At 43.6% G+C, this 115343-nt stretch carries 109 protein-coding genes, 1 tRNA gene, 1 rRNA gene and 1 riboswitch (1 of these 112 running past the window's edge); of the genes, 68 read left to right on the forward strand and 43 right to left on the reverse strand.

Annotated features, from left to right (window positions below; all coding sequences use genetic code 11):
* The first annotated feature begins 179 nt into the window (after positions 1-179).
* Together rrf and ZX61_RS07775 are read left to right on the forward strand one after the other, a co-directional pair.
* Positions 180-295: ribosomal RNA gene (gene rrf, locus ZX61_RS07770) — 5S ribosomal RNA — on the forward strand.
* 101 nt (positions 296-396) lie between these two features.
* Positions 397-487, forward strand: a tRNA-Ser gene (locus tag ZX61_RS07775).
* 60 nt (positions 488-547) lie between these two features.
* Here the strand turns inward: ZX61_RS07775 and ZX61_RS07780 are convergent.
* The 6 genes from ZX61_RS07780 to glnA all read right to left on the reverse strand — a co-directional run bounded on the left by ZX61_RS07780 (position 548) and on the right by glnA (position 8811).
* Entirely contained in the window at positions 548-1249 is a 702-nt protein-coding gene (locus tag ZX61_RS07780; RefSeq protein WP_049844117.1) for a substrate-binding periplasmic protein, read from the reverse strand.
* A 164-nt stretch (positions 1250-1413) separates the two neighbouring features.
* A complete protein-coding gene (locus tag ZX61_RS07785) occupies positions 1414-3954 on the reverse strand; it encodes a bifunctional diguanylate cyclase/phosphodiesterase (protein ID WP_049844118.1) in 2541 nt (846 codons plus the stop codon).
* Between the two features lie 167 nt (positions 3955-4121).
* Positions 4122-5525, reverse strand: coding sequence for a nitrogen regulation protein NR(I) (glnG, locus tag ZX61_RS07790; protein ID WP_049844119.1), 1404 nt, complete (start codon positions 5523-5525; stop codon positions 4122-4124).
* Positions 5526-5559: 34 nt separating this feature from the next.
* On the reverse strand, positions 5560-6606 hold the full coding sequence (glnL, locus tag ZX61_RS07795) for a nitrogen regulation protein NR(II) (protein WP_049844120.1): 1047 nt from the start codon (positions 6604-6606) through the stop codon (positions 5560-5562).
* Positions 6607-6717: 111 nt separating this feature from the next.
* Complete coding sequence (locus ZX61_RS07800; RefSeq protein ID WP_049844121.1) at positions 6718-7272, reverse strand: DUF4124 domain-containing protein; 555 nt, start codon at positions 7270-7272, stop codon at positions 6718-6720.
* 129 nt (positions 7273-7401) lie between these two features.
* A complete protein-coding gene (glnA, locus tag ZX61_RS07805) occupies positions 7402-8811 on the reverse strand; it encodes a glutamate--ammonia ligase (RefSeq protein ID WP_049844122.1) in 1410 nt (469 codons plus the stop codon).
* A 491-nt stretch (positions 8812-9302) separates the two neighbouring features.
* Here glnA and typA point away from each other — a divergent pair, with 491 nt between their 5' ends.
* Both typA and ZX61_RS07815 read left to right on the forward strand, forming a co-directional pair.
* Positions 9303-11132, forward strand: coding sequence for a translational GTPase TypA (gene typA / locus ZX61_RS07810; protein WP_049844123.1), 1830 nt, complete (start codon positions 9303-9305; stop codon positions 11130-11132).
* Positions 11133-11207: 75 nt separating this feature from the next.
* Positions 11208-11750, forward strand: a complete 543-nt coding sequence (locus ZX61_RS07815) for an AAA family ATPase (RefSeq protein WP_049844124.1) — start codon at positions 11208-11210, stop codon at positions 11748-11750.
* 31 nt (positions 11751-11781) lie between these two features.
* Here the strand turns inward: ZX61_RS07815 and ZX61_RS07820 are convergent, their stop codons facing one another.
* Positions 11782-12423 (reverse strand): DUF2959 domain-containing protein, encoded by a 642-nt coding sequence (locus ZX61_RS07820; RefSeq protein WP_049844125.1) that lies wholly within the window; start codon positions 12421-12423, stop codon positions 11782-11784.
* Between the two features lie 35 nt (positions 12424-12458).
* Here ZX61_RS07820 and ZX61_RS07825 point away from each other — a divergent pair, with 35 nt between their 5' ends.
* The 3 genes from ZX61_RS07825 to ZX61_RS07835 are packed head-to-tail and all read left to right on the forward strand — an operon-like array spanning position 12459 to position 14790.
* Entirely contained in the window at positions 12459-13400 is a 942-nt protein-coding gene (locus tag ZX61_RS07825) for a virulence factor BrkB family protein (RefSeq protein WP_371719070.1), read from the forward strand.
* Positions 13372-13806, forward strand: a complete 435-nt coding sequence (gene dtd / locus ZX61_RS07830) for a D-aminoacyl-tRNA deacylase (RefSeq protein ID WP_049844127.1) — start codon at positions 13372-13374, stop codon at positions 13804-13806. Before ZX61_RS07825 ends, dtd begins: the two co-directional genes overlap by 29 nt.
* Before the next feature lie 48 nt (positions 13807-13854).
* On the forward strand, positions 13855-14790 hold the full coding sequence (locus ZX61_RS07835) for a bifunctional GNAT family N-acetyltransferase/hotdog fold thioesterase (RefSeq protein ID WP_049844128.1): 936 nt from the start codon (positions 13855-13857) through the stop codon (positions 14788-14790).
* Here ZX61_RS07835 and ZX61_RS07840 read toward each other — a convergent pair.
* The 4 genes from ZX61_RS07840 to hslR form a co-directional block, all read right to left on the reverse strand.
* On the reverse strand, positions 14748-16706 hold the full coding sequence (locus tag ZX61_RS07840) for an AsmA family protein (RefSeq protein ID WP_049844129.1): 1959 nt from the start codon (positions 16704-16706) through the stop codon (positions 14748-14750). The genes ZX61_RS07835 and ZX61_RS07840 overlap by 43 nt on opposite strands.
* Before the next feature lie 240 nt (positions 16707-16946).
* Complete coding sequence (gene pckA, locus ZX61_RS07845; protein ID WP_049844130.1) at positions 16947-18578, reverse strand: phosphoenolpyruvate carboxykinase (ATP); 1632 nt, start codon at positions 18576-18578, stop codon at positions 16947-16949.
* Between the two features lie 339 nt (positions 18579-18917).
* Positions 18918-19793: an Hsp33 family molecular chaperone HslO gene (gene hslO / locus ZX61_RS07850; protein WP_049844131.1), complete on the reverse strand. Its 876-nt coding sequence runs from the start codon at positions 19791-19793 to the stop codon at positions 18918-18920.
* A 29-nt stretch (positions 19794-19822) separates the two neighbouring features.
* Positions 19823-20209: a ribosome-associated heat shock protein Hsp15 gene (gene hslR, locus ZX61_RS07855; protein ID WP_049844132.1), complete on the reverse strand. Its 387-nt coding sequence runs from the start codon at positions 20207-20209 to the stop codon at positions 19823-19825.
* A 288-nt stretch (positions 20210-20497) separates the two neighbouring features.
* Here hslR and gspC point away from each other — a divergent pair, with 288 nt between their 5' ends.
* From gspC to ZX61_RS07915, 12 genes are read left to right on the forward strand one after another with little or no spacing between them, the layout of a single operon-like run.
* Positions 20498-21373 (forward strand): type II secretion system protein GspC, encoded by an 876-nt coding sequence (gene gspC / locus ZX61_RS07860; protein ID WP_049844299.1) that lies wholly within the window; start codon positions 20498-20500, stop codon positions 21371-21373.
* A 39-nt stretch (positions 21374-21412) separates the two neighbouring features.
* Complete coding sequence (gene gspD, locus ZX61_RS07865; protein ID WP_049844133.1) at positions 21413-23443, forward strand: type II secretion system secretin GspD; 2031 nt, start codon at positions 21413-21415, stop codon at positions 23441-23443.
* A complete protein-coding gene (gspE, locus tag ZX61_RS07870) occupies positions 23443-24933 on the forward strand; it encodes a type II secretion system ATPase GspE (RefSeq protein WP_049844134.1) in 1491 nt (496 codons plus the stop codon). The genes gspD and gspE overlap by 1 nt, the downstream gene beginning before the upstream one ends.
* Entirely contained in the window at positions 24933-26156 is a 1224-nt protein-coding gene (gene gspF, locus ZX61_RS07875) for a type II secretion system inner membrane protein GspF (protein WP_049844135.1), read from the forward strand. The genes gspE and gspF overlap by 1 nt, the downstream gene beginning before the upstream one ends.
* Positions 26157-26197: 41 nt before the next feature.
* Positions 26198-26641 carry a type II secretion system major pseudopilin GspG gene (gene gspG / locus ZX61_RS07880; protein WP_049844136.1) on the forward strand — a complete coding sequence of 148 codons (444 nt, stop codon included), beginning with the start codon at positions 26198-26200 and terminating at the stop codon, positions 26639-26641.
* A 23-nt stretch (positions 26642-26664) separates the two neighbouring features.
* Positions 26665-27252: a type II secretion system minor pseudopilin GspH gene (gene gspH / locus ZX61_RS07885; RefSeq protein WP_049844137.1), complete on the forward strand. Its 588-nt coding sequence runs from the start codon at positions 26665-26667 to the stop codon at positions 27250-27252.
* Complete coding sequence (gene gspI, locus ZX61_RS07890; RefSeq protein ID WP_049844138.1) at positions 27239-27595, forward strand: type II secretion system minor pseudopilin GspI; 357 nt, start codon at positions 27239-27241, stop codon at positions 27593-27595. The genes gspH and gspI overlap by 14 nt, the downstream gene beginning before the upstream one ends.
* On the forward strand, positions 27582-28232 hold the full coding sequence (gene gspJ / locus ZX61_RS07895; RefSeq protein WP_049844139.1) for a type II secretion system minor pseudopilin GspJ: 651 nt from the start codon (positions 27582-27584) through the stop codon (positions 28230-28232). The genes gspI and gspJ overlap by 14 nt, the downstream gene beginning before the upstream one ends.
* Entirely contained in the window at positions 28225-29238 is a 1014-nt protein-coding gene (gspK, locus tag ZX61_RS07900) for a type II secretion system minor pseudopilin GspK (protein ID WP_049844140.1), read from the forward strand. Before gspJ ends, gspK begins: the two co-directional genes overlap by 8 nt.
* Positions 29204-30418, forward strand: coding sequence for a type II secretion system protein GspL (gene gspL, locus ZX61_RS07905; protein ID WP_049844141.1), 1215 nt, complete (start codon positions 29204-29206; stop codon positions 30416-30418). Before gspK ends, gspL begins: the two co-directional genes overlap by 35 nt.
* Before the next feature lie 10 nt (positions 30419-30428).
* Positions 30429-30920, forward strand: a complete 492-nt coding sequence (locus tag ZX61_RS07910) for a type II secretion system protein M (RefSeq protein WP_049844142.1) — start codon at positions 30429-30431, stop codon at positions 30918-30920.
* Positions 30921-30924: 4 nt separating this feature from the next.
* Positions 30925-31689 carry a type II secretion system protein N gene (locus tag ZX61_RS07915; protein WP_049844143.1) on the forward strand — a complete coding sequence of 255 codons (765 nt, stop codon included), beginning with the start codon at positions 30925-30927 and terminating at the stop codon, positions 31687-31689.
* A gap of 63 nt (positions 31690-31752) precedes the next feature.
* Here the strand turns inward: ZX61_RS07915 and envZ are convergent, their stop codons facing one another.
* Complete coding sequence (gene envZ, locus ZX61_RS07920) at positions 31753-33060, reverse strand: two-component system sensor histidine kinase EnvZ (RefSeq protein ID WP_049844144.1); 1308 nt, start codon at positions 33058-33060, stop codon at positions 31753-31755.
* Between the two features lie 79 nt (positions 33061-33139).
* A complete protein-coding gene (gene ompR / locus ZX61_RS07925; RefSeq protein ID WP_004746095.1) occupies positions 33140-33859 on the reverse strand; it encodes an osmolarity response regulator transcription factor OmpR in 720 nt (239 codons plus the stop codon).
* Between the two features lie 175 nt (positions 33860-34034).
* On the opposite strand from ompR, the gene greB reads away from it, so the two are divergent.
* Positions 34035-34514 carry a transcription elongation factor GreB gene (gene greB / locus ZX61_RS07930; RefSeq protein ID WP_049844145.1) on the forward strand — a complete coding sequence of 160 codons (480 nt, stop codon included), beginning with the start codon at positions 34035-34037 and terminating at the stop codon, positions 34512-34514.
* Positions 34515-34549: 35 nt separating this feature from the next.
* Here the strand turns inward: greB and ZX61_RS07935 are convergent, their stop codons facing one another.
* Positions 34550-36433, reverse strand: a complete 1884-nt coding sequence (locus ZX61_RS07935; RefSeq protein ID WP_049844146.1) for a putative ATP-dependent zinc protease — start codon at positions 36431-36433, stop codon at positions 34550-34552.
* Positions 36434-36655: 222 nt separating this feature from the next.
* On the opposite strand from ZX61_RS07935, the gene ZX61_RS07940 reads away from it, so the two are divergent.
* On the forward strand, positions 36656-38980 hold the full coding sequence (locus ZX61_RS07940) for a Tex family protein (RefSeq protein ID WP_049844147.1): 2325 nt from the start codon (positions 36656-36658) through the stop codon (positions 38978-38980).
* Between the two features lie 145 nt (positions 38981-39125).
* Here ZX61_RS07940 and ZX61_RS07945 read toward each other — a convergent pair whose 3' ends face one another.
* A complete protein-coding gene (locus ZX61_RS07945; RefSeq protein ID WP_049844148.1) occupies positions 39126-39596 on the reverse strand; it encodes a hypothetical protein in 471 nt (156 codons plus the stop codon).
* A gap of 134 nt (positions 39597-39730) precedes the next feature.
* Positions 39731-40525, reverse strand: coding sequence for a pimeloyl-ACP methyl ester esterase BioH (bioH, locus tag ZX61_RS07950; protein WP_049844149.1), 795 nt, complete (start codon positions 40523-40525; stop codon positions 39731-39733).
* 59 nt (positions 40526-40584) lie between these two features.
* On the opposite strand from bioH, the gene ZX61_RS07955 reads away from it, so the two are divergent.
* The 4 genes from ZX61_RS07955 (at position 40585) to cysQ (ending at position 43567) form a co-directional block, all read left to right on the forward strand.
* Positions 40585-41286 carry an amidophosphoribosyltransferase gene (locus ZX61_RS07955; protein ID WP_049844150.1) on the forward strand — a complete coding sequence of 234 codons (702 nt, stop codon included), beginning with the start codon at positions 40585-40587 and terminating at the stop codon, positions 41284-41286.
* An 86-nt stretch (positions 41287-41372) separates the two neighbouring features.
* On the forward strand, positions 41373-41960 hold the full coding sequence (nfuA, locus tag ZX61_RS07960) for a Fe-S biogenesis protein NfuA (RefSeq protein WP_049844151.1): 588 nt from the start codon (positions 41373-41375) through the stop codon (positions 41958-41960).
* 169 nt (positions 41961-42129) lie between these two features.
* Positions 42130-42678 (forward strand): ADP compounds hydrolase NudE, encoded by a 549-nt coding sequence (nudE, locus tag ZX61_RS07965; RefSeq protein WP_049844152.1) that lies wholly within the window; start codon positions 42130-42132, stop codon positions 42676-42678.
* A 61-nt stretch (positions 42679-42739) separates the two neighbouring features.
* A complete protein-coding gene (gene cysQ / locus ZX61_RS07970; protein WP_049844153.1) occupies positions 42740-43567 on the forward strand; it encodes a 3'(2'),5'-bisphosphate nucleotidase CysQ in 828 nt (275 codons plus the stop codon).
* Positions 43568-43759: 192 nt separating this feature from the next.
* Here cysQ and recG read toward each other — a convergent pair whose 3' ends face one another.
* The 5 genes from recG to gmk all read right to left on the reverse strand — a co-directional run bounded on the left by recG (position 43760) and on the right by gmk (position 50076).
* On the reverse strand, positions 43760-45838 hold the full coding sequence (gene recG, locus ZX61_RS07975; RefSeq protein WP_049844154.1) for an ATP-dependent DNA helicase RecG: 2079 nt from the start codon (positions 45836-45838) through the stop codon (positions 43760-43762).
* Positions 45839-46172: 334 nt separating this feature from the next.
* Positions 46173-46856 (reverse strand): tRNA (guanosine(18)-2'-O)-methyltransferase TrmH, encoded by a 684-nt coding sequence (gene trmH / locus ZX61_RS07980; protein WP_049844155.1) that lies wholly within the window; start codon positions 46854-46856, stop codon positions 46173-46175.
* A 68-nt stretch (positions 46857-46924) separates the two neighbouring features.
* Entirely contained in the window at positions 46925-49042 is a 2118-nt protein-coding gene (spoT, locus tag ZX61_RS07985; protein ID WP_049844156.1) for a bifunctional GTP diphosphokinase/guanosine-3',5'-bis pyrophosphate 3'-pyrophosphohydrolase, read from the reverse strand.
* A gap of 41 nt (positions 49043-49083) precedes the next feature.
* The gene (rpoZ, locus tag ZX61_RS07990; protein ID WP_004410883.1) at positions 49084-49356 is read right to left on the reverse strand and encodes a DNA-directed RNA polymerase subunit omega; all 273 of its coding nucleotides are present in this window, start codon (positions 49354-49356) and stop codon (positions 49084-49086) included.
* A 96-nt stretch (positions 49357-49452) separates the two neighbouring features.
* Entirely contained in the window at positions 49453-50076 is a 624-nt protein-coding gene (gene gmk / locus ZX61_RS07995; protein WP_049844157.1) for a guanylate kinase, read from the reverse strand.
* A gap of 296 nt (positions 50077-50372) precedes the next feature.
* Positions 50373-50472: riboswitch (purine riboswitch) on the forward strand.
* A 55-nt stretch (positions 50473-50527) separates the two neighbouring features.
* Here gmk and ZX61_RS08000 point away from each other — a divergent pair.
* The 4 genes from ZX61_RS08000 to ZX61_RS08010 all read left to right on the forward strand — a co-directional run bounded on the left by ZX61_RS08000 (position 50528) and on the right by ZX61_RS08010 (position 54099).
* Positions 50528-51898: an NCS2 family permease gene (locus ZX61_RS08000; protein ID WP_049844300.1), complete on the forward strand. Its 1371-nt coding sequence runs from the start codon at positions 50528-50530 to the stop codon at positions 51896-51898.
* A gap of 113 nt (positions 51899-52011) precedes the next feature.
* Entirely contained in the window at positions 52012-52437 is a 426-nt protein-coding gene (locus ZX61_RS08005) for a phosphate-starvation-inducible protein PsiE (RefSeq protein ID WP_004416804.1), read from the forward strand.
* A gap of 114 nt (positions 52438-52551) precedes the next feature.
* The gene (locus tag ZX61_RS23650; protein WP_082173433.1) at positions 52552-52935 is read left to right on the forward strand and encodes a hypothetical protein; all 384 of its coding nucleotides are present in this window, start codon (positions 52552-52554) and stop codon (positions 52933-52935) included.
* Positions 52936-53145: 210 nt separating this feature from the next.
* Positions 53146-54099 (forward strand): DMT family transporter, encoded by a 954-nt coding sequence (locus tag ZX61_RS08010; protein WP_049844158.1) that lies wholly within the window; start codon positions 53146-53148, stop codon positions 54097-54099.
* 63 nt (positions 54100-54162) lie between these two features.
* On the opposite strand, the gene ZX61_RS08015 is transcribed toward ZX61_RS08010, so the two are convergent.
* On the reverse strand, positions 54163-55029 hold the full coding sequence (locus ZX61_RS08015; RefSeq protein ID WP_049844159.1) for a YicC/YloC family endoribonuclease: 867 nt from the start codon (positions 55027-55029) through the stop codon (positions 54163-54165).
* A gap of 142 nt (positions 55030-55171) precedes the next feature.
* On the opposite strand from ZX61_RS08015, the gene rph reads away from it, so the two are divergent.
* Both rph and pyrE read left to right on the forward strand, forming a co-directional pair.
* Positions 55172-55888 (forward strand): ribonuclease PH, encoded by a 717-nt coding sequence (rph, locus tag ZX61_RS08020; protein WP_004410877.1) that lies wholly within the window; start codon positions 55172-55174, stop codon positions 55886-55888.
* Positions 55889-56010: 122 nt separating this feature from the next.
* Positions 56011-56652, forward strand: coding sequence for an orotate phosphoribosyltransferase (gene pyrE, locus ZX61_RS08025; RefSeq protein WP_049844160.1), 642 nt, complete (start codon positions 56011-56013; stop codon positions 56650-56652).
* A 240-nt stretch (positions 56653-56892) separates the two neighbouring features.
* Here pyrE and lpxM read toward each other — a convergent pair whose 3' ends face one another.
* The 4 genes from lpxM to coaBC all read right to left on the reverse strand — a co-directional run bounded on the left by lpxM (position 56893) and on the right by coaBC (position 60792).
* Positions 56893-57885 (reverse strand): lauroyl-Kdo(2)-lipid IV(A) myristoyltransferase, encoded by a 993-nt coding sequence (lpxM, locus tag ZX61_RS08030; RefSeq protein ID WP_049844161.1) that lies wholly within the window; start codon positions 57883-57885, stop codon positions 56893-56895.
* 15 nt (positions 57886-57900) lie between these two features.
* Positions 57901-58851, reverse strand: coding sequence for an LpxL/LpxP family Kdo(2)-lipid IV(A) lauroyl/palmitoleoyl acyltransferase (lpxL, locus tag ZX61_RS08035; protein ID WP_049844162.1), 951 nt, complete (start codon positions 58849-58851; stop codon positions 57901-57903).
* A gap of 5 nt (positions 58852-58856) precedes the next feature.
* The gene (gene slmA / locus ZX61_RS08040) at positions 58857-59447 is read right to left on the reverse strand and encodes a nucleoid occlusion factor SlmA (protein ID WP_004743839.1); all 591 of its coding nucleotides are present in this window, start codon (positions 59445-59447) and stop codon (positions 58857-58859) included.
* A gap of 139 nt (positions 59448-59586) precedes the next feature.
* A complete protein-coding gene (coaBC, locus tag ZX61_RS08045; RefSeq protein WP_049844163.1) occupies positions 59587-60792 on the reverse strand; it encodes a bifunctional phosphopantothenoylcysteine decarboxylase/phosphopantothenate--cysteine ligase CoaBC in 1206 nt (401 codons plus the stop codon).
* Positions 60793-61030: 238 nt separating this feature from the next.
* Here coaBC and radC point away from each other — a divergent pair, with 238 nt between their 5' ends.
* The 5 genes from radC (at position 61031) to mutM (ending at position 64038) form a co-directional block, all read left to right on the forward strand.
* A complete protein-coding gene (gene radC, locus ZX61_RS08050) occupies positions 61031-61699 on the forward strand; it encodes a RadC family protein (RefSeq protein ID WP_049844164.1) in 669 nt (222 codons plus the stop codon).
* A 276-nt stretch (positions 61700-61975) separates the two neighbouring features.
* Entirely contained in the window at positions 61976-62212 is a 237-nt protein-coding gene (gene rpmB, locus ZX61_RS08055; RefSeq protein ID WP_004743834.1) for a 50S ribosomal protein L28, read from the forward strand.
* A 13-nt stretch (positions 62213-62225) separates the two neighbouring features.
* A complete protein-coding gene (gene rpmG / locus ZX61_RS08060) occupies positions 62226-62396 on the forward strand; it encodes a 50S ribosomal protein L33 (protein WP_004410866.1) in 171 nt (56 codons plus the stop codon).
* 315 nt (positions 62397-62711) lie between these two features.
* Complete coding sequence (locus tag ZX61_RS08065) at positions 62712-63194, forward strand: hypothetical protein (protein ID WP_049844165.1); 483 nt, start codon at positions 62712-62714, stop codon at positions 63192-63194.
* A 37-nt stretch (positions 63195-63231) separates the two neighbouring features.
* Complete coding sequence (gene mutM / locus ZX61_RS08070; protein ID WP_049844166.1) at positions 63232-64038, forward strand: bifunctional DNA-formamidopyrimidine glycosylase/DNA-(apurinic or apyrimidinic site) lyase; 807 nt, start codon at positions 63232-63234, stop codon at positions 64036-64038.
* Between the two features lie 180 nt (positions 64039-64218).
* On the opposite strand, the gene coaD is transcribed toward mutM, so the two are convergent.
* Entirely contained in the window at positions 64219-64713 is a 495-nt protein-coding gene (gene coaD, locus ZX61_RS08075; protein WP_049844167.1) for a pantetheine-phosphate adenylyltransferase, read from the reverse strand.
* 106 nt (positions 64714-64819) lie between these two features.
* Here coaD and ZX61_RS08080 point away from each other — a divergent pair, with 106 nt between their 5' ends.
* Positions 64820-65854, forward strand: coding sequence for a glycosyltransferase family 9 protein (locus ZX61_RS08080; RefSeq protein ID WP_049844168.1), 1035 nt, complete (start codon positions 64820-64822; stop codon positions 65852-65854).
* A 40-nt stretch (positions 65855-65894) separates the two neighbouring features.
* On the opposite strand, the gene ZX61_RS08085 is transcribed toward ZX61_RS08080, so the two are convergent.
* Positions 65895-66680: a glycosyltransferase family 2 protein gene (locus ZX61_RS08085; RefSeq protein WP_049844169.1), complete on the reverse strand. Its 786-nt coding sequence runs from the start codon at positions 66678-66680 to the stop codon at positions 65895-65897.
* The gene (locus ZX61_RS08090) at positions 66677-67756 is read right to left on the reverse strand and encodes a glycosyltransferase family 9 protein (RefSeq protein ID WP_049844170.1); all 1080 of its coding nucleotides are present in this window, start codon (positions 67754-67756) and stop codon (positions 66677-66679) included. The genes ZX61_RS08085 and ZX61_RS08090 overlap by 4 nt, the downstream gene beginning before the upstream one ends.
* Before the next feature lie 93 nt (positions 67757-67849).
* Between ZX61_RS08090 and ZX61_RS08095 the strand changes: the two genes are divergently transcribed.
* Genes ZX61_RS08095 through ZX61_RS08105 form a run of 3 tightly spaced genes read left to right on the forward strand, consistent with a single transcriptional unit; the run spans position 67850 to position 70595 of the window.
* On the forward strand, positions 67850-68557 hold the full coding sequence (locus ZX61_RS08095) for a 3-deoxy-D-manno-octulosonic acid kinase (protein ID WP_049844171.1): 708 nt from the start codon (positions 67850-67852) through the stop codon (positions 68555-68557).
* Positions 68554-69621 (forward strand): glycosyltransferase family 9 protein, encoded by a 1068-nt coding sequence (locus ZX61_RS08100; RefSeq protein ID WP_049844172.1) that lies wholly within the window; start codon positions 68554-68556, stop codon positions 69619-69621. Before ZX61_RS08095 ends, ZX61_RS08100 begins: the two co-directional genes overlap by 4 nt.
* Entirely contained in the window at positions 69621-70595 is a 975-nt protein-coding gene (locus ZX61_RS08105; protein WP_049844173.1) for a hypothetical protein, read from the forward strand. The genes ZX61_RS08100 and ZX61_RS08105 overlap by 1 nt, the downstream gene beginning before the upstream one ends.
* A 25-nt stretch (positions 70596-70620) precedes the next feature.
* Here ZX61_RS08105 and rfbC read toward each other — a convergent pair whose 3' ends face one another.
* The 11 genes from rfbC to rfaD form a co-directional block, all read right to left on the reverse strand.
* A complete protein-coding gene (gene rfbC, locus ZX61_RS08110) occupies positions 70621-71169 on the reverse strand; it encodes a dTDP-4-dehydrorhamnose 3,5-epimerase (RefSeq protein WP_049844174.1) in 549 nt (182 codons plus the stop codon).
* A gap of 9 nt (positions 71170-71178) precedes the next feature.
* Positions 71179-72060, reverse strand: coding sequence for a dTDP-4-dehydrorhamnose reductase (gene rfbD, locus ZX61_RS08115; RefSeq protein WP_200904227.1), 882 nt, complete (start codon positions 72058-72060; stop codon positions 71179-71181).
* Between the two features lie 7 nt (positions 72061-72067).
* Entirely contained in the window at positions 72068-72934 is an 867-nt protein-coding gene (gene rfbA, locus ZX61_RS08120) for a glucose-1-phosphate thymidylyltransferase RfbA (RefSeq protein ID WP_049844176.1), read from the reverse strand.
* A gap of 8 nt (positions 72935-72942) precedes the next feature.
* Positions 72943-74001, reverse strand: a complete 1059-nt coding sequence (rfbB, locus tag ZX61_RS08125) for a dTDP-glucose 4,6-dehydratase (protein WP_049844177.1) — start codon at positions 73999-74001, stop codon at positions 72943-72945.
* A 52-nt stretch (positions 74002-74053) separates the two neighbouring features.
* On the reverse strand, positions 74054-75325 hold the full coding sequence (gene waaA / locus ZX61_RS08130; protein ID WP_049844178.1) for a lipid IV(A) 3-deoxy-D-manno-octulosonic acid transferase: 1272 nt from the start codon (positions 75323-75325) through the stop codon (positions 74054-74056).
* A 21-nt stretch (positions 75326-75346) separates the two neighbouring features.
* Positions 75347-76129: a glycosyltransferase family 32 protein gene (locus ZX61_RS08135; protein ID WP_049844179.1), complete on the reverse strand. Its 783-nt coding sequence runs from the start codon at positions 76127-76129 to the stop codon at positions 75347-75349.
* A gap of 9 nt (positions 76130-76138) precedes the next feature.
* Positions 76139-77176: a glycosyltransferase family 9 protein gene (locus ZX61_RS08140; RefSeq protein ID WP_049844180.1), complete on the reverse strand. Its 1038-nt coding sequence runs from the start codon at positions 77174-77176 to the stop codon at positions 76139-76141.
* Positions 77177-77180: 4 nt separating this feature from the next.
* Positions 77181-78209, reverse strand: a complete 1029-nt coding sequence (waaF, locus tag ZX61_RS08145) for a lipopolysaccharide heptosyltransferase II (protein ID WP_049844181.1) — start codon at positions 78207-78209, stop codon at positions 77181-77183.
* Positions 78210-78212: 3 nt separating this feature from the next.
* Entirely contained in the window at positions 78213-79442 is a 1230-nt protein-coding gene (locus tag ZX61_RS08150; protein WP_049844182.1) for an O-antigen ligase family protein, read from the reverse strand.
* Between the two features lie 2 nt (positions 79443-79444).
* Entirely contained in the window at positions 79445-81226 is a 1782-nt protein-coding gene (locus tag ZX61_RS08155; protein WP_049844183.1) for a polysaccharide deacetylase family protein, read from the reverse strand.
* A 95-nt stretch (positions 81227-81321) separates the two neighbouring features.
* Entirely contained in the window at positions 81322-82263 is a 942-nt protein-coding gene (rfaD, locus tag ZX61_RS08160; RefSeq protein WP_049844184.1) for an ADP-glyceromanno-heptose 6-epimerase, read from the reverse strand.
* Between the two features lie 407 nt (positions 82264-82670).
* Between rfaD and ZX61_RS08165 the strand changes: the two genes are divergently transcribed.
* The 28 genes from ZX61_RS08165 to ZX61_RS08300 all read left to right on the forward strand — a co-directional run bounded on the left by ZX61_RS08165 (position 82671) and on the right by ZX61_RS08300 (position 112377).
* The gene (locus ZX61_RS08165; RefSeq protein ID WP_049844185.1) at positions 82671-83711 is read left to right on the forward strand and encodes a Gfo/Idh/MocA family protein; all 1041 of its coding nucleotides are present in this window, start codon (positions 82671-82673) and stop codon (positions 83709-83711) included.
* Positions 83712-83730: 19 nt separating this feature from the next.
* Positions 83731-85005 carry a Vi polysaccharide biosynthesis UDP-N-acetylglucosamine C-6 dehydrogenase TviB gene (tviB, locus tag ZX61_RS08170; protein ID WP_049844186.1) on the forward strand — a complete coding sequence of 425 codons (1275 nt, stop codon included), beginning with the start codon at positions 83731-83733 and terminating at the stop codon, positions 85003-85005.
* A gap of 52 nt (positions 85006-85057) precedes the next feature.
* Positions 85058-85639 (forward strand): acyltransferase, encoded by a 582-nt coding sequence (locus ZX61_RS08175; protein ID WP_049844187.1) that lies wholly within the window; start codon positions 85058-85060, stop codon positions 85637-85639.
* A gap of 8 nt (positions 85640-85647) precedes the next feature.
* Positions 85648-86724, forward strand: a complete 1077-nt coding sequence (locus ZX61_RS08180) for a DegT/DnrJ/EryC1/StrS family aminotransferase (protein ID WP_049844188.1) — start codon at positions 85648-85650, stop codon at positions 86722-86724.
* On the forward strand, positions 86721-88031 hold the full coding sequence (locus ZX61_RS08185; protein ID WP_049844189.1) for an oligosaccharide flippase family protein: 1311 nt from the start codon (positions 86721-86723) through the stop codon (positions 88029-88031). The genes ZX61_RS08180 and ZX61_RS08185 overlap by 4 nt, the downstream gene beginning before the upstream one ends.
* A gap of 283 nt (positions 88032-88314) precedes the next feature.
* Positions 88315-88500 carry an acyltransferase gene (locus tag ZX61_RS24535; protein WP_235431318.1) on the forward strand — a complete coding sequence of 62 codons (186 nt, stop codon included), beginning with the start codon at positions 88315-88317 and terminating at the stop codon, positions 88498-88500.
* Positions 88501-88554: 54 nt separating this feature from the next.
* A complete protein-coding gene (gene pseB, locus ZX61_RS08195; protein WP_049844191.1) occupies positions 88555-89568 on the forward strand; it encodes a UDP-N-acetylglucosamine 4,6-dehydratase (inverting) in 1014 nt (337 codons plus the stop codon).
* 2 nt (positions 89569-89570) lie between these two features.
* The gene (gene pseC, locus ZX61_RS08200; RefSeq protein WP_200904228.1) at positions 89571-90746 is read left to right on the forward strand and encodes a UDP-4-amino-4,6-dideoxy-N-acetyl-beta-L-altrosamine transaminase; all 1176 of its coding nucleotides are present in this window, start codon (positions 89571-89573) and stop codon (positions 90744-90746) included.
* Positions 90743-91432 carry a pseudaminic acid cytidylyltransferase gene (gene pseF / locus ZX61_RS08205; protein WP_049844192.1) on the forward strand — a complete coding sequence of 230 codons (690 nt, stop codon included), beginning with the start codon at positions 90743-90745 and terminating at the stop codon, positions 91430-91432. Before pseC ends, pseF begins: the two co-directional genes overlap by 4 nt.
* Positions 91433-91437: 5 nt before the next feature.
* Positions 91438-92934 (forward strand): UDP-2,4-diacetamido-2,4,6-trideoxy-beta-L-altropyranose hydrolase, encoded by a 1497-nt coding sequence (gene pseG, locus ZX61_RS08210; protein WP_049844302.1) that lies wholly within the window; start codon positions 91438-91440, stop codon positions 92932-92934.
* A 10-nt stretch (positions 92935-92944) separates the two neighbouring features.
* Entirely contained in the window at positions 92945-93994 is a 1050-nt protein-coding gene (gene pseI, locus ZX61_RS08215; protein ID WP_049844193.1) for a pseudaminic acid synthase, read from the forward strand.
* Positions 93995-94001: 7 nt separating this feature from the next.
* Positions 94002-95141 carry an N-acetyl sugar amidotransferase gene (locus ZX61_RS08220; protein WP_049844303.1) on the forward strand — a complete coding sequence of 380 codons (1140 nt, stop codon included), beginning with the start codon at positions 94002-94004 and terminating at the stop codon, positions 95139-95141.
* Complete coding sequence (hisH, locus tag ZX61_RS08225) at positions 95131-95751, forward strand: imidazole glycerol phosphate synthase subunit HisH (protein WP_049844194.1); 621 nt, start codon at positions 95131-95133, stop codon at positions 95749-95751. Before ZX61_RS08220 ends, hisH (ZX61_RS08225) begins: the two co-directional genes overlap by 11 nt.
* A 107-nt stretch (positions 95752-95858) precedes the next feature.
* Positions 95859-96476, forward strand: coding sequence for a HisA/HisF-related TIM barrel protein (locus tag ZX61_RS08230; protein WP_235431312.1), 618 nt, complete (start codon positions 95859-95861; stop codon positions 96474-96476).
* On the forward strand, positions 96457-97632 hold the full coding sequence (locus ZX61_RS08235; RefSeq protein ID WP_049844196.1) for an N-acetyl sugar amidotransferase: 1176 nt from the start codon (positions 96457-96459) through the stop codon (positions 97630-97632). The genes ZX61_RS08230 and ZX61_RS08235 overlap by 20 nt, the downstream gene beginning before the upstream one ends.
* Positions 97633-97723: 91 nt before the next feature.
* Positions 97724-98725 (forward strand): zinc-dependent alcohol dehydrogenase, encoded by a 1002-nt coding sequence (locus ZX61_RS08240; RefSeq protein ID WP_049844197.1) that lies wholly within the window; start codon positions 97724-97726, stop codon positions 98723-98725.
* On the forward strand, positions 98716-99780 hold the full coding sequence (locus ZX61_RS08245) for a Gfo/Idh/MocA family protein (RefSeq protein WP_082173435.1): 1065 nt from the start codon (positions 98716-98718) through the stop codon (positions 99778-99780). The genes ZX61_RS08240 and ZX61_RS08245 overlap by 10 nt, the downstream gene beginning before the upstream one ends.
* Entirely contained in the window at positions 99764-101041 is a 1278-nt protein-coding gene (locus tag ZX61_RS08250) for a hypothetical protein (RefSeq protein WP_049844199.1), read from the forward strand. The genes ZX61_RS08245 and ZX61_RS08250 overlap by 17 nt, the downstream gene beginning before the upstream one ends.
* Positions 101038-102093, forward strand: a complete 1056-nt coding sequence (locus ZX61_RS08255; protein WP_049844200.1) for a glycosyltransferase — start codon at positions 101038-101040, stop codon at positions 102091-102093. Before ZX61_RS08250 ends, ZX61_RS08255 begins: the two co-directional genes overlap by 4 nt.
* The gene (locus ZX61_RS08260) at positions 102090-103151 is read left to right on the forward strand and encodes a hypothetical protein (RefSeq protein WP_049844201.1); all 1062 of its coding nucleotides are present in this window, start codon (positions 102090-102092) and stop codon (positions 103149-103151) included. Before ZX61_RS08255 ends, ZX61_RS08260 begins: the two co-directional genes overlap by 4 nt.
* Before the next feature lie 94 nt (positions 103152-103245).
* Positions 103246-103851, forward strand: a complete 606-nt coding sequence (gene hisH / locus ZX61_RS08265; RefSeq protein WP_049844202.1) for an imidazole glycerol phosphate synthase subunit HisH — start codon at positions 103246-103248, stop codon at positions 103849-103851.
* Entirely contained in the window at positions 103852-104619 is a 768-nt protein-coding gene (locus ZX61_RS08270) for an AglZ/HisF2 family acetamidino modification protein (protein WP_049844203.1), read from the forward strand.
* On the forward strand, positions 104616-105737 hold the full coding sequence (locus ZX61_RS08275; protein WP_049844204.1) for an N-acetyl sugar amidotransferase: 1122 nt from the start codon (positions 104616-104618) through the stop codon (positions 105735-105737). The genes ZX61_RS08270 and ZX61_RS08275 overlap by 4 nt, the downstream gene beginning before the upstream one ends.
* Before the next feature lie 166 nt (positions 105738-105903).
* Complete coding sequence (locus ZX61_RS08280) at positions 105904-107793, forward strand: acyltransferase family protein (protein WP_049844205.1); 1890 nt, start codon at positions 105904-105906, stop codon at positions 107791-107793.
* Between the two features lie 15 nt (positions 107794-107808).
* Positions 107809-108927: a glycosyltransferase family 4 protein gene (locus ZX61_RS08285; RefSeq protein WP_049844206.1), complete on the forward strand. Its 1119-nt coding sequence runs from the start codon at positions 107809-107811 to the stop codon at positions 108925-108927.
* A complete protein-coding gene (locus ZX61_RS08290) occupies positions 108921-109832 on the forward strand; it encodes an NAD-dependent epimerase/dehydratase family protein (protein ID WP_049844207.1) in 912 nt (303 codons plus the stop codon). The genes ZX61_RS08285 and ZX61_RS08290 overlap by 7 nt, the downstream gene beginning before the upstream one ends.
* 1 nt (position 109833) lies before the next feature.
* Entirely contained in the window at positions 109834-110382 is a 549-nt protein-coding gene (locus tag ZX61_RS08295; RefSeq protein ID WP_049844208.1) for a sugar transferase, read from the forward strand.
* Between the two features lie 57 nt (positions 110383-110439).
* Positions 110440-112377 (forward strand): polysaccharide biosynthesis protein, encoded by a 1938-nt coding sequence (locus ZX61_RS08300; protein ID WP_049844209.1) that lies wholly within the window; start codon positions 110440-110442, stop codon positions 112375-112377.
* Positions 112378-112424: 47 nt separating this feature from the next.
* On the opposite strand, the gene pssA is transcribed toward ZX61_RS08300, so the two are convergent.
* The 3 genes from pssA to murB form a co-directional block, all read right to left on the reverse strand.
* Complete coding sequence (gene pssA / locus ZX61_RS08305; protein WP_049844210.1) at positions 112425-113765, reverse strand: CDP-diacylglycerol--serine O-phosphatidyltransferase; 1341 nt, start codon at positions 113763-113765, stop codon at positions 112425-112427.
* A 109-nt stretch (positions 113766-113874) separates the two neighbouring features.
* Entirely contained in the window at positions 113875-114837 is a 963-nt protein-coding gene (gene birA, locus ZX61_RS08310) for a bifunctional biotin--[acetyl-CoA-carboxylase] ligase/biotin operon repressor BirA (protein ID WP_049844211.1), read from the reverse strand.
* Positions 114834-115343, reverse strand: the 3' end of a protein-coding gene (murB, locus tag ZX61_RS08315) for a UDP-N-acetylmuramate dehydrogenase (protein ID WP_049844212.1). The gene runs 537 nt beyond the window's last position; the window shows 510 of its 1047 coding nt (coding positions 538-1047); its start codon lies beyond the right edge, outside the window — the gene reads right to left on this strand; the stop codon is at positions 114834-114836. The genes birA and murB overlap by 4 nt, the downstream gene beginning before the upstream one ends.

Below are 115343 nucleotides of genomic sequence, written 5' to 3' on the forward strand. Positions count from 1 at the left end.
CGTTGATAGGCAGGGTGTGTAAGCGTTGTGAGGCGTTGAGCTAACCTGTACTAATTGCCCGTGAGGCTTAACCATACAACACCCAAAGGGTTTTGATGGACTCAAAGCAAGAACAGATTGAATGTGTAGAGAACACGCTCTTAATATAAGAGAAAACAGCTTTCCGAATTAAGAATTTGCTTGGCGACCATAGCGATTTGGACCCACCTGATTCCATGCCGAACTCAGAAGTGAAACGAATTAGCGCCGATGGTAGTGTGGGGTTTCCCCATGTGAGAGTAGGACATCGCCAGGCTTACTTTATGTTTTCAGATTTATCTCTTATTCAGAGAAAGTCTGAAAGCAAAACTAAAACATAGCGTTATTAAGTAAGACTAAGTTTTAGGAACAATTTGTGGAGAGATGGCTGAGTGGTTGAAAGCACCGGTCTTGAAAACCGGCATACGTTAATAGCGTATCTAGGGTTCAAATCCCTATCTCTCCGCCACTATTTAAACCCCAGCAGAAATGCTGGGGTTTTTTCGTTCTTGCTCTCTTATATTTACGCTCACTTGTTTTCGCATACCGAGCTGTTTCTTAAGGCTGAATTAAAGTGTGAGATAATCGCTTCAGCCAAAGGGTGCTCTCTGCTTACTGCAATATGTAATGGGACCCTTTTTACCGTTAGATCCGAAACATAAAAGTCTTTCACGTCAACGCCCATCGATTGTAGGTTCCAAGAGAATACGATTTCATCCATTAAGATGGCATCGACTCTATGTTTAAGTAAATAAAGGATATTTTCTTGAACATCTTTAGCGGCAAGAATATTGAGCCCTACTTTGGATTTCAACGCTTTGCCATAAGCGTAACCAGAGACTAAACCTAACCTAATCTTACTGAGAGTATGTGTACCTTGGTACTTAATCGGGGCTGAACTCGGACTTATCAGTTTAATTTGGTTAATGTAGTAAGGATGACTAAACAATAAATCCTGTTCTCTTTCCGGAGTTTTCCAAACTCCTAGCAAGATATCTGTTTTTGCTTCTAATGTAGATTTATATGCTCTGTTCCACGGCATGAACTGAGTTTGTAAGTTGTAACCGGCAAGGCATAAAGTGTCTTTTACAATTTGATGAGCATAACCAATAGGTTGAGAGGGAGAATTAAAATAGGGCGGCCACTCATCTTGAGCACCATTTAGAGGCTTCAATGCGTAGGCGTGGCAAGATATGATGACAGAGAGCAAAGCCCAGAAATATTTTGCCACGATCAGTTTCCATCGTTATGTGAGTAATCTATTCATCTTAGGAGGAAGCTGAGGGATAAAGTGTGACTGGTTCAATAGATATTATTATCAAAATAGAGAAACTAGCGGAAAGTGAGTAGTCAGCTTAGTATATTTACCTATAAATCAATCATCATTGGTAGTGATTACTTGATGTTGAACAGATTTGTTGGCCACTCTTGGTATGGGACTGGTCTGCTGTATAGGAAGCCCTGACCTAATGGACAATTGAGTATCGACAGCATTTTAGCCTGTTCATCCGTTTCAATGCCCTCAGCGATAAGTGAGACTTTCATCCCTTTAGTCATATTAACGATAGCGGCAACGATCGAAGTATCTAGGTCTTTAGAGTCAAGGTTGTTAACGAAAGTGCGATCGATCTTAAGACAGTCAAACGGCAGCTTATGCAAATATGCAAGAGAGCTGTATCCAGTACCAAAATCGTCAATAGCGATGTGAACCCCAAGGTCACGGATAGCTTGCATATTTTGGATGATCACTGGATCATTATCCACAATGCGTGATTCAGTGATTTCTAGTGTTAGGTTATTGGCATTTAAGGTCGATTGAGTAAGCACTTTTTGTAAGGTAGAGATGAAGTCTGGTTGCGAAAGCTGATTAACGGATAGGTTTACATGCATATGGAATGAAGAATCCCATTTGCCTTCTTTCATCCCCTGAACTGCATCGTTGCACGCCTGCAAGAGAATTTGTTCTCCGATAGCGCCGATTTGACCACTTTCTTCGGCAATAGGAATGAAGTCCATCGGAGAAACCAATCCTGCTGAAGGGGATAGCCAACGGGCAAGTGCTTCTGCGCCGACGACTTCCCCAGTTTTTAGATCGACAAGTGGTTGATAAAAAGGGACAAACTCATTGTGTTCGAGTGCGTCTTTAATTTTGACTTGCATTAACGTTCGCTTACGAGAAATATCTGCCATCTCAGGTCGGTAGTGGCTGACTCCATGGATGTCTTGCTTGGCGTTGCTAAGTGCAATGCTACCATTCCGCAGCCACAGGGTCATATTCTGCTCTGGGCTCTGCTCAACAATACCGATAGAAACACTAACAACAACACTTTCCTTATCCATAACAAACGGAGAAGCAAAAGCTTTTAATACTCGGTTTGCGATTTGTGACGTGCTTTCCTCACCTTGTTGCTGGGGTAAATAAATGGCGAATTCATCTCCCCCTATTCGCGCTAAGTAATATTCACCAGTGAACACTGACTTGAGACGTTTTGAAATGGTAATCAGTAGTTGGTCACCTTGATAGTGTCCTAGGCTGTCGTTTATATCTCTAAATTTGTTGATACCAACCAGCATCAGCGAGCCTGTCAGTGAGGGTATCTTGTCACAGGTGTCAATCAACCCTTCACGGCTGTATAGCTTAGTGAGCGAGTCATAGAGCAGTTGAGAGTGTAGGGCTCGGAATGACGCTTTAAGGTTATTTGCCATTTCGTTGAAGGCATAGACCAGCATGGTTGTTTCATAGATGCTGCCTGGCTGTGGCATATGACTGTCCCAATCGCCTTTTGCTAACCTTTTAGCTGCGGCGGCTGTTGAGGTTATTGGGGCAACAATGCGGTTAAAAGCAACTAATCCCAGTCCGATGCCTATAAAGCTGGCGATAACACCAATAATCCAACTGTTGCGTTGGCTCTCGGGTAGCTTTCCGAGTAAGTGACTCTCTGAAACGGCAACACCAATATACCACTGTAATCCATACTCATCGGTGTATGGTGTGAAGTGGTTAAAGTAACGCTCTCCTTCAATATCGAGAGAGTATCTTTGTGTTTCGCTTTGTCGATGAAAATTGTGTGAAGTGAAATAGTCGGCGTTAGTTTTCACTATTGGATTTGCGTATTCCGTTGCTAATAGTCGTTCCCCCTTCTCGCTCTCAGGTGTCCCCCAAGAGACGATACGCCCACCTGTTGAAAGAGCGACTAAGCGTTTCTTTTCATCGACAATATAGATAATTGCATTGGTTTTCTGTTGTTGGTCTTTAAGAAAGGTATTAAAGGTATCTATTTTTACGTCAGTGACGACAACACCTTGAAATACTTGGTCATAGAAAACGGGTGTTAATGCTGAAAGGGTGATTTCTTGTCTCTCATCCGCATTGGCGTAGATGGATGACCACATAGGCGTTAAAGATTTCGCCACAGGCGCATACCATGGTCGCACTCTTGGGTCGTATCCTTCAAACACTGAGCGAATATCTTCACTGATTACTTGACCACGATAGATAACCAGCTTCCCTTGTGTACGATCATCTTGCACCATAAGGGTATAGCCCTTATTTGGTTCTTTACGAAAGCCAATGTACTCTGCGTTTTCACCACCAAAACCGATGACATCAAGTTGAGGGAAGTTGTTGTATAAGTTGCGAAACGCAGTTAGGAAATACTGCTCAATATCAGTGGTGTCACCGGGAGTATAAATCTGATTGAAGCCGATTGAGTGACTTAAGGATAAGCTTGCCTGAAAAGGTTCATCCAAAAAACTGTGTAATTCGAGGTTTACGTTATCGGTCAGAGCGGTAAGTTGCTTATCACTAATATCGACTACCATCTCTTCATAACTGTTTTTTTGAACTGTAACGATCACACCGATAGTGATGATAAAAATCATCACAAAAGGCAGTACTACGGCGGTTCTAAGAGTTATCTGAGTGGTCGCTGACATCCGATTTCTTCTGTTGATACAGTACTCTGAAATTTCTATTGTGTTCAATGCGAGCGAGTGTATTGAGTAAAAAGTAGGTGATTTATCCTTACTATTCAAGCTAATGAGTTAACCTGTGCTGGCTAAATCACCTCAATTCAAATCAAGTTGTGACGCTTGTTCCAGTGTTAATAGAGCTCCTTGAGCTTACGTGTCAGTGTATTTCGTCCCCAACCTAAAACTTTTGCTGCATCTTGTTTGTGCCCGTTGGTGTGTTCCAACGCTGCTTCCAAAAGTATACGTTCAAATTCAGGAAGTGCATAAGAGAGTAATTCGGTGTCGCCTTGTGACAACGAACTCTTTGCCCAAGTTGCAAGCTGTTGTTGCCAAGAGCCTGAAGTTGAAGCATTGCAGAGTACTTTCTCTTCAAGGAGTTCTGTTGGCAGATCGGCTGGTAAGACTTCTGTACCACTCGCCATTACGGTGAGCCAACGACAGATATTTTCAAGTTGGCGCACATTTCCCGGCCAATCTAAACGGTTAAGTGTGTCGACGGTGGCTGAATGAAGTGTTTTCACATCGACACCGAGTTCTTCTGCTGCGAGTGCCAAAAAGTGCAGCGTCAGTTTTTCAATATCTTGCTTACGCTCTCGAAGGGCCGGGATCTGGATACGAATGACATTAAGGCGGTGGAATAAATCCTCGCGGAAGTCACCTTTCTGTACTAGCTTTTCGAGATTCTGGTGCGTTGCTGCCACAATGCGAACATCAACTTTAATCGGAGAGTGGCCACCTACGCGATAAAACTGGCCATCAGCAAGGACGCGTAGTAAGCGAGTTTGAATATCGAGTGGCATATCACCGATCTCATCCAAAAACAGGGTGCCGCCATTGGCTTGTTCAAAGCGGCCTTGGCGAATGTTGTTTGCTCCGGTAAACGCCCCCTTTTCATGACCAAACAGTTCAGACTCGATCAAATCTTTAGGAATCGCTGCCATATTAAGGGCGATAAAAGGTTTGCTTGCTCGTGGGCTGTGGCGGTGAAGGGCATGGGCAACCAGCTCTTTACCTGTGCCTGATTCGCCATTGATAAGCACTGATATGGAAGAGCGAGATAAACGACCGATGGCGCGAAATACCTCTTGCATTGCAGGGGCTTCACCGATGATCTCAGGTGGTGTGTAGTCATCGTCGGTGAGTGCAGCCTGATCTTGCTTTTGTTCTTGGCTGTGAGTGATTGCTCGTTCAACTAGAGTTAAGGTTTCATCGACATCAAACGGTTTAGGCAAATACTCGAATGCGCCTTTTTGATACGCATTTACCGCGGCATCGAGATCTGAGTGAGCGGTCATGATGATCACTGGCAGATCAGGTGAACGTTCGTTGACTTGCTTAAGAAGCTCAATCCCATCAATGCCTGGCATCCGTATATCCGAGACGAGAACATCGGGTGTTTCACGTTCTAGTGCCATCAACACGCTCTCGGCATCGGCAAAGGTTTCACACTTGATATTGGCTGATGATAGGGTCTTCTCCATAACCCAGCGAATGGAGCTGTCGTCATCGACCACCCAAACATATCCTTTACTCATATTGTTTTCCTTACAGCAATGCCACTAATGTTGTTTAAATCGGTAAATAAATCGTAAATGTTGTTCTACTTGGCCAACTCTCGACATCAATCTTGCCTTGATGTTGGTCGATCAGATTTTGTGCGATTGACAGCCCTAGTCCAGTGCCGCCTTCACGACCGCTCACCATTGGATAAAACAGAGTATCTTGCAGGTCAGAAGGGATGCCGGGCCCGTTGTCGATAATTTCTATTCGTGCAGCTAACTTGCATCTCTGACCGTGAATATTGGCCTGATGCACTGTTCTGGTGCGAATGGTGATTTGGCCGTTAGATTGACTCTTTAGGATATGCCCAGCATTACTCACTATGTTGAGCAGTGCTTGTTCAATCTGATCGGCATCCATTAAGATTTCTGGCAGGCTCGGGTCATAGTCTCTTTCTATTGTTACACTCTGATTGACTTCAAGATCAACCAGTTGGCGAACCTTTTCTAAGATTAGGTGTAAATTCTCGGGTTGTTTTTTTCCGGGCTTTTGTGGCCCTAACAATCGGTCAACTAAAGCACGAAGTCGGTCTGCTTGCTCGATGATTATCTGGGTGTACTCTGCGAGATTAGGGTCAGGCAGGGTTCGTTCTAAGAGTTGCGCTGCTCCTCTTAGCCCACCCAGAGGATTTTTAATTTCATGGGCCAAGCCCCGCACCAAAAGTTTGGCTGCCTGCTGCTGCGCATGTTGATTGAGTTCTTGAGATAGGCGGCGTTGTTGTCCGATTTTTCTCATTTCAACTAGCAGCATTAATTCTCTTTTCCACGAGATAGGGCTGACGGTCACTTCGAGCATTAAAGGTTTACCATCAACGACAAATGTGACATCGCTATCAGTAATGCTTTGGCCGCTTTGTAGTGGTTGAGAGAGTAAAGCAAGGTCCATTGAGGCGTGCTGGATCAAGTGTGATAGAGGATGATCAACAATACGTTTGGAACTTTGAGAAAATAACTGCTCAGCTGCAGGGTTGGCGTACTTGACCTGCAGCGATTCGTTCATGATTAAAATCGCCGTCACTTGGTGGTTGAGAATAATGTCGTTGAGTTCGTTATCCACTGTTTTGCCCCATCCTTGAACTTGAATTGTGCAATGCACCAAAATGGTGCGATTGATGATTCAAGTATGGCGCATTGATTGGGAGAACTAAAGTGAAAACGAGAGATAGTCCTAGGAATTAGGTCTTTGTTTCACTGAATTGATACTCGCACGTAGCAAATGCACCGTAATAGACTTAGATGATGCAATAAGCTTGCCGTATCTAAATGCTTGAATAAGAAAGGAGTGAGCACCTCTATCAAGGTTTTTTAAATGCCATTCGGCTGTTGTGGTTGGTACTCCATATTTGCTGCCATTGACGATTAGCTGGAGTTGTTCACCAACGTTGAGTTCGCGGTTTAGCTTGGCATGGAGTTCAAGTGAACCATTGTTGCTGCGTTGTGTAGAGTCATGTTCTGGGTCGGTTATGTTGATTACAAGAGGTGTGGGTGTTGCAGTTTGATACTGTATATCTTGGTTATTGTCTTGAGCCAGCGGTTCACTGACTTGATGTGGAGAGGCAGATTGTTCTAACTTGGGTAGCTCAATCGATGTTGCGTGTTCTACGGCTCTAGAGTCACTGAAGTGGCGTGCACCACTGTCATCAACCCAAGTGTAAATCGTCTGTGTGTAGCAGGTTGAACTTATCAACAGCATAGTTGCAATGCTGATATAAAAGCGCTGCATAACCTCTCCTTTAGTATTGTCGAAGTCATATTAGCAGGCACAAATTTATCCACTGAAAAGAAAAAGGCCCACCTGCGAGGAGAGCCTTAGTTTTATGTAACTCGACGCGATAGCGCGTACTACAGTTGATTATACAGAGTAGTACAATTCGAACTCTAGTGGGTGAGTTGTCATGTTTACTTTCTCTACGTCTTGAGACTTAAGGTCGATGTAAGAATCGATAAAGTCGTCAGAGAATACACCGCCAGAAGTTAGGAACTCACGGTCAGCGTCTAGGCATTCTAGTGCTTCTTTTAGTGAGTAAGCCACTGTTGGGATCTCTGCTGCTTCTTCAGCTGGTAGATCGTAAAGGTCTTTATCCATTGCTTCGCCTGGGTGGATCTTGTTCTTGATACCGTCAAGACCAGCCATAAGCATTGCAGCAAAGCATAGGTAAGGGTTCGCAGATGGATCACCGAAACGTAGCTCGATACGACGTGCTTTCGGGCTTGGTACCACTGGGATACGGATAGAAGCGCTGCGGTTACGTGCAGAGTAAGCAAGCATAACTGGTGCTTCGAAGCCTGGTACAAGACGCTTGTACGAGTTAGTTGATGCGTTAGCAAATGCGTTGATTGCTTTAGCGTGCTTGATGATACCACCGATGTAGTAAAGCGCCATTTCAGATAGGCCGCCGTACTTGTCGCCAGCGAATAGGTTAACGCCATCTTTCGCTAGAGATTGGTGAACGTGCATACCTGAGCCGTTATCGCCAACTAGTGGTTTAGGCATGAATGTCGCTGTTTTACCAAATGCGTGTGCAACGTTGTGAACTACATATTTGTAAACCTGAATTTCGTCCGCTTTAGCAGTCAGGGTGTTAAAGCGAGTCGCAATTTCGTTCTGGCCTGCAGTTGCAACTTCGTGGTGATGTGCTTCTACAACTTGGCCCATCTCTTCTAGGATTAAACACATTGCAGAGCGGATATCTTGAGAAGAATCTACAGGAGCGACTGGGAAGTAACCACCTTTAACGCCTGGACGGTGGCCTTTATTACCGCCTTCGATGTCAGAACCAGTGTTCCAAGCTGCTTCGATATCGTCAATCTTGAAGAAAGAACCAGACATGTCAGTGGCGAATTTAACATCGTCAAATAGGAAGAATTCTGGTTCAGGACCAACAAGCACAGTATCGGCAATTCCAGTAGCGCGTAGGTAGTCTTCAGCACGTTTTGCGATTGAGCGAGGGTCACGGTCGTAGCCTTGCATCGTTGCAGGCTCTAGGATGTCACAACGAACGTTTAGCGTTGCATCTTCAGTGAACGGGTCTAGTACAGCAGATGATGCGTCAGGCATCATTACCATGTCTGATTCGTTGATGCCTTTCCAGCCAGCAACTGATGAACCGTCAAACATTTTACCTTCTTCGAAGAAGTCTGCGTCCACTTGGTGAGCAGGGATAGATACGTGCTGCTCTTTACCTTTAGTATCGGTAAAGCGTAGGTCAACAAACTTAACTTCGTTTTCTTGGATCAGAGATAGAACGTTTTCTACAGACATCTTGGATAACCTCCAGTGTTATTAAAGCGGTTTAGCTCGATTCGGTTGATGAAATCCAGCATTGATTAATTTCGTTTCAATCGTATTAATCGATGCTACTTCTCATAAAGCCAAAAGCGTGCCAAAAAAATTAGTCCATTAATTTCAATGAATTAGCGGGTTTGGTGTTAATTTGGTGCAGGTTCTCGCACCAAAATGATCCATTTGTGCACTATATTGGTGCGTTTATTTTGCATTGCACCAAGATAAGACAAAATCGACATTCATTCAGCCGAGTTTTCGACCTCATGTCAATGGGGATTTACCTTTACTCGGAGTGAGCTTGCGTTTCATCAATAAAATAATCGACGAAATGGAGCGAATCAGATCACATATTTCTGGGTTTTTCGCTAGAATCTGGTACATTACGGTCGTTTTTTTAATCAAATAGGCAGTGCTCATTAAATGTTCGATTTAAGAGGGTTGCTTCTTTTATAAGTGAATCAAGATCCATGGCTACTCCACAGATTGATAATTTAAGAAATATCGCGATCATCGCGCACGTTGACCACGGTAAAACAACACTGGTTGATAAACTACTACAGCAATCAGGTACTTTAGAGTCTCGCGGTGAAGCTGAAGAGCGAGTCATGGACTCGAACGACATCGAGAAAGAGCGTGGCATTACCATTCTGGCTAAAAACACAGCAATTAACTGGAATGATTACCGCATCAACATCGTAGACACTCCGGGACACGCTGACTTCGGTGGTGAAGTAGAGCGTATCATGTCTATGGTTGACTCTGTGCTACTTATCGTTGACGCAGTAGATGGCCCAATGCCACAAACGCGTTTTGTAACGCAGAAAGCCTTTGCTCACGGTCTTAAGCCAATCGTTGTAATCAACAAAATTGACCGCCCTGGCGCTCGTCCTGACTGGGTTATGGATCAAGTCTTCGATCTATTCGACAACCTAGGTGCTACTGACGAACAGCTAGACTTCAAAGTGGTTTACGCTTCAGCACTTAACGGTTGGGCAACGCTTGAAGAAGGTGAAGCTGGCGAGAACATGGAACCACTATTCCAGACTATCGTTGAAGAAGTTGAAGCACCTCAGGTTGACCTAGATGGTCCACTACAGATGCAAGTTTCTCAGCTAGACTACAGCTCTTACGTTGGTGTTATCGGTGTTGCACGTGTAACTCGTGGTAGCGTTAAACCAAACCAACAAGTAACGGTAATCGGTGCTGATGGTAAGACTCGTAATGGTAAAGTTGGCACAGTAATGGGCTACCTAGGCCTTGAGCGTCACGAAGTTGCTGAAGCGAACGCGGGTGACATCATCGCTATCACTGGTCTTGGCGAGCTGAAAATCTCTGACACTATCTGTGCGCAGAACCAAGTTGAAGCGCTACCAGCACTGTCTGTTGATGAACCAACAGTAACCATGACGTTCCAAGTAAACACTTCTCCGTTCGCGGGTAAAGAAGGTAAGTTCGTAACGTCACGTAACATCCTTGAGCGTTTAGAAAAAGAATTGGTTCACAACGTAGCACTACGTGTGGAGCAAACAGACGATCCAGACAAATTCCGCGTATCAGGCCGTGGTGAGCTTCACCTATCTATCCTGATCGAAAACATGCGTCGTGAAGGCTTCGAGCTTGCTGTATCTCGTCCAGAAGTAATCATCAAAGAAGAAGATGGTCAGCTAATGGAACCGTTTGAAACAGTAACGATTGACGTTCTTGAAGAGCACCAAGGCGGCATCATGGAAAACATCGGCCTACGTAAAGGTGAGCTGAAGGATATGGCACCAGATGGTAAAGGCCGTGTTCGCATGGATTTCGATATGCCTTCTCGTGGTCTTATCGGTTTCCAAACTGAGTTCATGACGCTAACGTCTGGTTCTGGTCTTCTGTACCATACGTTTGATCACTACGGCCCTCACAAAGGTGGTCAGATTGGTCAACGTATCAACGGTGTTCTAATTGCGAACGCTGCAGGTAAAGCTCTGACTAATGCACTGTTTAACCTTCAAGAACGTGGTCGTCTATTCATCGGTCACGGTGTAGAAGTTTACGAAGGTATGATCATCGGTATTCACAGCCGTGACAACGACCTGACAGTAAACGCACTGAAAGGTAAGCAGCTAACTAACGTTCGCGCATCAGGTACTGATGACGCTCAGGTTCTTACTCCGCCAATCAAGCACACTCTTGAGCAAGCTCTAGAGTTTATTGATGAAGATGAACTAGTAGAAGTAACGCCTGAAAGCATCCGTATTCGTAAGAAGTTCCTAACGGAAAGCGATCGTAAGCGTGAAGCGCGTAACGCTAAGTAATATCACTTAGTCGTTATTTAAGCTTTAAAGCCCTGAGTTGACGCCAACTCGGGGCTTTTCTTTTATGGGGGGAAAATGAAACCAATCGTAATTACTGGCGGTCCGGGTGCGGGTAAAACAACCTTAGTTGCCGCGTTAGCACAATATGGCTACGCGACTTTTGCTGAAGGGTCACGCACACTAATTGAGCAACAGAGTCTGCAACCTGATGGCATACTGCCATGGACAAACTTGCCAGAATTTGCCTATTTATGCTTAAGGTTTATGGGTGACCAAAAGCTTACCGCGCAGCAATCACAAGTCGCATTTATGGATCGAGCGATTCCCGATATTGTCGCCTACCTTAAAGTGGGCGGTTGTAAAGTGGATCAGGAATTCCTGACCCAAAGCGTTGGGTACCATAGTCAGGTATTTACTTGCCGACCTGAAGCCTCGATTTATGTTCAAGATGAGGTGCGTCCGCATAGTTTTGAAGAAGCGCTTCAAATCCATCAAACGCTTGTCGATACCTACACTGAGCTAGGTTATCAAGTGATCGAAATTCCGTGGGGGACGGCAATGGAAAGGGCCAGCTTTGTTCGCCAAGTAACAGACTTAGTTGCTGAGGTGGAAAGCTAAAACCTCCTCACTAGGAGGAGGTTTTAAAGCGTTACTTCTGGCTTAGCTTTTGTAGGAACTTATCTGACTCTGCAATCGCTGCATTCATATCTTGTATTGCGTATTGGATATCTTGTTCCAAGCTTGCAAACTCACCCTGTAGAGAGCCAATCGCGCTCGCATTGAGGTTGTGTTTTAAATAAAGAGTATTGTCGCGCAGTGTATTGAGTACTGGGGCCATCTTGTCTTCTGCGCGCTTCATCGCTGACAACATAGTACTGTATGAGCGCTGGGTCTCTTTAAGTTTTTGTTCACTAGAACGCTTAAGCTTGGTGCTAGTGTAAAGCTTTAATTCATCTTGCCACTCAGCAAATAGTGCATCTGAGACATCTTCAATAGCGGCAATGCGGTCACTGACATCTTGCGCGGCTTTTTCACTGTCTTGGTACTTGTCGTTGATCTGGTTGTAGACGGTTTCTAGTTCCCCACCGTCAAAGTTGGTCAATGCCGAAAGCGCTTCCAGTGCGCTAGTAAATTCTTGTTGCGCGTCTTGTTGTGACTGTTTGGCGTCTTCAACGCGATCCACCATGATGTCTCGTTTATGGTAGCCTACTTGTTCCATTGCAGAGTAATAGGCTGATTGACACCCGGTTAGGGTAAAAATCGACAATACAATAGCAAGTAAGTACGGCATGATGGTTTCCTTTCCTTTAGAATTAGACTGTTAGGATGACTGAGATAGTAGGGAGTTACAAGTTGAAAATCGAGCCAGTGATTAAGCAAGCCGTATTATTTGCACGCTATCTGCTGACCAGAATGGGTCACGATAGAGTCAACGTTAATGCTGGCTATCTGGCGTACATTACTTTGTTATCAATCGTGCCAATGCTAACCGTATTGCTTTCTGTGTTGTCTTCTTTTGCCATTTTTGAAAACGCAGGCACGGCACTGCAAGATTTTGTGATTACTCACTTTGTTCCCGCGGCAGGAGATGCGGTTAAGAATGCTCTGTTAGAGTTTGTTGCCAACACTGGAAAGATGAGCGCTGTCGGTGGCGCATTCTTATTTGTCGCAGCCTTAATGCTGATCTCTAATATCGATAAAAACCTAAACTATATTTGGCGCGTAACTGAAAAGCGTCGTGCGGTGTTTTCCTTCTCGATGTATTGGATGGTACTGACGCTTGGACCAATACTAGTTGGGGCAAGTATTGCCGCCACCTCTTACGTTACCTCACTAAAAATACTTGAGAGTGAGACGATTTCAGGTGTCTATAACCTGCTATTGCGCTGGCTTCCATTCTTACTGTCGTTCTTTGCTTTTGTCGGTTTGTATTTGTTAGTGCCAAATAAAAAGGTGCGATTTCGTCATGCCGTTATTGGAGCGATTGTGGCTGCGCTTTTATTTGAAGCGAGTAAAAAAGGCTTTGCCGCTTACATAACTGAGTTTCCGTCTTATCAGTTGATTTATGGTGCTTTGGCCGCGATACCGATCTTATTTGTTTGGGTCTATTTATGTTGGTTGATTGTTTTGGTTGGCGCTGAGGTGACGGCTGCACTTGGCGAAAGAGAGCAGTGGAGTGAGCAATCAGACATGGTAAACTCAGTGCAATTTGAAAATGAGCAAGACGAAGGAAAGCACAGTGATAGCACTGATCCAGAGAGTGAGTGAGGCAGCCGTACGCGTAGATGGTGAAGTGGTAGGAGAAATCGACAAAGGTCTACTTGTATTATTAGGCGTAGAAAAAGACGATGATGAAGCGAAAGCAAAACGTTTGATGGAGCGGGTAACCACTTACCGTGTTTTTGGTGACGCTGAGGATAAGATGAACCTCAACGTTAAGCAAGTTGATGGTAAAGTGCTGGTGGTATCCCAATTCACTTTACCTGCAGATACCAAGAAAGGAACGCGTGCAGGCTTTTCTCGCGGAGCACATCCGGCAGAAGCTGAACGTTTGTACGAATACTTTGCCGACCGCTGTGCTGAAGTCTTACCGACAGAGCGTGGACGTTTTGCCGCTGATATGAAAGTGTCGTTAGTCAATGACGGCCCTGTAACCTTCTGGTTGCAAGTATAATAATAAGGCTAGTAGAGAGGCGAGTTCGTCTCTATAAAAAGGATTTTTATGTTTAAGCTGATCACGCCCAAAAACGATAACCAACTGAATAAGTACTATCACTTCCGTTGGCAGATGTTACGAGAGCCGTGGCGAATGCCAATTGGTTCAGAACGTGATGAATACGATCCGATGAGCCATCATCGCATGATTGTTGATGGTCGTGGTAGACCGATGGCTATCGGCCGGTTGTACATCACGCCAGACAGTGAGGGCCAGATACGCTATATGGCAGTAAAAGGTTCTCGTCGTGGCAAAGGCATGGGGTCACTGGTATTGGTTGCCTTAGAATCATTAGCGCGCCAGGAAGGGGCGAAACGCTTAGTGTGTAATGCCCGTGAGGATGCGATCTCCTTCTATGAGAATAATGGCTTTGAGCGACGTGGTGAATTGACCGACGAGCGTGGTCCGGTAAGACACCAGCAAATGGTGAAGCATCTTGATCCTATGGCGAATGTACTGCGTAAACCTGAGTGGTGTACTGAGCTGCAAGAGCGATGGGAACATCAAATTCCGATTAGTGACAAGATGGGCATCAAGATAAACCAATACACAGGTTATCAGTTTGAATGTGGCGCGCAGCTCAACCCCAACTTAAACCCGCACAATACAATGTTTGCCGGTTCTGCTTTCACCTTAGCGACGCTTACTGGTTGGGGAATGACCTGGCTACTGATGAAAGAGCGTGGGTTAAGTGGTGATATTGTGCTGGCCGATAGCCAAATCCGCTATCGTCACCCAGTGACGCAAAACCCCGTAGCGTCCACGTCGCTTGATGGCATTAGTGGCGATTTAGATCGTTTGGCATCAGGACGCAAAGCTAGAATTGTCATTCATGTGACCATTCAGAGTGGCGAACAGGCTGCCGTCGACTTTATTGGTACATATATGTTGATCCCTAATTATAAATCGGTACTTGGCGAAGACTCTGTAGCTGAAGAGTGAATCTCTAGTTCTGGTGATGGCGTTATCGGTTGAGGCTTGTCAGGCTTGCAAGTCTGTTTTATCACATTGGTGGCGCTAAGAATATCTGACCAAAGCTCAGCACAATCATGTTGTGATTTAAACAGCAAGGTGGAAAATTGCGGCTTGGTTAGATCCATCTCTCCAGCAATTTGTGAAATGCTATTGGGGCTACTCACGGTTATTCGCCCACGATCAGCAGTCATCTCTACCGCTCCTAAGTCTAATTGATGTTGATATTCTTGTTCACCATCAAAGCTTTTGGCCTGTAAAGTCGCTTGGTGGAAATAGGTCGTTACTTTCCCTGATAGACTGTGTGACAGCATAGAGTAGTCTCCAGATAATCCCTTGAGTTCAACCTCTGTTTCGGCAAGCCCTGTGAGTGAGAAAGGCAGAGATTGCTCTACAAAGTAATGTTCAAGCGGTATACCGTCGGCGTGGAGTGTTAGCTGCCAAGGGGCACTTAGACTGCCCCTATCCCAGGTTCCATTTGCTTCGATATAACCTTGCTCTAGAGGAATAAAGGCTCGATCTAAGGTAAGTTTTCTGTTGCTTGCGTGAGCAGTGAGGTGTGCTTGGGAAGACACCAATTTGTCGATGCTAGCGGCATTAGCACTGATCTCCAGTTTACCTTCTAACAGTCCATGCTTGTCTTGATCGATAAGCAGCAGATTTGTGCCCTCGACATTCAGCCCAGAGATTTGCCAATACGGCTGTTTTTCGACTTGGATAAACTGTGCGTTCTCTATGTCCAACTGGTCAATCGTTAAATGGTTGAGCGAAGAGGTGGCGGCTTTTAGGCTAGGAGTTAACTGCTCGGTTTGTTCTAACCATCTAATACCATTTACTGTCAGTTGCGAGAGCTTGACTGCTAGCGGTGAAACAACCCCTTGTAGCCGTACCCGTCCTTGTTTGAAATCCGCATCAAATTCTTCAATTTGGATCTGATTGTGACTGAAGGCCAACTTGGCGCTTGGTGAGAAGAGCTGCAGTTCTCTATTGCTAATGCTTTCTGCATCAAAGGAGGCATAGCCAGCTTGTTGTTGCCATGACGAGCGTTCAAGTGCGAGATTTTCAAGTGAGGCATCAAGGTGCTCGAATCGCCAATGGCGGTAGTTGAATGAACTGTTAATAATATCGAGACTGTTAATATGATAAATCGGTAAGCTGAGGTTGCGGAGTGTGGTGACAAGGCGTTCAATTTGGGTCGACTGTGGTAGCGTGAGTTGATCTATGGTGACATTCACTAGCGACCAACCTTGCGGGTATTGTTCTGCTTGGCCTGAAATGTTGGCCCCACGCCAATTAAATGAACTACCAAACACCGTGCTGTCGGTCGCTTGGTAATGCATATCGACAAGCAGGTTATCCAACGCCTCCCCTTGTATGTAAAGCTGCTCAGCCGAGAGCTGAATATCACCGTAGGGCAAAGACTGTTGTGCACTTTGCCAGACTGGGTTTTCAATCTGCAGGTTGACGCCACGTGCTGACCATCTCCCCGCGTTTATATCGACATGCTTAAAGGCCAGCTGGTGGAGTGTAAGATGGTCGAAGAGGCTTGCATCAAGGCTATCTAATTCTAAACTCGCCCCTTCTACTAGAATCGAATCAAAAGCTAGCTTGCCGTTTTGCAAAGGAAACTGACTTAACCATAGGGTTAATTTAGGCAGTTGTAGGTTTCTATCTGCGTATTCGAGGTCGACAGCATTCAATGTTAGTTGAAATGGAGGAGTGTACTCAGCGTGAATAGCTTTAAGTTGATACGGCGTAAGGCTATCAACGAGAGCAGTGACTACTTTGGCAGAGTAACGGGTTTGCATCACCGTATATAAACTAAGTATCAATAGCGTGATGGTACTGACCACTAGGATAGTAAGCAGCAAGAGTGCTTTTTTCACGTTTAATCACTTTCCCTCGTCGATAGATGCTACTAGCTTGGAACACTTTTTCTTTTCAGGCAACAAAAAGCCCCTCAACTTAGGGGCTTAGCTACACAATTTCCAATCATACCCTTCATACTTGAATCTGCAGCTTTGTTCACTGCGCCAATTCACCCTAATCACATAGAATACCTATGCTCATAGGGCTGAATTGTCTTGTGGCCGCGCTGCAACTCCAATTATTTTGGGTATACGTCACTAATCTAGCTGAGGTCCGGCTGCAACCAGAGATTTACCTTCGTCATTGTCTGTGTACTTATCAAAGTTGTTGATAAAACGCTGAGCAAGGTCTTTCGCTTTGCTTTCCCATTGTAGTGGGTCAGTGTAAGTATCACGTGGATCTAGGATGGCTGGGTCAACGTCATGCAATGCAGTAGGTACTTCCAAATTAAAGATTGGAATATGTTTGGTCTCCGCATTCTCTATCGACCCATCAAGAATTGCATCAATGATGCCGCGAGTATCTTGAATTGAGATACGTTTGCCACTGCCGTTCCAACCGGTGTTAACCAGGTAAGCTTCAGCACCAGCCGCTTCCATACGCTTCACCAGTACTTCGGCGTATTTTGTTGGGTGTAGCGTTAGGAACGCTGCACCGAAACAAGCTGAGAAGGTTGGTGTTGGCTCAGTAATACCGCGTTCAGTACCCGCCAGCTTAGCTGTAAAGCCAGACAGGAAGTGATACTTAGTCTGCTCAGGCGTCAACTTAGCAACAGGAGGTAGAACACCAAATGCATCAGCAGATAGGAAAATGACTTTGTTGGCATGACCCGCTTTAGAAACAGGTTTAACAATGTTCTCTATGTGCTCGATAGGGTAAGACACACGGGTATTTTCTGTTTTTGAGCCATCATCGAAGTCAATCGAGCCATCGCTACGGACGGTTACGTTCTCGAGTAGTGCATCGCGACGAATCGCATTGTAGATGTCTGGCTCTGCTTCTTTTGATAGCTTGATGGTTTTCGCGTAACAACCCCCTTCGAAGTTGAAGATACCATCATCATCCCAGCCGTGTTCATCATCGCCGATTAATTCACGTTTAGGATCGGTAGATAGCGTGGTTTTACCTGTACCAGATAGACCAAAGAAGATCGCCACATCGCCGTTTTCTTTACACTTGTTGGCGCTACAGTGCATAGAAGCAATGTCTTTAAGAGGAAGGAAGTAGTTCATCATCGCGAACATGCCTTTCTTCATCTCACCGCCGTACCATGTACCACCGATAAGTTGCATGCGCTCAGTCAGGTTAAATACCGTGAAGTTTTCAGAGTTCAGACCGTGCTCTTCCCACTTTTGGTTAGTACATTTGGCACCGTTCATCACCACGAAATCAGGTTCAAACGTAGCTAGTTCTTTTTCACTTGGACGAATAAACATGTTTTTCACGAAGTGCGCTTGCCATGCAACTTCAGTGATAACACGAATGCTTAAGCGAGTGTCTGGGTTGGCACCACAGTAACCATCTATAACGAAAACACGCTTACCTGATAGCTGATTGGTGACGAGCTGTTTAAGGTCGTTCCATACCGCCTGGTCTATCGGTTTGTTATCGTTTTTCACTGTGTTTGATGTCCACCACATGTGCTCTTGTGTGGTGGTGTCTTTAACTATGTACTTATCTTTAGGTGAGCGTCCAGTAAAAATACCGGTATCAACAGCGACTGCGCCTAATTCGGTGACCACGCCTTTTTCATAGCCTTCCAGATCTGCGCGAGTTTCTTCTTCGAACAACATCTCGTAGCTTGGGTTGCGAATAACCTCTTTTACGTTTTGAAGTCCGTGTTTGGTAAGATCAATTGTTGCAGCCTTTGTATGTTCCATAACGGTCATAGGTGCTCCTTATTGGAATATTTTGTAGGGATTTTGTAATAATTTTTTGAACTTCTGTCTGCTCACCATGCTAGCAATCGGTCTCATATAAAACAGGGATATAGCTCAAAAAACATCCGTATTTTAATTGGGGTTTTAAGCGACGCATCACATATTGGTGGAGTTAGTTTATCGTGTGCGCAAAGCTTTGCGCTAGAGCAAAATGATTATTAATTGACAAAAATTAACAGGTTAGTTTATTACGGCTAAGACTAGGTTTTACGGGGGGGAGATCACAAAAAAGGCCAGCATGTGCTGGCCTTTTGAAGGGTAAATTACAGGCTTGCTATGCCGTATAAATTAATGCAGCTTTTTATTGTTCATACCTGATTGGTTGAACAGCTCAGATACCTGAGCTTCGTCGAACGAATAGTTTGTGCCGCAGTAATCACAATGTAAAGAAATTGAACCTACCTCGGCTAAAATGTCGTTCACTTCTGCTCGATCGATAGTCACGATAGCTGCGCCACTGCGCTCACGGGAGCAGCCACAGAAAAACTCAACAGCTTGTGGATCAAATAGACGAACTTTCTCTTGGTTGTAAAGGCGGTACAGAAGTTCATTCGCTTCGAGTCCAAATAGCTCTTCATTTTTAACTGTATCTGTCAGTTGCTCTAGGTGTTCGAAGTCTTCAGGTGTGCCAGTACCGTCTGGCATCACTTGAATCAGCATACCAGCAGCACGTTGCTGGCCTTGATGCTCGCCAGTTCTTAACCAAATGCGAGTTTTAAGCTGCTCTGAGTTAGCGAAGTAGCTTTCGAGGATCTCAGATAAGTTGTCACCGTCAAGACCAACAATACCTTGGTAACGTTCGCCTTTCTTAGGGTCAATAGTAATAACTAGGTGGCCTTTACCCATCATGTCATGGATGTTGGCATCGTCAGCGATATCGCCTTCCCAGCGTGCAACTCCGCGAATTTTTTGGTCGTGATCACCGTTAATCACTGCCAATGATACTGGGCCGTCACCTTGCAGTTGCAGGGTAATTGACCCTTCAAACTTCAATGTTGCGGTCAAAAGTGTTGTTGAAACCAATAGCTCTCCAAGCAGCTTTTGTAGTGGTGCTGGATATTCCTTGCTGGAAATAATACGTTGGTAAGCGTCATCCAATTGTACCAACTCACCACGTACTGAAAGATCTTCAAATAAGTAGCGGTTTAAAACATTGCTTGCCATGTGGCGATTCCTCGTAAATCTGCTTGAGCTTATTGGTGTTTAAATTTAATGATATCGCGGCGCTGCTTTTTGTCGGGGCGGCGCTCTGGACTAGGGTTATGGGCGTGAAGCTTACGGCGTGTCGCGTTCTCTTCACGTTTATTAAGGCTTTCTGCTGTTTCAGAGTAGAGCGTTTGTGCTTCTGGGGCTCCGCGGCGTTGGTCAGATATCTTGTCTATAACCACGGTTTTTTCTTCGTGCCCTTGCCTTAAAGTGATTACCGCACCGAGTTCGACAGCCTTACTTGGCTTACTACGTTGACCATTATAATGGACTTTGCCACCATCGACCATGTTGCGAGCGATGGAGCGAGTCTTATAAAATCGTGCTGCCCATAGCCATTTATCGAGTCTAACTGCTTCGGTTTGGGAACCCATTGTGTATCTTGCCCTCTAACTGCGGTGGATGTCAGTACACCCAGATGATGTAACAATGGTGACGAATGTGGCATTTTTCAAGCAAGATCATATAAATTATGCTCTTAAAAAGTGACGTTTCGTGGTTTTATGTTTAGCTTGTTTCATATTTTGATACAATGATCCGCTACATCTTTGATAACTAATTATTAACCTCCGTTATACGGGTTTGAATACCATAATTTAAGGCGGAATAATCAGGGCACCTAGCCAGACAGATAGGGACAGCGAGTGAAGCAATATAGTGCAATGACACTTTATAAATTTGGCGAGGCGTTAAAAGAAGTTGGCGTTCAACAGCGTGTCAGTTTTGCAGTGATGATGATTCTGCTGACACTCAGTGCGTGGATCGGTGGGCAAATGATTTGGCAACCGTGGAGCACGCCTTCTATATCGCAATGGCAACCAAGCAGTGTGGTAAAGGTGGGTTCAGATAGCTCATCGCGAATCGACATTTCCGAGCTGCAAAACAGCAACCTTTTTGGCAAATACCAAACTAACGCGCCCGTGGTTGAACAACCCAAAGTACAAGATGCGCCTAAGAGCCGATTGAATGTGGTGTTAGTCGGTGTCGTGACCAGTTCCAATCCTGATAAAAGCTTAGCGGTGATCGCCAACCGAGGTCAGCAAGCAACTTATGGTCTTAATGAGGTCATTGAAGGCACTCGCGCTAAGCTGATCCAAGTGCAATCCGATCGTGTCATTATCGACAACTCTGGTCGCAACGAAACTGTGATGCTGGAAGGGTTGAAGTACACCAAGCCTTCTGAAACTGCGGTGCAAGCACCTAAAAGTGTGACACGCAGTCAGGTTTCACCTGACTCATTAAATAAAATTCGCGAAGAAATCCGCCAAGATGCTAAACAGATCTTCCAATACGTGCGGATGTCTCAAGTAAAACAAGATGGAGAGGTGGTTGGCTACCGTCTCTCTCCAGGCAAAGACCGAGCGCTATTTGACGCTGTCGGTCTTAAACCTGGTGATATTGCAATTTCAATTAATGGACTGGATCTCAAAGATTCTGCGGCAATGGGTGAAGTATTTAGAAGCTTGTCCCAGTTGACCGAACTTAATCTAACCGTAGAGCGAAACGGTCAACCACATGAAATATACATTGAATTATAAGGTTGTCGCAGCAGCGTCAGTCGATCCGAGGAGTACAGAGTGAACCATTGGCTTAAAAAAAGCGCATGGCTTTTAGCAGGAAGCTTATTGACGTCACCTGCTATGGTGGCAGCAAACGATTTTAGTGCCAGCTTTAAAGGCACAGATATCCAAGAATTTATTAATATAGTTGGTCGTAATCTAGAAAAAACCATCATTGTAGATCCTTCCGTACGCGGCAAAGTCGATGTGCGCAGCTACGATATGTTGACTGAAGAGCAATACTACAGTTTTTTCCTTAATGTATTGGAAGTGTATGGTTTTGCTGTGGTTGAAATGGATAACGGCATCTTAAAAGTTATCAAAGATAAAGACGCCAAGACCTCGGCTGTTCCGGTTGTCGGTGATGGCAGCATCAATGGTGATGAGGTTGTAACCCGAGTTGTCGCGGTACGTAATGTCTCGGTACGCGAACTCTCGCCGCTATTGCGTCAGCTTAACGATAATGCCGGTGCGGGTAACGTGGTTCACTATGACCCTGCCAACATTATCCTAATTACTGGTCGTGCTGCAGTGGTTAATCGTCTGGCGGATATCATCAAGCGTGTTGACCAAGCGGGTGACAAAGAGATTGAAGTGGTAGAGCTAGACAATGCGTCTGCCGCAGAAATGGTGCGAATTGTTGAAGCCTTGAATAAAACCACTGATGCTAAAAACACCCCAGCTTTCCTTCAGCCTAAGCTGGTGGCGGACGATCGCACTAACTCAATTCTGATTTCTGGTGATCCGCAAGTACGTGATCGCCTGCGTCGATTGATTAAGCAGCTTGATATTGAGATGGCATCAAAGGGTAACAACCGTGTGGTTTACCTCAAGTATGCCAAAGCTGAAGACCTAGTCGATGTGCTTAAAGGAGTTTCGGACAACCTGCAAGCAGAGAAATCTTCTGGCTCGAAGCAAGCGAGTAGTGCAAAACGTGGTGAAGTGATGATTGCTGCTCACCCAGATACCAACGCGTTAGTAGTGACTGCTCCACCCGATATCATGAACGCACTGCAAGATGTGATCGCTCAGCTTGATATTCGCCGTGCCCAAGTATTAATTGAAGCACTCATTGTAGAAATGGCTGAGGGCGATGGCCTCAACTTTGGTGTTCAGTGGGGTTCCCTGGATACCGGTGCCGTGATTCAGCACTCTAATGCTGGCGCATCAATCGGTAACGTGATGATTGGCTTAGAAGAAGCCAAAGATACGGTAGAAAAGAAACCGATCCGAGACTCGAATACTGGTGAGATCAAATATTATGAGGAAACGACAACCAAAGGAGACTACTCTACACTGGCTTCTGCTCTAGGTGGTGTAAATGGTGCGGCTCTAAGTGTAGTGATGGGTGACTGGACTGCATTGATCAGTGCTGTGTCGACCGACTCTAACTCGAACATTCTATCTTCACCAAGTATTACGGTAATGGACAACGGTGAGGCCTCATTTATTGTCGGTGAAGAAGTGCCAGTTATCACCGGCTCACAAACCGGTTCAAACAATGACAACCCATTCCAGACCGTTGAGCGTAAAGAAGTCGGTATCAAGCTTAAAGTGGTGCCACAAATCAACGAAGGTAACTCGGTCCAGCTAAAAATTGAGCAAGAAGTCTCTAACGTACTTGGTGCTAATGGCGCGGTAGATGTCCGCTTTGCCAAGCGTCAACTTAATACCTCAGTGATGGTTGAAGATGGTCAGATGATTGTCCTTGGTGGCCTGATTGATGAGCGTGCGCTGGAAAGTGAATCTAAAGTACCGCTACTGGGTGATATTCCCTACCTAGGTCACCTATTTAAATCAACCAGCACCCAGGTGGAGAAGAAAAACCTCATGGTGTTTATCAAGCCAACTATCATCCGTGACGGTATGACCGCAGATGGTATTACGCAGCGTAAATACAACTTTATTCGCGCTGAACAGCTGTATAGAGCCGATCAAGGCTTGAAGCTAATGGATGATGGTCATATACCGGTACTGCCTGAGTATGGTGAGGATATTGCTCACCCAGTTGAGATTCAGGCATTTATCGATCAGATGAGCGCGCAATAATGGACCTAGAGTTAATCCCAAGCTTTAAACGCTTGCCGTTTAGCTTTGCCAATCGTTTTAAGTTAGTGCTAGAGCCTACTGAAGGTGGGCTAGTGTTGTACTATATTGCGCCGATTTCGGTTCAGGCTCTTATCGAAGTCAAGCGGGTCTGTGGGCTGCCTTTTGCCATGCAGGAGCTGAGCAAAGAAGCGTTTGATGGCAAGCTAACCGAAGCCTACCAACGCGACTCTTCAGAAGCTCGTCAGTTGATGGAAGACATTGGCGCAGACAATGACGACTTTTTCTCGTTAGCTGAAGACTTACCGCAAGATGAAGATTTGCTTGAGTCAGAAGACGATGCACCTATCATCAAGCTTATCAACGCGATGCTGGGCGAGGCGATCAAAGAAGGGGCGTCGGATATTCATATCGAGACCTTTGAGAAAAGTCTTTCAATTCGCTTCCGGATTGATGGCGTGCTGCGTGATGTGCTCTCACCGAGCCGTAAGCTGGCCCCTTTGCTTGTGTCGCGAGTTAAGGTCATGGCGAAGCTTGATATTGCTGAAAAGCGTGTACCACAAGATGGTCGTATCTCTTTGCGTATTGGTGGACGTGCCGTGGATGTGCGTGTATCAACCATGCCATCGTCACATGGTGAGCGAGTGGTAATGCGTCTGTTAGACAAAAACGCGACACGCTTAGATCTGCATAGTCTGGGTATGACAGAAACCAACCACAATGCATTTCGCCAAATGATTGCTCGCCCACATGGCATCATCTTGGTTACTGGCCCAACGGGCTCAGGTAAGTCGACCACGCTTTATGCGGGTCTGACGGAAATAAACAGTAATGAGCGCAACATTCTTACAGTTGAAGATCCAATCGAGTTTGATATCGATGGTATCGGTCAAACTCAGGTTAACCCTAAAGTGGATATGACATTTGCCCGTGGTTTGCGTGCAATTCTACGTCAAGATCCGGATGTGGTGATGGTTGGTGAGATCCGTGACCTAGAGACAGCGCAAATTGCGGTGCAGGCCTCTTTAACAGGTCACTTGGTTATGTCGACCCTCCACACCAATACCGCTGTTGGTGCCATTACGCGTCTCCGAGACATGGGGATTGAACCATTTCTGATTTCCTCCTCTCTACTTGGTGTTTTAGCACAGCGTTTAGTACGAACTTTGTGCCCCGAGTGTAAAGAGCCTTACGAGGCCGATAAAGAGACCAAGAAGTTGTTTGACTTGAAAAAGAAAGATGACTTAACTCTCTACCGCGCATGTGGGTGTGAAGAGTGTAACTTCAAAGGTTATCGCGGCCGTACAGGTATTCATGAACTATTGATTGTTGATGATGATGTACAAACATTGATACACAGTGAAGCGGGTGAGCAGGCGATCGAAAAGCATATTCGAGAGCAGACACCAAGTATCCGTGATGATGGTCTAACGAAAGTGCGTCTAGGTGTTACTTCGCTTGAAGAAGTGATGCGAGTCACCAAGGAAGGCTAATGGCGGCATTTGAATACAAAGCACTCGATGCAAAAGGCAAGTCTAAGAAAGGGGTTATCGAAGGCGATAACGCGCGTCAGGTTCGTGCTCGGCTCAAAGAGCAAGGCTTAATTCCGGTTGACGTTAGCGAAACCCGGCAGAAGGCGAAAAAGCAGACTAGCCAAGCAACATTTCAATTTAAACGTGGGCTAAGCACTCCAGATCTTGCCTTGATCACTCGCCAGTTGGCTACTTTAGTTCAGTCTGGTATGCCGCTCGAAGAGTGTTTGAAAGCGGTGTCTGAGCAATCAGAAAAGCCACGTATCCGAACTATGCTGCTTGCGGTTCGATCTAAGGTAACGGAAGGTTATACCTTGGCCGATAGCTTGGCAGATTTTCCGCACGTATTTGATGAGCTGTTTCGCTCTATGGTCTCGGCTGGTGAAAAGTCAGGACATTTAGATTCCGTGTTAGAACGTCTTGCTGATTATGCTGAAAACCGTCAGAAGTTACGTTCTAAATTGCAGCAAGCGATGATTTACCCCGTAGTGCTGGTGGTCTTCGCGGTTGGTATTGTGGCTTTCTTGCTTGCGGCCGTCGTGCCAAAAATTGTTGGTCAGTTTGTCCAAATGGGTCAAGAGCTACCGCAGTCAACTCAGTTTTTACTCGCCGCCAGTGACTTTATCCAGAACTGGGGTCTTTACCTTTTGATTGCCTTGTTTGTGCTGATCTATCTATTTAAGTTTGCCCTCAGTAAGCCTAAGTTACGTTTAAGTTGGGATCGCAAAATCATCTCTATGCCGTTAATTGGTAAGATTGCTCGTGGTCTTAACACCTCACGCTTTGCCCGCACTTTATCTATCTGTACTTCGAGCGCGATTCCAATTTTGGAAGGAATGCGTGTCGCAGTAGACGTTATGTCGAACCATTACGTTAAACAGCAGGTCTTAATCGCGACGGATAATGTTCGAGAAGGTGCTAGTTTGCGTCGTGCACTTGAGCAAACCAAATTGTTTCCACCAATGATGTTGCACATGATTGCTAGTGGTGAACAAAGTGGAGAGCTAGAAAGCATGCTAACGCGTGCTGCGGATAACCAAGACTCGAACTTTGAATCGACAATCAACATTGCATTAGGCATCTTCACTCCGGCTCTGATTGCCTTAATGGCGGGGTTGGTGTTGTTTATTGTGATGGCGACGCTAATGCCAATTTTAGAAATGAATAACTTAATGAGTTCATAACAGCTTTTAGCAAAATTAAGCTGCTTTTTGTGGAGAATAAAATGAACAAGAAAATGAAAAAACAGTCTGGCTTTACCTTGCTAGAAGTCATGGTGGTGGTAGTGATCTTGGGTATTTTGGCAAGCTTTGTCGTACCTAACTTACTTGGTAACAAAGAAAAGGCTGATCAGCAGAAAGCGATCACTGATATCGTGGCGTTAGAAAATGCCCTCGATATGTACAAGCTTGATAACAGTGTTTACCCGTCAACAGACCAAGGCCTAGAGGCATTGGTGACCAAGCCATCTAGCCCAGAACCACGTAACTACCGTGATGGTGGTTACATTAAACGTTTACCTTCTGACCCTTGGGGCAACGACTACCAATACCTGAGCCCAGGTGATCACGGAAACGTTGATATCTTTACTCTAGGTGCTGATGGTCAGGAAGGCGGTGAAGGTGCCAATACCGATATCGGCAACTGGAATATTCAAGATTTTCAGTAATTAAACGGTTAACGCTAGATACTATGCGTCGTCATTCTGGATTTACTCTGCTAGAGATACTACTGGTTCTGGTGCTGATTTCACTTGCATCGGTGGCGGTTATTTCTACTTTACCCGCTAGTGCAGAAGACGGCGCAAAAAAGCAGGCGCAGTCATTGTTTTATCGCGTTCAACTGCTGAATGAGGAAGCGATGCTCAGTGGCAATGATTTTGGACTGCGTGTCGATGAGAAAAAGTCCGCTTATCACTTCATGCGTTTAAAGTCTGAAGGTTGGCAAAAGTTAGAGCAACATCATATCCCGCCGGAAACGGAGCTGAATGGTAGTCTAGCCATTGTGTTAGAGCTTGGTGGCAACGTCTGGAATGACAAAGAGCGTTTGTTTAAGCCCGGCTCTCTATTCGATGAAGATATGTTTGCAGAGTTTGAGCAAGAGAAGAAAAAACTACAGCCTCCGCAAGTCTTTATTATGTCGAGTGGTGAAGTCACCCCATTTTCAATTGCTATTTATCCGCAAGATCGTAGCGTTGAAGACGATGCTTGGCGAATAGTGGCAAAAGAAAATGGACAGATCTTACTGCTAGCACCTGGAGAAAGTGATGAACAAAGCTAAACAAGGCTTTACGCTTCTAGAGGTGTTGGTCGCATTGGCGATTTTTGCCACGGCGGCTATTGCAACGATACGTTCGGTCAGCCAACACATTAACACGCTTAACTTCCTAGAAGAGAAGACCTTTGCGGCGATGGTTGCTGACAATCAAATGGCGAAAGTGATGTTATCTGGCACTAAGCCGAGTAAAAAAAAGGGCAAAGAGACCCTGGCTGAGCGAGAGTGGTTCTGGACAGTGGAACCCGTTTCCACCGCCGGGGATATGCTGCAAGCATTTGATGTCAAGGTTGCAACCAGCGAAAAAGGGGCACCCGTTGTCACGGTGAGAAGCTATGTACCGAAATAACCGCGCTCGGTCACAAGGCTTTACCTTAATTGAGGTACTGGTGGCGATTGCTATTTTTGCTAGCTTGAGTGTGGGCGCCTATCAGGTTCTTAATCAGGTGCAGCGTAGTAATGAGATCTCGATGGAGCGCAGTGAACGTTTGAAAGCACTGCAGCGAGCACTGGTGTTTATGGATAACGATTTTCGCCAAATGGCCTTGCGCCAGTCTCGTACTAACGGTGAAGAGCCTTCTGCTATGTTGCTGCAATGGAAAGATTATTTGCTCGATTCTGATGCGAAGGGTGTGATGTTTGTTCGCTCGGGTTGGCACAATCCACAGCAGCAGTTTCCGCGAGGTGAAGTAAGCAAAGTCGGCTATCGGATTAAAGATAAGCAACTGCAACGAGTGTGGTGGCGCTATATCGATACACCAGCAGGGCAAGAAGGGATTGTCATGCCCTTGCTTGATGGGGTGGACTCTTTTGAGATGCGCTTTTTTGATGGTAAGAAGTGGCAGAAAAACTGGGAGACCAAATTAGCCTTACCACAGGCTGTCGCACTGAACTTGGAGTTAGAGGATTATGGCAAAATTGAGCGAATCTATCTGACATCGGGTGGGGCTTTAGAGTTAGCTGAGGAGCAGAAACAAGATGGTTAGAAAACAGCGAGGTGTTGCGCTGATCATTGTCTTGTTGCTGTTGGCTGTGATGGTCAGTATTGCCGCCAGTATGGCGGATCGTTTGTTTAGCCAGTTTAAGCGCGCAACCAACCAAATCAATTACCAGCAAGCTTATTGGTATAGTGTGGGGGCTGAAGCGTTAGCCAAAACAGGGCTTGAACAGAGCTTTAAAGACTCAGACACGATCAATCTTTCTCAGCCTTGGGCGTTAGAAGAACAAACGTATCCACTCGACTACGGGACTTTAAAAGGTCGTTTGGTTGACCAGCAAGCCTGTTTCAACCTCAATGCCTTATCGAGTGTCACCTCGACCGCGGGTTCTGATAAATCCCCTTACTTGGTGGAAGTGCTGCAAAATTTGCTTGAAGAGCTAGAAATAGAAAACTATCAGGCTGAGACGATTGCTCAGTCAGTTTGGGAATACCTAGACAATAATGACTCAGTTAACTCGACGGTTGGCGTTGAAGATAGCTTTTATGAGTCTATGTCTCCAGCGTACATGGCAGCAAATAGTCTGATGGCCGATAGTTCAGAGCTGCGCGCTGTCAATCAGGTCTCGGGCGAGGTGATGGAAAAGATACAGCCTTTTGTGTGTGCGATTCCCAGTGCAGATTTTAGGTTAAATGTGAATACCATACAGCCTGAACAAGCCGCATTGTTAGCGGCGCTATTTCAACCTGCGCTCAGTGTAGATCAAGCTAAGCAAGTGCTTGAAAACCGGCCTTTTGATGGTTGGGAAAGCGTAGATGATTTTTTAAACGAAAAAGAGTTTGCCAACGTAACCGATGAGGTTCGTAAAGAGGGTAAAGGTTACTTGGCGGTGACCAGTGCCTATTTTGAACTGGATGTTGAATTATTGGTTGGGGAGTCTCGAGTGAGAGTTCGCAGCTTGCTATTTAGTAGTGATAAACAAACTGCGACGGTCATTAGCCGTCGCTTCGGAGGTATCGGTGAACGAGTTTCTGATCGTTCGACTGACAAATAATACCGCTCAGGCTATCCAGTGGTTAGTCTGGTCGGAGTCGCAAAAGGAAGTGATTGCGAGTGGCGAGTTAGACAGTCATCAAGCGTTACCAGAGATCGCGACGTACGCGGAAGGGCGCCGTACGATTGCCTTGTTGTCGGCACAAAGCCTAGTGTTAACCGATGTAGAAATTCCGGCAGGCGCAAGTCGTCAGCTTGAATCTATGCTGCCCTATGTGCTGGAAGATGACTTAGCGCAGGATGTCGATCAACTGCACTTTACCATCCTGAGTAAATCACAAGGTCGTGCACAGGTATGTGCGCTGGACTCTGAGTGGTTAGAAAAGGTCCTTATGGAACTTGGTGATATTGGCTGTCAAATACAAAAAGTAATGCCAGACGTATTAGCTTTGCCTGATAACGATGGTATGTCTGCCGTTGAGCTTGGTCAGCAATGGTTAGTGAAAAAGTCGTCTTATCAGGGGATGTCAGTCGAGAGTGACTGGTTGTCTTTAGTTGCTCAATCTGAATGGGCACAGGAAGGTGATGAATATCTACCGCTAACAGCATACTCGGCTTTACCAGCTTCACTTGAACTTGCTGAGCAGCAGTCGTGGATTAACGGCGAACCTAAGTTAGTCATGCAACTACTTGCTGAACAAGCCATTACTAGCAAGATCAACTTACTTACCGGGCAATTCAAGCCGAAATCTTCTTTCAGTCGTTACTGGAAAGTGTGGCAGAAGGTTGCGGTGGCGGCTGTTTTATTAGTGGCCGTGGTCGTGGTCGATAATGTGCTTAAAATTCAAAAGTATGAAGCCCAGGCGAGTGCCTATCGTGTAGAGAGTGAGCGGATTTTCCGTCAGTCATTACCGGGTAAAAATAAGATTCCAACCGTCAGTTATTTAAAGCGCGAAATGGAGCGTGAAGTGAATCGCTTGTCTGGAGGCTCTGAAGATAGTGCGTTACTTAATCTAATGGTTAAGTTGCCACCGCTGCTTAATAAAGTGCCTGGGTTGGATCTCACTAGCTTTAAGTATGACAGTGGGCGTAATGAAGTTCGCCTACAGGCGCAAAGTAAAGATTTTCAAACCTTTGAAAAGGCCGCTGAGTTGCTCGGCTCTAATTTTGCCGTTGAACAAGGTCAACTTAATCGTTCAGGGAGCTTGGTCAACGGCTCTTTCGTCCTAAAACCTTTGTGAGGTGCTAAGCATGAATAAATTGGTTAATACCTTACAAACATGGTGGCTGAGTATTTCTCAGCGTGAACAGCGCTTAGTGGTGGCTTGCTCATTGCTGGTGATTTTAGGTGGGTTGTACTGGGGTGTTGTGCAACCTGTGGCTGAGCGAGCCGACAATGCCCAAATGCGAATTCAAAGCGAAAAGCAATTGCTCTCTTGGGTAAAAAACAAGGCGGACAAGATCAGCCAGTCTCAAGGACAAGGTCGCGGATCGGTTTCTAGCCTGCCTATCAACCAAGCGGTCTCTGCGAGTGTCAGTCGGTTTAAAGTAGAGCTGATCCGAGTCCAGCCACGTGGTGAGCAGTTCCAAGTGTGGGTCGCACCTATGCCGTTCAATCAATTTATGGATTGGATAACTTTCTTGCAAGAAAAGCATGGCATTAAGGTTGTATTCCTGGATATTGATAAGGGCGATACAGACGGTATGATCGAAGTAAATCGACTTCAGCTTGGCAGAGGGTAATTGGGTGAAAAAGACAGTTTTATCGGGCTTATTCCTTAGTACCGTTTTTGTTACCAGTGCTATGGTGCACTTACCCGCTCAGTTCGTCGTGCAGTATGCTCCACTACCTAATCAGCTCAAGCTAATAGGCGTTGAAGGGACAGTATGGCAAGGCTCAGTGCACCAAGTTAAGTGGCAAAACCAAAGCTATGGAGCGCTTAATTGGCAGCTTAATATTGCCAAGCTGTTTACTGGAGGGATAGAGGCTCAGGTGCGTTTTGGCCGCGGTAGTGATTTGTCGCTCCAAGGTCGCGGGATTGTTGGTTACTCACCCAGTGGTTTATACGCCGAGAACTTAATCGCTTCGTTGCCAGTCGAACAAGTGCTGGAGTTTGCGCCGTCACTACCTGTTCCGTTAGAACTGAGTGGTCAAGTAGAGTTAAGCCTGCGCACTTATGCTTACGCCGCTCCGTACTGTGAAAGCGCGCAAGGCAGCGTAGTATGGAATACCGATATCGTTGGTACACCTATGTCTGATTTGCAAGTAGGCCCCGTAATTGCAAACTTTACCTGTCAGCAAAGTCGTTTTGATGTCGTTGGGCAGCAAAAGAGTGACCAAGTTGAAAGTGGCTTTGTTGCTAAGTTGAATTCTGATCAGAGCTACACTTCCAGTGCTTGGTTTAAGCCGCAAGCTGAGTTTCCGAGCGCATTTCAACAACAGCTAAAGTGGCTGCCAACTCAAGCTGACAGCGAAGGTAAGTTTCAGTTTAGTTATCAAGGTCGGCTTTAGCCGTTAAGTAGAAAGATCAAACAGGGCAGTCTATTGACTGCCCTTATTTGTTTGCGTTTGTTGCTATTTGGTGGCTGGGAAGCTGATTTGCACTTTTAACCCTCCGCCACTGCGATTGTTAACAATCACTGAGCCATTGTGTTGGCTGACGATTCGTTTAACGATAGCCAACCCTAACCCTGTTCCTTCGCTTCCACGTGCTGTATCGCCGCGCGTAAAGGGTTCAAATAGTTTGGCGATTTGGCTTTGCTCTATCCCTGGACCATTGTCTTCGACACACACCCAAACTAACTTGTTGTCAGCGGTAATGCCTGTGCTCACTTTAGTCCAGCCGTCGCCATAGCGAATCGCATTGACCACTAAATTGCTCACTGCACGTTTGATCGCAATTGGGCTACCTAGTGTTTCTTTCAGTGGTTGGTGTAGGTCGGTATCAATTTGCACCTCATAGCCACCTTCAGATGAAGCGACATCGTTGGCGATCTCATTGAGGTCAACTTCAATGAAAGATTGCTTGTTTACCGGTTTGAGGTAATCCATAAACTGGCTGATGATTTCGTTACACTCTTCGGTATCACTGATGATGCCTTCTGCCAGGTAGCTATCTTCAGGTGACATCATCTCAGTCGCCAAACGAATTCGGGTTAATGGCGTACGCAGGTCATGACTAATACCTGCCATCAACAAGGCCCGGTCTTCTTCGAGTGCTTGGATACCCTTTGACATTTGGTTGAATGCTTGTGTCACCGAGCGAATTTCTGATGCGCCTTTTTCTGGCAGTGGTGGTGGGATTTCACCACGACCGACTCCTTTGGCTGCTTTTTCTAGCGCGATCAAAGGACGATTTTGCAAGCGGATAAACAGCCAGCCACCAGCAACAATTAACAGTGCCATGATCAGGCTATTGCGAAACAGCGGGGTAAAATCCTCTTCTTGCAGCTCAGAGAGTGGAATGCGCAGCAGTGAGTCTGGCAGGGAGTCTATTTTCATCCACAATACATAACTCTCTTCTCCAAGCATCATACGAACATCGGTTGGTGAGCCTAGCTCGTTCGTCATCTCTTCACTCATCAAATCAATACGCACTGCATGGTGATATTCGTCAGCCATTGGGCTGTCTTTGGCATGAACGGTCACGCCAAGTTGCTCTAACACACGTCGACGCAGTGGCGCATCCATTGCCAGTCCATCTTCTATGGTTTGAGAGTCATCAAGCATAAGATTAATCTCGTGACCGAGGATCTTATTAAATTGCTGCAGACTCGGCATAAGAGCGTAGTTAAAGACTGCGTAATAAGAGTAAATCTGGCTTGCGATAAGCAGAGTAAGAAAGATAAAAATGGATTGAGTAAATGAGCTGCGGATGCGCATAACACCTACCTTGAGAGAAGGTTAGTATAAATCAAAGAGTGCGAGACTTAGTCTCGCACTCTATCAAACATATAGTTGGTTAAGCTTCTTTGCCGTCAGGGACGAACACATAACCTAAGCCCCATACCGTTTGAATGTAGCGAGGTTTACTTGGGTCGACTTCGAGCATACGGCGCAGGCGAGAGATCTGCACGTCAATTGAACGCTCCATCGCTGAGTATTCTCGACCGCGAGCCATATTCATTAGCTTATCACGCGACATTGGCTCACGAGCATTGGTCACGAGAGCTTTCAATACGGCAAACTCACCAGAAGTTAGCGGCATGGCTTCATCGCCACGGAACATTTCACGTGTACCTAGGTTTAGGCGGAAATCACCAAACTCAACCACCGATTCTTCACTACTTGGCGCACCTGGCAGCTCGGTAGTTTGACGGCGTAAGACCGCTTTAATACGAGCTAATAGTTCACGTGGGTTAAACGGTTTTGGTAAGTAGTCATCTGCCCCTACCTCTAGGCCGACGATACGATCAATCTCGTCCCCTTTTGCGGTCAGCATCAGAATTGGTAACGTGCTGTTGGCATTACGCAGGCGACGGCAGATCGATAGCCCGTCTTCGCCTGGTAACATCAGGTCTAGCACCATCAAATGGAAAGTTTCACGCGTTAGCAGGCGGTCCATCTGCTCACTGTTTGCAACACTACGAACTTGGAATCCTTGTTCAGACAAGTAACGCTCTAGTAGTGCACGAAGTCGTGCATCATCATCAACAACTAAGATCTTGTGATTTTCTTGCATGTAATGGGTCCACCTAGTTAATAAGCTTGCGCGACTTCTGGCTGTTGAAACAGTCACCTTTATGCGCAACTTAAAATGTAACACTGTTCTTAAGCTATTGGTGCAAAGAATTGTTAACGTTTATTTCCTTTTTAGCTAATGTATATCGGAACTTCAATTTAATAACGTCAGAAATATGAAAACGAACCTAATAACAAGAGAAGGCTTTGATCGACTTAAAAAAGAGCTCGATTTTTTGTGGAAAGAAGAGCGTCCGGAAGTGACCAAAAAAGTGACTTGGGCGGCGAGTCTCGGTGATCGGAGTGAAAACGCAGATTATCAATACAACAAAAAGCGCTTAAGAGAGATAGATCGCCGCGTACGCTATCTGCGTAAGCGCTTAGAGCAAGTCAAAGTGGTCGATTACTCTCCGCAACAAGAAGGCAAAGTGTTTTTTGGCGCTTGGGTGGAAATAGAAAATGAAGCCGGTGACGTCAAAGCATTCCGTATTGTTGGCCCTGACGAAATCTATGGTGATGCTAAGGGCTACATTTCGATTGATTCGCCGATGGCACGCGCACTGTTGAAAAAAGAAGTCGATGACGAGTTTAGCGTCAAAACCCCGGAAGGTTACAAAGAGTGGTTTGTTAACTGTATCCGCTATGGTGCTGAATAACAAAAAGTCCCGATTTGCGGGACTTTTTGCTTTAACTATTTTTCGCTAGCGGGCTTGTCAGTCAGAATGTAGTTGTGCTCACTGCCGACAACTGCACCATATTTAAGGAAGTTTTTACCTAAGATCATGCTGTAGTGGAAACGGCTACGGTCTTTGAGGTTAACGCGGATCTTTTTCTCTAGTTCACCGAGTTTGACCTGCATCTCGACCACTGGGCGAATGGTTGGTTGCTCACCTTTCTTCGCCCTAATCTTCATGCTATCGACTACCTCTAGGGTAAAGTCTTTCTCCATGCCAAGATCATTTTTGTAGGTAAAACTGACCATAGGCTTGCCGTCTTTTTCGAACTGTTTGATGTTCTGTGCATTGATCGAGCTGACATCGGCACCCGTGTCGAGCTTGACTGGGAAGCTAAGGCCTTCTACTTGTGCTACTTCAATATGGCCTGCTTTAAACAACGGGTAAGAATCGAGAAGATGATCGGTGCGGGTATTGATCAGCACCCCATTTTTCGACATTTTCTGACCGATGATGAAGTAGTCTTTGGTTTCGTCTTGGTCAAGAACATCAATCGCGTACGGCAGTTCAACTTTTTCACCGTATAAGGTGAAGGTACCAAACACTACCGGGCGGGTAGAGTCACCAACTTTTAGTGTCTTATTGATTGGTTTAGAAAATTGCTGCGCTTCACCGTTTTGGTCGGTGAGATAATAGGTCACCCACTCCTTGCCATTTTTGTCAAAGATCTCGAAGCTCGCGACCTTCAGTAGCGGTGTTTTAACCACTAAAGAAGGCTCAGCAGTCAGCTCAATACCATCAAGTAGCAGCGACTCTTCACCAGAGACTTGCATTGCCTTTGATTTGCTACTCATGGTTTGAGGTGTACCTGCAAGTAGAGATACCGCGCTAGTATCTATCATAAAGCGTCGATTAAGCGTCCCTTTGCCAAGGCGCAACTGAGAGTTGAATTTGCTACGGTCGGTTAAGTAGACGAACCAGTACTGAGTTTCAGCGTCGTTGGTTTCGACTGGAATAAAGACCATCGGGCGTTTAGTGCCGCTCACATTGAGCATGCGCACTAGCGGTCGAGTGAGTGTCGAACGATTGCCGTTATCATCCTCAATATCAAATGAGACTTGCTGTTTCTTGTTGTCGACTTTGATATTAGTGGCATGTAGAGCGGAGTAATTGTTTTGCAGTGAGTAGCTGACCTTTTGTTTAACACCCGCGATCTCAACCGCTTCTTTTTTGCCAATAAGCTGCGCGTTTTGCTGCTCTTGCAGATAATCGTACCCTGCGTAAACCCAAGCGTTGTTATCTAAAAAGGTTTTGCCGATCAGAATCGGCGCTGAAAACTGAGTTCTATCGGTCAAATTAACCTCTGTCATCACCGTTTTACCTGCAATGGTCATAGGTAACGCAATCGTAGGTCTTAGGATCGGTTCTTTTTGGGTTCGATTACGAATCACACCGACGTGTTCTATTGGTCTGGTGATCTGGATATTTTCTCCCGTATGTGGGTGTTTAATGGTGAAAGTCACTTCAACACCGTAAGGGGCAAAAAGATCAGCATTCCAATCATCGTAATCGACGTTATCAATTGGGGCAAAGTCAACTAAAGCCTTCATCAGCTCTTGATCTTTTAGGTGACTGAATTCTGAATGGGAACTAGATACGCGAATATTAGTCGCGTGCATTGACGTGGTATCGGCTCCGGTATCTATCTTACCAGCAAATGAAACTCCTGTTAGCGCTTCTATCTCGTTGAGATAAACACTCTCTACACGACCCAGAACGAGCTTGTCATCGAGTGTATAGACAGGTGATTGAGTAGACGCATTGATACTGGTGCTGCTTTGATCGGCTAACACATAGGATGAGACTAGGGAGATAGATAATGCCAGTAAGATTTTTTTCATCGCGGTTCCAACTAATCGTTATTCGCACAGGTCGTGAACGAATTTAGTTCCATTTTTTAGTTCTAAGTTCTGAGCTATCTTTATTTCTGACATAACTTTCACATATTTGCCAAACTATTAGCAAAACAATTGCGTAACCTTGCTAGCGGTAACAAAAAGTGTTGGGTTTTGCACGAGTAATCCCAATATAAAGAAGGTTTAAAACAACAAGAGATTCAACGGATGAGCCACGCTATCTGTAATTTGATTGCTCAGGAACTGAGTGTTAGACCTGAGCAGGTCACTGCTGCTGTTAACCTTATTGATGATGGAAACACAGTCCCTTTTATTGCCCGTTACCGAAAAGAGGTGACGGGTGGGTTGGATGATACTCAGCTGCGTAACCTTGATAGCCGTTTATCTTACTTGCGTGAGCTTGATGAGCGTCGCCAAACCATTGTTAAGTCGATTCAGGAACAGGGCAAATTAACGACTGAACTGGAAGCTGAAATTCAGCAGGCAGACAGCAAAACTCGTCTTGAAGACCTTTACTTGCCTTACAAGCCAAAGCGTCGCACCAAAGGGCAGATCGCAATCGAAGCGGGTCTAGAACCGTTAGCCGATAAGCTTTGGAATGAGGCTTTGACTGAGCCAGAAGTCGAAGCTGCAAACTACATTGATGCAGACAAAGGCATTGCAGATACCAAAGCCGCTCTAGATGGCGCTCGCGCTATTGTGATGGAGCGAATTGCAGAAGATGCAAACTTACTAGAGAAAATCCGGGCTTACCTTAATCGTAACGCTGAACTTGTGGCGAAAGTAGTTGAGGGTAAAGAGCGCGAAGGTGAGAAGTTTAAGGACTACTTCGAACATAATGAAGCGCTGAGTAAAGTGCCATCGCACCGTGCACTTGCGATGCTACGCGGACGTAATGAAGGTTTCTTAACCCTAGCGATGAATGCTGATCCTGCGCAAGAAGAAGGCGTTCGCCAGCCTCACTGTGAGACGATTATCAGCGACCATTATGGCATTTCCCTGAGCAATTCACCGGCTGATACTTGGCGTAAGCAAGTCATTAGCTGGGCATGGCGCATCAAAGTTTCTATGCATATGGAAACTGAGCTCATGGGTGCGATGAAAGAACGCGCTGAGATTGAAGCGATTGAGGTTTTCGCCACTAACCTTAAAGACTTGTTGATGGCAGCACCGGCTGGCCCTCGTGCGACGTTAGGTCTTGATCCGGGTCTACGTACTGGCTCTAAAATTGCGGTTGTAGACTCTACAGGCAAGGTGCTAGCGACAGAGACTATCTATCCGCATCCACCACAAAAACAATATGATAAATCAGCTCAGATTGTTGACGCCTTAGTGCGCAAATACAACGTTGACTTGATTGCGATTGGTAACGGTACGGCTTCACGTGAAACGGATACGTTTGTTGCTGATCTGATTAAACGTGGCAACCTCAAAGTGCAGAAAATCATGGTTAGCGAAGCAGGTGCATCGGTTTATTCAGCGTCTGAGCTTGCAGCGAACGAGTTCCCGAATTTAGATGTGTCACTACGTGGTGCAGTGTCGATTGCTCGCCGCCTACAAGACCCGCTTGCTGAGCTGGTTAAGATTGATCCTAAATCGATTGGTGTGGGTCAGTACCAGCACGATGTAAGCCAATCCATGCTGGCCAAACGTCTTGATGCTGTGGTCGAAGACTGTGTGAACGCGGTGGGCGTAGATGTGAATACTGCATCACCAGCACTATTGACTCGCGTAGCGGGCCTATCGAGCACAATTGCGCAAAACATTGTTGATTATCGTGATGAAAATGGCCGCTTTGAAGCGCGTACCACGCTGAAAAAGGTCGCGCGCTTGGGGCCTAAGGCATTTGAGCAGTGTGCAGGCTTCTTGCGCATTATGGAGGGTAAGAACCCATTGGATGCTTCTTCTGTTCACCCAGAAGCGTACCCTGTGGTCAAAGCGATTGCTGAGAAAAACAGTAAAAATGTCAAAGCGCTGATTGGTGATACTCAGTTCCTACGCGGACTTCACGCTGTTGATTATACCGATGACAGTTTTGGTGTGCCGACGGTGAGCGACATCATCAAAGAGCTAGATAAACCGGGTCGCGACCCACGCCCTGAGTTTAAGACAGCCACATTCGCTGATGGCGTTAATCAGGTTTCTGATCTTGAACCTGGGATGGTGTTAGAAGGGGTAGTGTCTAACGTTGCGAACTTTGGTGCTTTTGTTGATATCGGCGTTCACCAAGATGGCTTAGTGCACATCTCTGCGCTGACGGACCGTTACGTTTCTGATCCGCGTGAAGTGGTTAAAGCGGGTGATATCGTCAAGGTGAAAGTGATGGAAGTGGATGTGCAGCGTAAACGTATTGGCCTTTCAATGCGTTTGACCGATGAGCCAGGGCAAGACAACCGAACTCAGCGTACAAGTGCTCCACGTGGTCAGCAGCGACAACAGCAAGGTGGTCAACGCCGTCGTGACGAGTCGTCCAGCGGTAATAGTGCGATGGGTGGTGCTTTTGCTGCTGCCTTCGCCAAAGCGAAACGCTAGCAACTTGGTGATCTAAAAATATAAATCCCCGTAGTAGCGATACTAACGGGGATTTTTTTCGGCATTACCTTATCGAACCAAGTGATACCAACCAGAATAAATATCTGATCATCTCTTTTATCCCGATGGGTATAACGACAAGGTACTACAACACCGCAATTACATCAGATGGGGGGTTAGGTGCCACGGCATCTCCGTAATGAAACTTAATCACGGTTCTGCGTTTAGCCATCATCCCTTCTGTTATCGCCGCATCGATTATGCGCCTCGGCAAGCGAAAGCGCATGGCGTAGCCTTTACCTTGATGTTCGCTATAACTTTCCAGTGCCAACAGTTGGAATAGCCTTTCGAGGGTGTCTTTCGGTTCTTCCTGAGAAACAGCAACTGCGCTACCACTTTCTTCCGTCTCATAGCTTGGGTGCTCTGAGGGGTCCCATGATGATCGCTTTCGCCGTTTATCGTCTGCTGTTACCTTTCGTTGTGCGTTACTCTTGGTCAATGCAATTGTCGGTACAATTGGCTCGCGGACTTTATTGTCACGCGCCGCTTGTTCCGTTTGCACATTAACCGATGGGGCGATGAGTGGAACACTTACGTTCGTAGGTGATACGAGCATTCATTAACCTCCTCACGCCCAACCTGAGAGTAGGGGCGAACCCTAGCAACTCCTTCGGTTAGTTTATTTATCGACCAATTAAGATAAATGTTTAGTGCAGATTTTTACTTTTTGCACATTGTTCACGTGTCACTTTAGCGGGTGATAAATTGGTGAACTTGTTGGCAAAACGTTTCGAGCTCAGTTATAAATGGCGCGTGAGAAGACTCGGTAAAAATGAAGCTATTGCTGCTTGGGGCAAGGGTATCGACGTCGCTGGCAACTTTGACGGGTACAAGGCCATCCAAACGCCCATAAAGACGAAGCAGTGGAATTGCTAGGTTTTCCAGCTCGCTGCGGTAGTCGATATCGGCTAACAGTTGCAAGCCCGTCAAAAGAGACGTTGGATTTGGTGTTGGTCGAGACAGTACGGCTTTCTTGAGTCGTTTGACATCCTGTCTTGCAGAGGGGCTCCCCATTGCCTGTAAGGCCATAAAACGTTCGATGGTTAGCTGGAAATCATCGACTAGCTGTTCGGTGAAAGCGCTAAGCACATTAGGCTGGATCCCTCGCCAAGGTCTTTGTGCGGCAAACTTGGGTGAACTTGCCACAGTAATCAACTTTTGTACACGCTGTGGATGATTCAGTGCAATATGTGTTGCCACTAAGCCACCTAAAGACCAACCGAGCCAGATTGCTTTCTCTGGAGCATGTTGTAGTACCTGCTCAGCGAGATGTGGCATGTCGTCAAAATATGACTGATGACTGTGACCAAAGCCTGGTAGATCAACAACATGGACACAGAAGTGTTGGCTAAGTGTCTCTACGGTTTGCTGCCACACCGCGCCATTCATCCCCCAGCCATGGAGAAGGACTAGGTCATTACCTTGGCCAGTTGATTGCCAATACAAAGATTCACTTTTGCTCTCGGTTTGTCGCACTTTTTCCATCCTTTCGCTTGCTACTCTAGCTACACAATCATCGAATACTGCTTCAATGGAGTGAGGTTATGTTAACTCAAAGGGTAGCTAAATACATCGCTGACCTGTTGCCTATGCACTGTGAGGTTTGTCATCTCCCGTTAGACAAGCTTTTTCCACAAAGTGGTATCTGTGTGCATTGCGCTCGATACTTTGCACCTACTGCACGTTGTCAACGCTGTGGGTTGCCGGCACCTTATAAGGTTGAAGAGTGTGGGCAATGCCTTAAGCAGCCTCCAAAATGGCAACGGCTTTATTGTGTTGCAGATTATCAACCGCCACTTTCTCAGTATGTGCATCGGCTTAAGTATGAGCGTCAGTTTTGGCAGGCCAACAAACTGGCTCGTCTGCTTACTCCTAGGATTGAAACCCCCGCTCAACTTATCACTTACGTTCCACTGCATTGGGGCAGGTATCTGCAACGCGGCTTCAATCAAAGTGAGTTAATTGCGATATCGCTTGCACGTCAACTCGACCTACCATGTAAGCCGCTATTTCGGCGCATTAGGGCGACGCCGCAGCAGTTAGGGTTAACTAAGGCAGAGAGGCGGAGAAATCTTCGCCTAGCTTTCACTTTAAATAGAGAGGTCTATGTTGAGCATGTCGCGATTGTTGATGATGTCCTCACTACCGGAAGTACGGTGCAGCATTTATGTGAATTACTGCTTGAAGCAGGGGTGAAAAATGTTGATATTTACTGCATCTGCCGTACTCCTGAGCCTGCAAGTTAGTATAAATTGACTAAAAGGCTAGATCTCTCAGTTTTCAGGAGTAAAATGGTCAACTAATAGCCTACAAAATTACTCAGGTATTCGTCGTGTCAAATACAATTACTATTACAGAAACTGCCCAAAAACACTTTGCTAACCTATTAGGACAGCAGCCAGAAGGCACAAATATTCGTGTATTCGTGGTTAATCCTGGTACTCAAAACGCAGAGTGTGGCGTGTCTTACTGCCCGCCAGAAGCGGTAGAATCTACCGATACTGAATTGGCGTTTGAGTTCTTCTCAGCATTTGTTGATGAGCTAAGCCTGCCGTTCCTTGAAGACGCTGAAATTGATTTTGTAACTGACAAAATGGGTTCTCAACTTACTTTGAAAGCGCCAAACGCGAAAATGCGTAAGGTTTCTGATGATGCGCCTCTAGTAGAGCGTGTCGAGTACGTGATTCAGACACAAGTTAACCCTCAGCTTGCAGGTCATGGTGGCCATGTAAGCTTAGTTGAAATCACAGACGAAGGCATTGCAATTGTTGCCTTTGGTGGCGGCTGTAACGGCTGTTCTATGGTTGATGTAACACTGAAGGAAGGTATCGAGAAAGAGCTTCTTCAGCAGTTTGAAGGCGAACTCTCTGCGGTACGCGATGCCACTGAACATGATCGCGGTGAGCACTCTTACTACTAAGCGAGACGATTTAAGCGAATGAAAAACATAGGGTTGGCAGCGTTGCCGACCCTTTTTTGTTTTCAAAACTGATAGATTTCTCATATATTAGGGACTGTTGTTGTTTCGAGCAAAGTTCGTGATGATAGCGAAACCCTAGAACCTTCCCTTGATGCAAAGGAGTCAGCTTGTGGCCAAACGGAACCCTCCAGAAGTATTGGCGAAGCAGACTGTCGCGCAATCGCGATTGTTTGCAATTGAAGCGTTAGATTTGCGCTTTAGCAATGGTGAGCACCGAACCTACGAACGCATGAAACCAAGTGGACGTCATGCAGTCATGATGGTTCCTGTTACCGAGCAAGGTGACATCTTGTTAGTCAGAGAATATGCAGCGGGCACAGAACGTTATGAACTTGGCTTTCCTAAGGGGTTGATCGATCCTGGTGAGACGGCTCAGCAGGCGGCTGAACGTGAATTGAAAGAAGAGATTGGCTATGGCGCTAAAAAGCTAACGCCGTTAAAAGAAGTCGTTCTTGCACCGTCTTATTTCTCGAGCAAAATGACCCTATTCATCGCTGAGCAACTATACTCAGAGCAATTGGAAGGTGATGAACCAGAACCGTTAGAAGTGGTTCGTTGGCCTTTGGCACAAGCTGAAGAGCTGTTAACGCACCTCGATTTTTGTGAAGCGCGCAGTATTACTGCGTTGTTACTCGCTCTACGAATCTTAAAAACATAATTAACATTTTCCTCAGTGATGTCGCATGAGGAAAGAGTAGGTAGAGCGCTAAGGATTTTGTATGCCAATGACAGAAGATCTCTCTCATCATTTGCCCGCAGTGATTGAAATTGCCCGCAGCGCAGGGCAGTTAATTCTCGATATTTACGAGAAAAAAGAGTACGAAGCTTTTACTAAAAGCGACGAAACACCAGTAACTAGTGCCGATATTGCGGCGCATAAGTTGATTGTTGAAAAACTCACTGAGCTGACCCCTGATATTCCGGTGCTATCGGAAGAAGCGGCGGATATCAGCTTAGATAAGCGTTCACAATGGAGCCGCTATTGGTTAGTTGACCCGCTAGATGGAACCCAAGAGTTTATTGCCCGCAGTGGTGACTTTGCGACTATCATTGCGTTGGTTGAAAATCACAAGCCAGTGATGGGGGTGGTCTACGCTCCGGTCTCTGGGGTGACGTACTACGCTTACCAAGGTAAAGGGGCGTGGAAAATTCCAGATTTAAGTGAAAGCGTGCGCATCAAAACGCATCAGCATGATGGCCCTAAAAGCCCGATCGCGATGGCGATTAGCCGTCGTCAAGATATCAATCGCATCACAAGCCGCATGAGCAGTGGTTGGAATTATGATTTAGTGCCACTTGGCTCAGCAGCTCTCAAAGCCTGTTTAGTTGCTGAAGGTGCAGTCGATTGTTATCTAAGACTCGGCCCAACCGGTGAGTGGGATACCGCCGCAACCCAGTGTATTGTCGAGGAAGCGGGTGGGCGCATTCTGAGTACCTTACTAGAGCCGCTTTCTTATAACGAGCGCGACACACTAGAGAACCCAAACTTTATTGTCTTGGGTGATGAGAACTTGCCGTGGGATGAGATTTTAAAGGTTAAGGATTAAAGAGCGAGAACGGACTGCGTCCTCGGGATCGCTGCGCTTCGAGAATCGAGACCGGACAGCGTCCTTCGAGTGGGGACGCAGAGTGAGTTGTGAACTGAACGAGTCTTTGATTTGAGGGCGTTGACAGGACTCGTTTCTAAAGAGCGATAATCGTTCGTCTCTCGTCTCTCGTCTCTCGTCTCTCGTCTCTCACTAAGCCTTCGAATACACATCTCTATCACCCAGCCAGCGGTCGATAATGGCGATGGCGTTTTGTGGGAAGTTATCGTGAATGTGGCGTGCAATACGCTGAACTTCGGGAATTAAGCGCTGATCACGGACTAAATCTGCGATTTTAAAGTCTGCCATACCTGTTTGCTTGGTGCCTAACAATTCACCCGGTCCACGGATTTCTAAGTCACGCTGCGCAATAATGAAACCATCGTTACTTTCGCGTAGAACACCTAAGCGTTTTTGGGCGGTTTTCGACAGCGGTGAATGGTAGAGCAGCACACAATGACTGGCGACACTGCCTCGACCTACACGACCACGTAGCTGGTGGAGCTGAGCTAAACCTAAACGTTCCGGGTTTTCGATAATCATTAAGCTAGAGTTAGGCACATCAACGCCTACTTCAATCACAGTTGTCGCGACCAAAAGGTGGAGCTTATTGTCCTTGAAGTCTTGCATCACCGCTTGCTTCTCGGACGGCTTCATTCGACCGTGTACCAAGCCAATCTTTACGTCTGGTAATTTACGTTGTAGCTCTTCAGCCGTATCGGCTGCCGCTTGTGCCTCTAGCACTTCAGATTCATCAATTAAGGTACACACCCAGTAGGCTTGTTTGCCCTCGTTAAGACAAGCGTTGCGTACTCGCTCGACAATATCCTCGCGCTTGGTGTCCGGAATGGCGACGGTTTGAATCGGCGTTCTCCCCGGTGGTAGCTCATCGATAACCGAAGTTTCAAGGTCGGCATAGGCGGTCATCGCTAGAGTGCGCGGAATCGGTGTCGCTGTCATGATTAGTTGATGAGGGTAAGCACCTTGCTTTTCACCTTTCTCACGTAGTTCTAACCGTTGATGGACACCAAAACGGTGCTGCTCATCAATAATTACTAATGCTAAGTGGTGGAACTCTACATGCTCTTGGAATAGGGCGTGGGTACCGACCACCATTTGCGCCTCACCATTGGCGATCTGAGCAAGCTCCGCTTCTTTGGCTTTACCTTTCAATTTGCCAGCCAGCCAGCCAACCGTGATGCCCATTGGTTCGAGCCACTGAGCAAAGTTAATCGCGTGTTGCTCCGCGAGCAGTTCTGTAGGAGCCATCAAGGCGACTTGGTAGCCATGCTCAAGGGCACGCAGAGCTGCAAGCGCTGCGACTAGGGTTTTACCTGAGCCAACATCTCCTTGAACTAGACGCATCATAGGGTGCGATTTTTCGAGGTCTTGTTCGATTTCACCTACCACGCGTGCCTGAGCATTGGTCGGCGAGAAGGGAAGTTGGTCGAGCAGTTGCTGTTTGAGCTTGTTGCAGGCTGGTAGCGGCAATGCTATGTCTTGCTGACCTTTGCTGCGCACCGCCAACATCGACAGGTTTTGTGCCAGCAGCTCTTCCATAATCAAACGGATCTGCGCAGGATGTTTGCCTTCATCAAACTGCTCTAAGTTGATATTCGGTGGCGGACGATGAATTGTGTGCAGTGCTTGTGCTAGGGTGATTTGGTGATCATACAGGCCATTCGGTAGCAGCTCTTGTACTGCCGCTTTGTCGAGTAACTCTAGTGCTTGCTCGGTTAAATTGCGCAGCGTCACCTGCCTTAAACCATCCGTCGTCGGGTAGACTGGAGTAAGCGTTTGCTCTACTTGGGTGCTTTGGTTCGGTGTGTAGAATTTATAATCTGGATGGACAATCTCTAGTCCGTAGCCACCACGCTTGATTTCACCATAAGCGTGAACGGTTTTACCTTCGGCGAAGTTGTTCTTCATTCCAGCAGTAAAATTGAAAAAACGCAGTGTGATGGTGCCGTTACCATCACTGATTTTCACTGACAGCATTTTACGTTTGCCAAACAAGGTATCAACACTCATCACCTTGCCTTGTACCGCCGCCCACAAACCTGCATGCAGTTTTACAATCGGGTAGATACGAGTGCGATCTTCATAGCGCAGTGGAAGATGAAAAAGGAGATCTTGAACGCTATTGAGCCCAACTTTGGCTAACTTCTCGGCTACTTTGGCGCCAACGCCAGTGAGAGAGGTGAGAGGAATCGCAGATAGCAGTTGGGACATGACACAGCTCGCTCGTTATTTTGAGTAAGTGACTCAGTGAGTTAGATAAGACCCTGTTAGTTAACCATTGGGCTGTGTTTTTGTACAGGAAAAAATCGAGTGAGAGATCGGGCTACGCCCGCGAGAACGCTTCGTTTGGGATTCTAGAACGGACTTCGTCCTATAGAACGCTGCGCTATGGAAAGCGTGATTGTTATTCGCCTTTGGAGAAACTAATTGTCATTCCATAGACTGACGAAGGAAGGAGTAGGGAATCTCCAGAAGTCTTCTACTTGCTTGAAGAGATCACCAACTCGTTCATCCCTCGTCTTGAGGATGACAGACGTTAGAGCAGCTATTTCTTCTGCATCTCTGCCCACCATTCGTCATCGGCGATGATCTGGCCTTGTTCGTCTAGTGGCGGGTAAGGGAGCTTTTTGCGCTTGGCGACTTTAGCTAGCACTGGATGGCCACGTTCGAACAGTAGGCGATGAATGGTTTCCTCTGGTACAGAGCTGACATTATTGTCGTACATGCCAGCGGCTTCGCGTTGACGCTGTGCTTCATAAAGAATGACTGCACTGGCTACCGATACGTTGAGAGACTGCACCATGCCTACCATAGGCACGATGATGTCCTGATCGGCAAGTTGCTTCGCTTTTTCAGAAGCCCCGACCTTTTCACTGCCGAGAATAATCGCAGTTGGTTTGGTGTAGTCAATTTCTCGAAAATCGACCGCAGTTTCGGATAGATTAGTGACGAGAACCTGCATACCTTGGGCTTTAAGTTCAGTAATAGCCTCGTCGATAGAGTCATGCGTTTCAACGTCTACCCAGTTACGAGCACCAGCAGAAGTATGGCTCAGTGTACGCATCTCATTTGGCCATACCGCGTGAATCTTGTGAATACCCGTTGCATCGGCAGTACGGATAACGGCAGAAACGTTGTTTGGCTTGTGAACTTCTTCCAGACAAAGGGTTAAATCAGCTTGGCGGGCCTTGAGGACTTGTTGGATACGATTGTAGCGTTCTAAATTCATAATCTTACACAAAAGAAAAGCCCTTGAAATGGTGATTTCAAGGGCGATTAAGTATTTAAATCAAACGGTTAGTTCTTGCGGCGACGAACTTTTAGCGTCTGTGGCATGGCTTTAATCTTACGCATAATGCCAGCAAGGTGAACACGATCTTTGGTCGTTAGCAGTACTGTCACTGTGTATAAGCGACCATCACGCTCTTCGGTTGAAAGTCCGTGAATGTTTGAGCCCGTTTTTGAAATAACATTTGTCAGCTCTGCGAGTGCACCTTGACGATTTTGAACGTCGACAGTGACTTCAGTGATGAACTCTTTGTCGTAATCATCAGACCATTCCACCGCCATGTACTTATCCGGCTCTTTCTGATAACCGCGTACATTCGGACACATCTCGCGGTGGACCACCAGACCTCGGCCCGGTGAAACGTGAGCGATAATGTGGTCATCTGGGATCGGGTGACAACAGTTGGCGAACGTCAGCAAAATACCTTCCGCACCGCGGATCGGCAGTTTCTTCTTACCGTCGTTATTACTTTCAACTTCTGTCAGCTCATCAGCATCGCCCAATAAGCGACGCGCAATGACAATGCTCATTAATTCACCAAGACCGATATCTGCCAGCAGATCGTCGATCGAGTCTACTTTTAGATCGGTCAGAACATGGTTGATGTTCTCTTCATCGATATCTGATAGAGAAAGTTCGCCCAAGGCATGGTTAAGCAGGCGGCGACCCAGTGTAATCGACTCTTCACGGCGCATAGTTTTCAGAACCTGACGGATCTTAGTACGAGCACGAGACGTCACCACGTAGTTGAGCCATGCAGCATTGGGGCGTGCCCCCGGAGCACTGATTATCTCAATCGTCTGACCGTTTTTCAGCGATTTACTCAGTGGGTAAGGGTTACGATCAACACGAGCACCGACACAGGTATTACCAACATCAGTATGTACGGCATAAGCGAAATCTACCGCAGTTGCGCCAACAGGCAGCTCGACAATGCGACCTTTTGGTGTAAAGACGTAAATCTCGTCTGGGAACAGATCCGATTTAACGTTCTCGATGAATTCAAATGAATTACCGGCGCTTTGTTGTAGCTCAAGCAGGCTTTGCATCCAACGTTGAGCTTTGACTTGCGCTGTTGTGCCTGTGCGCTCTCCGGTACCTTTATATGACCAGTGAGCCGCGACACCTTTGTCTGCCATTTGATCCATATCTTCGGTACGGATCTGAACTTCAACCGGTACACCATGAGGGCCAACCATTGAAGTGTGGATAGATTGATAGCCGTTCGCTTTTGGTACCGCGATGTAGTCTTTCATGCGACCCGGACGCGGCTTGTAGAGGCTATGAACCTGACCAAGCACTCGGTAACAGGTATCGGCATTATCGACTACCACGCGGAAAGCGTAGATATCCATAATGGTATGGAAGCGTTGTTCTTTGGTCTTCATCTTGTTGTAGATGGAGAAAAGGTTTTTCTCTCGACCAAAAACACGCGCTTTCAAGCCGACTTCTTCAAGGCGACCTTCAATCTCGTCATGAATACGTTGAATCATCTCCTTTCGATTACCACGCGCTGCTTTAACTACCTCTTTAAGAACGCGATAGCGGTTCGGGTAGAGCGCTTCAAAACCTAGCTCTTCGAGCTCAGTTTTGATGTTGTGGATACCAAGGCGATGCGCTAGTGGAGAATAGATTTCTAGTGTTTCGCGGGCGATACGACGTTTTTTGTCTGGACGAAGAGCACCGAGCGTGCGCATATTGTGCGTACGGTCAGCAAGTTTGATCAGAATAACGCGGATGTCTTGCACCATGGCAAGAACCATCTTACGGAAGTTTTCTGCCTGAGCTTCCTTGCGATCGCGAAACTTAAGCTTATCAAGCTTAGAAACGCCATCCACCAGCTCTGCAACGGTATTGCCAAATTGAGCTTCAAGCTCTTCTTTGGTGACTTCGGTATCTTCAATAACGTCGTGAAGAAGGGCTGCTTGTAGGGTTTCAATATCAAGGCGCATTTCAGCCAAGATACGAGCTACAGCAACAGGGTGGATGATATAAGGTTCCCCACTAGAGCGGGTTTGCCCTTCATGGGCATCTTTCGCTACCACATAAGATTGACGCAGAGCCTCAATTTGAGGCTCTGTTAGGTATTCTTGGGCAACGTCTTTGAGGCTATCAAATAGATACAAACTTTAGGCCCGGAAGATAGTTGTTGTGACGAGAAGGCTAATTAGCGGCTGTGAGCGATGCTGCTTACAGCTGCTAGTTCAGCGGCTTCTTGCTCTTGCTGCTCTTGACGCTCACGTGCATCAAGAATCTCTTTAGTGATAAGGCCTTCTTCGATTTCGCGTAGAGCGATAACCGTTTGCTTATCATTCTCTTCTGGCACTAGTGAATCTTTGCCACCAGTTTGCATTTGACGAGCGCGGCGTGCCGCAATTAGAACTAGGTCGAAACGGTTGCCAACTTTTTCAACAGCGTCTTGTACAGTTACGCGTGCCATGAGAACTCCAAATTAGTTAACTAAATTTTTGAATGACGAGAAATTATACAGGCTGACAGTTCCTAGTGTCTAGGATCTGTTTGTGTTTCCTGCTATTTACTCAGCTAAAAGCGCATCAAGCATGCCTTTATATTTAGCAGCTTGCTTGTCTTGCTTCAATCTTTCTGCGCGTATGATGGCTTTAAAGTCCATCAAGGCAGTGTCGAAATCATCGTTGATGATCACGTAGTCGTACTCAGCGTAGTGTGAGATTTCCGATTTTGCTTCCGCCATGCGCTTAGCAATCACGGCATCGCTGTCTTGTCCGCGAGCGTTAAGGCGACGCTCTAGCTCACCATTTGATGGCGGTAGGATAAACAGACTTTTCGCTAAAGGCATTTGTTCACGGATTTGGCGAGCACCTTGCCAGTCGATATCTAGGAATACATCAATGCCTTTGTCGAGGTTTTCTTCAATCCAAACCCGCGACGTGCCGTAGTAGTTGCCAAACACTTCGGCATACTCAAGGAACTCACCTTTATCAATCAGCTCTTCAAAGTGTTCTTTCTGTACGAAGTGGTAGTGAGCACCATCTTGCTCACCAGGGCGCATACCGCGAGTAGTATGAGAGACCGACACTTTCATCGCGTAGGTTGGGTTAGTTTCTAGCATGGCTGAAATCAGACTAGACTTTCCAGCACCACTTGGTGCAGATACGATATATAGAGTGCCTTTACCCATAGGTACGATCCCACATTTGGTTTGATAACTGTCAGTAGATAATACTGACATGTTTAAAGATAGCACTGACCACATAGAAACACCGAAGTGGTGAAATTTAGGCCAGAAAAATGGAGGCGAAGAGTAGCATAATTCGCCTATTTAGGACAACTTGCAATAACTGATTAGTTATCACAGTTTTCAGCCAGCAGAGTACTAAGACAATATTCAACAGATTCACCGCCTGAAGCAATCGTTTGCTATTGTTGTGTATTTAGCAGAGAAAAGCGTTGAGTTTTTATTCGAGATCCTTACAATCCGCGCAAACGATTAAATGCTGTATATGTCTAATAAAATGGATTGGACGTTTCTACCACTGAGCCTACCTTAGTGACTACAGTAGCTTATGCGCCTATCTCTTTTCGCAGCATTGAACCCGTTTACTGTTTACCCCACTTATAAAGGTTTCATTGTGAGTCTCGAATCAACTCTAAAAGCCCAGAGTCAGCCTGGTGTACTGGAATCAGTATTTAAAATTGCTGAGCGAAAAACAACCTTAGGTACCGAGCTGTACGCAGGCTTTATTACCTTCTTAGCGATGAGCTATATTTTGGCGGTTAACCCAGCCATTTTGGGGGGAATCCCTGGGATGGATAAAGGTGCGGTGTTTACAGCAACAGCACTGGCAGCGGCAATCGCGACTTTTATTATGGGTGTTTGGGGTAATTATCCAGTTATGCTCGCGCCTGGCATGAGTATGAATGGTTTCTTCAAAGGGATGCTACTCAGCGGCTCGGTTGCGCTAGTGTGGAATGAAGCCCTATTTGGCATCTTTTTATCGGGTGTGTTCTATCTCCTTCTTTCCCTGACTAATATTCGTAGATCTCTGATAGAGTCGATTCCTAACGATCTGAAGAACGCGATTACGGTATCGCTTGGTCTGTTTATCGCCTTTTTAGGTTTGAAGAATGCGGGCATCATCGTCGATAACAAGTTTGTCCTTGTCGGTATGGGTAACATTACTGAACCACAGGTGATCATCGCTTATATCAGTATCTTTATTGCCCTTGGTTGTATGGTGCGAGATATCAAGCTGGCGACGTTTATCTCATTTGTTAGTGCGATCGGTCTAACGTTGATTGCCGATATGGTGATGGGCACATCTAATGCGCCAATTCCTGAGCAGATAGTGACGGCGCCGCCAAGCATGGCGAGCACGTTTGGTGCCGTGTTTGATTTCTCTGGCCTAACCGCAGACAAGATGTTCGATCTGCTGTTTGTTGTGGTGATTTTCCTGATTGTCGACTTCTTTGATGGCATGAGCACGATAGTTGGTGTCGGCCGTGATGCAGGCATTATCGACAAAGATGGCAAAGTACCTAACGCTCGTTCAGCCCTAGTTGCGGATGCCGGGGGAACTGTGATTGGCTCGGTGCTCGGTACAACGTCAATTACTGCGTTCTCTGAGTCGGGTATTGCTTCTTCTCAAGGGGCGAAAACCGGTCTTGCGGCGGTTGTGGTATCAGGTCTGTTCCTTGTGTCGCTATTCCTATATCCACTATTTTCTATCTTCTCGGCAGCCATGGTTGCTCCGGCTATGGTTGTGGTGGGCATCTACATGATTGGTCGTTTAGGCCAGATTGATTGGGACAAGAAAGAGTCTCGTATTGCTGCGTTCTTTACCATCATGTTTACGGTTCTGAGCTTCTCTCCTGCCAACGGTATGGCGATGGGCTTTATCAGCTACGCATTTACTATGGTGGTTGCGGGTAAAGGTAAGCAGGTTCACCCAATTATCTATGCTCTGTCTGCGGTATTCTTAGCTTACTTGCTGCTGCTATAGTAAATCACAACTTAGAGAGCGGTTATCGGCTAAAGAATGACGACCGCTCACTTCTTTGTCATACATCTCGTGGTAAACTGGATGCCTATTAGTTTTTATCACGGATAGGGATTATGCCTTCCAATCTTCCTAAATCATTCAGCAAGCCATTTCTTAAAATCTTCCACTCATTAGAGGCTGTGCTGCTAGTGGCGATCACGCTTGCGACGCTGTTTGCGATGGTCGAAGAGTTTGTCCATGTCTTTACTGAAAAGCGCGTCCTGCTGACCGATATCTTGTTGATGTTTATCTATCTCGAAGTGCTGGCGATGGTTAAGCAGTTCGTGATGAACGGTAAGATCCCTGTGCGCTACCCAATCTACATTGCCATGATGGCGATCGCTCGATACATCACCTTAGGCATGAAAGAGTTGGATGCGGTATTGGTAGTTTGGCTTTCAGTGGCGGCGTTAATTTTGGCGGTAGCGACAATGGTGATTCGAGTGGGGCATCATTATTGGCCGTATATTGATAACAATACCGCCGAGAAAGATGAGTAAGGTTATCTGTCGGGCAGGATGAGGTAAAGAAGTGTAAAGTCTTCTCAAATCATATTGTTATTTTCTGAATGGCCGATTATCTTTTCATCAACCCCTTTGTGATGAGAGTGTGTGATGCTGCTTCGCTATACATCCACAATTTGTTTTTTGCTAAGCGCATTGCTATCCATTGTGCTGCTTAGTAGTGCAGCACAGGCGGAAGTCTCTTCTCATCACGTTTCCCCTCATCACACTTCTAACTCTGTCGTGCAGAAGATAGAGTTTGGTGGATGTGGTTTAGTATCAGCGACACCAACGACTGAGGTGGGTTGTTGCGACCCCGGCGGTACCTGTTTCGAGAAACAGTGCTGTTCTCATATAAACGTCTCAAACATTGCACTCGTTGAGACGAATGTTCGTTCTTATAGTTCCCCTTTCCGCTATGCGCTTGCAGTAAGTGCACCTATTAGTTACACCAGTGTAGAGATCCAATCTCTATACCGACCTCCAATCGCTTAATTCTTATTTCTCAGCAATTTATCGCACCACTATTCACACAACTTGCTTGTGTGCCTTTGATATCGGTGTAAGTAGCTTAGCTGTTTGCGCCACCCCGTGATGGGAATAAGAATATGAAACTTGAAATGATTTATGGCACGAGTATCCGTGCTACTTCCGCTGTTTGCTGGTCGACGTTGACTTCGCTTTCTTTGATGCAAGGAGGTCGTTATGCCGCATAAATATCTAACGACGTTTTTGTTTGTCTCAGTATGCCTTATTTGGGGTACGACTTGGTTAGCCATGGAGATTGCGGTAGCGACTGTTCCGCCAATTTTTGCTACGGGTCTGAGATTTTTGATTGCTTCGCCGCTGTTAGTGTTACTGGCGATAAAGCTGAAACAACCGTTGTTGTTCCCGAAAGGAAGGCAATTTTGGATGTTTGTCGTCGCTATCTTCTATTTTGCGATTCCATTTACCTTGATGATTTTTGGTGAGCAATACATCTCATCAGGTTTAGCTTCGATTATTTTTGCCAATATGCCGATTGCTGTGATGGTGACATCAAGTCTGTTTTTGGGTTTACGTCTGAGTAAGTTACAAATAGCCGGTCTACTGGTTGCGGTATTAAGTTTGGCACTGATCTTAGCGACCGAAATGACATTAGGTGGCGAAGACTATTTGCTTGGTTCACTGGCTCTTGGTGGCGCCGTCGCTATTCATTCTGTGATGTATGTGTTTGTGGAAAAGTACTGCCGTAGCACGCCTGTTCTGACCTATAACGCCATTCCAAGTTTGATTGCTTCGGTGTGCTTGTTGTTGGTTTCATTGTGGTTAGAGCAGCCACAGATTGCGGCATTTTCAGTAGACTCAATGGCGGCAGTGGCCTATTTGGGTGTTTTCGCAAGTGTCGGTGGTATTGTGGCCTACTTTAAGCTCGGCCAGGTGTCGACGCCGTTTACTGCCTCTATCTGTTTTCTCTTTTTCCCACTGCTCGCTTTGAGCCTATCCAGCTGGGTGGCGGGTAACAGCTTTTCGATGACATCTCTATTGCTGATGGTGCCACTACTGCTCGGTATTTTGGTGACCAAAGCGGAGCCATCTTTCTGGCGCAAACTTGGTTTTTGGCGCGCAAAACCACAGCCGGTGATTTGTGCTCAATGTGCGAAACGACTTAGTGTCTAGTTAGGACGTAGATATAAAAAAGCCCCGCTTTCAATAGCAGGGCTTTTATTTCAACTACATTGATTATTCAATGTTTTGGATCTGCTCACGCATCTGTTCAATCAGAACTTTAAGCTCAACACCAGATGCTGTGATATCTGTGCTGATTGACTTAGAGGCTAGCGTGTTCGACTCACGGTTAAACTCTTGCATCATAAAGTCTAAGCGGCGGCCACAAGCGCCACCTTTCTTCAGGATGTTGGTTGCTTCTTTTACGTGCGAGTCTAGGCGGTCTAGCTCTTCTGCCACGTCAGATTTTTGCGCTAGTAAGATTAGCTCTTGTTCTACGCGCGATGAGTCTAGCTCAACTTTCGCATCTTCAAATTTCGCGAACAGACGCTCACGTTGCCATTCTAAAATTTCAGGCATACGAGCACGCACCTTAACCACTTCTTCGGTGATCGCATCTAAGCGCTGGACGATAAGCGCTTTCATGTTTTCACCTTCACGGCCACGCGCTTCAATAAACTCGCTTACTGCTTCATCAAATGCACCGAGCAGATCCTTGTTTACCGCATCCATATCTTGCTCAGAGGTTTCCATTACACCCGGCCAGTTCATTACTTGGAATGGGTTTAGGCGGCTTTCTTCGCCAGTCATCTGCATTACTTGGTTAGCAGCGTTGATGACTTGTTGTGCTAGGTTTTCGTTGATGCTTAACTCGCCTTTTGCGGCTGGGTTAGCTTCAAAGCGCAGCGCGCATTCAACTTTGCCGCGTGCTAGGCGTTTACGAAAACGCTCACGCAGTACTGGCTCTAGGCCACGGAACTGTTCTGGTAGGCGGAAGTAGGTTTCAAGGTAGCGTTGGTTAACACTACGAATTTCCCATACTGCTGTGCCCCAATCGCCTTTCACTTCTTTACGTGCGTAGGCTGTCATACTGTAGATCATCGAATTTTCCTGTTTAATCATCTTTGAAAATAACGCGAGGCAATAGTAGCACAAATCTCGGATGGATAGCTTTGTAGAGCAAACTTCGCTATAATCCTGCTCCAACCAAAAACGTCTCCCCCTTCATATAAGGTAGATGCCCATGCGTCCAAACGATCGCAAGGCGGACCAAGTTCGCCCAATCAAAATTACTCGTAACTACACAGCTTATGCAGAAGGTTCTGTATTGGTTGAATTCGGCAATACAAAAGTACTTTGTAATGCGACCGTTGAAGAGAACGTTCCACGCTGGCTTAAAGGTCAGGGTAAGGGCTGGGTAACGGCAGAATACGGTATGCTGCCACGTTCAACGCATTCACGTATGCGTCGTGAAGCGGCAAGTGGTAAGCAAGGTGGTCGTACGATGGAAATCCAACGTCTGATTGCTCGTAGCTTACGCGCAGTAGTTGACCTAGAAGCAATGGGCGAAATCATGGTGACAGTAGACTGTGATGTAATCCAAGCGGATGGCGGTACGCGTACTGCGTCTATCTCTGGTGCGAGCGTTGCGATGGCTGATGCATTCCAACACTTAGTAGAGAAGGGCAAACTTAAAGCTAACCCAATGAAAGGCCACGTAGCAGCCGTTTCTGTGGGCATTCTAGGTGAAGATATTCTTTGTGACCTTGAATACACAGAAGACTCTGCAGCAGATACCGATATGAACGTAGTGATGACCGAAGACGGTCGCATGATTGAAGTTCAAGGCACGGCAGAGGGTGAACCATTCACCCACGCTGAGCTGATGAAGTTGCTCGAGTCGGCGACCAAAGGTATTACCGAGATCGTAGCCGCGCAGAAGGCGGCGTTAGAAAATTGATTTTTGTTAAATAGCTTCCCTTAAAAAGGAAGCTATTTTTTTATCAAGATTTAGTAAAGGCTAAGTTTTGACCTGTTTATAAACCGTCTAGAAAACTAGACCTTTTATTTAGAGAGAAAGTAATGAAAGCATACCAGCGTGAATTTATTGAGTTTGCACTAGAGAAAGAAGTCCTAAAATTTGGCGAGTTTACTTTAAAGTCTGGCCGTAAGAGCCCGTACTTCTTTAACGCTGGTCTTTTCAATACTGGTCGTGACTTAGCGCGTCTAGGTCGTTTCTACGCAGCAGCGCTAGCAGATTCTGCCATTGAGTTCGATGTGCTATTTGGCCCTGCGTACAAAGGTATTCCAATTGCGACGACAACAGCGGTAGCTTTAGCGGATCACCACGATGTGGATACGCCTTACTGTTTCAACCGTAAAGAAGCAAAAGATCACGGCGAAGGTGGCAACTTAGTCGGTAGCGCACTGGAAGGCCGCATCATGCTGGTGGACGATGTAATCACTGCAGGCACGGCAATCCGTGAGTCAATGGAAATCATCCAAGCAAATGGTGCTGATCTAGCGGGCGTTTTGGTTGCGATTGACCGCCAAGAGAAAGGTAAAGGTGAGCTGTCTGCAATCCAAGAAGTTGAGCGCGACTTTGGCTGCGCAATTATCTCAATTGTTAGCCTGACTGACCTAGTGACTTTCCTAGAAGAGAAAGGTACTGACGCTGAACATCTAGAAGCAGTGAAGGCTTACCGTGCTGAGTATGGAATTTAAGAGCGAACTTCGTCCTTTAGAACGCTTTGCTCCGAGAATCGGGAACGGGCTTCGCCTTTTGAGAGGTTAACTGTCATTCCATAGAGTGACGAAGGTGCGAGTAGGGAATCTCATTAAGAGTTCGATTCGCTTCAAGATATCCCCAACTCATTCGTTCCTCGTTCTTGAAGATGACGGGATTGACCTATTGAAACGAAAAGGGTTGACGCTTTCACGTCAACCCTTCTTTGTTCCATCTCTCTAGCTATCAACATCATCCTTATCACCATGGTGTGAGTTATCGTAAATCTCACGACCATCGCGTTGGGTTTTTAGCAGCGAAAGGTTCCACATATATTGCTCCGGATGTGGGCGAACCAAGTCTTCAATCGCTTGGTTCATTGCGCGAGCATCGGCCTCTTCATCGCCTGTTGGGAAGTTTTCAAGCGCAGGCAGGATATGAACTTCATACTTGCCGGTTTTATCGTTATAGGCAGGAAGTACAGGGACTACTCTCGCTTTTGACAAGCGAGCCATTTTACCGAAGCCTTTTAATGTAGCCTTCTCTGTACCAAAGAAAGGCACAAATACCGAGTTGGCTGGGCCAAAGTCTTCATCTGGCAGCCAGTATCCTAAGTAGCCATCTTTAATTGAGCGCACGAAAGGTTTCACCCCCGCTTCGCGGGCAAAGATACGACCACCATACTGCATGCGCTGAACCTGCATTAGCCAATCACCAATTGGATTGCGCTGCGGCTTCATAATAGTAGTCACCTTGTAGCCTTTGGCAGCGAGCATAACGGCAGGGTAATCTACAGCCCAAGCGTGTGGTGCTAGGATAATCACGTTCTCGCCCGCATCTAATAGCGGTAAGATATTTTCCTCTCCGATCATGACTCCGCGATTTTGGTTATGCTTGGTCGAGCGTACTAAAAATTCAGAGTAACCGAGTAGATACTGCGCCGCTTTTACGAACGTCTCTTCAAGGATTTGTTGGCGTTCTTGCTCAGATTTCTCAGGGAAACAGTATCTTAGATTTACGCGCGCACGACGTACTACGCGACCATTTTTTCGTACAGCGAACACCGATAGCTTGCGAGCTAGGGTATCGCGCAGTCGAAACGGGATAAAAGCAAACAGCGCGGCAAACAAGAGGCCTATCCAAGTTCCCCAGTGCTTAGGGTGGAGAAAAGACCACTCAAAGGTTGGGTTATGTAGATGCTTGTCTATGCTGTTTTTATCATTGGTGCTCATTCAGCAGGGCCTATGTTATTGATAACGTGAGTTAGTTAGTGTTTCGTCTGGTAGTGACTTAAAGCGTTTGTGTAGCCACATCCATTGTTCAGGAGCACGCAGAATAAGCTCTTCGACAAACTTATTCATATATGCCGCTGCAGCGGTTTCATCTTTTTTCGGGTAGTCAGGCTCAATATTTCTGTTGGCGATAATTTCATATTTCCCTTTGCCGTTTCTAAAACCTGAACCTGGGACAATGGCACATTTACTGGTGTAGGCAAGAATACTAGTTCCTGTTGTGGTACAGGCCTGTTCAACAGCAAAGAAAGGCACAAACACAGATTTGTTATGGCCGTAATCTTGATCGGGCAGATAAAACAGACGGTGTCCTTGACGCAGTACGCGAATCATCTGTTTCAGATCAGTACGGTAGATAAGTTTGTTGCCGTTGCGAGAGCGACCACGGTACTGGATAAACTCATAGGCAGCGTTACTATGTGGACGGTAAGCGCCATAACCTTGTAAACCTAATACACCAAAGGCACGTGCCGTTATCTCAAGGTTGAGTGCGTGTACGCAGCAAAGTAGAACACCTTTGCCTTGTTTATCAAGGGTTTTTAGCTCTTCAATATCTTTGGCAACGAGGATGCGTTTAAATCGCCAGGTTGGCCAAAACCAAGTGATTCCGGTTTCAATTAATGCCATACCGGTATTTTTGAAGTTTTCTTCGACAAGTTTTTCTACTTCTGATTGAGGCATCTCAGGAAAGGCCAATTCGAAGTTTCTTCTAGCTACATGCACGCGGGATTTACCAAGTCGCATGCCGACGTGGCCTATACTATGCCCTATACGTAATAACAGAGTGTAAGGCAGAATGTTGACAATCAAGGCAAGCAGTCCAAAGCCGAGCCAAACTCCCCAGTGTTTTGGGGACAGTAAGGAAAGGGTAAAAGGTGGCGGTTGATTGTACCTATCTTTACTCATAGCGATTACTTTATTTGTGCACTCAAAAGTGCCCAGTACTCTTCAAAGTTTGCAGTCGGTTGGTATTTAAAGTCTGAGCGAACAAATCGGTTTAGACTCCCTTCTACTTGACCAAGTAGTTGAGCAGCTAAAACTTTTTCATCAACAGGAAATGCCTTTCCTTCGCGCAGCATACGTTCACGTAAGATTTGACGGATGGACGTTTCTATGCGCTCAAACAGTTGATTAATACGGTCACGTAAGCGCTCATTTTCAAACATGAGTGCGTGGCCAGACAAAATCCGGCTCAGACCTGGGTTTCGCTCGGCAAACGCCAGAATCAATTGCAGTACTAAACGGATTCGAGTCAGAGTGTCTTTCTCTTCATCCAGAATTCGGTTAATGCGCGACATCAAAGACTCTTCAATAAACTCGATTAAGCCTTCGAACATGCGCGCTTTACTCGGAAAATGCCTGTACAGCGCGGCTTCTGAAACGCCAACTTGCTTAGCGAGTTTTGCGGTTGTAATACGTGAAGCGCCTTCGTTGGACTCCAGCATTTCAGCCAATGCTTGCAAAATTTCATCTCGGCGGTTGGTTTTTCTTGTTCCGGCCATGAACCTTTTTCCTTATTGTTACCATTCTGAATAAAGCTTTGGGCAAAATAGCGCAAAGCCAAACTATTTAGGTCTGCAGACTCTAATGACGATTCCAATTATCGCGAAGGGTTGTTCTTCTCGAGAATAAATATGAGCTTTACGCTTCTAGTTTTTTCGCGATTGTCATGATGATTTGCGCCGCAATTTGTTGCTTTGACGCAAGAGTAAGTGATTGCTTACCCTCTTTCCAGTATACGGTGATCGCATTGTCGTTGCTATTGAAGCCTTGCCCTTCAACAGAGACATCGTTAGCACAAATCATATCAAGATTTTTCTTGCTGAGTTTTGTTCGTGCGTAGTGTTCCACGTCTTGTGTCTCGGCGGCAAACCCGACTGTAAATGGTCGAGACTCATTAAGTGCTGCGACGGATGCGATAATGTCTGGGTTCTTCACCATGGTGATGGCCATCTGATCGCTATCATCGGTCTTTTTGATTTTTTGCTCTGCAATGGTTTTAGGGCGATAGTCTGCAACCGCGGCGCAGCCGATAAAGATGTCATGATTTTTTGCTTGTTCGATAGCAGCGTTATACATGCTTTGCGCACTGTCGACATCAATACGTTCTACACCTGCAGGCGTTGCAAGGGAAACGGGACCAGAAACGAGCGTTACTTTTGCTCCCTGTGCAGCCGCAGCTTGAGCCAAAGCAAAGCCCATTTTTCCAGAACTGTGATTAGAGATGTAGCGCACAGGGTCGATCGCTTCGCGGGTTGGGCCGGCGGTAATCACCACCGATTTTCCTTCAAGTGGCTTTTCTGCAAAAAAATGTTCACATCGCTCGACGAGCTGCATCGGTTCGAGCATGCGTCCAGGGCCCACATCCCCACACGCTTGTTCACCAGCTGCTGGCCCCCAAACCTGCATACCACGGCGTGCAAGGGTTGCGATGTTCTCTTGGGTGGCGATATTGCGATACATCTGCTGATTCATCGCTGGCGAAACCGCGATCGGTGAGTCGGTGGCAAGCACTAAGGTGGTGAGCAAATCGTTGCCCATGCCTGCACTCATACGTGCGATTAAATCAGCCGTTGCAGGTGCAAGTAAGACCAGATCTGCCCATTTTGCTAGCTCGATATGTCCCATCGAGGCTTCTGCAGCAGGATCGAGCAGGCTGTCAGAGACAGGTCTGCCAGAGACAGCTTGCATGGTCAGTGGGGTAATAAATTCTTTAGCTGCTTTGGTCATAACCACTTGAACCTGCGCGCCACGTTCAATAAGGCGACGAGTCAGTTCGGCACATTTGTAAGCAGCGATACCACCACTAATACCTAATAGGATCTTTTTACCTGCGAGTGTTTGCATGATGATCTTCCTTAAAATTTCTGCCCGTAAGATACCACGGCTGATATTTACGTGCCTAGAGTTAGCCGATGAGTTCTTAGCTTGGAAACTTGATTAGGAGCAAAGTTTGTAATACCTCATGCGTGACAGTGTTTCATGGTCTTCGCTTGGATTATCGCACTGTAGCTTTCTTGGTTTCATTTATTAAGCCCTCTTTAATTATTCTGCTTATGATGAGTTCACTAAAGATAGGACCAAGATGAACGCCCTACCTAAAGAATCTATGCCACGAGAGAAACTGTTGTCACACGGCCCGCAAGCTCTCACCGATGCGGAGTTACTTGCCATCTTTTTAAGAACTGGAACCCAAGGGATGAATGTTCTGGTTCTATCAGACCATTTGATTAAGGAATTTGGCTCATTAAGAAAGCTATTTTCTGCCAATTGTGAAGATTTTTGTCGATATAAGGGGCTAGGTGTTGCGAAATATGTTCAGTTGCAAGCCGTGTTAGAGATGACGCAGCGCTATTTATCAGAGACATTACAGCGGGGTGATGCGCTGACTAGCCCAGAGCAAACAAAACTCTACCTGTCAGGTTTGCTCAGGGACAAACAAAGAGAAGAATTCTTGGTGTTGTTTTTAGACAATCAACACAGAGTGATATGTGAGGAAGCACTATTTCAAGGAACGATTGATGCTGCCTCAATCTACCCAAGAGAGGTGGTAAAGCGTGCATTAGAGCATAATTCAGCAGCTTTAATTTTGGCGCATAATCACCCCTCAGGCATTGCAGAGCCTAGTCAGAGCGACCGTCGAATCACACGCCGAGTCAGTGATGCGTTAGCTCTGGTAGACATCCGTGTCCTAGACCACTTTGTGGTTGGTGATGGTGAGATTGTTTCCTTTGCTGAGCGCGGTTGGATTTAAATCACATTTTTAGTTGTGAGTTCGCTGATTTCTGCTACAATCCCCCGACATTTTTTAGCACATAAATCAGCTCTGCCTAAAAAAGATCACGAAAACCTGTAAAAAGGATCTGTTCGGGTCTTGAGCAATGCTACTCAAGTTAGTATAATGCGCGACCTTTGATAGCCTTGTATGGGTTTCCATAGCGGTATAAGACCTCAAACTTCTAATTTAGAAACTGAGAGGTTCGGCCACCAAGGTTGATATCGAGCTGAAACGATTTTGGAGAAGACATTCATGTCACGAGTATGCCAAGTAACTGGTAAGCGTCCAGTAACGGGTAACAACCGTTCACACGCACGCAATGCTACTAAGCGTCGTTTTCTGCCGAACCTACAAACTCATCGTTTCTGGGTAGAGAGCGAAAAACGTTTTGTTAAACTACGTCTATCTGCTAAAGGTATGCGTATCATCGATAAGAAGGGCATTGATGCTGTTCTTGTTGATATCCGTGCAAACGGCGTAAACGTTTAAGAGGAAATAGACAATGGCAAAGAAAGGCGTACGTGAGAAAATCCGTCTAGTATCTTCTGCAGGTACTGGTCACTTCTACACGACTGATAAGAACAAACGTAACATGCCAGGCAAATTTGAGATCAAAAAGTTTGATCCAGTAGTTCGCCAGCACGTTATGTACAAAGAAGCTAAAATCAAGTAATTGATTCTTCTTTGAACTTCCTTCGGGAAGCGTGAATTGAAACCCAATCATAGCAATATGGTTGGGTTTTTTATTGCCTGGAGAGAAGGAACGGGCTACGCCCTTCGTCCTATAGAACGCTGTGCTCCGAGATCGGGCTTCGCCCTGCGAGTGAAATGTGTAGATGGCTTATCGAAAATTGCTAGCGGCACTTGTTTTCTAATAGGACAAAATAATCCCGCACCCCGCACCCCGCACCCCGCACCCCGCATCTCTCGCCTATCTATCTCTTTTCTGCTACTTTTGAGTCAGTTAGAGGCAGAGAAGTCAGACACTATGCGAGTTTCCCCTTCACGTCGTAAACGTTGGAACAATATCCTTATGTTAGGCATTATTGCGTTTATCGCTTTGCTTAACCTTCCTACTTTGATCAAAACCTATCTACTTGAGCCTACGGTGGTTGAAAGCCCTTATCCATATCTGTTGAACCCTCAGGCAGAGCTACAAGCATTACATTTCTCTGATTGGTCACTGGAGAAAAACCAAGGTCGCTGGCGCAGTACAGTGAATACCGCTATTCCTGAACAGGAACTTGCTCAGCGTTGGATTGATCTGGTGGGAACCGAAGTGACTCAAAATAACTTCGATAGCTTAAAGCCTCAGCTTAGTAGCCCAAGTTCAATTGAAGCATGGTATTTAGATCAGGAAGAGCCGCAAAGGATCACCTATTACCAAACCCCACAGTTTTGGTTGCTGAAAAACTGGCAAGATAAGTGGATAGCCATTTCGGTCGAACCTCGCTATCTTATGCCTCAGTAATATCACTACTTTGTGCTGTACGCGATAGGAACAACTGATGCCTGAATTACCTGAAGTTGAAGTAAGCCGAATGGGGATCTCGCCTCACTTAATTGGTCAAACGGTGGCCAAACTGACATTTCGCACCCCTAAGCTGCGTTGGGATATTCCAGCAGAGCTGAAAAAAATGGAAGGGCAGGTTATTCGGGGGATTTCTCGTCGAGCCAAGTATTTATTAATTGAAACAGATGCCGGTAGTGCGATTGTCCACCTTGGGATGTCTGGTTCATTAAGAGTGCTAGATGCTGAGATCTCACCTGCTAAACACGATCACGTTGATCTGAAATTGACTAACGGTAAGGTGCTGCGCTACAACGACCCAAGGCGTTTTGGCGCTTGGCTATGGACAGAAGATGGTACTCACGCCGCACTAGGTAGTATGGGGCCTGAGCCACTAACATCGGAATTCAATGCCGATTACATTGCTGAAAAGGCCGCCAATAAACGTGTTGCGGTGAAGCAATTTATTATGGATAACAAAGTTGTGGTTGGTGTCGGAAACATTTACGCCAATGAATCTTTGTTTAGTTCCGGTATCCATCCCACGCGACCTGCCGGAAAACTTACCGCGAAAGAGTGGGAGCTGTTGGTTAAAGAGATTAAGCAAGTACTAGATACTGCAATCAAACAGGGTGGAACGACCTTAAAAGACTTCGCTCAAGCAGATGGAAAGCCAGGTTACTTTGCTCAAGAGCTGCAAGTTTATGGCAAAGCAGGTGAGCCATGCCCAACTTGTGGTGAACTCATCGAAGAGCAGAAGATCGGACAGCGCAATACGTTTTTTTGCAATCAGTGTCAGAAATAGAGAGCAGAGCGGACTGCGTCCTTCGTGAACGGGCTGCGCCCTACGAGAATCTGGAACGGACTTCGTCCTCCGAGAGGTGGTTGCTAGCCGTGAGGTGGTAGAACCTTTGCTTCAACAAGGAAGATAGGATTAGTTTTTAAGGAGAGATAGAACGTAATAACCTAGCTCTCCAGCTTCCCATTAAACATGTGCTTTGGTTTTTAACGCTTCCGCGACTATTTTAGGTACAAAGTTGGTTACGTCACCACCGTGAATGGCTACCTCGCGAACAATGGTTGAAGAGATAAAAGCATGCTCTTCGGCTGGGGTTAAGAATACACTCTCTAAACCTGGCATAAGGCGGCGATACATGTTTGTTAGACCAAATTCGTACTCGAAGTCGACTGTCGTACGCAGACCACGAATCAATACGTTGGCTTGCTCTTGTTTGGCAAAATCAACCATAAGACCAGAAAAGCCTTTAGAGCTGACGTTGTCTAAATGCTTAGTCACCTGTTGAGCGAACTGAACACGCTCATCCAAGGTAAACATGGTGTTTTTACTTGGACTAGCAGCAACGGCGATGATCACCTCATCAAACATATCTGCGGCACGTTCGATCAGGTCTAGGTGACCGTTGGTTATAGGATCAAATGTTCCCGGATAGATTACTCGGGATAGGCGTTTTTGGCTCACTGTGCGCTTCTCTAATCATTCCATCTCATTCAATGTTAACAAAAAGGCTCACAATTACCCACTGAAGCCGTTATCATTGGCACAAAAGATAGACGTGGATTAAGTGATGAAAAAAATACTGGTAGTGAGAAACGACAAAATCGGCGACTTTATGTTGGCATGGCCGAGCTTTGCCATGCTTAAAGCATCGCTGCCAGATTGCCAGATCACTGCGCTGGTGCCGAACTATACGGTTGCTTTAGCTAAGCTCTGCCCTTGGATTGACCATGTGCTTGTTGACCCGACAAAGAAGGGGACTAAACAGGCGCAAAATGAGCTGATTGAGCAGATTCGTCTCGAGCAGTTTGATGCTTCTATTAATCTGTTCTCAACCACTTACAATGCCAAGCTGGTTTGGAAAGGCAAGATCCCTTATCGCTTAGCCCCTGCAACTAAGCTCGCGCAGATCTTTTATAACAAACGCATTAAGCAAAAGCGTTCTCAATCGGCTAAGCCAGAGTTTGAATATAACCTGGATCTTGTTCGCGCCTTTTTAAGTGACATTGGCCAGCCTATCATTGAACCTTCAGCACCTTATTTATCATTTAGCTCGCAGCAGTTAGAGCAGCAAAAAAACAAGCTAGCGCAACAACTCGAATTAGATATAAACCAGCCTTGGGTATATGTTCATGCTGGCAGTGGTGGCTCTGCAAATAATCTTTCTTTAGAGCAGTACACACAGCTTGTCAGCGATTTAGCGGGTGAATTTGAAGTGGTTTTAACCGCTGGGCCAGGTGAAGAACAAAAAGCGGCTGAGTTACAAAAACTGATGGCAGAGCGTGGCCGAAGTGCTGTGCTTTACGATAAGAATGATGGCTTAGTTGACTTCTCTTGCTCGATTGCATGTGCAGATATGTTTATTGCTGGCTCTACCGGTCCGCTGCACATAGCAGCTGCGATTGATGTCCCTACTGTTGGCTTCTTCCCAAGTAAACGTTCTGCCACGCCACTACGTTGGCAACCGATCAATGCGGAAGGGAAGCATATCGCTTTTTGCCCACCGCAAGCCGATGATAAAGCGGGTCAGGAAGATATGGCGCGTATCGACATAAGTAAGGTGTTGGAAGAGTTACAGCCTTGGGCTACGGATAAATTAGCATAGAAAAAGACGACCTGACTGGGTCGTCTTTGTATCAGAGTCTCTAAAACTTCTCCGGCATTTTTTCAGTTTCTGTTCGAATCCATAAATCCGCATATTTGACAAAGGTTGAATGCGCAGAGAGTAGAGATAGCAGAAAGCCCTGTTTACCATCTAAGAAGCCAGCCTTAACGACATACATTTTCAAAAAGCAGCCCAATGCATGAAGAATACCTTGTGAGATGCTGCTCTTTTTACCCTTTTTCTCTCGCTGCTCTGCCCACGCTTTCGCATAGCCTGCTGACTTAACCAAGTAATGGTTCATATCATTGTAGGTAAAGTGAATCAGGTCACCAGTAAGGTTTTCAACCTTCATCTCCCCAGTTACTTCGACTTTCTCATGTACCAAGGCATCATTGTATTGGGTCAGTTTTGTTGGATATAAACGCAGAACGCGATCTGGATACCAGCCACAATGACGAACATAGCGACCAAATACCCAACTTAAGCGCGCTGTTTGATAGATGGTCGAAGGTTCGTTGTTAGCAACCGCAGCTAAAATGCTCTGTTTTAGTTCGGGTGTGACACGCTCATCAGCATCGAGCCATAGAATATAATCTGATTCGACATAAGATTGTGCGATACGGCGTTGAGGCCCAAACCCCGGCCACTCTTGATTGACGAAAAACTTGTCAGTAAATGAGTGCGCTACCTCTTTCGTTTTATCAGTACTGCCAGAATCGAGGACGACAATTTCATCAACCCAGTCATGGACGGTTTCCAAACAAGCTTTAAGATGCTGCGCTTCGTTTTTTACGATCAGTGCAACGGCAATAGTTGGTTTACTCACAAGGATTCCTCTGGAGTGGATGACGGTAGGTTTAGATCTGCGACTACTTTATCAAACATAGCGATAACTTGCTGAGCCTCAATACGCTGCATGGCGTTTTTGTCTTTCACTCGTGCCCGCCAGCTCAACTCTTTTGAAGCTTTACCTGTCTCTGCATGAATAGCTTCTTCATAGGCAGACACAACATATTGGCGATACTGATAAGGCCCTGTTCGCTCTGGATTGTGGTGAGCATAAAGACCAATAACAGGGGTGTTAACCGCATTAGCCATATGGGCTGGGCCTGTATCTGGTGCAACAACAAGATTGGCTTTATCCAATAGAGCTAACATCTCTTTTAGAGAGCTTTTACCAACCAGATTGTTCACATTAATATCAATCAGCTTTTCGACTTGCTCGGCAAGGTCTAGCTCAACCTGAGCAGGGCTACCAGCTAAAATAATATTCCAGTCTGATTGATGAGCGTGCTTAATCAGCTTGGCATAACCTTCTGCTGTCCAGTTTTTATAGGCTTTGCTCGCTGCCGGAACAATCACTAGGTTTGGTTTGGTAGCATTAAGTTGAGCTGTTGCCCAGGTTAAATCATCCGCAGAGTAGTCAATCCGCCATTTCGGTGACATATCTTGTACACCGAGTGTTTCACCAAAGGCAAGTAACCCATCGAGAACGTGCATGGTTGGCGGGGAGGGGACTTTGACATTGGTAAACAAGTTTTGAAAGTCTTGGCTGCGCGTCGAATCAAAGCCAAGTTTGTATTTTGCGTTTATACCTAAGGTCGCAATGCTGGCTCTAAATGCGTATTGCATATGCAGGAGAGCATCGAACCGGTAATCTTTTAGCTCGCGCCACAGAGATTTATAGCCTGCCCAGCCTTCTTTCTTATCAAATACGACCACTTTGACGTTGTCTAAATTTTCAATTAGCTTCGCTTCCAGTTTGCCTGTGACCCAGACAATTTCAGTCTCAGACCACTGGCGCTGTATCGCTTGCACAGCAGCAACGGTATTACAGACATCACCAATCGCAGACAAACGTAGTACGCAGAGAGATTTAGGAGCAGAGGAAAAAAGTGGCATAGTGATTTCAATTATCGAGTATTAGCCAAGATTATGCAGAGAGGCTCAATAAATGTAAAATGGCGGCGCAAATAAAATGAGAGATCACCATTTATGAAGACTTTGCAGTTTGATAATCAGACCATATGGTATGACGAAGAGCTACTCAAAGAAGACCCTAAACAAGTTTTTGAACCAAGCTATTGGCAGCAAAATGGTAAAGTCATTGGTAGTGCTCAAGGTCGTGGTACAACTTGGTTTGTACAAACCGAGTCAATGCCTGCGGCGCTGAGACACTATCGTCGTGGTGGTCTATTCGGCAAATTGGTTAAAGACAGCTACCGTTTTTCAGGCTGGGAGCAAACACGTAGCTACCAAGAGTTTCAGCTCTTGAATACGCTAATCCAAGCGGGTGTCAACGTCCCTACCCCTATTGCCGCCCGTGCTATCAAAAATGGCTTGAGTTATACGGCCGATTTATTGAGTGAAAAGGTACCTAATGCCAGAGATTTGGTATCGATTCTGATAGAAAAGCCGCTTTCTGCAGGAATATATCAGAAAATTGGTCAAGAAATCCGTAAGATGCATGATGCGCAAGTGAACCACACTGATCTCAATATCCACAACATCTTGCTTGATGATGATGAAAAAGTTTGGATTATCGACTTCGATAAATGCCACGAACAAGCAGGAGATAGTTGGAAAAAGGGGAACTTAGAGCGACTGAAGCGCTCTTTTGAGAAAGAAGTGGGTAAGAGACAGATAAAGTGGTCTCAGAGTGATTTCCCCGCAATTCTATCTGATCACAAAGGTATTCAATGAGATTTATTATTAGCCGGCTGCAACGTTTTCGGGATGTTGTTAGAAGACATCTTGGTGTCTTGCTGTTTGATCGTAAGAGAAAATCAGCTTTTGATCCTAAACAGGCGCAAAGCATCTTATTTATTCGTAATGACGCCAAGCTCGGTGATGCGATTGTCTCTTCTGGAGTTATCAATAAAATTCGCAAGTACAGGCCTGATATTAAAATTACGGTATTGACCACGCCATCGATGGAACCTCTATTCAAGCAACATTTTTCCGTGGATCAAGTTGTTCCTCTTAGTAAACGTCCTTCCTATAGTGAGATACGGGCAGTTTGTCAGCAGTTAGGGACCGTAGATGTTGTCGCATCACTTAACCTTGATATGAAGATGAAAGATATCTATCTGCTAAACAAGTTAGATTCAAAGCTCATCGTTGGTGTGGATAGCTTACTGAAATTGGTCGATATCAATATTTCCGCTGATATTCAGGGTCTCCACTATGCAGAAAAGTTCGATTATGTAACCAAGCTTTTGGGTATATCAGAGCCTGCTGAGAGATATCAGGTACCAGTGCTCTCCGAGTCGGTAGCTAAAATTGAAAACTTTATTGCGGCGAATGGAATCAATGATTATGTTCTCTTGAATCCGTTTGGAAGTGGCAATGAGCGCAAACTCAGTCGTGAATCGATTAAAGCTATTGCGGATGCAGTGTTTAGTCTAGATGAATCTCTTAAAGTTGTTGTATTAACTGCTCCTGACACTACAGAGCAATTTCAGTCAATGAAACTGACGAGTGATAGAGTTGTTCACTTTACCGATAGCCAGTCAATTTATGATGCGATTGCAGCAGTTTTTAAAGCCAAGCTTGTTATCTCTGTCGATACCTCCATTGTTCATATCGCTTCTGGGCTTCTCAAACCTCAAGTTGCTATCTATAGCGATGATGCTGTTAACTTTTCCAACTGGCATCCAAATTCTGATATTGCAGAAGTCATTGTTGCTCGTGGGGAAGTCAATAATTTTGATAGCACTTTGGTCATTCCCCAAATAAGGTCGTTACTTGGAGAAGGGGTGAGCTGATGAAAATTCTGTTTATATGCCCCAATTGGGCGGGGTTAGCGGATCCCATTGTGAGAGAGATGATGCAGCAAGGCCACGAAGTGGTACATCTAGATCACTCGGACTTTTCAAAGTTTGGTTATTTCGATGGTTGTCATCGAGTACTTGCTAAAATCTATCAGCTTGTAACGAAAAACAGTTATAAACATCGTATTACCGATGCTGAAATTGCGCGGACAATTAACTCCTTTTTTATTGCTAGACCAAAGTTTGATGCCATCATTATGACAGAGCCTAGCTTGTTTAAGCGTGAACATTTGGAACTGCTTAAGCAGCATTGCAATAAACTAGTCGCGACTCTTTGGGACAGTTTGACTAAATCCCCTGAGAATAAACAACATTTGGATCTATTTGACGTTGTATTTAGCTATGACCACGAAGATTGTAATGCCTATGATCTGATTAAAATCAATAACTACCTGGATCCTTCATGGACGACGTCAGTGTCGTTGGAAAGTGCTAAGTATGACGTATTTTCCATCATGAGCTATACCAAAGAAAGATATCAACAGGTAGTGAAATTCCTAGATGCTAACCCGAGCATTTCACCTAACATCCATTTTTATATTGACCATCCCAGAAAGAGAAAATCAATTACTGATAAGCGGATTCAAGTGACAGATAAATTAATGCTAGGGGATGAACTTAAAAGTAATATTGAGAGTTCAAAGGCGATCTTAGACTTCTTGCAAGGACACCAAGCTGGGCTTTCTTTTCGAGTATATGAGTGTTTAGGTTATCAAAGGAAGCTGATAACGACGAACCAGAACTTGAAGCATTATGATATTTTTTGCGCAGAAAATATGGTGGTGTTGGACAGTAGTTATCAAGTTCCGGAGCAGTTTTTCTCAATCCCTTATATTGAGCCTGAACAACAGATTGTAGAGAAATACATGCTTCCTTCGTGGGTTAGAAATGTGCTAAGTAAGGTATAACGTATCGAGCGCTATACCTTGGTTGTTACTTGAACAGTGGCGCTTCTTGGAACGGTACCCCATTTGCGTCTTTTTGTGATAGTGACGGAGTTTGCTCACAAGGCCAGTTGATATTGAGTTGTGGGTCGTTCCACTGAATGCTAATTTCTGAATTTGGGTTGTAATAGTCAGTACATTTGTAGACAAATTCAGCTTCTTCACTGGTTACATAGAATCCGTGTGCGAATCCTTCTGGTACCCACAATTGCCTCTTGTTCTCAGCCGAAAGGTATACACCTACCCATTGGCCAAACGTTGGTGAGCCTTGGCGCAAATCAACAGCAACATCAAATACCTCTCCTGAAATAACTCTAACCAATTTGCCTTGCGTATTGGTCAGTTGGTAATGTAGTCCCCTCAAAATACCTTGCTTTGATTTGGAGTGGTTATCTTGGACAAATGGAGTCGGTTTATGTGTGACAAGCTCTTCGAACTTTTTCTGTTGCCAAGTTTCCATAAAGAACCCTCTGTCATCTCCAAAAACAGTCGGTTCTATGATTTTTACATCTGAAATATTCGTATCAATTACATTCATAGCTTTAAATTAATCCACATAAGCTGTTAAGTCTTTCAGTGCTTGTTTCCAATCGCTAGCTTGTAAGTTGAATTTGTTTCCTACCAAGCTCGTACTGAGGCAAGAGTTCGACGGACGCTTAGCAGGAGTAGGAAACTCAGAAGTTGAAATTGCATTTACGGTTGGAATACGAGCTAAAAGCTCTTGTTGATAAGCTTGTTCAAATATATCTGTAGCAAACTCATACCAACTTACATGGGGCAAGCCTGAATAGTGATAAGTGCCAAACAATGTTGCTTCGTCAGAGGCAACTTTTTTAGCAATTACAATCAGCGCCTTTGCGATATCGCCAGCGTAGGTTGGTCCACCTAACTGATCGTCTACAACCCCTAAGCAATCACGAGTTTTAGCCAACCGTAGCATAGTTTTGACAAAATTATTGCCATGTTCTCCAAAGACCCAAGCGGTACGTAAAATAACATGACGAGGGCATGCATTAGCTATAGCTATTTCACCAGCTAGTTTGCTTTTGCCATAAACACTTTCGGGATCAGTTGTGTCTTTCTCATCATAAGGTTTCGTTGCCTCTCCAGAGAAAACGTAGTCGGTTGAGATATGCACAAGGGTGGCATCAAGTTTGTTGGCTGCAACGGCAAGATTATATGGTCCTAGATGGTTTACTAAATCAGCAATCTCAGGTTCACTCTCTGCTTTGTCGACGGCGGTATAGGCTGCTGTGTTTACAATGACGTCGGGAGAAAATTCTTGCACCATTTTCTCTACTGCGTCTTTGTTCGTGATATCTAGATTTTCTTTATCTAGCGCGAGAAAGGTAATGTCAGCTTCATTATTTAACTGCTTAACTAAGGATTGCCCGACTTGCCCATTAGCACCAGTAACAAGTATTTTCATAATGTGTTTACTCTTGAACTAAGCGTAATAGATACTGACCATATTCATTCTTAGACATAGGCTTAGCGAGATCCTTTATCTGCTTTGATGTTAACCAACCATTCCGCCAAGCAATTTCCTCGAGACAGGCGACTTTTAATCCTTGAATATGCTCTATGGTTTGTACAAAAGAGGAAGCTTCATGCAGACTTTGGTGCGTACCAGTATCTAGCCATGCGAACCCTCGACCAAGAAGCTCGACTTTTAGCTGCCCTGATTCCAAATACATTTGATTGATGCTGGTTATTTCTAATTCACCTCTTTCTGAGGGAGTGACAGATTTGGCGAAGTTAACCACCTGATTATCATAGAAATACAAACCAGTCACAGCATATTCAGACTTAGGGTGAGTTGGTTTTTCCTCAATAGACACGGCTTTCATTTGGCCATCAAATTCAACAACTCCAAAGCGTTCTGGATCACGAACCTGATAGCCAAAAATTGTTGCTCCGGATTTTTCTTGTACGGCAGATTGAAGGGTGTTACTGAAAGATTGCCCGTAGAAAATATTGTCTCCAAGCACTAAGCAAACTGAGTCATTTCCAATGAACTCTTCCCCAATGATAAATGCTTGAGCCAAACCATCAGGACTTTTCTGAATAGCATATTGAATGGAGATTCCAAATCCAGAACCATCCCCTAGCAATCGCTTAAATGCTGCGTTGTCTTCTGGGGTGGTAATGACCAAAATATCTCGTATCCCCGCCAACATTAATGTTGATAAAGGATAGTAGATCATCGGCTTATCATAGATTGGGAGTAGTTGCTTAGATGTTCCACGTGTCAGTGGATAGAGTCTAGTTCCAGAACCTCCAGCGAGAATTATGCCTTTCATTTTGTGCCTTATGCTCCTAGCCTTTCTCTGTTGTATGAGCCGTCTAATACTCGTTGCCACCAAGCTTGGTTGTCAAGATACCACTCGACGGTCTTTCTAAGGCCTGACTCAAAGCTTTCCGCAGGAACCCAGCCTAACTCTTGCTCAATTTTACTCGCATCAATAGCATAACGAACATCATGACCAGGGCGATCAGTTACATAGGTTACTAGCTCAGAGTACTGACCAACTCCATGAGGTTTATTTGGAACCAGTTCCTCTAGTAGTCTACAAATCTCGTTCACGACATCTATGTTAGCTTTTTCATTGTGACCACCAATATTGTATGTCTCTCCTATCTCTCCTTTAGTCAAGACGGTATAAAGCGCTTTGGCATGATCATCGACATACAACCAATCTCGAACCTGCATTCCGTTACCATAAACTGGTAGTGGCTTCCCCTCTAGAGCATTGAGAATCATTAGTGGTATTAACTTTTCTGGGAAATGATATGGTCCGTAATTGTTTGAACAATTGGTGATAAGCGTAGGCATTCCATAAGTGCGAAGCCAAGCCCTGACTAGATGATCACTTGAAGCCTTTGAAGCAGAGTAAGGACTACTTGGTGCATAAGGCGTTGTTTCGGTAAAAAGATCGTTGGTTCCTTCTAGATCACCATAAACTTCATCTGTAGAAATGTGATGGAACTTAAATGTTCTTTTTTTATTTGGTTCTAGCTGAGACCAATATGAGCGAGCTGTTTCAAGCAAAGTACAAGTACCGACAATATTGGTTTGAATGAAATCTGCAGGGCCATCAATGGATCTGTCAACATGCGATTCAGCAGCTAAATGCATAACTGCGTCAGGTTTATGTTCTTGAAATACGCGTTCAAGTTCGACTTTATTGCATATGTCTACTTGCTCAAAGAAATATCTCTCGCTACTTTCTATGGGTTGTAGAGAATCGAGGTTACCTGCATAAGTGAGTTTATCTACGTTTACTACGTAATTTTGCGTATTGCGAATGATATAACGGACAACCGCTGAGCCTATAAAACCCGCACCGCCAGTAACTAAAATTTTCATATCTTGCCTATAAAACGTGTCGAAGGACTAAATTAAGTTAAAGTATTTCAACTCACCATTTCGTGATTAGGTTTAGAGTGTTGACCAAAGCCCCTTTATTGTCATTGACGCATTGCTCGCTTAGATCACCTTGATGAGTTAGTTTCTTTCTATCACTCAGGAGTTCCAATATTATCTTACTAATTTCCGTTGGTGAGTTAGTGATAATAATCGCTTTATGGGCTAATAGCTTATGTACTATTTCTGTAAAATTATAATAGCTAGGGCCAGAAAGAACAGGTTTGGCTAATGCTGCCGGTTCGAGAACATTATGCCCACCTACCTTGTCGCCAATTAAACTACCGCCCATAAAGCAGATGTCAGCGGCTTGGATCAATGCCAACATTTCTCCCATGGTATCGGCTAAGTAGACTTCTGTATTTTGCAGTTCTTTCTCATTCAAGTCGGTTCGACGCTGAACAGAAAAACCTTCTTTTTGACACAGTTCAAATACAGAGCTGAACCTTTCTGGGTGACGTGGAACAAGAATCAAAAGCGCATTGGGAATACGATTTAAGATTTCTCGCTGGGCTTGCAAAATCTGCTCATCTTCACCTATATGCGTACTAGCAGCGATCCAAATTGGGCGTTCTTTTCCTAGTTGCTCTCTAAGTTGATTGCCGTTCTTAATGTGAGTGGGTTCAATACGTATATCGAACTTAATTGAGCCTGTTACGGTCACTTTGTTGGAGTCGATTCCCAGTTTAACAAATCGCTCTGCATCATCTTTATATTGACATAATAATTGATCAATATTTTCGCTTAGTAGATTAAAAACTGGCTGAATTATTGAGTAGCGGCGATATGAGCGCTCAGATAGGCGTGCATTGATAACACTGATTGGAATGTCGTTTTTGGCTACTGTGTAGAGAGTGTTAGGCCATAGTTCAGTTTCCATGATCACCATCTTGCAAGGTTTTATCGCTTTGATAAAACCTTTAACAGCGAATGGAAAATCTAACGGCATATAACGATGGTTTACTAGTTCACCAAGCTTAGCAGCTTGCTCGGCCCCTGTGGGAGTCGTAGTCGTAAGGACGATTTCAGTCTCAGGGTGTTCTAGCTTTAACTGCTTGATTAGTGGGGTAACTGCGATAGTTTCGCCCACTGATACTGCATGAATCCATATAGGTCTTTTATCTGACTCTAATTTTGGGGTAATACCAAAGTGCTCTTTCCAACGTGAACCAACATTGGGCTTACCTTCTTTTTTTTTGTACAAGCCAAACAGCAAGAATGGTGCGAAGAAGGTAAGTAGCAGTGTATACAGCCAACGAATAAGCACTTTGAACAATCCTGATTTTGGTTACTTTTTAATAAGGTCGTTTGGATCTTGATGCGTCCATTTACCACGTGGTTTATCTAAGTATTGGAAGTATTCGTTGGTGAATGTTCCTTGAATACAAACATAGCGGCGGCGGCGAGAATTTACTTCTTGTGTATTGAGCACATCGTTAAACACTTGAGGGCCAGTCGTACCATAGACACCTTTCGCTGGGTCGTAATTTTCTACATTATGGACAATGGCATCCATTACCGCTTTGTACTCTGGGTTGTTTGGGCATGTGGCTAGGAAGTAATTGGTAATCTCAGTGTCGCCTTTAATTTTGATGTAAAGCGATTTGCTGACACCTTTGAGAATTCGCTTCAGAGGCCAAACCAAAGTTGCATCAATATCCATATAGATACCACCTTGCAGGTAAAGAGTGGTTACACGCCATAAGTCGGCTTGCGCCGCTCCATCAGTCAGCTTTAAGTAGGCGTTGTAGACCTCTCTTGGTGCGTGCTCTTTAAGGTACTCTTCGCGACCTTCAGTACTCACATAGCGGTACTCGTAATCTAAAGACATCAAGCGGTTAAAAAGGTAGTTGAGGTAAACAGGCAATGTGGATCTGTTGGAATAATTAGTTTGCCAGATTATCTTTGTTACGCCATCTGAGTCACTGGAGCGAACCCTAGCAGGAGAGTGCTCTGGAATCGTAAAGCGTGTTTTTGGAAGAACAAAATGAAATGGGTAGGCCAGAACCTTAAATATATTGCCGACTAGTTTGATAGTGCGGTTAGCGACCATAATGGAAAATGTGTTCATGTTTGACCTTTAGGCGTTGTTCTGTGTTGATAGTGCTTGTTGTACCACTGAAAGAATTTGGCTATTACTTGGGATATCGCCATTTGCATTCATGACAATCCGATGGTCATCTTCTAGTGGAGTATAACGAAATGGAACCGTCGAATAAAAAATACCGACTGTTGGTGTATGGGTTGCAATTGCTATATTTCTGATCCCTGTGTCTGGGGCAACCACCAACCTTGCTCGCGCAGAGTATTCTACTAACTCCTCTAAAGGAAGGCACTCTTGAATTTCAAAGTTATCCTTACCGATTAAATGCTTGAGGAAATCACCTTTCTCAAAATCATTTTTTCCTTCTAGATAGACGTGCTGATAACTAGGCAATATCTCAATGGCTTCTTCAATGAGTGACTTCATCTGTTGTTCTGAGAGAATTTTACTTTTAGTTGAAGCGCCATTGAAATAAAGAATTTTTGGCTTATTCCCTTTTTCTTCTTTGTACAGTTTGTAGTGATTAGGGTACGCGAAATCGAGTGGCCGCTGAGGGTTATGGCCAAGCATTTTTAACATGTCTAGCATCACTTCTAGCTCTGGTTGATAGTCAGAGCGGAACACTGCGATATTATAGAGAGAGCTACAAAGGTAAGACTTGTATGGGAATCCAAACTTGAGCTTTGCTTTGCTAAATAGAGTCATCCAGTATGAACGACTTGTGCCAGCAACATCGAAGATAATATCCTGCTCTTCAAGTTGCTTGAACTCAGCAATTTGCTCTCTCAATGTCAGTTCTTTTTTCTTATGACGCCCGGTCATAAAAATAGTTTCATCCGCTAAGTCAGAAGGGGCGCCATATTGGTAGTTCGATACGCCTACTAGCGTTATTTTAGCGTTAGGAAAAAACTTCCTAGCTTCTACTAGCATTGGACGAGCAATCACTTGGTCACCTAGTGCGGCATGACGAAAAATCGCAATTTTCTTTACTTTCTCAGGGGCAAACTCATTTGTAAGGTAATGACGCGCAGTTGAAGAGGCGTAAGCACCGCGCTCAAACCATAAGTGATTCATAGTGTTATCCGATAAACTCTTTTAAGGCATTAATAACAATGTTTGGTGTTAGTTTGTTTAGGCAGTCTAGGTGACCTAGAGGGCATTCTCTCTTAAAGCATGGCCGACAATCTATATCAGTGTGCACCATTCTTAGCTTATCGGTGAGTGGAGGTGTGTATTTTGGTGAACTTGAGCCGTAAATTGCTACGATATTACAACCGACGGCTGCAGAGACGTGCATTAATCCTGAGTCATTACTGACGACAGTGTGGCACGCTGCCAATAGATCGACAGCCTCAATCAGAGACGTTTCACTTGCTAAGTTGAAACATAATTGAGCTTGCTCATTCGACAATTTTGAGCGAATGAGCTCACAGACATCTCTATCTTTGGCTGAGCCAAATAGCCAAACCTGATAGCCATTTTCAATTGCAAACTGAGCGACTTGTGCATAGTAAGGGTCGGGCCAACGCTTAGCTGGGCCGAATTCTGCTCCAGGACACAGTCCTATAATAGGTCGAGTGCTCTCTAGATCTAAGCGAGATCTCGCATTTTGTTGGTTTAATAAGTCGATAGTTAGGTTAGGTCTAGGGCAGTTTGCTAGTCTGACGTTGCTAAGCATCTCACCTTTAGAATATGCTAAAGCAACATATCTCTCGACCATATATTGGAAAACACGTTTATCTGGTCGTAAGTCATTGAGTAGACCATAACGCATTTCTCCCTTCCAGCCTATTCTTGAACTGATACCTGCGAAAAATGGAATCAAAGCAGATTTAGCTGAGTTAGGCAGAATATAAGCGTGGGTATACCCTTCTTTAGCTAGTTGCCGAGCTAATTGCCAGCGACCTTTTAGGTTGAACTCACCGTGCCCCATTGGCATCTCGATGGCTCGATTGACTTCTGGCATGCGCTCCAAGATAGGTTTACACCATGCTGGGGCAAGGACATCTATCTCTGCACTTGGGTACAACTGTCTCAAAGTCGAATAAAGGCTTTGCGACATTACCATATCGCCAACCCATGATGGACCAATTACTAGAATCTTCATCGTTTAATAAACCGACTTGTTACGCTTTTCAGATGCTATAATTGCAAAGAATACTGCTAGCATAAATCCATAGAACGAGCCTATAAGGTTGGCAGTGAGTGGCACTTCCGTTAAACCAAAAATGGCAAATCCGCAGACAAATATTGCAGCCGATAGCGACCAGTTACTTTTGATCTTAAAGTAGTGACTACTAAATATAATGAACGGAATAATGAATACTCCGAATATACTGAACAGACCTAATAAACCATTGGTTGCCAACATTTCAAAATATTGGTTATGCGCATGCCCTCTTGTGATTGTAGAAGCACCTTTACTGATTGTTCCTTCTAAGAATAGTTGGTGATTAATTTCTTCTCGTTGTTTGTAAGGTAGTCCAATTACAGGACTAGCTTTAAAGGCCTCTATTGCTCCTTGCCAATATTGCAGGCGGTAACCTGACGAAGTCGACTCTCCAACTTGGCCTGAATAAATTAAAGCTAGCTCATGAGAAGTATAATCTATGCGATTTTTAAAGTCGGTTGACGCTTTGTAAAGTGTGAATACAACCAAAAAGAAAGCAACTATCCCTCCCATAATATATCTTTTCTTTATTTGTTTTAGGTTAAATAAAGCTAGAATCACAAGAAGGATAGGTATTGTGAATATGGCTCCTCGTGTAAATGTGAATATAACGGCTATGGAAGAGAGTGCTGAACCAATTAAAAGTAGAGTCTTTAGCTTAGATTTGAAACTTAATGTTAGTCCTAAGAAGGATAATGCACATGCTAGGTAGCCAAAGTTGATGCTAAATAAGAAGCCGTCTACACGTGGCATCCCTAGTATTAAGTATTGATAGCATGCCAATATAAAGGTACCAATTGAACCTACAAGAACCCCAAGTTCTAGGGAACGTCTAAACTGGAGATCACCTTGCAATCGATATGTTCTCAATGCGAAGTAAAGAGGCAGGCATAATAGTAACCTAATACCACCTTGAAAGTATCTAGCAGTAGTCCCGTCATAAACTGTGATTGGGATTGCACCAAGGAAATAAAATGACATACATAAGGTTACGACAAGGTCAAACTTACTGAAAGTAAGTCTGTCCCAGTTCTTATATAAATAAACAATAGAAATTAAGATAGATAAAGCAATGAAGGCTATGCTTACATTCTTTGTGGTTAGTAAAAGAGCAGGAACGAGGAACATAATCCAATTTATGCTTTTTCCATACGATAATTGGGTAAACATATTCAACCTGTAGTCTTATTCTTAAGCTTTTTAAAAAGGTAACTACCACGAATCTTTCGGAGTAAGCCAAATGTGGATGTACGTGGAAAAATCGCGATTCTACGAATTTGAAATGGGTCTTGATGTGTAGCCAAAGGGCCACTATTAGTCGCTACGGCAAATTGATAGCCAAGTTTATCCGCGATATATTTAGAATCAGTGTCTAGCGAGCCGTAAGGATACGCAAAAGAGGTTAGAGACTTACCCAATAACCTTTCAAGTTCTTCCTTATTATCCTTGATCTCAGCTTCTTGCTTCTCTGGAGATAAAGTATTTAAATGAGGGTGGCTGACCGTATGCCCTCCTATCTCGATAAGCCCAGAGTCTGATAAGGTTTTAAGCTCATTTGCATTCATTAGTGTTACTGGTTTCTCTGGGTTATCTGCAACCTCAACATCCCAACGGTTAAAAGTTTCACCTGTAACCGCGTAAACAACGGCTTTGAAGTTGTACTTTTTTAGTAGAGGAAGAAGTAGTTCATAGTTATCTCTATAACCATCATCAACGGTAATGACAATATAGCGTTTGCCATATTCTAGCCGACTGATTAAGCCCTTTTTGGCTAAATCCTCAAAGGTGATAGTTTCAAACCCCATCTTTTTGATTAGCTTGAAATGCTTTTCTAGCATATCAACATGTAAATATGTGCCATGTACACCTTTTTCGTTGTCATCCTTAATAAAGCGGTGGTACATAATGATTGGCATCTCTTTACGCAGCTTCTCGACGTAAACTGTTTGGTAGGTGTTTTCTATTTGGTCGACAATCTTCGTTAGGCTATAGCTTTCTTTTATCGTTGCAACGACTTCTTTGTAACAATACTTGTTTTGTAGACCGAGTTTCACTTGCTGTTCAATTGATGAAAAATCTATATCTAGATCTTTTGGACCAATATCACCAAAGTTGCTCGCCATTGCTTCTTTGATATTGTTTTCGTCAACTAAGCCTATCGCTTTGGCCTCGCCTATCGCAAGAGTGGGTCTTCCACACAGTAGAGATTCCATTGCTACTCGACCTGCACCTATCACGAGATCGGAAGTAGCTAAAACAGAGGCTATATCATTGGTGTAGCCACAAAAATCTACTCGCTGTCTAAATTTATCAAAACGAGATTCTATTTGAGAGCCTGAGACGATTTTTACATCGTAAGAGTTTGTGTCTAGGCACTCATCAAGCAGTCGATAACAGAGATCCCCTTTAGGGCCTGTTAAGCGGCCAATAATAGTCACAATTGGATTTTCATTCTCCGGAGCTTCTAACCAGGTGAATTTGCTTGTTTCAATGCCGTTTCTGCTTACTTCTAGCTGTTTTTCTGAAACACCTAATTCTCGGACCAACTGATCTTTAATTGCCTCACATACGGGAAGGGCTCTATCTCCCATTGCATGGAATCTTTTTCGAGATGTATGAACAGGTTGCCTACCATGCACTGTAGTGACCATTGGCGTGCTGGTGATTTTGCATGCTACATGACAACTCCAACTGGAAGCACGAGAGTGAGCATGGACAAGCTGAATCTTATGCTTCTTAATCAAATAGACTAGATAAGCGACATGCCAAAAACGGCGAGGGATACTGCGTTTGTTGAAACGTAGCCTGAAATATTCGCCTTCAAAAGGTTTTGTTAAAGTGTCAGACACATAATGAACGTTATGCCCTCTAGCCGTTAGTTCATTGCCGACCGCTGTGGCATAAACTTCCGCGCCTGTGACCTCTAACTGCGAGAGTGCCATTAAGATATTCATTATTTAACTCGAATCATTTGGAAAAACGCTAAGCAGATTGCAGATACGCGGGTGAGCATATCGTTTTGTTGACGTCTATGTCACCCCTAAGTGCTCTAAGAGTTGATGGTTTGCATATATTCAGCAACGCCTTTCGCCACAGATTTAAACTCATGCTCGCAACCTGCCGCGCGCAGTTTGGTTAGATCGGCTTGCGTAAATTCTTGGTAAGCACCTTTTAAGTGTTCAGGGAACGGTATAGTCTCAATCTCACCTTTGCCATGAAATTTAATTACTGCTTTGGCGACTTCTTCGAATGACTCTGCGTTACCTGTACCTAGGTTGAAGATGCCTGAAGCGCCGCTTTCCATAAACCACAAATTAACAGCTGCCACATCACCAACATAGACGAAGTCACGTTGGAAAGTTTCACTACCTTCAAACAGTTTTGGGTTTTCACCTGCATTCATCTGGTTGTTGAGGTGGAATGCGACTGAAGCCATAGAGCCTTTATGCTGCTCGCGAGGACCATAAACATTGAAGTAGCGGAATCCGGTTATTTGAGACAGCTTTTCTCCATGCTCTTCGGCATCTTGCCAGATTCGACGTACATAGTTATCAAACTGTTGCTTTGAGTAACCGTAGACATTTAGTGCACCTTCATACTCTTTCTCTTCGATAAACGTATCCGTTTCACCATAAGTAGCTGCAGAGGAGGCATAAAGGAAAGGAATTTCCCGCTCTAGACAATAATGAAGTAGTTCTTTCGAGTATTCATAGTTATTGAGCATAACGTATTTGCCATCCCACTCTGTGGTCGCGGAGCAAGCGCCTTCATGGAATATAGCTTCGATAGGGCCAAAGTCATCACCAGCCATTACTTGGCTTAGGAAATCATCACGATCCATATAATCTGCGATATCTAAGTCCACTAAGTTTTGAAACTTTCTACCATTCTTAAGGTTATCAACCACAAGGATGTCGTTGATGCCTTTGTCGTTAAGTGCTTTAACGATGTTGCTGCCGATCATGCCAGCACCACCAGTTACAATGATCATAGTTAAACCTTTAATATAGAAACTTTCATGATTATACCATACCTAAATTTCTCTAGCAGTAAGGTTCATACATAGTAAGTTTTTCTGTACCACTACAGAGAGTCTAACTATGCGCTCGTTAATGTTGAGATGTTAGAAACAATGATCAATATCATATCGAATGAACTCCAGAGTATCGATTCTTCTGTTTGATTCTAGTATTATCACCGCCAATTAATACTCGTAATAAAGTGTTTTCGTTTGATGATGAGTAGGTAGTTCGAGATGCAAACGCATCTCCAAACGAATAGAAAACTCACACTCTAATTTGACATTTGTTAAACAAACGGTTGCGATGATAATTGGTTTTAGGATGTAATTGTCTACCTCATCTTTATTGTGACGTGAACAAAAGGCTTAATATCGCTATGGAAGAAAATAAGAAAATTCGAATCGCAGTTGTTGGTTGTGGTCGTATATCAAAGAATCATTTTGGCTCAATTGAGCAGTTACAGGATGAGTTTGAGCTTGTAGCTGTATGTGACAATCAACCGAAAGTCCTTGAAGAGCACGCAAATGAATATAATGTTCCGGGATACCTTTCTATCGACGAATTACTTCAAAAAGAACAACTTGATTTGGTTACGCTATGTACTCCTAGTGGTCTCCACGCTTCTCAAACAATTAAAGCCGCTACAAAAAAGGTTAATGTGATTACAGAGAAACCTATGGCCACGAAATGGGAAGATGGGCTCGCCATGGTGAAGGCTTGTGAAGAGGCTGGAGTTCATCTTTTTGTTGTTAAACAAAACAGAAGAAATTCAACTTTACAGCTTCTAAAACGAGTTGTTGAAGAAAAGCGCTTCGGAAAGATCCATATGGTTCATTTAAATGTCTTTTGGACTCGGCCGCAAGAGTATTATGACCGTGCGGATTGGTCTGGGACTTGGCATATGGACGGTGGAGCGTTTATGAACCAAGCCACGCACTACGTTGATTTGATGCATTGGTTAATAGGACCAGTAGAGAAAATTCATGCAATGACTTCAACGCATCGAGATATTGAAGTTGAAGATTCTGGTGTAGTGAATATTAAGTGGCGAAATGGTGCATTAGGGTCAATGGCGGTTACTATGTGTACATATCCAAACAACCTTGAAGGTTCTATTACTATTCTAGGGGAAAAAGGTACCGTGCGTGTTGGTGGGGTAGCTGTGAACGAGATTCAAGAGTGGAAGTTTGAAGATACTCGTGACTATGATTCAGGAATTGAAGAAGCGAATTATCAAACCACTTCAGTTTACGGATTTGGGCATCCACCTTACTTCCAAAATGTCGCTGATGTTCTTCGTGGTAAAGCAAAGCCTGAAACAGATGGTCGAGAAGGTCTAAAATCTTTGGAGCTGCTGATAAGCACTTATCGCTCGGCCCGCGATGGTAAAGAAGTTGGTTTGCCACTGAATTTATAAATAATCTTGAGATGTAAAAATGACATTTGAATCATTAAAAATAGGAATTATTGGGCTGGGTTATGTGGGTTTACCTTTGGCCGTGGAATTTGGAAAGAAGTTCCCTACATGTGGATTTGATATTAATGAAAATCGCGTGGATGAGCTAAAGGGGGGAGAAGACTCAACTCTAGAATGTTCATCAGAGGAGCTAAAGCAAGCCACTAGGCTAAGGTACACTTCCAAGCTTGATGATATCGCTGATTGCAATTTCTACATTGTTACTGTGCCAACTCCTATTACTGAAGAAAATAACCCAGATCTTACACCACTTAAAAAGGCTTCAGAAGCGCTTTCCAAGGTAGTAAGCCAAAATGACATTGTTGTTTTTGAATCTACCGTCTATCCGGGTGCGACAGAAGAAGTCTGTGTGCCAATCATCGAGAAGTTATCAGGCCTGATTTTCAACAAAGACTTTTTTGTAGGTTATAGCCCTGAGCGTATCAATCCAGGTGACAAAGTTAATCGACTGACATCCATTATTAAGATTACATCAGGTTCGACTAAAGATGCAGCCGATTACGTTGATGAAGTGTACAAGTCTATTGTGGAAGCCGGAACTCACAAAGCATCTTCAATTAAAGTGGCAGAAGCCGCCAAAGTGATAGAGAATACTCAGCGAGATCTAAACATCGCGATTATCAATGAGTTTGCTAAAATTTTTAACAAGCTAAATATTGACACAGAAGAAGTGTTGAAAGCTGCAGGGACAAAATGGAACTTCCTACCATTTAAACCTGGCCTTGTGGGCGGGCACTGTATAAGTGTTGATCCTTATTACCTTACTCATAAAGCCTTAGAAGTCGGCTATCGCCCAGAAGTTATTCTAGCAGGGCGTCGTATCAACGATGGTATGGGTGAGTACGTGGCAACACAACTTGTTAAAAAGTTGGCAAGTAAAAAAATACATATTGATGAAGCTAAAGTACTTATTATGGGATTCACCTTCAAAGGTGATTGCCCAGATGTTCGCAATACAAAAATTATTGATATTGTAAAAGAGCTCAAAGATTTCAATATGTCCGTTGATGTCTACGATAAATGGGCGTCAAAAGAAGAAGTACACAATGAGTATTCAATTGAACTCATTGATGAACTACAAGAAGGTGCTTATGATGCGATTGTGTTGGCTGTAGATCATAGCGAAACTAAAGCTCTCGGAGCAGAGGCTTTACGAAAACTCGGCAAGCCGAATCATGTTCTCTATGATGTTAAGCATGTATTAGACGTATCTGAAGCGGATATTCGTTTATAAGTTCATTAGGAATAAGGGAGTCTTAGGTTCCCTTATTTCACTAAGAGTTAGTATGAATTATTTCAAGCATGAAACAGCAATTATCGACGATGGGGCAGAAATTGGAGATAAATGCAGAGTTTGGCATTGGGCGCATGTATGCTCAGGTGCGAAAATCGGTAAAGGCGTGTCACTCGGGCAGAACGTTTTTGTAGGAAATAAAGTGACGATTGGTAATCACTGCAAAATACAAAATAATGTCTCAGTGTACGATAACGTTCATTTAGAAGAGGGGGTTTTTTGCGGCCCTAGTATGGTCTTCACCAATGTATATAATCCACGCTCCCTAATTGAACGAAAAGACCAATATCTTAATACTGTAGTGAAAAAAGGTGCTACGTTAGGTGCCAACTCAACGATTGTTTGTGGAACAACCATTGGTGAGTATGCTTTTATCGGTGCTGGTGCACTAATAAACAAAGACGTTAAACCTTTTGCTTTGATGGTCGGAGTTCCTGCTAGACAGATTGGTTGGATGAGCATTTTTGGCGAACAACTTGATTTGCCATTAAAAGGTGATTTAGAAGTTAAGTGTCCAAATACTGATGCTATTTATCGATTAGATGGCTCAGATCTTAAGATAGTCGAAGAGTAGTTAATAAGATGCAATTCATAGATTTAGAAACGCAATATAAGCACTTAAAACAAAAAATAGACGCTCGCATAAGCGATGTGTTAAACCATGGCCAATACATCATGGGACCAGAGGTTTATGAGTTAGAAGATAAGTTGGCAGAGTTTGTTGGCGTTAAGCATGCTATTACATGTGCTAATGGAACAGACGCATTAACACTATCTATGATGGCATTGAATATCCGAGAAGGTGATGCTGTTTTCTGTCCCACTTTTACCTTTTTCGCTACTGCTGAAACTATCGCTTTTGCAAATGCAACCCCTGTATTTGTTGACTCAGATGAAACAACTTTTAATATTTGTCCACAGTCACTAGTGAGTCAAATTGAAAAAACTATTTCCGAAGGAAAACTGGTTCCTAAGGCCATAATTTCTGTAGACTTATTTGGTTTGCCTGCAAACTATCCAGAAATTGAGGCAATTGCATCGAAATATGATTTGAAGTTAATTGAAGATGCAGCTCAAGGCTTTGGTGGTTCAATTAACGGTCAAATGGCGGGATCTTTTGGGGATATTGCTACTACGAGCTTCTTTCCTGCAAAACCGCTAGGCTGCTATGGAGATGGTGGTGCAATTTTTACCAACAGCGATGAGTATGCGAGTCTACTTCGTTCCTATCGAATCCACGGCAAGGGAGAAGACAAATACGATAATGTTCGCATCGGTGTGAATAGTCGTCTAGATACAATTCAAGCTGCAATACTGCTTGAAAAGTTATCAGAGTTCCCTATTGAAATGGTTGCGAGAAACTCGTTAGCTGAACGCTATAAATCTGAATATTCCAATTTGTACCTCACTCCAGTTGTACCTGAAGGTTATGTTAGCTCCTGGGCTCAGTATACTTTGCGTAGCAACGACCGTGTGAGTTCAATGCAGAGTTTCTCGGAGCGAGGTATTCCGACAATGGTCTACTACAGGACATGTATGCATGAGCAAACGGCGTTTGCATACTTGGGTTATAAAAAAGGCGACTTTCCTGTTGCAGAAAAATTGTCGGGTGAAGTTTTTAGTATACCAATGCATGGGTATATGGATCGTCAAAAATGAAGCGTGGGCTGGTAGGAAATAGCTTTATTTATTTGTTTTCCAATATACTTAATGCTGCTATTCCTTTTCTTCTGCTACCTATTCTTACCAGAATATTAGACCCTGAAGGTTATGGTATGGTAACTATGTTTACTATGACAGTTACCATTTTGGGTGCATTTGTCGGCTTAAGTGTGAATGGTGCTGTCAGCGTAAAGTACTTTAAACTTTCTCACAAAGAGCTTTCAGAGTATGTTACTTCCGCATTTCTAGTCCTAATATCTAGCTTCATACTAATATCTTTTGTTGTATTGCTTTTAGGTGATCTGGTATCAAAGTATATACTTCTATCGAAAGAGTGGATATTAATAGCCTTGCTTGCTTCCATGCTCACTTTTGTTATTAATATCCGGTTAGTTCTTCTCCAAGTTAGGCAGAAAGCGGTTAAGTATGGTATATTTCAGATTTCTTATACATTGACAAATATTATTTTGTCTTTATGTATTCTCTATTACTATAACAACTCATGGGAAGGTCGAGTTTCTGGAATATTTATTGCTTCCGTTATATTTTCAGTTATTTCAGTGTTTTTTCTTTTTAAGAATAGCGATATTGGATTTAGCATTAAGTTGTGCTTTGTTAAAGATATACTCAAATTTGGTATACCTCTAATTCCTCATGCGATATCTGCAATAGTGCTAGTTATGGTAGACAGAATAATCATTGCTACCCTTCTAGGTGATCATGCAGTTGGTATATATACCGTTGGATTGCAGCTAGCAATGGGGATGGCTATTATCGCTGATGCCTTTGTTAAGGCGTATGGACCATGGATTTATAAACTGTTGAGTCGCGAAGACAAACAAAGTAGCCAGATAGTAGTCGGAGCAACGTATGTGGTGTTTTTGATGTTTACGATAATAGTAATACCAGCCTATTTGACTCTAAACTTAGTATTCGAGTACCTGATAGGTGAAGAGTATCACTCTACAATGCAGTTTATAATTTGGTTCCTGATAGGCAACGCATTTACCGGAATGTATTATGCGGTAGCCGGGTTTTATTTTTTCTCTCAAAGAACGGGCTGGTTATCTTTAGTCAGCGTGTCTTCTGGTATATTCTCAGCTGTTCTCACTTATTTTTTAGTAAAAGACTATGGCTTGCTAGGAGGTGCAGTTTCTTTTGCCATAAGCAATAGCTTTATGTTTTTATTAGCTTTGATTTTGTCGCCGAAGGTGATAAGACTACCTTGGCATAGTGTCCAAACTTCAGTTGTTTTATTTATAAGAGAATTACGTGGTGAAAATATTAGCATTGATCATCAGTAAGGTTTTTTTAAAATTTTCGTACTATTACTGGTATTGTATTTACTACTCATATAGAGATAAATATCTACTACCGAAAACTTTTAAATTCAATGGGGTACATATACTATTTTATGGTGATGGAAACATAAATGTGGGTGAGCACTCTTATATTGGGGACTTTTCAACTGTTCAGGCAGTGAAAGGTGCAAATGTCAATATAGGCTCCCATTGCCAAATATCGCATAATGTAAGAATCTATACTCAGTCAAACATAGCCAATACTGATTTCAGTAAACAAGTGAATATGAAGACTGCAGATGTCAGTATAGGTAGTTACTGTTGGATTGGGGCTAATGTCTTTATCAATCCAGGGATAGAAGTAGGTAACAACTCGGTAGTAGGGGCTAACTCGGTTGTTACTAAGAATATACCAGAGAATGAAATATGGGCGGGCGTACCTGCAAAATTCATTCGGAAGAAGACAATTTAGCTTAGGTGCTTATGTCTATAATGTTTTGTTTTTATTGAGATTTAAGGTAGTAAAATGTTAAACAATAAAAATGTACTGATCACAGGTGGCACAGGTTCGTTCGGCAAACAGTTTATTAAAACGATCCTTGAACGTTATTCTGATGTACGAAAAATAATCATCTATTCTCGAGATGAGCTTAAACAGTTTGAAATACGTCAGCAATATCCTGCAAATCAATATCCTCAATTACGTTTTTTTATTGGCGATGTCCGTGATCAGCAGAGAATGATTCAGGCATGTGAAAATGTAGACGTTATCATTCATGCAGCTGCAATTAAGCAAGTTGACACGGCTGAGTACAATCCAACTGAATGTATTCGTACTAATGTTACCGGTGCTGAAAATGTAATCAATGCTGCGTTACAGTGCGGTGTGCGCGATGTTGTAGCACTTTCGACGGATAAAGCTTGTGCACCTATAAATTTGTATGGTGCGACCAAACTGGCATCTGACAAGCTCTTTACTGCGGCTAATAATATCAGAGGTTCGAAGGATATTCGTTTTAGTGTTGTACGTTACGGCAATGTTATGGGATCCCGGGGCTCTGTTATCCCGTTTTTCTTAAGTAAGAAACAAGAAGGTGTATTGCCTATTACTCACAAAGATATGACTAGATTTAATATATCTTTGCAAGATGGTGTAAATATGGTGATGTACGCGCTTGAAAACCATTTAGGTGGTGAAATATTCGTGCCTAAAATCCCTTCCTACAAGATTTTAGACATAGCCAAAGCCGTTGCACCAGAGTGTGAAACTAAAGTTGTTGGCATTCGTCCAGGGGAAAAGCTGCACGAGGAAATGATCACTGATACTGACTCTTTAAACACAATTGATTTAGGTAAGTATTATGCAATTCTTCCTTCTGTATCGCTGATCTATTCAGAAGATGAGTATATGGCTCACCATAAAGCGGAGAAAGTTCCTTTTGGGTTCAAGTATAATTCGGGTACAAACACCGACTGGGAAACGGTCGAAGGTTTGCGAGAATTGATTTTAGAACATGTTGATCCTAATTTTTCAGTGTGAGTGTGAGTGTGAGTGTGATTCCATACGGAAAGCAAGAAATTACACAGCAAGATATAGATAGTGTAATTGACGTATTACAGTCTGATTTTCTGACACAAGGACCGAAAGTTCCAGAGTTTGAAGGTTTACTCGTTACCCATACAAAAGCAGAGCATGCTATAGCTGTAAACAGTGCAACGTCTGCGCTTCACATTGCTTGCCTTGCTCTTGGCTTGGGGCCAGGTGACTATTTGTGGACCTCGCCAACAACCTTTGTTGCATCTGCCAACTGTGGCTTATACTGTGGAGCAGAGGTAGATTTCGTTGACATCGACCCAATCACCTACAACATGTGCCCTTTAAAGCTCGAAGAAAAGCTCATTCAAGCTCGAGCTAAAAATAAGTTGCCAAAAGTCGTTGTTCCAGTTCATTTATGTGGCCAACCATGTGACATGCAAGCGATTCGTAAGTTAGCTAAGGAGTATGGCTTCAAAGTTATTGAGGATGCTTCACATGCGATTGGAGGAGCTTATCAAGACCAGCCTATTGGAAACTGCAAGTTCTCAGATATCACAGTATTTAGTTTTCACCCAGTGAAAATCATTACAACAGCTGAAGGTGGCGCTGCGACGACTAATGACAAGTACCTAGCTGAAAAAATGCGATTACTTCGCAGTCACGGGATCACCCGAGATCAGGAGCAAATGGAGAATGAAAGCCATGGTGGGTGGTATTATGAGCAAGTCGATTTGGGTTTTAACTATCGAATGACAGAGCTTCAAGCCGCATTGGGCGTTTCACAGATCCTGAGGTTAAAGCCGTTTGTTGGCGAAAGACATCGCTTGGCTGAGCGCTATAACCATTTACTTGAAGCTTTGCCAATTGTGCTACCTTATCAAAGTGTTGACTCCTACTCTGGATTGCATCTTTACGTTATTCGCCTAAAGCTAGATGAAATTTCCCTTACTCATTGTGAGGTATTTGATAGGTTGAGAAGTAAAGGTATAGGAGTTAACTTGCACTATATACCAGTCCACACTCAGCCTTACTACCAAAAAATGGGCTTTCAATGGGGAGATTTCCCTGAATCTGAAAAATACTACCGCGAAGCGATTTCCTTGCCTATGTTCCACTTGATGACAGAACAACAGCAAGATGAAGTAGTTCGAGCTTTGTCCGAGATTTTGGAGGAAGAATGAGAGTAGCAATTATTCCTGCACGGGGAGGTAGTAAACGTATACCACGAAAGAATATAAAGCTTTTTCATGGTAAACCAATGATTGCTTACTCAATACAGGCTGCGTTGCAATCAGGGTGTTTCGATAAAGTGATTGTTTCTACTGATGATCAAGAAATAGCCCAAGTTGCTCGTCAGTATGGTGCTGACATCCCTTTTATTCGTCCAGCAAGCATATCAGATGACTACGCAACGACTATAGATGTTATTAATCATGCAGTTAAGTGGTGTGAAACAGAAGGGTGGGCTATCGACGCAGTGTGTTGTCTATACGCTACTGCTCCATTCGTTCAGCCAAAGGATCTACAAAAAGGGCTAGAGAAGCTCGAAAGTGAACCACATTGTAAATATGTCTTCAGCGCAACTGAGTTTCCTTTTCCAATACAGAGGGCAATTAAGCTTTCAAGTGATGGGGAGGTAAGCATGTTTTCTAGCGAATATGAGAAGACTCGTTCACAAGACTTAGAGAACGCTTATCACGATGCGGGGCAGTTCTACTGGGGGAGAAAGAGTGCTTTTCTTAATCGTGATTCCTTTTTTTCTTCCCACTCTAAAGTTGTGTTGTTACCCCGCGCTAGGGTTCAGGATATTGATACTAAGGATGATTGGGAGTTTGCTGAGCTACTGTACTCCTTGATCGAAGCATGAATAGTATGAAAGTCATATTTCGAGCGGATGCATCGACAATGATTGGTACAGGACATATTATGAGGTGTCTTGTCGTTGCCGACGCGTTGAGAGAACAGAACTACGCCGTTTCTTTTGCTTGTATTCCTCAGGAGGGAGATATGATCCCTTACATAGAGAATAGAGGCTATGAGGTTCTTACGCTTTCTGCTAGTTCTGACTTGGCAAATGTTGATGAATTAAATTATTCGACTTGGTTGCTTCAGTCAGAGAAAGATGACGCTATTGAGTTTGCTCATCTTGTAGGCTCGGCAGAAATTGTAGTTGTAGATCATTACGCAATTGGTAAGAGTTGGCACAAGCAAGTTATTAACCAGTTGAATTGCTTCTTGGTTGCTATCGATGATCTTGTTCGAGAACATCATGCAGATTTGATTATAGATCAAACTCTTGGAAGGACACCTGAAGAGTACAGTGGCAGGGGGAAAGTCCTTTCTGGTATCGACTATGCTATGGTTGCGCCAAAGTTTTCGAAGCTTAGAGCTCAAGCAGTAAGTAAAGTATTTAATGATAAAAAGCCCAAAATACTCGTCTCGATGGGGGGGGTGGATCAGCAGAATGCGACTTTGCAGTCGCTTCAAGCTTTGGTCGGACAGGTTGATGCTAATTTTACAGTTTTACTTGGACCTAGATCACCTCACTTTCAAGTCGTAAGGGATTGGTGTGCTCTACATGAAAATATAGAGCATAAAGAGTTCGAGAGCGATATGGCTCGTTTGATGCTTGAACACGATATAGCCATAGGGGCTCCTGGAACAACTAGTTGGGAAAGGGCTTGCTTAGGTTTACCAAGTATCCTCATTCCACTTGCAGACAACCAAAAGACAGTCTGTGAGCAGCTTTTAAAGTGTAATTCGGTATTGACTGTATCCCTAGATGAAATTGGCAACTTACTCTTAAATCAATATTATGAACTTGTATCTCGATGGTCACAGTACCATGCCAATAATCTCAAGTTGTGTGATGGATTGGGTGTGCAAAGAGTTACATTTGAAATACATAAGAATTTTAAGCCAAAAACATCAATAGACTTGAGCCTTAGAAAAGCAACGCAGAACGACATCAAAACAGTATATGACTGGCAGAGTCATCCTAGCACTCGCAAGTTTGCATTGAATACTGAAGTACCGTCGTGGGATTCACATTATAGATGGATGAGTCAAAAATTAGAAAGCAAATGTGACTATTTTTACATCATCTTCGATAGCGGTTCAGGAGATAAATTGGGTGTCTTAAGGCTAGATTTAACTGAGCCTGATAATTATTTGGTTTCAATTTATGTTTCACCTGAACATTATGGTCGAGGAATTGCTTTAGCTGCATTGAACATAGTAAGTGAGTTGCACTCTGATATGACCCTCCATGCCACAGTATTGGAAGAAAATACGGCTTCTCATCGGTTATTTAAAAAAGCGAAGTTTATACAAATAGACTCAAGAAGTTACATTCGCTACGCAAGTTAAGAGACATAGCATGACATATATTACAATTGACGGTCGAAAAATCGGTCCAGAATATCCACCTTACATAATTGCGGAGCTTTCAGCCAATCACAATGGTGATATCAACCGTGCTTTTCAAATTATGGAAGAAGCAAAAAAGGCGGGTGCAGATGCGATTAAGTTGCAGACATATACGCATGAAACTATAACAATTGATTGCGATAGTGAGGAATTCCAAATACATGGTGGGTTGTGGGATGGTAAGACGCTCTACAAATTATATGAAGAAGCTCATATGCCTTGGGAATGGCATGAACCGCTTTTCAAGAAAGCCAAAGAGTTAGGTATAACAATTTTTAGTTCCCCATTTGACTTCACAGCCGTAGATCTTCTAGAGCAATTGGATGCACCAGCCTATAAGATAGCTTCTTTTGAAATAATCGATTTGCCGTTGATTAAGCGAGTAGCTCAAACCGGAAAGCCGATGATTATTTCTACGGGTATGGCTAATGAAGAGGAAATCGCTGAAGCGATTAAAACGGCAAAACAGAATGGCTGTACTGAGTTGGTAGTTTTACATTGTGTCAGTGGCTACCCTGCCCCAGCAGAGCAATACAACTTGCGGACTATCAATGATATAAGCGGTAGATTTGGTGTTATTTCGGGTTTGTCTGATCATACAGTCGACAATGCAACAGCAGTAGCATCTGTGGTTTTAGGTGCTAGTGTTATTGAGAAACACGTAACCTTGGATAGAAATGGTGGTGGTGCTGATGACAGCTTTTCAATTGAACCGCCTGAACTCTACGCGTTGTGTAAAGATGCTTCAACGGCTTGGAAGTCCTTGGGAAGAGTAAGCTATGAACGAACAGAAGCAGAGAAAGGAAATGCTAAGTTTCGTCGCTCCCTCTATATCGTAGAAGATGTAAAAAAAGGGGAAGTGTTAAGTAAAAAAAATATTAGAAGTATACGCCCTGGTTACGGCTTAGAACCTAAGTACTATGAAGAAGTACTTGGTAAACGAGTAAAGATAGATCTTTCTAGGGGGACTGCTCTTTCTTTTGATCATTTAGAGAAATAATGTGGCGATGAAATATTGCAAAAAATGTTTGACAACTGACCTGAGACCAAATGCTTTATTCAATGATGGTGTATGCATTGCGTGCCATTATTCTACGGAAGACCTTCGAAGCAATGCTCAAATAAAGCTCAAGATCTTACGGGAAAAAATCAAGGCTAGTAGAAGAAAGCAGCGTAATAAGGATGCATACGACTGCATAGTTGGTGTTAGTGGTGGTAAAGATAGTACACGCCAAGCTCATTGGGTACGTGATCGTTTAGGCTTAAGGCCTTTGCTGGTTTGCTGCGCTTACCCGCCAAAACAAATGTCAGATATTGGAGCTCAAAACTTAACAAACCTTATCGAAATGGGGTTTGACGTCATCGCAGCGACACCAGCTCCTCAGACAGCAGCTAAGTTGGCACTGGAGTCATTTCAACAATTTGGTAATGTATGTAAATCGACTGAAATGTCTTTGTTCTCAACAGTACCTCGTCTAGCAATTGAACTTGGTGTAAATACGATCTTTTGGGGTGAGAACCCTGCGTTACAAGTTGGAGATTCTGCTGTGGAAGGGTTTGATGAGTTTGACGGTAATAATCTTAGAAAACTCAACACTTTGACAGCAGGTGGAACTGAATGGATAAAAGAGGCAGTTCCTCATTCTTACTTAGGTGAGCATTATTTTTATCCGAATGAAATAGAATTCGAAAAGAGAAAGATCAATATTTTCTACTTAGGTCCTGCGTGGGATGACTGGAGCAATGATGACAACTCTATATACGCATCTCTGCAAGGGTTAACCTTGCGTCCAGGAGAAGAGCTAGAAACTGGTGATCTATCAAACGCTTCAATGCTTGATGAGGAATTTACCAACATCAATATGATGCTTAAATATTACAAGTTTGGTTTTGGTCGGGCGACCGATGCCGTTAACGAAAAAATACGTTCGGGCAAACTTAGCCGAGAAGAAGCTATTAAAATTGCAGAACAATACGACGGTGTTTGTTCAGATAGAATTATCAATAATTTTGCTAGGTATGTTGGTATCTCAGAGACTGAATTCTGGAATATTGCGAATCAATGGGTTAACGGCGATATATTTGATATCAAAGAAGGTAGGCGTCCTATCAGAAAGTTTAAGGTAGGAAGCAATTATGAAGGTTAATATCTTAGATATAGGTAGTGGCAATGTTAGCTCTATTCAGTTCTGGCTCGAAAACTCCAATATTGGTTCTCAAGTCGTAAACGAGCCTAATGGAATAAATAGTGACTTACTTATTTTACCAGGAGTAGGGTCTGCGGGGTCATACATGAAGCGTTTGAAGGATGGTAGGTTTGATCAAGCCATCTTAGAGCATCTAGATAAAGGAGGTCGCCTGTTAGGCATTTGTTTGGGTTTTCAAATTATGTCGAATTGGTCAGAGGAAGACGGGGGAGTCAAAGGTCTCGGCATCATTTCTGGCCGCGTCGAACGGTTGCCGCATAATATGTCTCACAATAGTTGGGAGGCCATTAACTTTAACAGAACTAAGTTGTTAGGGCAGAGCTTAAACAACAAGATGAACTACAGCAGGAAGCGCATTTTGAATGGTCGTGTTTTTTATAATCATGAATATGGTTTTGTTAATGATGATAAAGAAGCGTTTACGGTACCTGTCTCTAAACAGCTAGAACAGTACAGTGGCTTTTTGGTGAAAGATAACATTATTGGTATCCAATTCCATCCTGAAAAAAGTCAACGAACAGGTGCTGAATTAATATCAATGATTATATAGGCACAGAATTTATGCGAATTGGGTCAGTAGTACTATTTTACGAACAGTTTTGCCTCCAGTCCTATAACTGGGAAGCAAAGAGGCCGCTAGGCGACTTACAAAGGGTCTTGGACTCTTTAGAAGAATACCAATGTGATGAGATTGCGATTATTCGTCCTGTCAGGCTCAATAATTGTAACTATAAATCAGATGTAGAGCACCTTAAGTCTGTCAAAACAATGACTCCTATTAGTTTTGGAGGAGGGATTCGCTCGGTTGAAGACTTGATGTTGTTAAAGGGAATACCTGTCGAACGCTTAGTGTTTTCTTCCTCTTTTTTGGATAAAAACAAGCAGTTGATTGGAATGGCAACTCAACTTTTTGGTAAACAAGCCATACAGTGTCTGTTACCTATGGTTAAAAATGATGATGGTGTATTTGTCTACCGTTCAGACAAAGAAAATCTTATCCCTATAAATGAGATAGACCTCGATTTTATCGAGCAGCATGCGAATGAAATTATTGTCGTAGACACTCACCATGAAGGCTTAAATGACGAGTTTGATTGGGTATTAGTCGATGAGCTAGGCTTCGCTGCAGAAAAACTAGTTGTAAGTGGAGGGGTTGGGTATCAGACAGTTAAAGAAGCGAAGAAGCGAAACGTCGCTTCAGTGCTAATTGATAATAAAGTTCTTCACAAAGAAACGTCTGTAATAGGTTATAGAAATGCAGCAACAATGTCCTAAGTGCTTATATCCATCTAGTCACCCTTTTGGAATTGTCATCTCTAGTTCGAACTGCTCTGGTTGTAAAACTCATGAAGAAAAAAATTCTATCGACTGGAAGAGTAAGAGAGAAATATTAGAGGGTGTAATCAAACCTTATAGAAAAGCGCATAGTCAATACGACTGTGTTGTTCCTGTCGTGGGGGATGCAGAAGATTTCTATACTTTGTCGCTAGTGTTAGAGCTAGGTTTAGCCCCCTTAGTGGTTTGCGTCAATGATTACTTTAAGAATGACATTGGCTGGAAAAATCTTCATCAACTCATTACTTATTTTGACGTTGATTCATTCACGTTCAACCCCGATATGCGTGTATATAAAGATTTAGTTCGCACATCTTTAAGAAAATTTGATCATATTCTATTGCCATTTTTACAGCTACATACATCTTTTCCAGTTCATGTGGCCTACGAAAGAAAGATACCGCTTATCATCTGGGGGCAGAATCAAGCTGTTGAGCAAGTTGGAAAATTCTCTCATTTTGACTGCGCGGAAATGAGTCGGTGGAGTCGTCGTGAGCATGATCTATTTGGCAAGGAAATAGAGACAGCTATAGGGAACGGAGCCCAAATAGATGAAAGGTGTTTGAATTATTACCGCTACCCAAATACAACAGATCTGGGTCGTAGAAAAGTTAGAGGTTTGTACCTTAGTAACTACTATAAGTGGGATCCGTTAAAGCAAAATCAAAGTGTTACGGACATGGGCTTTATACCTCAGCGAAATACCAGTTCTTTTGATGTATATGAGCGAGCGGGAAGCTCTGTTTATTATGATTTCCACGATCTCTTGAAGTATAAAAGGCAAGGGTATAGGAAAGTAACTGACCATGTAGCAAGAGAGGTACGGCATAAACGACTTCTTACGACTGAAGGTCAAGCTATAGTAGATTTTTATACTCAATCTAAAACCGATATAGAGCCTTTTTTTAAATGGCTGGGTGTGACAAAAAGCGGCTTAGATTGGTACAAAATGCATCGGCTACAGAATATGTTGCATCTAATTGGCGAGCCCTTATCAAACGAGATTACCCTCCCGAGCAGGTTAGCATCGTTGTTAAATGATGGACAAGTACAAAGTGAGAAACACGTGATTTTTGGTAAAGGCCTACACATATAAATACTGGGCGTTATAACTTGGCTGAATGCATGGTGTTCCTCCGATATTCTATTGATAACTTATAATTTTATTGAAAGGTTTATATTCGCTTATGAGAGAAGTGGCATCAGAAGTCTATACATTAGTTGAGAAAGAATCTTTAGTTTTAGAATCACAGTCTATTCTAGTCAACGATGATAATATCGTGGCTGATACAGTGTATTCTGCTATTTCTCCTGGTACCGAGAAGGCTGCTTGGTTAGGGAAGCCGCCCTTACGTCCGAGCAAACAGTATCCACGATTACAAGGTTACTGTAACGTGGCTAGAGTCAAATGGGTTGGCGAAAATGTAGAAGGTATTCAGATTGGAGATTATATCCTTACACATCAATCACATCGAAGTGTAGTGGTTGTCAATAAGGCAGAAATTCTTGTCCGATATTCTCAATTGGATGATGCTGAGCAAAAAGATATCTGTCTTACTTACTTGTATCACCTTGGATATAGTGCTTTGAAAAAAGCAGAGTATTTTCCAGGGCATAAGGTTGCAGTAATTGGCTGTGGAGCACTGGGATTTACAACGTCAGCACTACTAAAGTCGTTTGGTGCTAGACCAACAATAGTAACAGGCAAAGCCGAGCTGGTTAATGAACAGTTCGTTGACGGTGGAGTCGATGTTTTGGACAAGAAGGACGTTCTTTCATGTGCTGATAAGGCTTCGTTTGATATCGTCATCAATACTTCCGACTCATGGGAAGATTATGTCAATGGACTTGAATTACTTCGAACTGGTGGAACGTGTGTGTTGTTGGGTTTCCCCGGTCGCGGCGAAAACCTACCAAGCTTTAATCCTTTAGATTCTCGATTGATGTATGATAAGCAGCTTTCACTACATTATGCTGGTTATGTGTGTGAATCGGATATAGATATGCAGGATGTAAGATTTACATTGAAGCGCAACATGAGTTACCTAGCCTCACTTATCTTAGAAAAGAAGTTGTCTACGAATGCATTAAAGCAGTTAGTTGTTTCATATGATGAACTTGATAAACTCTATGAGCTTTTGACCGAGCGTAAGACTAACTCGTTAACGGGAATACTAAAATGGCTTTAAAAGTTGGAATTGTAGGTTGTGGGCGGATGGGAGCTTTGCGCTCCAATAGATTACAAGGAGTTTTACCTCCTGGCTGGCTTCCTGTGTCTCATATGGAGTCTGTTATCGAATCCCCACAGGCTAACGTAATAGGTGTTGCAGATGTAAGTCAATCATCTTTAAATTATGTAAAAAACGAATACGGCGTTGAGAAGATATACACCGACTATTCCGATTTGCTAAAGAACGATATTGACATACTTACATGTGCAACTCGCACTCCAACTAAAGCAGATATACTGATACAAGCTATTGATGCTGGTGTTAAAGGTATTTATGTCGAGAAGCCGTTGTGTAATAGTTTAAAAGAATGCAACAGGATCTTGTTTGCAGCCCAAAAAAACAACGTTCTCCTTTCATACGGCGTTAACCGTAGGTTCCACGCTACTTACCTGAAAGCTAAAGAAATCACACAATCGAGAGAGTTAGGTGAATTAGTCGAAGTACGAGCAGACTTTGGCTTTTCACCTCTAATGTGGACTCACCCACATACTTTTGATCTACTTAATTTTTTTGGAGGCCAACCTACAGCTTTGAAGGCGATACTTCAAATTGAAGGTGATGCGGTCAATTTCGAAGAAAAAGTCGTAGATGCCGACCCTAAAATAGTTAGCGTAGAAATTGAATATGAAAATGGTGTGCTCGGTAAAATCAGCAAGTGTGGCGGAAACATAATTACATTAATGTTTGAGTACGGTGTTATTATTGTTCATGGTGATGGTGCAAATTTACAAATTATGCGTCGCCCTAGTAAAAGCTCTGAGTATTTTACCGACCAGACCTTTGTCAATCCGATGGGGGAACGAGGGGCAACTGTGACAGCAATTGATGATTTGGCAAATTCTTTAACAGAGAATAAGTGTTTGAACTACATATCCGATGTTGATATTCATAACAATATGTTATTGATATTAGGATGTGTTTGGTCTCAACTAAATGACTCATCTAAAATAGAACTCAAAGATATACCTGAAGAGTTGGTTCTGACAGGGCGTAGTGGTGAATACTTTGCTTAGTTCACTTAAAAATAGGATTCAGCAAATTCTTGTTTTTTTACTGAGGCTAGATACATTATCTGTATTGCTAAAGAAACATGATAAAGACAAATATTGTATTTTACTTAGTTGTCATGATGTAGATAGAGCTTTAATTCAGAATCAAGTTTATCACTCACCTTTGTTTATGGGTCTGAAAGTGGCTTTAAAGGAGAATGATATTTCCCATTATGAGCTAAGTAGCCCTCTTGGTGTATTAAGAAAACACCAGCTAACTAGAGGATGCTTATCTTTTAATTACCTCATACTGCTAATAAAAGTATATGCGTTGATACTTTCAAAATTAAATAAAAAGACTTCATTAGATATTAGAGTGGAGTTGGAAGGTCTTATATATAAACGTATACTAAAAAACCTAAATATCGATATTGTTTTTGCTATTGACCCTCCACATGGTTTGTGTAGTGCGTCCAGAGAACTCGGGGTTAAAGTGGTTGAGTTGATGCATGGTAACAATTACTCGATTACAGATGAGGTCTTTAGAGAAAAGTTTAATCGAATCGAAAAAACTTTACCTACAGATATTGTCGCTTTTGATGATTGTACCGCCGATACATTGAAAGTATTAACAGCCGATAAACGCATTAAAACACACAACTCTATAAATCCATGGCACAGTTATTGTGAAGAAATTGTGTCTATTAACTACCATAGTGTGAGGAATGATTTTGAGAAGAGAGTTCTTGTTTCGCTCCAATGGGGCTATGACGGTGAGCGGGAGCCACTGAGTAATATTTTAGACAATGGCGTAATTCACGATTCCTTGTTGTCTTTAATTAAGAACAATATTGACTGGATGTTTTTCATTAGATTGCATCCGATCCAAATGATACGTCCTTGGTATAAGAGACATCGACAGTTGATACAGCAGCTCAGTGATACTTATGAAAATGTAGAGTTTGAATATGCTTCCTCTTCCCCTTTAAGTATTATGTTGAAAAAAGTAGATCTTCATATCACGATGTCTAGTTGCTGTACTGGTGAGGCTGCAGAGCTAGGCGTACCAACATTGCTTCTTTGTCCGACATTGGAACAAGGGGGAGTCAACTATGGTCTTTTCCGTGAGCTACAATCAGAAAATAGTCAATTAATAGAGTATGGTAAGCTACGATACGATTATATCGAAAAGTGGGTAAGTAAAACCGATAGGCTGAGCTGCCAACTCCATACATGTAGCCGGGAAAAACTAGACTCATTCTATTTAGGTATATGTGAATTATGAGTAAGTACTTAGTTATTGCTTCTCCATCGATTGGTGGAGCAGAACGCAGGTTTTTTGATATTTTCAAAAGTATGAACAAAAATAAAGAAGATATTTACCTTGTTGCACCAAGTTCATTATTACAAAAACTAGACAATAACTATAAATTAAACGATAAGATCATTAGCATTGAACTAGCTCGATGGTCTTATGTTATGTTCTGTTTTCAATTTTACTTTGGTGTTGTGAGTAAATCATCGAAGGACGATACTTTTCACTATCCACTTAACCCCCCATTTTTTTTACATTATTTTCCAATTAGGAAGTTTTCAATATCATATTGCTACTGCTATGCAAAACCAAAGATATCTCTTAAATCAATAGGACTTAGTTTTCAGAGGATAGCGGGAGTATTTGCTAGCAAAGTCGATGTCCTAAGTCCAGCAGTTTATGATGAACTAAAAAAAAGTGACAAAAAATTTTCGCTTACTCCTGGTGGGTCATTTGTGGATGCTGCTGACTTTAATACCGATGGCAAGAAAAATGATGTTGCAATTATTTCTCGGCTTGAGCATGGAAAAGGTATTGACACCTATATCAAGATAGTTGAATTGCTGAAGAGTGCAGAGCTTGACTTAGTGCAACCTCTTCCAAAGTTCCGAATTTATGGGGAAGGTACACTGAAACAGCGGGTAGAGAATAAAGTCAGCGACCTATCTAATAGAGGAGTAGAGGTTACGTATAATGGGTTTGCTTCTCCTCAGGAAATTTTATCTGAGTCAGGAGTCGTCTTTTCGCTGCAAACCACAACTAATTACCCGTCAAGAGTAGTTGTTGAGTCATTACTCTCCGGGAGTCAAGTTATTGTTTTGAACTCCGGAGATACTCAAGAGTTTGGACAAGTTGTAGGTCTGCATTATCTAAACGAAGACTTAAGCAATTTAGTTGAGGTATTTAATGCGGTTTCTATTGAGAAAATGTCGACAGGGATAAAAAAAGACATATCTGAACAAGCGAAAGTAAAGTTCAATTCCCCTTCATATCTTGAGTACTATAAACGAGTGATGGAATGATGGTACGAGTGAAATCTAATGAAATTACCTTGTTTATATTCTATTTGGTTACTTCTTTGGTTGTTTTTTTATTTGATGATTATATACAAGTTTGGCATCAAAATGATTTTTCCTATTGGTTTTCTAGTGATGGTAGTGAATATTATAGACTTTATGAGAATTTCTCAAACCTTGAATTGAGCCTGTTTGAATTACTACGTTTAATTACTGTCGGTATGCCAGTTGCTTTGCTAATGTTATTTGATGGCAAAGTGGCTCCGGTTGTTTTTTTTGCCAACACGGTTTTTTTTATTTCGTTGGGTATTTACGGAAGAAAGTTGAATTTAAAAACCAGTTCTACTTTTTTGATTATAGTAATGATGCCGGCTTTGTTTTTTGGTTTTGTTGCAATTAACAAAGAAATGTTTTTGATATCGGGAACGTTACTATTTTTGTCTTATTATATTAGTGGAAGTAAAAAACTATTATTTCTTTCCGTATTAGTAATGTTGATGTCTCGTTCTTATATGTTGGTTTTTTATATATATGTAATTGCGGTATTTCCAAGAGGTTTGCCTTATGTTAGCTATAAGCGTTTGTTTCTGTCAATGATTACCATCAGTATTATCTGCCCTTTGGTGCTGTCCTCGGGGAAATTTGGTACAGCAGAGGACCTACTAGCAGGTTCAGGGGCGTTAGCCCAGCTTTTTGGAAGTGGTATACGTAAAGGGCTTTATTTTTTACTTTACCTTCCTAAGTACTTATTTCTAATTGTCATGAGAATGTGGAGCGCCTATATGGAAGGGTTGTTTGGTGATTACCAAGCAAACTTAAGAGACTTGCTATTGTCAATATATAGTATAGCTCTAATGTCTTGGGCTTTTATATCTACTCATCACTACAAAAGTTACGAGTTTAGGTTCCTGGTTATGGGAGTTTTCAGCCCTTTTCCGCTAATGTTCTCAGATATTGTTCATTGGCGTTACTATATTTTTTGCCTGCCATTTTTTATGACCTATATCATTTTAAGAAACAGTGAGTCCAAAATAAGTAAAAACAGCACCATGCTATCGAAGTAGCTTAGAAATTCGATTGGAAATCTTCGCCGTGTTAGAATTGATGGCCTTCAGGATCACACCAACCGGTAAAAAAAACAGATGAGGTAATACGGGTTTGATTAGCATTATAAACTATGGAATGGGTAACATTGGTTCAGTTGCGAACATGATCAAGAAAGTTGGCGGCGAGTGTGAGATAATCACGACCCCAGAAGAAGTGGTTTCAGCAAGTAAGTTGCTCTTACCGGGGGTTGGTTCATTTGATGCAGGAATGGCAGCATTGAGAGCTAGTGGGTTAGAAGATGCTATCAAAGATAGTGTTGCTAAGAACACACCATTGCTCGGAATTTGTCTAGGTATGCAGTTGCTTTTGGATAAAAGTGAAGAAGGTGTATCTACTGGGTTAGGGCTTGTTTCCGGAAGTGCGAAAAAATTTGATACAACAAAGTACAACATTAAGGTTCCTCATATGGGGTGGAACACTGTCAGTGTTGTAAAAAATAGTGCTTTGTTCGATGAAAGTGATACAGGTGATCGGTTTTATTTTGTCCACTCCTACTTTGTTGAATGTGATGACAAAAGTGATATCGCTACTTTCTCTATCCACGGTGATCAGTTTGTCTCTTCATTTGAAAAGCAAAACATTTTTGGTTCTCAGTTCCACCCAGAAAAAAGCCACAAGTTTGGGATGAAGTTAATGAAACGTTTTTTGGAGCTTTAAATGCTAAAACAGCGAGTGATTCCATGCTTACTGCTTAAGGGTGAAGGGCTAGTTAAAACAAGAAAGTTTAAAAAGCCGAAGTATGTTGGAGACCCTATTAATGCGGTTCGCATATTCAATGATAAAGAAGTTGATGAACTTATCATCCTAGATATAGATGCTTCTCGTCTAGGTGAAGGACCAAATTTCGAGCTAATCGAAAGCGTAGCCAGCGAGTGTTTTATGCCATTGTGTTATGGCGGCGGCGTTCGAACGCTTGAAGATGCCGAAAAGTTGTTTCGAATTGGTATTGAAAAAGTATGCATCCAAACTTCTGCTATTTCAGAGCTTTCACTGGTAACTAACATTGCAAACAAGTTTGGATCTCAAAGTGTAGTCGTATCAGTGGATATTAAGTCTACGTTGTTTGGTAGGAATAAGTTGTACGCAGCTTCTACAGGGAAGACACTACCTCAGAAATGGGAAGAGAGAGTCAAAGAAATCCAATTAGCAGGAGCTGGAGAGGTAGTATTAAACTACGTGAATAATGACGGCCTACGTTGTGGGATGAATTTACAGTTAATAGAAAGAGCTTCATCAATTCTAGATATTCCAGTAATTGCACTTGGTGGTGTGGGCTCTCTTGGTGATATTAGTGATGCAGTAAAACGCGGTGCGTCAGCCGTTGCGGCAGGTGCTTTTTTTGTGTTTCAAGCGCCGCATGATGCGGTTTTGATTACCTACCCTAAATATAAAGACTTAGAAGAATTATTAGAAGGCATCAAATGAAAGGTGAAATAACTGTATGTAGTAGGTGTGTACTCGATACCACGGTTCAAGATATTGTATTCGATGATCAAGGAGTGTGTAACTACTGTCACGATTATGATGAGCGCATTGCACATATTACTTACAAAAGCCCAGAGCAGCGAAAATCTGATTGTGAGCAGTTAATTGAGAAGATTAAGCGAGATGGGAAAAATCAACAGTACGATTGTATCGTAGGGGTTTCTGGTGGGGTAGATAGCTCGTGGTCTCTTATCCAAGCTAAGAAGTTGGGTTTACGGCCGTTAGCAGTACACATGGATAATGGTTGGAATTCCGAGTTAGCCCAGAACAATATTGAGAATTTGATTAGTAATTTAGATATAGATTTGTATACTCATGTCATAGACTGGTCAGAGTACAAAGGTCTAATGCAGGCTTTTTTTGATGCTGATGTGATCGACGTTGAGTTGCTTTATGACAATGCGATGTTGGCGGTAAATTATCAGCTTGCCAAAAAGCACGGTGTGAAGTGGATTCTCTCTGGATGCAACATGTCTACGGAGGGTGTAAGGGTTCCTACAGGATGGAATTGGCTGAAGAAAGACAAGCGTAATATAAAAGCGATTGCGAAGACAAAGAATATTAAATTGCAATCTTTCCCGTCGATTGGGACACTTGGCTTTATTTACTCAGAGTTTGTTAAAAAGATTAAGTGGGTTCCATTTCTCGACTATTTTGAATTCGACAAAGAGTCGGCTCTCAATATGCTGGAAAAAGAGTTCGGATATAAACGGTACCCGTATAAACACTATGAGTCAGTATTCACAAGGTTCTATCAAGGGCATTTGTTGCCTGAGAAGTTCGATGTTGATAAACGAAAGCTCCATTTTTCATCTCTAATCTTGTCCAATCAAATGACTCGGGGAGAAGCGGTAGAGAAGTTGAAAGAAATCCCTTACCCGTCTCAGAAAGAGTTAGAAGAAGATATTAGTTACTTCCTTAAAAAGATGAGTTGGACAAAAGAGCAGCTTGTCGAATACATATCTAGGCCAGAGGTTAAACATGATGCCTTTCCTTCAGAAAATAATTTCTGGGAATACTGTCGTAAAGTTTACTTTAAGTTGTTTCTAAAAGATTAAATTTAGCGCTGTTAGTGACTATGACTAGTATCTAAGTAAGTAATGTTATTAATTGTGTATTAATGCTTCCATACGAGTTGGCTACATTAATTATGTTTAAGTGAGTTATTATTACGCTCGGTCTGTCATGGTATGAATTAATAGACGAGTGGATTGGCGAGATTAGGTGCAGATTTTGGGGATAGGGAAATATAATCCAGATATAGATGCTTTGAGAGCACTATCTGTGATGTTGGTTTTTTTGTTTCATTTGGATGGAGTTATTCCGGGGGGATATGTCGGTGTTGATGTATTCTTCGTGATCTCTGGATTTTTAATTACTAAAATTTTAGTAGGAGAGAGTGTTAGCGGGAACGGAATTGATGGCGTTAAGTTTGTTAAGTCTAGAATTAGACGGCTATTCCCTGCGCAACTAGGGTTATATTTTCTAGTCGTCTTTACTAGCTGGATTTTAGTCGATCCTAAAACGTATATAGATATTTCTAATTCAGTAGTTTGGTCGACTTTATCCCTATCGAATGTGTATTATTTGATGAGTTCAGGATATTTTGATGAATCATCAATAAATAATCCACTTTTGCACACATGGTCTCTGAGCCTTGAACAACAATTTTACATTGCCATTTTTTTTGTGGTGTTTTTATTGAGTAAAACTAAGTACTTGCCCCACTTTTTGTTAGTAAGTTTTACAGCATCTCTCGCCATTTCTACTTATGTCAGTGCAGGCAACAAAGATGCAGCTTATTATCTTCTCTTCTCACGTTGGTATGAATTTTTAGTTGGGTCGTTTGTGTATTACATCTCACTTAGAGGACTGACAGTATTTCGTAACTGGGTTATAGGACTCTTAGGTCTTGCGCTAATTGTGTTAAGTGCATTTACCTTTGATAGTGAAATGGTCTTTCCTGGATATTTTGCCCTGATTCCGACGATTGGAGCCGCTCTTCTCATGCTCCACTTTTTGGGCAATACAAATGACTATTTTGGCCGTGAAAGTTGGTTGGTTAAGGTTGGCAGGGGATCCTATTCAATCTATTTGGTTCACTGGCCGGTAATTGTCTTCTATCGATACTATGTATTTAGAGAGCTAAATTATGTAGATATGTTCGTGATAGCTTTGATTACTTTTGCTATTTCATACTTGTTGTATAGCTTCGTAGAGAAAAGGTTTCGATATTCAAGAGAGCGCAACTCAACCATTTGGATCTCTTTAGCCGTGATGATTTCGGCTGTAAGTTTTGTCATTTATACTGATGGGCGCGCCTCACGAACGTTTGAGGAGCGTGCTATGGATTCTGCAGAGTTCCACCAAAATGCTTATGGTGGCAACGGTAGTGCTCAAGGAACATATGAGATTGGTAAAGAAAATGGTGATGTGTCCTATGCACTTCTTGGAGATAGTTATTCTCGTCAATACATACATGCTATAGAGCAGAATATACAAGGCAAGGCGATAGTTTCTTTAGCTGATGGATGTTTTTTCTCAGATTCATATACCTCTTTTGTCTCCGGAAAACCAAGGCAGGCTTGTTTCGACCGATTGAATGACTTACGAGAAAGATTAAAGGAGACACCCGATATCCCCGTTTTTATAGGTATAAACTGGGGAGGATATTCTACATTAGTGGTTGATGAAAATGGCAACAGAAAGAGCTTTGAAGATGGCAGTTACAATGACTTTATATTAGATAGTATATTGAAACTCCAATCTGTATTAGATACAGATATATACGTATTGGGCGCACCGCCAGGTTTAATTTCTGGAGATCAAAGCTTACGTAATTGCGTAGAGCGACCGAGTATAATGTCACATGCTTGTAAGGATAGGCTTTCGTCTGATATATCTGTTTCTAACTCTCGTAATCTGATGCTACGCGTCGAGGAGATGGTTAGCAATCACGATCGGATGACATTTGTAGATATGACTAAGCCTTTTTGTGTCAATGGAACATGCGAGCCGCTAAATGGTGGAGAGTACATTTACTCGGATGCACACCACCTTTCAAAGGCTGGCGCGAAAATCGCTATTTCATATTACAAAGAACTATTTGAATAGGTCTTTAGATGTAGAATGAAAATTGTTCAGTTAATAACGCGCTCCGACACCGTTGGCGGAGCGCAAGCACACGTTCAGTTGCTATGTCAACAGCTGTTGCAAGACAAGCATCAGGTTCAAGTATTTGCTGGTGGGGAAGGTATTTTTCATCAGCAGCTTAGCGAACAAGGGATATCCTCGCTTCCAATCCTAGAACTCAAGAGAAATTTGAGTCCAATCTCGGATTTCAAAGCGATTCTAGCTATCAGACGTCTTTTAAAGAAAGAAAGACCTGCAGTTTTTGCAATTCATTCAGCAAAATCTGGACTTATTGGGCGATTAGCTGCGTTGAATTTAGGCGTTAAGGTTGTCTATACTGTCCACGGTTGGTCTCACATTAAAAGTGCTTCGAAGCTTTCAGCAGCAGTTTACAAAGTTCTAGATCGAGCGTTATCAGTTGTTACAGATGAGATAATTTGTGTAAGTCAATCGGATTTGGATTATGCACATGACGTTGTTAAGATCTCTCCGGAGAAAACACATTTAGTGTTTAATGGCTGTAATATCCCTGATTTACCGAAATCAACTCGGCACTTTTCAGAACAGGTATTTAAATTGATTTCAGTGACTCGTTTTCAGGCTCCAAAAGATAACTTGACCTTAATTAAGGCATTGCATGCGGCAAATGTTCAATCTGAAAGCAAAAAAGCCCATGTCGATTTCTATGGTGAGGGTGAAGAGTTAGGTGAGGCTAAAAAGTTAGTCAGAGAACTTGGATTAGATCATTTAGTCCATTTCAAAGGGTTTAATAATAATGTAACAGAACTCTACGGAACTTATGATTGCTTTATTCTTTCGTCGTTATCTGAAGGCTTACCTATGTCCATTATTGAAGCGATGGCAAGTCACTTACCAATACTTGCCACTGATGTAGGTGGTATTAAAGAGCTTGTGTCAGAAGGTGAAAATGGATTGATGTTTAAGCCAGGTGGCGTTTCACAACTGTCCGAAGCGATTGGTTATATGATGAATCTCAATAAAGAAGAATTACACAAATTTAAGAAGCAATCATTCAAAAAATATCACGACAAATTTACTGTACAAGACATGTATTTAAAAACTAAGAATTTATATACTATGAGAAATGAATGTTAGTTATCACAGGCTCCTCAGGATTTATCGGTACACACTTAGTTAAATCGTTAAATGGAAAACAAACACTGCTCTTACGTAGAGGGTGCGCTTCCCAGTCCAATGGAGACACACTGTATACAAAGTCACCCAGTGAGCTGTTATCACACTGTGAACGCTTTTCGAAGAGTGATGTCATTGTTCATCTTGCAGGCTTAGCTCATGTTAAAGGAGCATCTCCAGAGGCATTTTTTCGTGCAAATGTCGTTTACCCTGTAGAGTTGTTTAAAGCAGCCGAAAAGCTTGGACTAAAAAGATTTGTTTTTGTTAGTACGATTGGCGTAAACGGAGATTCAACCTCGGCGGGCTTACCATTTGGAGAAAGCTCACCAGCTAAACCTCACAACGAATATGCTCGTTCTAAGCATCAAGCAGAAACATATCTTCTAGCACTTGCCGAAAAGAGTGACGTTGAATTAGTCATAGTTCGGCCGCCACTAGTATATGGCGTCAATGCCCCTGGCAACTTTCGTTTACTTACTAAGCTCATTTCTAAGGTGGGTATTACACCGTTCGGCTTGATAAAAAATCGAAGAAGTTTTATTGCAGTAGAAAATTTATGTAGTTTGTTACAGATTTGTGCTGAGCATCCAGCAGCAGCAGGTAAGGTTTTTTTTCCTTCTGATAATGAAGTGTTGTCTACAAAAGAGTTTGCTTCTCATATTGGTAGAGGTTTAGGTAAAAATATTATCCACTTGCCTATCCCACTTTCAAGTTTAAGGCTATTCGGCCGATTACTTGGAAGAGAGACAATGATTGAGCAACTGGTTGGTGATTTGGAAGTAGACTCTAGTAGTAATACGAGGCTACTTGGCTGGACTGCTCCGCTGTCAATTAACCAAGCAATGTGTTCGCTGAATGAGAAATAAAATGATACGAGTAATTGATTTTTTAGCAGCTTTTTTCGGACTGGTGTTTCTTTTACCAGTGATGTTAGTAGTATCAATCATCGGTTTTTTTGATACGGGTTCACCTATTTTTATTCAAGAACGTATAGGTCGAAACAAAAAAACATTTAAATTAGTGAAATTTAGAACAATGTCCGTAGAGACAAAGTCAGTGGCTAGCCATCTAGCTAGTTCCAATTCTATAACTAAGTTTGGTATGTTTTTGCGCAAGACGAAACTGGATGAGTTGCCGCAGCTTTGGAATGTTTTGAAAGGTGAAATGAGCCTTGTTGGACCAAGGCCTAATTTAGCCAATCAAGGTGAGCTGATTGCAGAACGTGATGCGTTAGGAATTTATAACGTTTTGCCAGGTATCACAGGTTTAGCGCAAATTCAAAATATTGATATGTCGACACCTGGACTGTTAGCAAAGGTTGACAAGCAGATGATCGATACACTTAATCTAAGAGACTACTTTAAGTATATAATAAGGACAGCTACTGGAAGTGGTAGTGGAGATGCAATTAAATAATAACTTCTCCATATTCGCGGCTCTTAGGGATAGGGTATTTAATAAAAAGAGTATAGTATGGCTAGTCTAAACCACATTTGGAATTTACCTAGAGCTTACAAGCGTCTAATAAGTATTACTATTGATGCTATTTTTGTTGTAGCTTCTTTTTATGCTGCTTATTGGAGTCGTATCGGGAATGTAAAGCCTTTCGAAAGTTACTTGACTTGGTATGTAGTATTTGGAACCTTAATAGTAACAGTTTTTGCTTTTACTAGGCTCGGGTTATACCGAGCAATTCTCAGATTTTTAACTTTTCATGCTCTAGCTGTTGTGAGTATCGGCACTGTCATTTCAGCAGCTTCAATATCCGTTTTAGCTTTCTACTTCGACGCACCAGTACCTCGTTCGGTACCAATTATTTACGGTGCATTTTTGTGTTTGCTATGTGGTGGTTCACGTTTAATTGTCAGGGTTTTGGTTTCTCAAGCAAACAGCAAGGGTATGAAGAATGTACTTATTTATGGTGCGGGAGCAGCAGGTCGACAGCTTGCCTTAGCCCTTCGCTCTTCTGAGACTCATAAAGTTATTGGTTTCATCGACGAAGATAAAACCTTGTTCAACACAATAATTATGGGCCTAAAAGTCAAGGGTATTGGTCGTGCTGAGAGGCTTATCGAGAAACATTCCGTTAGCCAAATTTTGCTCGCAGTTCCTAGTGCATCAAGGGCACGTCGGAAAGAAATCCTAGACTCCCTTGTTCATCTTTCAGCAGAAGTTCTTACTGTTCCTGACATGAAAGATATTGTCGATGGAAAAGCTCAAATCGATGAGTTAAAAGACGTCGCAATAGAAGATTTGCTTGGGCGTGATTCAGTAGCACCTCAACAAGCTTTAATGGAAGCAAATATCAAAGGCAAGGTGGTTATGGTCACAGGAGCGGGAGGCTCTATTGGCTCAGAGCTTTGCCGTCAAATTGTCAGACAGAAACCGAATGCTGTGGTTCTGTTTGAACTTTCTGAGTTTGGTTTGTATCAAATTGATCGTGAATTATCGAACTTGGTCGAAGCTGAAAGATTGAATGTAGAAATTGTCCCACTACTCGGTTCTGTACAACGCATAAATCGATTGGCTACCACCATGAAGAGCTTTGGTGTTCAAACGGTTTATCATGCTGCTGCATATAAGCACGTACCTTTAGTTGAATACAATGTGGTTGAAGGCGTTCGCAATAATGTCTTCGGAACCTATTATACCGCGAAAGCTGCTATTGAAGCTCAAGTTGAATCGTTTGTTTTGATTTCTACTGATAAAGCTGTAAGACCTACCAATGTGATGGGGACCACTAAACGTATGGCTGAGTTAGGTCTTCAGGCATTAGCAGAGCAGGAAAATGCTAATGAGAGTGGGACCCGTTTTTGTATGGTTCGATTCGGCAATGTCTTAGGTTCTTCGGGTTCGGTTATCCCTCTGTTCAAAAAGCAGATCGCAAGTGGTGGCCCAATTACAGTCACTCATCCAGATATCATTCGTTATTTCATGACAATCCCTGAGGCAGCACAACTGGTGATTCAAGCAGGGGCCATGGGAAAAGGTGGCGATGTGTTTGTCCTTGATATGGGGGAGCCTGTAAAAATTACCGATCTAGCGGTTAATTTGATTCAGTTGTCAGGATTAGAATTGAAAGATGACAATAACCCATACGGTGATATCTCAATAGAATTCTCTGGACTACGCCCAGGCGAAAAGCTATTTGAAGAGTTGTTGATTGGAGATAATGTTGGTGAAACCGCTCACCCTAGAATTATGACGGCCAACGAACGTTTTCTTCCTTTGGATGAATATATTAAGGTTATTGATAACTTAGATAAGGCTTGCCACAACTTTGAGCATGACAAAATTAGAGAGCTATTGCTTGAAGCACCGACTGATTTTAATCCTACGGATGGAATTGGTGATTTAGTCTGGCAGAAGCTTCGTGATGCTCAAGAAGATAACGCTGATACGATCCATTAGAATAAATAAGAGCTCCTTAATCGGAGCTCTTTTTGCATCCACAGCAACTACAAAATCTGCTTCAAAACCCGATCCGCTTTCACTCGCGTAATCTTCCGCATAAGTTTTTGAACCGCTTCTGGGTAGTCTTCCGCTTTGTCTAATTGCCTGTAAGTACAGATGAGCTGAGTATGCTGTAGAATATTCGTCACCTCTTTTTCAAACTGAGGTGTCAGATGATGGAAGTTGTCTTGAATAAATATAGCGTTCTCTAGATCTAAGCTCCATGCTCTAGGGTTAAGGTTATTGCCTGTGATTAGCATGTAGCGCTTATCTACCCAAATACCTTTTAGATGGAAGCTATTTTCCTCATGTTTCCATAAGTGGATAGACAGTTTACGACTGGCGATATTGGCTTCATTTGACTTAGCAAACTGGCGTAAGTTACGCTCATAGAGGTAAGGTAAACCACCAATGGTTTTAAACTCTTCCTCAGGTGCGATATAGAAGTCATTGGCCATTTTGTCGCCTACGACGATGGTCACTTTCACGCCACGCTTTAGCGCTTTTTTTACTTCCTTAGCTACGCTACGTGGGAAGTTAAAATAGGGTGTACAGATGAAAATTTCATCTTTGGCCTGTGCAAGTAACTGGTTGATACCTTGATTAAGCTTGTTGCGCTTTTTGCCAACCCCTACGATAGGTGTTACAGCAACCTGATCTTGAGAAACTGTCTGTGATTCAAATCGATAAGAGGACTTGGCAAGAGAAGCTCTCAATTGGCGAATCTGAGCTTTTATCTCTTTGGTCTCTGGCTTCTTTGAACACGCTAGGTTATTTACTGCAGGGTGGTCGATCATCTCTTTCTGAACAAAGTTGACCATACTATCAGCTAGTGCTTTGTTATTTAGCACATGATATCGGTCGAAACGATAACGTTCTTTGTAGTTGAGATAGATGTTGTTAAGACTTGCACCACTGTAGATAACTTGGTCATCAATAATGAAGCCTTTTAAGTGCAAAACGCCGAATACTTCACGTCCACGAACTGGAACACCATAGATAGGAATTCTGTGTTCGTATTTATCTGCGAAGCTTTTATACATAGAGGCGTTGGTTTCGCCAGGTTCAGCACCGATTAAGCCGCGCTGAGCACGATGCCAATCAACACAAACATTGATCTCAAGACCAGGGTTACGCTGTTTGGCTTCATAGAGCTCAGTTAAGATCTCTCTTCCTGCCTCATCATCCTCCAAATAAAGAGCAACCAGGTAGATTCGTTTACTTGCCTGACGAATCGCTTCTATTAAGCGAGTTCGAAAATCTTTAGCGGCATACAATGTCTCAAACTGAGCTGGGTCTTGCGCCAAAGTAGGAAGTTGTTCGAATAAGTTCCTATTAGTCATCATGTTGGATGGGTTACCTTTACTTAAAGTGGACAAGGATATTAGCAAAATGTGCTAGCAGTTCCTAGTTACCAGATCCTAGTTCGACAATGCTAGTTGTAAAACCTGTGATTTACTGATTAGAACGAAGACTGATTTCACCACCGATGAAGGTTTCTAAGCCATTTTCGGTTTCTAAGAGAACTGCGCCTTGTTCGTTGATACCTCTGGCGGTGCCGCTAATCTCCCTAGGTCCCATAAGCAGTTTTACCGGGCGGTTGATAAAGTTATCCAAGCGATTCCATCTCTCGACAAAGCCTGCCATCCCATACAGTTCATAATCATCTAAAGCCTTGTGTAGGGTGCTGATCATGCTAATCGCCAGTTGGTTTCTATCAATCTGTTGATTATCTGCAACCTCATCTAAGCTGGACCAAGGCTGGGTAATGCCTTCAGTCGCCTCGGACATAATTAAGTTGAGCCCCATACCTATTACAAGGTTGGCCGCTGCACCAGCCTGGCCTGACATTTCGACCAGAATACCTGCGAGCTTCTTGTCTTGATAATAGAGATCGTTCGGCCACTTTAGTTTTACTCCTGTCAGCCCCATCTCTTCGAGAGCTTCGACGATTGCCACGCCAACCACCAAGCTTAACCCCATAGCGGCTGCCATACCGGCATCTAAACGCCAAAACATCGATAAGTATAGGTTTGAACCAAAAGGAGATACCCACTCGCGCCCACGGCGACCTCTGCCTTTGGATTGATATTCCGCAAGGCATACTGAGCCAGACTCTAAGCTATCGACTCTATCAAGTAGATATTGGTTGGTTGAGTCAATAATAGGTATCAGCTCTATTCGGTTAGTTAAACTTTCTTGAAGAATGTTTTTATCGAGCAATTGCATAGGCTTGGCGAGCTGGTAGCCCTTGCCCTGCACGCGAAACACATCGACTCCCCAAGCTTGGATACCTTTAATATGCTTACTGATCGCGGCTCTGGATACGCTAAGCTTATCTCCTAGTTCTTCTCCAGAGCGAAATCCTCCTTGTGATAAAGCCTTCAAGATAGAAAGTTTTACGGAATGTTCTTTCATTGCTGGCTCTCTAATATTGTCTCTAGATTCGTTTCTGCATGAGAACCGATAAATCTCACTTCATGTTCTAATGCAATCTGATATTTATCCAATACGGTTTGACGCACTGTTGCTGCTAATTTGATCACATCGTTTGCGGTCGCATTGTCTGTATTTACTAGCACCAATGCCTGTTTAGGGTGGACTTGAGCACCACCGATTTGATGGCCTTTTAATTGGCATTGATCTATTAGCCAGCCAGCGGCGACTTTTACGCCATCTTGTGTTGGGTAGGCAGCAATATTGGGGAATTGTTTACTCAAATTTTCGAACTGCTGGTTCGAGATAACCGGGTTCTTAAAGAAGCTCCCTGCATTGCCTAGCTTGGCAGGGTCAGGCAGCTTTTCCATTCGGATTTGGCAAACTCGCTCAAACACTTGCTGCGCGGTGAGCGTTTTGCTTTGTAGAGATTGAAGCGGGCCATATTCGATATTTGCTGACCACATTTTGGGGAGCTTCAAGCCGAT

The organism is Vibrio sp. VPAP30 (assembly GCF_001188205.1).
Taxonomy (GTDB): Bacteria; Pseudomonadota; Gammaproteobacteria; order Enterobacterales; family Vibrionaceae; genus Vibrio; species Vibrio bivalvicida.

What these genes read in the sequence shown, in the direction of transcription:
- ZX61_RS07785 (WP_049844118.1), bottom strand. Translation starts at nt 3,954, where the DNA reads ATGTCAGCGACCACTCAGATAACTCTTAGAACCGCCGTAGTACTGCCT.
- glnG (WP_049844119.1), bottom strand. Translation starts at nt 5,525, where the DNA reads ATGAGTAAAGGATATGTTTGGGTGGTCGATGACGACAGCTCCATTCGC.
- ZX61_RS07800 (WP_049844121.1), bottom strand. Translation starts at nt 7,272, where the DNA reads ATGCAGCGCTTTTATATCAGCATTGCAACTATGCTGTTGATAAGTTCA.
- glnA (WP_049844122.1), bottom strand. Translation starts at nt 8,811, where the DNA reads ATGTCTGTAGAAAACGTTCTATCTCTGATCCAAGAAAACGAAGTTAAG.
- typA (WP_049844123.1), top strand. Translation starts at nt 9,303, where the DNA reads ATGGCTACTCCACAGATTGATAATTTAAGAAATATCGCGATCATCGCG.
- ZX61_RS07815 (WP_049844124.1), top strand. Translation starts at nt 11,208, where the DNA reads ATGAAACCAATCGTAATTACTGGCGGTCCGGGTGCGGGTAAAACAACC.
- ZX61_RS07820 (WP_049844125.1), bottom strand. Translation starts at nt 12,423, where the DNA reads ATGCCGTACTTACTTGCTATTGTATTGTCGATTTTTACCCTAACCGGG.
- ZX61_RS07825 (WP_371719070.1), top strand. Translation starts at nt 12,459, where the DNA reads ATGACTGAGATAGTAGGGAGTTACAAGTTGAAAATCGAGCCAGTGATT.
- ZX61_RS07835 (WP_049844128.1), top strand. Translation starts at nt 13,855, where the DNA reads ATGTTTAAGCTGATCACGCCCAAAAACGATAACCAACTGAATAAGTAC.
- pckA (WP_049844130.1), bottom strand. Translation starts at nt 18,578, where the DNA reads ATGACCGTTATGGAACATACAAAGGCTGCAACAATTGATCTTACCAAA.
- hslO (WP_049844131.1), bottom strand. Translation starts at nt 19,793, where the DNA reads ATGGCAAGCAATGTTTTAAACCGCTACTTATTTGAAGATCTTTCAGTA.
- hslR (WP_049844132.1), bottom strand. Translation starts at nt 20,209, where the DNA reads ATGGGTTCCCAAACCGAAGCAGTTAGACTCGATAAATGGCTATGGGCA.
- gspC (WP_049844299.1), top strand. Translation starts at nt 20,498, where the DNA reads ATGACACTTTATAAATTTGGCGAGGCGTTAAAAGAAGTTGGCGTTCAA.
- gspE (WP_049844134.1), top strand. Translation starts at nt 23,443, where the DNA reads ATGGACCTAGAGTTAATCCCAAGCTTTAAACGCTTGCCGTTTAGCTTT.
- gspF (WP_049844135.1), top strand. Translation starts at nt 24,933, where the DNA reads ATGGCGGCATTTGAATACAAAGCACTCGATGCAAAAGGCAAGTCTAAG.
- gspG (WP_049844136.1), top strand. Translation starts at nt 26,198, where the DNA reads ATGAACAAGAAAATGAAAAAACAGTCTGGCTTTACCTTGCTAGAAGTC.
- gspH (WP_049844137.1), top strand. Translation starts at nt 26,665, where the DNA reads ATGCGTCGTCATTCTGGATTTACTCTGCTAGAGATACTACTGGTTCTG.
- gspI (WP_049844138.1), top strand. Translation starts at nt 27,239, where the DNA reads ATGAACAAAGCTAAACAAGGCTTTACGCTTCTAGAGGTGTTGGTCGCA.
- gspJ (WP_049844139.1), top strand. Translation starts at nt 27,582, where the DNA reads ATGTACCGAAATAACCGCGCTCGGTCACAAGGCTTTACCTTAATTGAG.
- gspK (WP_049844140.1), top strand. Translation starts at nt 28,225, where the DNA reads ATGGTTAGAAAACAGCGAGGTGTTGCGCTGATCATTGTCTTGTTGCTG.
- ZX61_RS07910 (WP_049844142.1), top strand. Translation starts at nt 30,429, where the DNA reads ATGAATAAATTGGTTAATACCTTACAAACATGGTGGCTGAGTATTTCT.
- envZ (WP_049844144.1), bottom strand. Translation starts at nt 33,060, where the DNA reads ATGCGCATCCGCAGCTCATTTACTCAATCCATTTTTATCTTTCTTACT.
- ompR (WP_004746095.1), bottom strand. Translation starts at nt 33,859, where the DNA reads ATGCAAGAAAATCACAAGATCTTAGTTGTTGATGATGATGCACGACTT.
- greB (WP_049844145.1), top strand. Translation starts at nt 34,035, where the DNA reads ATGAAAACGAACCTAATAACAAGAGAAGGCTTTGATCGACTTAAAAAA.
- ZX61_RS07935 (WP_049844146.1), bottom strand. Translation starts at nt 36,433, where the DNA reads ATGAAAAAAATCTTACTGGCATTATCTATCTCCCTAGTCTCATCCTAT.
- ZX61_RS07940 (WP_049844147.1), top strand. Translation starts at nt 36,656, where the DNA reads ATGAGCCACGCTATCTGTAATTTGATTGCTCAGGAACTGAGTGTTAGA.
- ZX61_RS07945 (WP_049844148.1), bottom strand. Translation starts at nt 39,596, where the DNA reads ATGCTCGTATCACCTACGAACGTAAGTGTTCCACTCATCGCCCCATCG.
- bioH (WP_049844149.1), bottom strand. Translation starts at nt 40,525, where the DNA reads ATGGAAAAAGTGCGACAAACCGAGAGCAAAAGTGAATCTTTGTATTGG.
- ZX61_RS07955 (WP_049844150.1), top strand. Translation starts at nt 40,585, where the DNA reads ATGTTAACTCAAAGGGTAGCTAAATACATCGCTGACCTGTTGCCTATG.
- cysQ (WP_049844153.1), top strand. Translation starts at nt 42,740, where the DNA reads ATGCCAATGACAGAAGATCTCTCTCATCATTTGCCCGCAGTGATTGAA.
- recG (WP_049844154.1), bottom strand. Translation starts at nt 45,838, where the DNA reads ATGTCCCAACTGCTATCTGCGATTCCTCTCACCTCTCTCACTGGCGTT.
- trmH (WP_049844155.1), bottom strand. Translation starts at nt 46,856, where the DNA reads ATGAATTTAGAACGCTACAATCGTATCCAACAAGTCCTCAAGGCCCGC.
- rpoZ (WP_004410883.1), bottom strand. Translation starts at nt 49,356, where the DNA reads ATGGCACGCGTAACTGTACAAGACGCTGTTGAAAAAGTTGGCAACCGT.
- gmk (WP_049844157.1), bottom strand. Translation starts at nt 50,076, where the DNA reads ATGGGTAAAGGCACTCTATATATCGTATCTGCACCAAGTGGTGCTGGA.
- ZX61_RS08005 (WP_004416804.1), top strand. Translation starts at nt 52,012, where the DNA reads ATGCCTTCCAATCTTCCTAAATCATTCAGCAAGCCATTTCTTAAAATC.
- ZX61_RS23650 (WP_082173433.1), top strand. Translation starts at nt 52,552, where the DNA reads ATGCTGCTTCGCTATACATCCACAATTTGTTTTTTGCTAAGCGCATTG.
- ZX61_RS08010 (WP_049844158.1), top strand. Translation starts at nt 53,146, where the DNA reads ATGCCGCATAAATATCTAACGACGTTTTTGTTTGTCTCAGTATGCCTT.
- ZX61_RS08015 (WP_049844159.1), bottom strand. Translation starts at nt 55,029, where the DNA reads ATGATCTACAGTATGACAGCCTACGCACGTAAAGAAGTGAAAGGCGAT.
- rph (WP_004410877.1), top strand. Translation starts at nt 55,172, where the DNA reads ATGCGTCCAAACGATCGCAAGGCGGACCAAGTTCGCCCAATCAAAATT.
- pyrE (WP_049844160.1), top strand. Translation starts at nt 56,011, where the DNA reads ATGAAAGCATACCAGCGTGAATTTATTGAGTTTGCACTAGAGAAAGAA.
- lpxM (WP_049844161.1), bottom strand. Translation starts at nt 57,885, where the DNA reads ATGAGCACCAATGATAAAAACAGCATAGACAAGCATCTACATAACCCA.
- lpxL (WP_049844162.1), bottom strand. Translation starts at nt 58,851, where the DNA reads ATGAGTAAAGATAGGTACAATCAACCGCCACCTTTTACCCTTTCCTTA.
- slmA (WP_004743839.1), bottom strand. Translation starts at nt 59,447, where the DNA reads ATGGCCGGAACAAGAAAAACCAACCGCCGAGATGAAATTTTGCAAGCA.
- coaBC (WP_049844163.1), bottom strand. Translation starts at nt 60,792, where the DNA reads ATGCAAACACTCGCAGGTAAAAAGATCCTATTAGGTATTAGTGGTGGT.
- radC (WP_049844164.1), top strand. Translation starts at nt 61,031, where the DNA reads ATGAACGCCCTACCTAAAGAATCTATGCCACGAGAGAAACTGTTGTCA.
- rpmB (WP_004743834.1), top strand. Translation starts at nt 61,976, where the DNA reads ATGTCACGAGTATGCCAAGTAACTGGTAAGCGTCCAGTAACGGGTAAC.
- rpmG (WP_004410866.1), top strand. Translation starts at nt 62,226, where the DNA reads ATGGCAAAGAAAGGCGTACGTGAGAAAATCCGTCTAGTATCTTCTGCA.
- ZX61_RS08065 (WP_049844165.1), top strand. Translation starts at nt 62,712, where the DNA reads ATGCGAGTTTCCCCTTCACGTCGTAAACGTTGGAACAATATCCTTATG.
- mutM (WP_049844166.1), top strand. Translation starts at nt 63,232, where the DNA reads ATGCCTGAATTACCTGAAGTTGAAGTAAGCCGAATGGGGATCTCGCCT.
- ZX61_RS08080 (WP_049844168.1), top strand. Translation starts at nt 64,820, where the DNA reads ATGAAAAAAATACTGGTAGTGAGAAACGACAAAATCGGCGACTTTATG.
- ZX61_RS08090 (WP_049844170.1), bottom strand. Translation starts at nt 67,756, where the DNA reads ATGCCACTTTTTTCCTCTGCTCCTAAATCTCTCTGCGTACTACGTTTG.
- ZX61_RS08095 (WP_049844171.1), top strand. Translation starts at nt 67,850, where the DNA reads ATGAAGACTTTGCAGTTTGATAATCAGACCATATGGTATGACGAAGAG.
- ZX61_RS08100 (WP_049844172.1), top strand. Translation starts at nt 68,554, where the DNA reads ATGAGATTTATTATTAGCCGGCTGCAACGTTTTCGGGATGTTGTTAGA.
- ZX61_RS08105 (WP_049844173.1), top strand. Translation starts at nt 69,621, where the DNA reads ATGAAAATTCTGTTTATATGCCCCAATTGGGCGGGGTTAGCGGATCCC.
- rfbC (WP_049844174.1), bottom strand. Translation starts at nt 71,169, where the DNA reads ATGAATGTAATTGATACGAATATTTCAGATGTAAAAATCATAGAACCG.
- rfbD (WP_200904227.1), bottom strand. Translation starts at nt 72,060, where the DNA reads ATGAAAATACTTGTTACTGGTGCTAATGGGCAAGTCGGGCAATCCTTA.
- rfbA (WP_049844176.1), bottom strand. Translation starts at nt 72,934, where the DNA reads ATGAAAGGCATAATTCTCGCTGGAGGTTCTGGAACTAGACTCTATCCA.
- rfbB (WP_049844177.1), bottom strand. Translation starts at nt 74,001, where the DNA reads ATGAAAATTTTAGTTACTGGCGGTGCGGGTTTTATAGGCTCAGCGGTT.
- ZX61_RS08135 (WP_049844179.1), bottom strand. Translation starts at nt 76,129, where the DNA reads ATGAACACATTTTCCATTATGGTCGCTAACCGCACTATCAAACTAGTC.
- ZX61_RS08140 (WP_049844180.1), bottom strand. Translation starts at nt 77,176, where the DNA reads ATGAATCACTTATGGTTTGAGCGCGGTGCTTACGCCTCTTCAACTGCG.
- waaF (WP_049844181.1), bottom strand. Translation starts at nt 78,209, where the DNA reads ATGAAGATTCTAGTAATTGGTCCATCATGGGTTGGCGATATGGTAATG.
- ZX61_RS08150 (WP_049844182.1), bottom strand. Translation starts at nt 79,442, where the DNA reads ATGTTTACCCAATTATCGTATGGAAAAAGCATAAATTGGATTATGTTC.
- ZX61_RS08155 (WP_049844183.1), bottom strand. Translation starts at nt 81,226, where the DNA reads ATGAATATCTTAATGGCACTCTCGCAGTTAGAGGTCACAGGCGCGGAA.
- rfaD (WP_049844184.1), bottom strand. Translation starts at nt 82,263, where the DNA reads ATGATCATTGTAACTGGTGGTGCTGGCATGATCGGCAGCAACATCGTT.
- ZX61_RS08165 (WP_049844185.1), top strand. Translation starts at nt 82,671, where the DNA reads ATGGAAGAAAATAAGAAAATTCGAATCGCAGTTGTTGGTTGTGGTCGT.
- tviB (WP_049844186.1), top strand. Translation starts at nt 83,731, where the DNA reads ATGACATTTGAATCATTAAAAATAGGAATTATTGGGCTGGGTTATGTG.
- ZX61_RS08175 (WP_049844187.1), top strand. Translation starts at nt 85,058, where the DNA reads ATGAATTATTTCAAGCATGAAACAGCAATTATCGACGATGGGGCAGAA.
- ZX61_RS08180 (WP_049844188.1), top strand. Translation starts at nt 85,648, where the DNA reads ATGCAATTCATAGATTTAGAAACGCAATATAAGCACTTAAAACAAAAA.
- ZX61_RS08185 (WP_049844189.1), top strand. Translation starts at nt 86,721, where the DNA reads ATGAAGCGTGGGCTGGTAGGAAATAGCTTTATTTATTTGTTTTCCAAT.
- ZX61_RS24535 (WP_235431318.1), top strand. Translation starts at nt 88,315, where the DNA reads ATGAAGACTGCAGATGTCAGTATAGGTAGTTACTGTTGGATTGGGGCT.
- pseB (WP_049844191.1), top strand. Translation starts at nt 88,555, where the DNA reads ATGTTAAACAATAAAAATGTACTGATCACAGGTGGCACAGGTTCGTTC.
- pseF (WP_049844192.1), top strand. Translation starts at nt 90,743, where the DNA reads ATGAGAGTAGCAATTATTCCTGCACGGGGAGGTAGTAAACGTATACCA.
- pseG (WP_049844302.1), top strand. Translation starts at nt 91,438, where the DNA reads ATGAAAGTCATATTTCGAGCGGATGCATCGACAATGATTGGTACAGGA.
- pseI (WP_049844193.1), top strand. Translation starts at nt 92,945, where the DNA reads ATGACATATATTACAATTGACGGTCGAAAAATCGGTCCAGAATATCCA.
- ZX61_RS08220 (WP_049844303.1), top strand. Translation starts at nt 94,002, where the DNA reads ATGAAATATTGCAAAAAATGTTTGACAACTGACCTGAGACCAAATGCT.
- hisH (WP_049844194.1), top strand. Translation starts at nt 95,131, where the DNA reads ATGAAGGTTAATATCTTAGATATAGGTAGTGGCAATGTTAGCTCTATT.
- ZX61_RS08235 (WP_049844196.1), top strand. Translation starts at nt 96,457, where the DNA reads ATGCAGCAACAATGTCCTAAGTGCTTATATCCATCTAGTCACCCTTTT.
- ZX61_RS08240 (WP_049844197.1), top strand. Translation starts at nt 97,724, where the DNA reads ATGAGAGAAGTGGCATCAGAAGTCTATACATTAGTTGAGAAAGAATCT.
- ZX61_RS08245 (WP_082173435.1), top strand. Translation starts at nt 98,716, where the DNA reads ATGGCTTTAAAAGTTGGAATTGTAGGTTGTGGGCGGATGGGAGCTTTG.
- ZX61_RS08255 (WP_049844200.1), top strand. Translation starts at nt 101,038, where the DNA reads ATGAGTAAGTACTTAGTTATTGCTTCTCCATCGATTGGTGGAGCAGAA.
- ZX61_RS08260 (WP_049844201.1), top strand. Translation starts at nt 102,090, where the DNA reads ATGATGGTACGAGTGAAATCTAATGAAATTACCTTGTTTATATTCTAT.
- ZX61_RS08270 (WP_049844203.1), top strand. Translation starts at nt 103,852, where the DNA reads ATGCTAAAACAGCGAGTGATTCCATGCTTACTGCTTAAGGGTGAAGGG.
- ZX61_RS08275 (WP_049844204.1), top strand. Translation starts at nt 104,616, where the DNA reads ATGAAAGGTGAAATAACTGTATGTAGTAGGTGTGTACTCGATACCACG.
- ZX61_RS08285 (WP_049844206.1), top strand. Translation starts at nt 107,809, where the DNA reads ATGAAAATTGTTCAGTTAATAACGCGCTCCGACACCGTTGGCGGAGCG.
- ZX61_RS08290 (WP_049844207.1), top strand. Translation starts at nt 108,921, where the DNA reads ATGTTAGTTATCACAGGCTCCTCAGGATTTATCGGTACACACTTAGTT.
- ZX61_RS08295 (WP_049844208.1), top strand. Translation starts at nt 109,834, where the DNA reads ATGATACGAGTAATTGATTTTTTAGCAGCTTTTTTCGGACTGGTGTTT.
- ZX61_RS08300 (WP_049844209.1), top strand. Translation starts at nt 110,440, where the DNA reads ATGGCTAGTCTAAACCACATTTGGAATTTACCTAGAGCTTACAAGCGT.
- pssA (WP_049844210.1), bottom strand. Translation starts at nt 113,765, where the DNA reads ATGATGACTAATAGGAACTTATTCGAACAACTTCCTACTTTGGCGCAA.
- birA (WP_049844211.1), bottom strand. Translation starts at nt 114,837, where the DNA reads ATGAAAGAACATTCCGTAAAACTTTCTATCTTGAAGGCTTTATCACAA.